Genomic DNA, 101,737 nt, shown 5'->3' with positions numbered 1-101,737 from the left:
AGCAACAAACTTTGCGAAAACAGCCTTTAAAAAAGATGTTTTTTTACAAGAAAATTCCTGATGAAGAGGAAAATATACACATGTATCTTCTTCATTAGGAAAACCATATTATTGAAGTTATACGAAATGAAATGGTTTCATTAGCTTTTAAGAAAATTATTTTTTTTGTCAAACACTCTCTCAAATTTTCAGCAGTTCTTCAATATGCCCTTTTGCACTCTGAAACCGTTCCTTGTAATCACCGCTCAGTATTTTATAATCAACATTATGATTTTTCAGCAATGTTTTTAAAGCCTGGTTGTTTTGGAGTCTTACCTCATTCTCTCCGTGAACCCGAAGTCCATCATCCACCCATTTCACATCAGGTTCCAGGTATAGCCACAGGTCATAATCCTGCAGGTTTGCAATTTCATCCAGTACTGCTTGATGTTCATCGTTGTAAAGGTTGGAATAGAATTGAGTCACAATTGCCTCCGTATCGATAAAAACAACTTTGTTTGCTTTTTCAATCGCCTTGATTTCTTCAAGCTTATGGCCATAGGCAATTTTGTGGTAATCTTCCTTAACCATAATCCCATCACAGCCGCCTAATTCTTCGCATACGGTTCGGCCATATTCCTCCACATAGGAAGTGTTGTAAATTTTAGCAAGATTTCTAGTCAAGGTAGATTTACCGCAGCTTTCAGTCCCTGCTACAACAACCTTTTTAACGAAATAAGGTTTTACAAAGTCAGGGATGTACTCCCAATGATGAAAAACGCCTTCATTACGGATTGCTGTTGCCGAAATATTCACATATCTACGATTGGGATCAATCAATTCGTGTTTGGCCTCTGGATAAAGTTCATTAAAAATATCGTTATATTCATACTCTGAACTAAATACATAATCAATGCGCTTTCCAATTGCCTTTTTTATATTACTAGCACCTTCTGCCCAATTGTAATTTTCATCCCCCTGATCGTCTTTTATGGAAATGACCTTCACATGCGGCATATCTTTAGTTAATTGACTGAGCCAGCGCAAACGGATATGCGGCGGAATATAAGCCATTTTAGAATGCTCGCACAATTGCCTGTCACGCAGTTCGCTATGGGACAGCACAACGTACAGTTCGTCAACGATGGATGAGGCCTGAACAATGGCATAGACATGGCCAAGATGCAGGGGAAGAAACTTGCCTCCAATAAACCCGACTGTCATTTAAACCCCCTCCTTATTCTGTTTCACATATAGTTTCCGCCAGTTCATGTATCCATAAATACTGTTAACCAGGAAAGCAGTCCACATGACTAGCATCGAAAAGTCATTGCCGCCCTGTGTGATGAGAGCACCCGCCCAAAGGATAATGGATAATACATTTACAGAGATCCAGAGGATCCATTGCTCTGCAAATCTCTTTAGCATCAGTATTTGCGCAGTTATAGAAAGAACGTTTGTAGCGGAATCCGTCCAGACAAAATTACCCTCTAAATATCTTAGGAAAAACCCATATCCAATTGTAAGGACGGCGATAGATGCTAATGTATAGATCCAGCCTGTTTTCGTCAGGCTTTTAACTCTCACATCTTCCCCTTTAACATCCCGATTGGTTTTATGCTGCTTCCACAGATAAATACCAATAAATTGCACAGGAAAATAAAACAGGGCATTGAGCATGGCTTCTCCATAAAGACCATATCCATAAGCAATATAAGCATAAGTAAGGGTCTGAACGATGCCAAAGTAATAGTTGGCAATCTTCCCCTTTGCCACCAGCACCACACATAACATGCCGCTTATGGATGAAATCAGGCCAAGCAGTGAATCTGACCAGACAAAGAAAAGATAAATGTTGACCAATGTAAATATTATTAGCCATATTATTTCAAACCGGGTCCAGTTCTTAAAAATCCCCATGTGAATCTCTCCCCTTTGTTAATTTGGATTTTCACCCTTGAAGCTTATTTCTATATACGGACACAATCGGCTGGTAATCATTGAATCGATAAAGCTGAGCAGGTGTTTTAGAATAGCGGTTTGATTTCTTTGGCTTTCCGTCTTCCGATACCGCTTCAATAAATGGCAATGTCGGTGCTTTTCTGAAAAAGGCAGCATCAGTCGAGATCGATGGATCATCCAACACTGTCAATAAGACCCCCTGCAGTTCAGAAAGCACAAATTCATCAGGAAGAAAATGCTTGGCCAGTGTTGTCAGCGCCATATCTTTTTTAATAAACCAAAGTGCATCATCGATAATTGTCCGATGATCAAAAGCGAGCTCAAGTTCAAGAGCCTCTTCTAGAGTAAACAGCTTAACTTCAGATGCGTCATATGTTGTTTTCCTGGTCCTTAAGTCCGCTTCATTAGCAATAACATAATGCGCATTAGATATAATCCATCCCCGCTGATCCCGGCCGGGAGAATCGTAGACACCAAAATGCTTTATTTTCAGCCCCTCCACTCCGGTTTCCTCTGACAGCTTGCGCTCTGCAGCCTGCAGTGCTGACTCACCAGGACGTACAAACCCTCCCGGCAGCGCCCACTTTCCTGCTTCCATATTCGGATTTCCTTCATGATCCAGTTCGCTTCGTCTGATTAGCATCATTTTCAACTCTTTTTTTGGAGGTTTATATTCTCCCGTTTGTTCTGAAGTAATAGTAAAAACGGCAATATCACTTGTATAGCCATCTGGTGTAATGAATTTGTTTTTCAATTTTTGTTCACCTCTTTTTTAATTAACAGTTTGTTAATTGTTAATTAAAATATATTCCAAAATTTTCTGTTAGTCAACACTATTTTTATTAAAATGCAAAAAAAGACTGCCCAATGATATGAGCAGCTTTTTAAAGTCTTAATTCTGATTTTTAACTACTTCCTGACCCGCATAAAATTGTTCCCGGTATACCTGCCCGCTCATACAGAAAATAGGCTACGCTGGATTTGCCCGCTATTATCAGTTCTTTTTCATGCAGATAAAAGCAGGCCCCAAATTACATTCCTACAATTTCACTTCAACAGGACGAACTGACGTCTCCTCTTCCCTTTCAACAGCAGGTTTCTTTGACCAATAAGTCGCCAGAACCGGCCCTGAAATGTTATGCCAGGCAGCAGCCAGCACGCTTGGCAATGCTGCCAATGGACCAAAATGAGCGGTAGCAAGTGCAACGCCCAGACCTGAGTTCTGCATGCCAACTTCAATAGCAATTGCTCTTCGGTTTACTTCATCCTGACCAAGCACTTTTCCTGCAAAGTAGCCAAGCAGGAGTCCGAATCCATTGTGGAGCATGACAGCTGTAAAAATCAGAAGCCCTGATGCGGCAATGGTTGCTGAATTGCCTGAAACGACTGCAGCCACAATCGTGATAATTGCCGCTACTGAAATAAGCGGTAAAACAGTTAAGCTTTTTTCCACGGCTGCCGGGAAGAATTTCTTGATAGCCAAACCAAGAACAATCGGTAGAATGATAACCTGGACAATAGACATAAACATGGCAACAGCATCAACCGGCATCCACTGTCCCGCAAGCAACAGGAGTAGCAGCGGTGTCATGATCGGCGCCAGTAGAGTTGAAACGGAAGTCATGGCGATGGACAATGGTACATTTCCCTTTGCCAGATACACCATAACGTTAGAGGCCGTTCCCCCTGGTACACATCCGAGCAAAACAAGTCCGGCTGCCAATTCTGCCGGCAAATTCAAAAGTTTCGCAATGACGAAAGCGACAAGCGGCATGATAATGAACTGTGCACAAACACCGATTAACACAGGCAGAGGTTTCGTAAAGATGATTTTAAAATCGACTGCCTTCAGTGTAAGCCCCATTCCAAACATGACGACGCCGAGTAGGATGGTGATATAGCCTCCCAACCCTAAAAATGGGTCTGGAAACATAAAGGCAATAACCGATGTTAAGATAACCCACACCGCAAAATATTTTCCTGCAATGGTACTGACCGCTTCTAATACCTTCATATCATCACGCTCCTTCTTTTGTCTTTAAGATTTTATTTGGGTTGAAAAGATTATCTGGATCAAGGGCACGTTTGATTTTTTCCATAACCTGAAGCGCCTGACCATGTTCTTCTTGCTGATACTTCTGCTTGCCTATCCCTACACCATGCTCACCCGTACAGGTACCGCCCCGTTCGAGAGCATAGAGAACAATTTGTTCATTGAACTTTTCTGCTTTTGCCACCTCTTCGGGATTACTCATATCAATCATCAGGAGTGTATGGTAATTTCCGTCCCCCACATGTCCGACGATTCCTCCAGGAAGTCCCAGTGTATCGACCGCTTCCCTCGCATGGCTGATAGCGCCAGAAAGTTCTGAAATCGGCAAACAAACATCCGTCACCATCATTTTCTTTCCTGGATGGCCATGGATATAGGCATAAGCAAGGTTATGTCTGGCCTCCCACAAGCGATTTCTTGCTGCATTATCAGTTTCAAATTCTATATCGAGACAATGATGGTCTTCAACAATTTCTCTTGTAAATGCGACATCCTGCTTCAAGCCGGCTTCATTGCCGTGAAACTCCAAAAAGAGTGTTGGGCTTTCGTTATAGTTTGTTTCACTGAACAGGTTTACCTGCTTCATGGATGGTTCATCCACAAGCTCCACCCTCGCAATCGGAACACCTGCCTGTAATATGGAAACAACCGCTTCAACCGCATCGTTCAATGATGGAAAAGAAGCTCTTGCTGCCATCACGTGCTCCGGAATTCCATAAACTCTTAATGTCAATTCCGTAAAGCAGCCAAGCGTCCCCTCTGAACCAACGAATAAACCATTCAAATGGTATCCGGATGAGGATTTAGCAGCTAAATTACCTGTATGTATGATCAACCCATCAGCAAGTACCACTTCAAGATCACGCACCTGATCACGCATGACTCCATATTTTACAGAAGTAGTTCCGCTGGCATTCGTTGCTGCCATTCCGCCAAGCGTAGCATCCGCTCCCGGATCCACAGAGAAAAACAATCCATACTTTTTTAATTCCTTGTTGAGCTGTGTGCGGGTCACACCAGGCTGCACCCTAACAAGAAAGTCATTCTCACGTACTTCGAGAACTTTATTCATAAGCGAAAAATCAATCGTAATTCCATGTTCGTACGGTATCACATGCCCCTCAAGACTGGATCCCAGTCCAAAAGGAACAATTGGAACTTTGTATTTGTTTGCCAGCTTCACAATTTCACTGACCTGCTGGGCGGTTTCCGGAAAAACAACCAGGTCAGGAAGACTCTCCATATGATATGATTCATCCCTGCCATGTAATTCTCTTACTGTCTGATTTTCTGTCACCTGCTGCCCAGTAAGAAACTCTCTTAAAGCCTGCAGGAGGGTCATACTCGCTGTTTCCATCTCTACTCCTTCTTTCTTATTCGAGGAATTTGGTCAAACCAATGTCATAATTGGTCCAACAAGTTAAATTAATTATACTAACTTATCAGAAAAATTCAATTATTTATTTTATTATTTTTATAGTATTGATTAATAGATTTTAGGTCTGTTACATTTAGGAAAGTAAGAGAGGCCTATTTTGAAAAGAGGGTACGGGGAATGACAGAGAAAAAAAAGACCTATCTGCTTTTAGCAGATAAATTGATAGAATGCTATTTGGGAGGAAATCTTAAACCAGGTGAACGGCTGCCTTCAGAAAGAGAATTGGCAGTTCAATTCAATGTCAGCCGGACAACCATCAGAGAAGCCCTCAGAACCCTGGAACTGAACGGGCTCATCGATATCCGCCAGGGAGGCGGAAGCTACGTTAAAGTCTCTGATATCCAATCAAGCAAAGAAGTGATCCTCACAGCTGTCAAAGCAGAAAACCCGCTGGTATATGAAATGCTTGAACTGAGGCGTGCACTGGAAGCTGAATCCTCCTTCCTTGCAGCCAAAAGAGCCACCCCGGCAGACCTGGAAAAGCTGCGTATTGCTTTACATAATATGGCGCTGTCCATAAAAGATCCCGAGTTAGGGTTAAAAGCAGATCTGGACTTTCACGTCGGAATTGCCGAGGCCACCCATAACTCGATTTTCATTGAATTGATCCATACCCTCAAAGGACATATGGAAGAAACCATTAGAGCTACCCAGAATCATCGGTTTAAGGATCTGTCCCGTTACGAGGATACCATCGAGGAGCATAAGGAAATTTATCTGGCTATTGCTTCTGGAAATGGGGATAAAGCAAAGGAATTGATGGAGGGGCATATTACGAAAATCAGGGCGGAACTGGTGGAGTCGATGATTTTATAAAAACAAGCAGGCACCAATCAGGTACCTGCTTCTATCAGCTCAGTTTCCAGCTCTATTTCATCATCTAAATATTTCGTCGTGCTATACCCATAAATCTCCAGTGATTTAGGAGTCACTTTCTTGCCATGTATCTGTGTACTTTGAACAGTAAAGAAGTGGCGGGGCTGCTCAATTTCTTCGTATATTTTTGGCGTAATCTTTTTCATATCATACTCTTTTCCATTTTGATCTATAATAATTCCTTCATGATCCATCTCCATTGAGAAATCATCACCTTCTTCAGTCACCAAATTGTAATGAAGTGATTCATACGCCCGATTCTTAATTTCGTAATTGCTGAAAACAACAGTAGCAGACTGACCCATTTCCACCTTATCTATTGAAATGGTACTGCCCGCATATTCAAAGGTTTGCGGATATTCCTTCGAAGCATTAAGGGCAATCGTTTTATTGTCTACAATTGACAAATAAACACTATCGAATCGAACTTTGACTTCATCGGTTTCTTTTTCAAATAGTGGTTTAAAATGCGCCTGGAACTTGCTCCATCTTAAATCAGGCTGTGCATGCACGTATGAGTTCCCGTATAAATCAGCTTCAGCTACTTTTTTGTTAATTTCCAGATTTTTAAAATTGATCATGTCAATCCGCTTCTCCGGCTGTTCATTTTTGAGCCCATATTGCAGAATTGTTCCTGTTGGAGCAAGGATTAGTTTATCAATCAAGACTGCTATCCCCTCAATTTCAACTTCTTCATTCAATGCATACTCGATGGAGGGACTTTTTGTAACAGGAATGTCAAAGTTCCACTTCCCTTCTTCCGGTTCCATATTCACAAATGAATCTGAAGAGTTTCGTTTTAATTTCATAATCTTATTAATATTGAGCTGAATGGTGGCTTCATTTTCTTTCAGCGGCCTCAGACTCATTTTCCCATGATAAATGTTCTTTTCCTTTTTATTAAGATCTGACTCCATTTCTGGCGGTATATACATAGGATAGGTATTTGCCGCCATTATTTTCATTTCGTCCTCAATAAAAATGCCATCATCAATGTTAATCATATATTGATTGTTCTCATTGGCATCTTCTATTTCATAAAAAATAAGAGTTTGAATCTCATCAGCAATTACACTCTTAATCTTTATTTTAACCCCATTGCTTTCAGCTTCCAGCCCGAGCCTTTCACCTAAATCCTCCTGGAGAAAAATGCGCAGCTCCTGATTTTCTTCTGTCAATGAGAAATAGACTTTCGAAAAAATCCCGGTGAAAAAACCTGTGCACATGAAGAAGACGAGGACACTTGCTGAAATAAGTCCAATTCTTTTACGCTTAGTCTTTTTTTGTTTAAGGAGATTTTCCCTTTGTGAGACTCGTTCTTTTACGTTTTCTATGAAACCTGCAGGTATGCTGAATGTCTCAATGGTTTCAGAGAAGTTCAAGATGGTTTCCTGCAGAGATGCCAGATCATCCTGGCAGTTATGGCAATGATAGATATGCATTTCAAAATCGATTTTCCGCGGCCGTTCCAGTTTTCTTTCCAGGTAATTTACATAAAGCTTTTGGTATTCATTGCAGCCCTGATAGTCCTCTCCATTTCCCAATCCTTTTCTGAGCAATTGGAACCCTGAAAATAAAAACCCCTTTATCTGTTCAGATGACAATTGAAGAAGCTGTGCGGTTTCCTCTCTGGAGATTCCTTTTATATAGGTTAAGACCAGCACCTCTCTTTCCTGCTCTTTTAACTGCTGCAGTGCATGAAATACACTTTCCTCTGAAGCTATTAAACTATTTTCAATAGAAAGCTCCCTGCAGATACGAATAAAAATAGATAAAACCCGCAGTTCAAATGATGTGCTGTTCTTAAACTTCGGCAGCTCCTTATGCACCTGTAAAATGGCACGATAAAATAGCTCCTCAATTTTAAGTTGGTTCCCCAGATAGGACCAGCCGAGTATATAGAGGGATCGCTGATGCTGATCGAACCATTCAACAATGGATTCTATTTCTTTTACACTTATCGTCAAGGGTAAAACAGGTTTATTTTTTGCTGGGATGATCAAGAGCATTCTCCCCTCAATGTACCTAATTATTTGTATATTTGATTTTATTATAACGATTAAAGTGATATTATTCACCAAAATTTGGATAACTAAATCTTGTTCCCTTAAACAAATAAAAAACTCCTTTTGCAGAGTTCTGCAAAGGAGTTTTTACAATGAAAAGCTATCTATATCCTTCAGCATTGGCCGGTTTCCCCGCCTCCTGGACCTCAACCAGATATCTGAAAGCCTCCGGCTGAGAACCATCCAGATCATGAAAATGATACATTTTCGCCAGCTCCCCGCTTGAAAAGGATCCGCCGTTCAGCCGATTTTTATCAGGATCTTTTGCAATGGCACTAATTGCCCGTCCTATATACCTTGGTGTTTCAGATATCACAAAATGAGGCTCTTTTTCGGCAGCATCCTTCCAATTCTCCTCTGTGACCCCAAACACCTCGAGCATGATTTCTGAACGCATCCATCCGGGTGAAACAGCAACCGCGGTGCAGTCAAAAGGCGAAAGCTCGTGGGCCAATGCCTTGGCCATACGGATGACAGAGCTTTTGGCCAAGTCATAATAAAGAGACACCCGGTAGCGATGTTGGTTGTACTCTTCTGTTCCGTCTGTTACTTCGACTACTAATCCCCCTTTGTTTTTGATTAAAAGCGGAAGGGCATAATGACTTGTGATAATATGAGTATCAATCGCCAGACGAAGCATTCTCATTCCCTTCTCCATGGAATGCTCCCAGACAGGAATGTCCCATTCAATCAAATTTTCGCCTCCCCATATATCATTAACGAGGATATCCAGCCTGCCTTGTTCTCTCTCAATCTTTTCAATCAATGATTGCACCTGATTCGGTATGAGATGATCCACTTGAACAGCTATTCCAGTTCCACCCAGCTCATTGACCAATTCAGCCGTTTCTTCAATGGTTTCCTTGCGTCCATATTCCGACGTCTGTTTTCGTGTTGTACGGCCTGTAATATACACTGTCGCACCTGCAGCTCCGAGTTCCATGGCGATGCCGCGGCCAGCTCCCCGTGTTCCGCCGGCTACCAGCGCTACCTTCCCTTTTAATGAATTCATTCCGATCTGCCTCCTTTTATGTTATATCTATACTATAATCATTAATGTTGACATCTAATGTCATATTTAAAACTTTTTTAGCAGGGGTGAACAGATTGCGTGCAGACAGACTCATTGCGATCGTATTATTGCTTCAAAATAACGAAAGAATGACCTCAAGGGAATTGGCAAAAGAGTTAGAGGTAACGGAGCGGACTATACACCGGGATATGGAAGCCTTAAGTGCCGCTGGCATCCCTGTTCTGGCTGAACGTGGAAAATTCGGCGGCTGGAAACTGCTTGAGAATTACAGAACAAATCTTACCGGGTTAAAAGCAGCAGAAATCAAGGCATTGCTTCTCTCCCCCTCCTCCCAGCACCTTGCAGACCTCGGCATCAGCAATAATTGGAAAGAAGCACGACAAAAACTTCTGGCGGCCATTCCTGCTCCACTGAAAGAGGATGTGAAAGACATTTCCAACCGGATTCATATCGATACCGGCACGTGGAGGCAAACACCACGGGAAATGAAGTCCTTTGGAATCGTACAGCAGGCCGTTTGGGAGGAGAAAAAACTTCAGATTCAATACGAAAAAGCAGATAAACAAACAAGCGAAAGAATAGTTGAGCCGTTAGGACTGGTTGCCAAAGGGAACACTTGGTATCTAATAGCTGGGTCTGATGAAATGATAAAAACCTACCGTGTTTCAAGAATAATTGATGCCGAGGTGATTAATGAGAATTTCAGCTGGCCGAATGACTTTGATCTCGCAGACTATTGGCAGGAATTGAAGCAAAGATTTATTAGCAGCCTGCCTAAATTTGAGGTGGAAGCGGAGATTTCACCAGCCATTCTTCAGCGGATTAATTTTACCGGGCGATTTGTTCAAGTACTTCACACGGATTCGCCTAAGGAAAATGGATGGATTCCTGTAACCCTTAGCTTTGATACCGAACAAGAGGCTAGAGAGTATATACTAGGGTTCGGTAATCAGATAAAGATTGTACACCCGGTTTTCCTAAGGAAAAGTGTGAGGGAGATGGCTGAAGGTGTTGTTGATTTGTATAAGGAAAATGGGGAATAGCTGAAAAGATATCTCCAGACTACTAGCGACTAGGATCCCATACCCCAAAACCGAGACTCCATTATTTCTGAGGCTCGGTTTTTTTAAAGATGCATTACCTCTCAGAACTAAACGAATTATCCCAGACGGATTCAGCACCATTGCTCCCGCTAAGAAAGCCAATTACATTTTTGAATATTGCTTTATATACCGAGGAAATCGTTCACATAATTGTTGATAATTTTTTAAAATTCAAAATTTAAATGATGCGAAATGTGGTATTATTTTCTCTGAAGATAATCCAATCGAAAAATCGCTACTCGAATCTCCTTAAACTCCACTCAAACCTCCCAGTTAAAACAGTGATCCTTAAATCCCTTGGTCAAAATCATCTCTCATACTACTATCTCAATCATAATTTCCTATAAATATATACATGTGAAAGGAGTGGTTTGCCATGTAAACTAACCCACAGCACCATTAATAACAATTTGAATTTGAAGGAGGAATATTAAATGGGTCATGATATATATGGCTGGAATAAAGCAAGGGAAGAAATAGCTTATGCCCGTTTTAGCATGGGGAATAGCAATGCCATGCTGCTGTACGGTTTACTTGATGCAAATCAGTTCTATGCGGGAGTTAGTGGATCAGGTAAGAGTTCGAATTTCTCGTTACAACAATTTGAAAAGGCTTTGAATGAATATAACAAACTTTTTAATACTAATGCTTCACTGATTGAAAGTGAGTGTACATCTTGGGATCAAAAACAGATCCTGCATTTTATCCAAAACTGTTTGGCAACAGCACAGAAAGAAAAAAGTGTGGAAGTGTATTTTGGCTAGTGTTTTATAAAATGAAATAAGGAATTTCCTCTAAGCCCAATCTTGTGGTCATCCACCCAATTCATCCTCAGTCTTTAACTTAATAACTATTTCTCTAGATGCCTAGAGCATTTTTCTCAGACTGGCTCGCATTATTCCAAAACCGGGCCGTAATCATTTCTTTGGCCCGGTTATTATTAAATTGCTTTACCTTATCCCCTATACTTGATCGTTAGTCCTTTTAAGAAGTTTCTGGCAAAATTGTCTAAGCAAACTTTATAATTTTTATGACCTTCTTTTCTTAAAAAGGCCCCGAGCTCACCTTTTGATACGTTTAATCCAGCTTTTTTGAATATATCTAACATGTCCTCTGTTGTTAAGGACAAAGCGATTTTGATTTTCTTTAAAAGGATATTGTTTATGTTTGAATAATTTTCAATGGTCGGTTCTGGCGTATTTGTTTGACCTGGTTTCGGCTCCTGTCTACCTCTTTTATAGATAATAAAGCCATTAAAAAAAGAATTTAACATACTATTTGTCAATATTATTTGGCTGTCATTTTCTTCTTCATCATCAGACTTTTTGAGAATCCTTACCACCTCTGGTACTGACACTTCAGTTCCTCCAAGTTTAAAGATCTCTGCCATTTCACTATTTTTGATTTCTAACGCATATCTCAATCGAATTAATATATCATTATTATCCATGAATTAATTTCCTCCTAATTTAATGCTCTTTGCTGCTTAACTATTTTCAGTCTATCATCACTATAGCCTCACAATACATAGAAACAGAAACAATTATCCTCTGATTGCCTAAAAAGAATATATGAATGGCACAAAAAAGCCGCACAGCATTCCACTATGCGGAAATCATATATATAGTTGGCGGGACCGCCTGGGAATCGAACCCAGCTAACCTGGCACGCAGGTCACAAGCGGTTTTGAAGACCGTGGAGGGCACCAGCACCCCAATCAGCCTGTAGCATTCTTATTGTATTATAACATTTTCTTGCTTTAGTTTCTATCTTGAAATGCGAAAAACCTTTTGTTTTTCAATGTTTCACCTATATTCTCCAAATTACAAACAATTATTCATGCAACACTTTCAATGACCACTGAATAATCCAATACAACTTTTTGTTGTAAGATCGATACAAAACCTTGAAAAAAAACACCCAAGAGGGTGTATGAAGAAGTATTAATAGGTCGGTACTTTATTTAAACTTGATTGCGCAACAGTAAGTATATTACCCTTTTCATCCTTTACCCCATAAACATTCAACAGGGAATTTATTATCTCTCCATATTCTTTATTTGATGCAGGGTCAACATAAACACCGTCAATTAGACCACTTAAGTCAATAGGTATCTTAATGCCAGATATTTGCTCTTGGTTGTCAAATTCCATTTTCTTATTACCCTTACCATCCTCCAATTTTTGGAAATTCATCAAAACTACACGAAACTTACTTTCATGTTCAAAAGGTTGCCTTTTGTGAAAAAAGACAGAAGAATGTGGATAGTTCTTAATATGCTGTTCACTGAACTTGCCATGATCATAATCAATGTATTCTACTTCATCAATCATTACCCTACTCGTAGATTCAAGAGCTTTTCTTAATTTTCCTATCGTAGTTTTGATAGCAATTCCCTGCCTGTTATTCGTATATTGACTCCACATAGCCTGTGACTCAATATCATTTCTATGCCAACAATTGATAAAGTGAGTTTTTCTTAATTTAGAATAGTAAGAAAGAAAACTCTCCTTGTTATTTACATTTACTTCCTGTATAGAAACCCAATCTCCTTCATCGTTTATTCTCATCCTTGCGCTTTCATTGCCTTCCATTTTCAATGATCTAATAATTTCTTCTATCCTTAAGTCTCTAAGTGAAGAATCAAAAGCAGTATATGCACCCTCAAATTTATCATCTAGCAAAAATGCCTGATTCAGAAGTGTTGAAAATAAATGTAAACTCACCTTGACATTCAACCAAATGTAAAGTACGCTTAACTCACACCGATTGTAAAGTTGACTTTACAAAAATAATCGGAGGTGTGGAGAAGTTGAAAAGCCGTATAAAAGATCTGCGCAAAGAAGCAAAAATGACGCAAGAGGACCTGGCCGTACAGGTTGGCGTCTCGAGACAATCCATCATTGCGATTGAATCGGGGAAGTATAATCCATCATTGGAACTCGCATATAAGATTTCAAAGGTATTCGGTCGGATCATTGAAGAAGTCTTTATTTTGGAAGAAGGGGGAGAGGAATAATGGCAGTACAAATTGGTGGATTGGTAGGATTATACGGAGGGGCTTTGATGGGTATATTAGCTTGGTGGTTTGGCCGCCGTATGGCCAAAAAGCAGCGTGGGCTGGATGAACTGCATGACCATATTTGGCAAAAGGCCAGGTCCATTTCTTGGTTTTTCACCCTTGCATCCATCTATATTTTATTTACTCTTGTCATATTCGGGATTGAACTAAACGCCGCCATGGTTCTGGGAGTCATCATGCTTGTTCATATGGCGAGCTGGGGTATTACAGGCGTGATACTGTCCATCAATATGAATATGTCAGAGCCTTTGAAACCTTCTAAGGTCAAATTCGGAATTTCCGTCGTGGCCGTGTCACTTATTATTTTTACGATTCTTTCTATTGCTACCGGCAACTGGTGGTTCCTGCTTGCCAGCGTTCCACCAAACACGATGGGGCTGATTATTGCATTGACTCCGGAAAAAAGCAGTGAAGAATTTTGATGAAAAAGGAGGAAGTTACGATGACACACGAGGCAAAAAAATTGATACCAGGTTTAGGCACGCTCATTAAGATACAACCTGATGAGGTTAGTTTTCAAATAGAGCACCAAGCCGACTCTACAGCAACAACACTTCCTGAGTTAGTAGCTGACTATAACGAGCTATTAGCTAAGCTTCAGGCAGCAGGGATTATGAAAAAGGAATAAGTGAGTAAGGTTCGGTAAGAGAAAAGAATCAAAGAGAAGGTTTAAGGTATATCTTACTTTTGTGGAAAATAAGTTTCAGAGTGTTTGATTTTTTTATGAAGAAGCGGGAGATACGTCCCTGCGCTTCCTATGGCTAAAACCCTTGCGGTTGTATGTATAGTTGGCGGGACCGCCTGGGAATCGAACCCAGCTGACCTGGCACGCAGGTCACAAGCGGTTTTGAAGACCGTGGAGGGCACCAGCACCCCAATCAGCCCCGTAAAGACTCTTCCTATTATAAGGGCTAACGGAGCTGCTTTCAAGACTTATGCCTCCTTTCTTGTCGTTTCTCGGGACAAGGCTTATAATAAGAACAGGAAAATATGTGTGTAGGTGAAGGAAAATGCTAGAAGGCTGGTTTATGTATTTTATATTGTTCTGGGTTGTCATTCTGATTTCGTTCTTTGCGATTGGCGGTTTTTTTATGTTCCGCAAGTTTTTAAAGCGCATGCCGAAAGAAGACGGCAAATCGGATTTGGATTGGGAAGAGCATTATGTCAATGAAACGCGGCATTTATGGCAGCAGAGGGAAAAAGATTTGCTGGAGGATCTCGTAAGTCCAGTTCCTGAACTATTCAGGGATGTTGCAAGAATGAAGATTGCCGGCAAAATTGGAGAACTTGCTGTAAATGAAAAGGCAGATCAAATTGATCAGGACCTTCTGATTCGAGGCTATATTCTAGCCACGCCGAAACGGGACCACAAATTTCTGCGCAAGAAGTTGACAGAAAAACAGATAAGTATCACGCCATATGAACATTTATTCTAAGCCATTTCGGAAGACCGAAATGGTTTTTTATTTTTTCCGACTTTAAGAAGGATACTCACCACCTATATTGAATAGAAATGGAGAGTAACTCTATCCATAAAGGAGTAATCCAATGACTACAAAAGAAGTCTTATTAAAACAGCTATCCGCCTGCCTCGACCAGCCCAATTGGTTTGTCCCGCTATCAGCTGCCATCGGAGGATTATCAGCAAAAGAAGCATCTTATAAGTCAGGAACCGGTAATTCCATCTGGCAGATTGTCACCCACCTTACCTTCTGGAATGACCGCTATCTAACCAGGTTCAAAGAATTGCCGCTCTCCCAAACCCATATCGCCAATGACGAAACTTTCAAGCTCAATGAATCCGTTACTGACGAGGATTGGCATTCTGCCATAAAAGCTCTTCAAAATGGCTTGACTGAGTGGATCAAAGCCCTTGAAGAAAGCAGTGAAGACAAGCTTCTCTCCTCCGCCTATAAGGAACCGATCGAATCCTGGTCGTCTGTCATTTCAAACTTAACCATCCACAATGCCTATCACATTGGCCAAATCGTAGAAATCCGGAAAATGTATGGACTATGGGACCCCAAAAATGGAGTCCATTAAATAACAATGCAAAAGCCGCCGAGCGCAATGCCAGGCGGCTTTCAATCTATTAAGTTGTTTTGGGATTTCCCGATCCGTTCAGCTCGTGATGAAGCCTCCGATAATTCATATACATGGCAATTCTCCACGGTACAATCATCGAAAATGCGAGAATCCAGAACATGCCGCTCAGCTGTCCATAGTCGATGGTTGAGCTAAGAGCTATTTTTCCAATGATGCGGGCTACAAGCAACCCTATTAATATAAAAGCAAATGCTTTGGAGCGCTTCAGATAAATTTCGCTGTCCCTGATTTCAAAGGAGGATGTTTTAATTAAAAGGATGGAAAACAGCATTCCAACTGTGGCTGCTTCCAGGATCTCCAATGGAGTAACACGAAAATAAGGAACGGTAAACATAAGAGCACCTGTGCTCATAAAAATCGGCGGCAAGATGATTTTCTTTGCCGAAGCCGGCTTTTTTGCAGCCTTCATGCGGATGAACATAGCGAAGATTGCCATAAATACGGCACCGATTGATGAAATTAATACAAAGTCCATTCGATTTCATCCTCTATTTCATTTGATTACTAACCATATTATATCTTATGATTACTACCATATTATATCTTACTAGGCTTGATTAAGGTACTCAGAAGGATAAAAGTTCATCAAAAAAAGCCACTCCAGCTGATACCCGGACAAATCCTTATGTCCAGGGTACCCCGAGTCAGCTCTTAACTTAATACCCGATTTACCGCTTCTAATACACGGCCTTCATCAAATGGTTTTATTATAAAATCCTTCGCGCCGGCTTCAATGGATTCAACCACTACCTTCTGCTGGCCCATGGCTGAACACATGATAACTTTTGCATTAGGGTTGTCCCTCTTAATTTCCCGGACTGCCTCAAGCCCGCTCATTTCTGGCATCGTAATATCCATCATCACCAGATCCGGCTTCAGATTTGCGAATAGGTCCACGGCTTCCTTTCCGTTTTCCCCTTCTCCCACAATTTCATGGTCGGCTTTTTTCAGAATGCTGCTCAGCGTAACCCTCATAAACTTCGCATCATCAACTATTAAAATTCTCGCCACCGCTGTTTCCCCCTTGTAGTGCATTGGAAGTTATATCTCTATTATACTACATATATAGTAAAAAATACCCATAATAACATTTATTTAAACCTCTCGCAGAAAAAAATCATTCCTTTAGAGAGATACATTAATCCACTCCGTAAGAACACATATTTCAATATATCGAACTATCTGATATATTTCAATTGAAAGATTATGACAAATTTCGACCAGCTGTCATAGCCCTTTTTCCTTATAACAAAAAAAGAGGCACATTCCCAACTTGAATGTGCCCTTGCTTTTAGAAACCAGTAAATCCGCCAAATAACGGTGAAAGGAAGATAATGATTTTTGTCATCCAGTCAAAGAATAATACTACACCCATAATCATCATCAACACACCGCCGATTTTCATAATCTTGGCGCTGTTTCGCCTGATCCATTGCATTTTCCCGATGAAGAAGGAAAGAACAAAGAATGGAATAGCAAAGCCAAGAATATAGGCAATCATGTAAACCATTGCAGAATTCGGATTTGAGACAGCTAATGACCAAACCGCCCCTAAAATTGGACCTGTACATGGGGTCCAGCCTGCTGCGAATGCCATTCCGATCAGAACAGATCCCAGAAGGCCTGATGGACGATTCTTAAATTCAAACCGCCTTTCTTTCATAAGAAATTCAGGCTTAATAATGCCTACAATTAATAATCCAAAGATAAATACAAAGATGGCGCCAATTTGCCTGATTAAATCCTGGTATTGCTGAAAGAATTGACCAAGCATGGTTGTTCCAAACCCAATTGCGATAAAAATGGCCGAAAATCCGATCAGGAAGAATAGTGTATGAAGCATGCTCCTTCTCTGCATCATCGCATTTTCTTCTTTAATTTCCCCTACAGACATTCCGGTGATATACGATAAAAAGGCCGGATATAATGGCAGGCAACAAGGTGAAACAAAGCTTAAAAACCCTGCACCTAATGCAATAAATACATTCAAATCTGTCATAGTCACAACTCCTGATACTCATTCATTCCAATTTCATTCTAACAAATCCCATCTAGAAAAGATAATGGATAGTATGTGAACGTTTTGTGTCACAAGCTGCTACTAAAATTCATATTTACTTTCAACCTGGAACATGTAATTTTAATGTAAATGTTACTAAAGTTTAAAACAAGTTTCTTTTGAATTTATTACCATAATTCGATATACTAGTATAGATCTTAACAAATTCTGTTAGTATCTTTCAGCTTTTGACATGGATTCAAATTGGCAAAGTAAAGCCTACATATAAGAAATGATCAGAGAGGAATTATTGGCCATGTGTAAACAGGAACTGCTTACATTAATCGAACAAAAAAGAACAGAGTTAATTCAAGTGGCCATGAAAAGCGGCTTAAGCTCTGCCGCAGCAATCCGATACAGCCAGGAATTGGATGCCCTATTAAATGAATATAACCGAAGCTTCATTAAAAAAGTGCAGACACATTAAAAAACAGCCATGCAGTACCTGCAGGCTGTTTTTTGTTACTCCATTAACCTGCTGCATCCTCCACTTTTTCAGCAGATCCATTCTGCAGCAGGTACATTTTATGATACAATCCCCGCTTCGCAAGCAATTCCTGATGCGTTCCTTTTTCTACTATTTCCCCTTGATGAAGAACGAGAATCAATTCGGCATCCTGTATGGTAGACAAGCGATGAGCAATCGCAATCGTCGTGCGGCCCTTTCTCATTTCTTTCAGTGCTGTCTGAATGGCTTCTTCTGTTTCAGTATCAATATTAGCTGTTGCTTCATCCAGTACAAGAATTTTCGGATTGGCAGCAATCGTTCTTGCAAAAGCAATAAGCTGTCTTTGCCCGCTTGAAAAAGTCGATCCCCTCTCCACTACCGGATGGTCATAACCGCCTTCCAACCTTTCTATAAAAGGATGAGCCTGAACAAACTGAGCTGCAGCTTCAATCTCAGCATCTGTCATACTTTCATTATGCAGCATGATGTTATCCTTGATCGTCCCGTAAAAAAGGAAAGGATCCTGAAGGACGAGACCCATTTTTGTACGCAATTCTTCTGCTGGGTATGACTTAATGCTTCTTCCGTCAATTAGTATATCACCGCGTTCATATTCATAGAATCGCATCATTAAATTAATGATAGAGCTTTTGCCGCTGCCGGTATGGCCTACGAGGGCAACGGTTTCACCCGGTTTGGCAGAAAATGAGATGTTTTTTAAAACATCCCGTTCGCCGTCATAGGAGAAGCAGATGTTCCTGAACTCAATCTCTCCCTCCTTGATTTCAGCAGAATTGCAGGCCTCCTGTGCTGGGGCAGCCTCCTTTTCGTCCAGCAGCGCAAACGCTCTTGAAGAGGCAATGATGGCCTGCTGATACATGGAAAGCCTCATCATAATCTGATTCACAGGCTCAAAAAAGCGGTCCAGATAGCTTACAAAGGCATACAGCACACCGATTTCAATGGGACTGTTAAAAGAAGAAATCCCAAAGAAGCTCAATACAATAATAAGTGCCAGAACATACACGAGGTCAATGGCCGGTCTTAACAGCAGACCATCCATTTTGATATTGCGCATCCCTGCCTTATAATGCTGCTCATTAATATCGCCAAATTCCTTTCGCAGCCTTCTATCCTGTCTGAATACCTGGATGATCGACATTCCCTGCAGTGATTCACTCAGTTTTGCATTCAGCTCACTCAGCCTTTCCCTTAGGTCCATATAGAAAACAGAGCTGTATTTGCGGTAAGTCCGGATAATCATAAAAAGAATCGGGAGAATTACCAGACAAAACAGGGCAAGCTTCACATTCAGGATAAACATCGCCACAAAGATCCCTGTCAGAAGGAAGGCTCCCTGAATGAAGGTAACCAGGACACTGACAAACATATCTTTAATCGCCTCTGTATCATTGGTAACCCGGGAAACAATACTTCCCGCCGGCGTTTTATCAAAGTACTTTAAACCCAGTGACTGTACCTTTGAAAAGACATCCACACGCAGCTGCTGAATGATTTTCAGCGCGATTTCCTGAAATTTGAGCAGCTGAAAATAGGATACCAGCACATTCATGATCTGAATGCCCAGATAGGCTGCACCCAGGGCAAATAACGGCTCAAAAACCAGATTTCCAGGTGTTAAATAATCATCGATAAAAATCTTAACAAGAATCGGACCCAGGATGTCTCCAATCGTTGTTAACAGAAGCAGACTGAAGGCAAGTGTGATTGTTTTTTTATGCGGTTTTGTATAGGAAAGCAGCCGGAAAAGGACCTTTCGCTGCTCTTTTTCCTTCATAATCGGTGTCTTTTCCATTGATTTATCCCCCATGCTCTACAAGCTCCTCCAGCTGCTGCCGCAGATACATATTTTTATACCAGCCGTCTTCAGCCATTAGTTCAGCATGAGTTCCCCTCTGAACGATCCTTCCTTCATCCAGCACTAATATTAGATTCGCATGCTGAATGGCACTCAGCCGGTGAGCAGTAATAATCGTTGTCTTGCCAGACCGCTCGGACCGCAATGAAGAAAGAATTGCTTCCTCAGTTTTCGCATCAACAGCAGAAAGGGAGTCATCCAAAATCAATACTTCCGGATTCATCATAAGTGCTCGTGCAATGGAAATACGCTGCTTCTGCCCACCGGAAAGCGAGACCCCTCTTTCACCCACAACGGTTTTATAGCCATCTGTGAATTCGAGAATATCTTCATGGATATTGGCCAGTTTTGCTGCCGCATAAATATCTTCAAAGTCTGCATCCGGCCTTGTGAAAGCGATATTTTCAGCAACGGTGGCCGAGAACAGGAAGTGCTCCTGCGGGACATAGCCAATCGCTTCCCTCAGTTTTTCGATTTTATAGCGATTTATTGGATGTCCGGCAAAAAGAATTTCACCTTTATAGCCTTCAAACTCACGGATCAATAGCTTCAGCAATGTCGTTTTGCCAGCACCCGTTTTACCTGCTACGCCGAGAGTCTCTCCTCTTTCCAGTCTAAAATGAATTTCTTTAAGCAGCGCTTCATGTTCACCCGGATAGGCGAACTTCTCAATCCTGTACTCAATATCACCACTTGGAACTTCATTGATTCCAGCCTCATCATTCTTAATATCGATTTCTTCTGCAAGAAGAGCAGAGACTCGATCATAGGAGGCGCGGCCTCTCTCGACAATATTGAACAGCCAGCCAAATGCCAGCATCGGCCAAATCAGGAGACCAAGATAGGTAGTAAATGAAACCAGCTGCCCGATTGTCATCTCTCCTGCAATAACATATCTTGATCCAAATGCAATTGACAGGAAGAAAGAAATCCCTACAATAATACTGATCGTCGGATCAAACAAAGAATCAACCCGTGCAACAGAAATGTTTTTTTGCACTACATCTTCAGACTGCCTGCGGAAATCTTCAATATCTTCTTTTTCCTGGCCGAATGTTTTAATGACTTTAATTCCTGAAACACTTTCCTGAGTTTTGTCATTCAGTGAAGAAAAAGCCTCCTGTGCTTTGTGGAACCGTTTATGAAGAAGTGTTCCATACCAGCTTGTGAGAAGTGCCATGAAGGGCATCGGAATCAAACAGATCAGCGTCAGCTTCCAGCTGATTGTTGCTGCCATGGCGATGATTACGAAACCGCCTGTCGCCAGTGAATCTACAAAGGTAAGGACACCAGCTCCTGCCGTCTGCTGAATGGCCTGCAGATCATTGGTTGCATGAGCCATTAAATCTCCCACCCGCTTTTTCTGGTAGAAGGACTGTGACATATTCGTAAAATGCTGATAAAGTCTGTTGCGCAGGAGTTTGGACAGCTTTACGGCTGAACCGAAAATCATAATCCGCCAGTAATAGCGGAGCACATACATCATGAGGGCAACAGCAGCAAGAAGTCCAACCCACATTAATAATGCTTTTGCAGTCAGCTCGCCATTTTTAATCGAATCGACCACAATGCCGACAACCTTTGGCGGGACCAGCTGAAGCAGAGCCACGAATAACAGCAGAATTATCCCGTTTACATAAGCCTTTTTCTCCTGTTTAAAAAACCACAACAAATCCCAAAAAACCTTCATACCCCATCCTCCGAAATCCATAATAGCTTAAATAGTTTATCAAATATTGAGAAAATAAGGAAGATTTTTTCCCCTAACAAAAAAAGCACCTAAATGGATGCTTCATTGCCCTAATGCTTCTATGCGGTTTATCAGGCTTGTTGCCTCCTTAATGGTAGTGAACAGCTCTGATTTCTCCAGCTGATCGAGTGCAAGGCTGCCGTCCTCCAATACTTTATTGATCTCAGCCAGAATCGCTTCATTCTGGGTCACCAGCTCCTGATGAACATCTTCTGCAAGTGTCGGGATATCCTGAAGGGCGATAAATTCCTCAACTTCCTGCTTAAGTGTCATCAATCTGTCTTCGAGTTCCTGCTTTAATGCCGGGTCCGCTGACGCCTCCTGAATCAGTTGCGGCGCCTCTTCGGCAAAGTCGCTTAATGTATTGATATGCTCAGTCGCTTCATTAACATAGCCAATGGAGTTATTCACTTCTCCCAAGACCGAACAGCCGCTTAATATCATGGAAACGGTAAGGAGCCCTAATAGAATTAATTTTTTCATTTTACTCGTTCCTTTCACGATTTGTCATAGTATATATACGGTCTGTTTCATAGAAGGTTGCATTTTGGATATAAAAAAACCACCTTTCTGTTATTGTAACAGAAAAGTGGTTTACGATGGGATGCTTGTCCCTGATTACTTGCCAGTCTGCTTGTTCATGGCATTCATCATTTGGTTGATCTTCTTTTGAGATGGCTTCATGCCCATTTGCATCATCATCATTTTAAGCATTTGTTCATTAATTGGCGGATTTTTCTCAAGGTAGCTCATCATATATTTTCGAGCAATGAAAAATCCTAGTGCTACACCGGCAAGAAGCGCCAGTACACCAACTAGAATGTACATACCCATACTAACTTCCTCCTTCATGTTGTCTATCATACAGTGTACTAGACCAAAGGTTATTATACAATATTTGCTTCAGTTTTTCTCTTATTTTAGACGAACTTTCTCTCTTTTATCGGTTTTAGCCACCCATAGCGCTTATGCTGGAGGTCAACAGCCAGAAAGGAAGACTCGCTTTTTCGCAGCACTTCGAAAAAAACTGTCTCTGCCTCATAGCTGCCGGCCGCTTCTAAAACCAGACTCCGTTCAAAAACTTCAAGCTTCGCCCTGCTTCTTTTACTCATCTCTATATAGTATGCACTTTTTTCTATGATAAAGTCTTTTTTTCTCTGAAGCTGCTGGTGGATATATTGATGCACTTTTAAACCCGGGATCGGCTTAGTCACAAAATCAATTTGCTTCGATAGAATAGCCTTCATTTCACCTGACGAACGCTCATACTCTTCAAACAGCTGAAAAAACATCCGCTCTCTGCCAAAATAATGGGACGCAAATTCATCTTCTATTAAATACAATTGATAAGCTCTCATCTGGCCCCTCCTTCCGGGACAATCCATTTCTTTCAATTATAAGTAAACAAATTTAAGGAATGTGTCTGAAGCTGTTAAAAACTTTCACTAATTTTGTCGAAAGCGAAGAATTCATTTGATTATGAGGATTCTTGGTGGAAGAAAATATGCAGTTTCACTATTTTACAAATATTCACTATTGCATATTCCCCGATTTGATTGCTTGTAACCTTGTTTTTTGATGATGGGCTGGCTATTTACCGCTTTGTGCGCAAAAAAGGAAGAGCCTCTCAGCTCTCCCTTCCCGGTTAATATTAACCCTGCAGCAACGCTTTTACACGTGCTACAACGTTGTCTACTGTGAATCCGTATTCTTCCATGATTTTTTCACCTGGTGCTGATGCGCCGAAGGTATCAATGGCAAGAACATCGCCTTCGTCTCCTGCATAGCGGTGCCAGCCAAGTGAAGATCCCATTTCAATAGCAAGACGTTTTTTGACTGTCTTAGGAATTACGCTTTCTTTGTACTCTTTTGATTGAGCTTCAAAGCGGTCCCAGGCAGGCATGCTTATTACAGATGCATGGATGCCTTCACCTTCAAGCGCTTTTTGAGCTTCAACTGCGAGGCTGACTTCTGATCCTGCAGCAAGCAATAATACATCTGCATTGCTGTTAGAAGCTGGAGATACAACATATCCGCCTTTTTGTACGCCTTCGTATGCCGCTGAATCCGTTCCTTTTAATGTAGGAAGGTTCTGACGTGTCAATACTAATGCAGTTGGCTTGTTTGTTGATTCAATTGCTGTTTTCCAGGCAGCTGCTGTTTCATTTCCGTCAGCGGGGCGGACAACAGACAGGTTTGGCATTGCACGCAATGCAGCAAGCTGTTCTACAGGCTCATGCGTTGGGCCGTCTTCACCGACAGCAATACTGTCATGTGTGAATACATACGTTACAGGCAGGTTCATAAGAGCAGCCAGACGGATTGCCGGGCGAAGGTAATCCGAGAACACGAAGAATGTTCCGCCGAATACTTTTAGTCCGCCGTGAAGCGCCATTCCATTCAAAGCAGCACCCATTGCAAATTCACGTACACCGAACCAGATGTTGCGGCCATCAAATGATTCAGCCGTAAAGTCACCAGTACCTTTTATCATTGTTTTGTTGGAGCCTGCAAGGTCTGCGGATCCGCCAAAGAATGAAGGCAGGTTCTGAGCGATAGCATTTAGCACTTCTCCGGAAGAAGCACGGCTTGCAAGGCTCTTTCCTTCTTCATAAACAGGGATGTCTTTATCCCAGCCATCTGAAAGCTCGCCATTGATCGCCTGGTCCAGCTGTTTTCCTAACTCAGGATATGCTTCTTTATACTGTCCAAAAAGGGCTTCCCATTCCTGCTGCTTCTTAGAGCCGCTTTCCACAACCTGCTGCTTGAAGTGTTCATATACTTCCTGTGGAACATGGAAGTCTTCTTCGAATGTCCATTTATAAGCTTCTTTTGTTAATTTCAATTCATCAGCACCAAGAGGAGCGCCGTGAACATCAGATTTGCCTGATTTGTTTGGAGAACCATAGCCGATGACTGTTTTCACTTCAATCATTGTCGGGCGGCTTTCATCCTGTTTCGCTTCTTCAATTGCTTTTGCGATTTCGTGAAGATCATTGCCGTCTTCTACACGGATGTACTGCCAGCCGTATGACTTGAAGCGCTGTGCAACACTTTCAGAGAAAGATCTATCAAGGTCTCCATCGAGTGAGATATCATTTGAATCATAAAGAACAACCAATCTGCCCAGCTTCAAGTGGCCGGCAAGGGAAGCAGCTTCAGCCGAAACGCCTTCCATAAGGTCTCCGTCACCGCAGATGCTGTATGTATAATGATCAACAACATTGAAGTTGTCTTTATTGTATGTTGCAGCCAGGTGGCGTTCAGCCATAGCCATACCGACAGCCATAGCAATTCCTTGTCCTAATGGGCCTGTTGTTGCGTCAACACCAGGTGTATGGCCGAATTCAGGGTGACCGGGCGTCTTGCTTCCCCACTGTCTGAACTCTTTAATGTCATTCATGGAAACATCATAGCCGGAAAGATGAAGAAGGCTGTATAAAAGCATAGAGCCATGTCCGGCAGAAAGAACAAAACGGTCACGGTTGAACCATTCTGGATTTTTCGGATTGTGGTTCATGAAGCGTGTCCAAAGTGTATAAGCCATTGGAGCAGCTCCCATTGGCATGCCCGGATGGCCGGAGTTCGCCTTTTCAATGGCGTCAATTGATAAAGTACGAATGGAACTGATGGATAGTTCATCTGTGTGATTAAACATTCATTACATCCTTTCGAGTAGTAATTCTTCACTCTTTTAATATTATCGGGTGTCCCTTTTTTTCACAACCAATAGGGTCAGGTAAAGGACAAAAAAAGCCGGTTTGTTACTATATTGACACAAAAAGACCCGGCATATGTAAAAAAAGCGGAGATAGATCAGTAATGCCATCTCCTCTATTAAAAGAAGGAATACAGCACAGTGTATCCCTTGCAATTATATTATTAGTGAAGGCGGTTTTTATTTTGGAAATCTTTCAGCTTTTTTGGAGTTACATCGTTCCCTTTCGGGTCAACGATTGTAACGCCTTTCAGCGTGTTTAACATACCAGAGCGGAAAGTCTCCAAATACTCTTTGCGCAAAGATGTCTGTTCTTTCGCTTCTGCTTCTGTTAGTCCGGATTCCTTGGCCTTCTTTGCCAGTTCATTAATTCGGGCAAGTTTTTGTTTAGGCAGCATTTATTAAAACTCCTTTATATCAAAAGTTTACCTTTGAATAATCTGATGGAAGTTTTTATTATACAGCAGCTTCAGATATGGAACAATACTGAAACTCAAATGCCATCATACTAAAAATGAGCACTTTTGACAAGGAAAGTGCTCTACTCAGCAAGTGAATCAATATGTTCTTTATACCTTCTATGGACAGTTGCTTTGGAAATATTATAGCCAAAACCTCTAAGCGTAGCTGCAATTTCAGCAAACGTTAACTCGTTTTTCCTCAACCGGACAATTTCCTCTATCGGCACCTCTATTCTTTCCCTGCCGCCATTTACTCCCTGATTACTTAGGTTTTTCTCGGGCCTGTATCCTTTATCAACAGCCCGTTGCATGCCGCGTTTGATTTTGATGTTATGCAGCTTTCTCTGATACTCCTCTACCATCCCTACGATACTGAGGACCATCGAATCTGATTCCGAAAGCTCCAGCTTTCCGTTATTCGAGATGCTATATAACTGGACTTCTTCTTTAAATATGCAATGGAGAATCGCAATCTTGGCATTTCCCCTCCCCAGCCTTGTTTCATCCTGGATTAGAACAACTTTAATATCCTTTTTTTTAATTAAGTCTAAAAGGACCAATATACCGTCTCTTTCGAGATCGTATCCGCTGGCCTGTTCACGGATGACCTTGACTACATCAAAGTCATGCGTTTTTGCCAGGTTCAAAAGCTCTTCTTCCTGTCTTGAAAGGGATGTTTCCTGAGTATCCTTTGTTGTACTAACTCTGCAGTAAATTATTGCTTTCATAACTTCTCCTTATTCGTTAAGGTCTGAACTGGCAAGCTCTTTATATGGCTGGTCATCCAGGGCTTTTACTGGAATAACAATTTCATCACCCGGAAAAATCCTACCTGCCGCTATCCCATTATTTCGTTCTACCCAATTTATAAATTGATCTTTTGTAAGAGAATGCTCAGAAGAAAAATTTTCAGCAATCTCCCATAAAGAATCACCTTCTGCAACAGTGACTTTCACAAACTTTTCCGTATCAGGCGTTTCTATTTGCATGAGCATTATAAATGATGCTGCCACACTTAAAGCGAAGAGAATAATAGCATAAGAATATGATTTCCACAATTTGTTCAGCATGATATACCACCTCTAAAAGAATGTATGTTCGTATTTGATGTTTTCATTATAGACCGAACACTTGTTTTGTGTCAACAAATATTCGAACTTATGTTTGTATCAAATGGTAATTGATGCTATAATTGAGACAATAAAAACACATACGAGGTGCGTAAAGATGGTGAAATTATCAAAAAGGCAGCAAGATATATTGGAGTTTATAAAAGAAGAAGTTAAATTAAGAGGATATCCTCCTTCTGTAAGGGAAATTGGGGAAGCAGTCGGTCTGGCTTCAAGCTCGACCGTTCACGGCCATCTCGCAAGGCTTGAAAGCAAAGGACTGATTCGCAGGGACCCTACAAAACCGCGTGCTATTGAAATTTTAGATTTGGACGAGGCTTCTAACATTCCCAAGGTCAGTGCAGTTAATGTTCCAATCGTAGGTAAAGTAACTGCAGGACAGCCGATAACGGCAATTGAAAATGTTGAGGAATACTTCCCGCTTCCGGAAAGAATGGCTCCTGCTGACGAGCATGTTTTCATGCTTGAAATCATGGGCGAAAGTATGATTGAAGCCGGAATCCTTGATGGAGATTATGTAATTGTCAAACAGCAGAGCACTGCCAATAATGGGGATATCGTGGTGGCTATGACAGAGGAAGATGAAGCAACGGTCAAAAGATTCTTTAAAGAAAAAGATTTTATCCGTCTGCAGCCCGAAAACTCGACAATGGAACCAATTATCCTCCGCAATGTTTCTATTCTTGGCAAGGTTATAGGCGTATACCGTCATATGCATTAATAGATTCAAAAGCAGGCATCGCTGCCTGCTTTTTGTTTTTTCCAATATTAAGAAGGTAATCAGTTCCTATTACCTGGTACTATCAGTTAAATCCTACGAAAGTAACTGATACTTTTCTTTTAGCATAAGGTTACAGTCATGTATGACTATTTTGTTGTTCAGAAAATTCGGTATTTTTATGCATGTTATTTTATATTCATTTTCAATATAATGGTAATACACCGAGAATCAACCTAAGGTCGCTTGTCCAAAATCTCGACTTTAGGAGTGTGAAGTAAAAATGTTTTTGAACATTACCTTCGCTTTGTTGATTGGTGGGCTGGTTGGTGTCGTTGGACATATTCGGAAAGAAGGCAAAATGGTTAAACCCAGAAGGACAAAAAAGTTCATCTATCTGGGGGTCTTTGAAGAGGTAATCATGGGGGCTTTAGCGGCTGTTTTTTTGGTCGTATCTTCAGATCCTGACTCTGCCTTAAAGGTAGTTCTACTGGCGGTGATTGCAGGATTTGGAGGAGATGCACTACTGACATGTCTCGATTTCTTAAAAATAAGACACAAAGAATAGAGAGATGCAGAGAGATAGAAATTAGTTAAAACCTCGTTCAATTGAAACGGGGTTTTTGCATTTTTCATAAAAAAAACCCCTGACTTTATCAGCCAGGGGTTGTCATATTTTCTTAGTACATGCTCAGGTACTGCTCGCGCTCCCATGGATGCACTTGCGTACGGAACATATCCCACTCGATTTCTTTCGCTTCAATGAAATGTTCGAAAATGTGATCGCCGAGAGCAGAAACAATTACCTCATCTCTCTTTAGCTCTTCAAGCGCTGCTGCCAATGTAGGAGGCAGATCCTTGATTCCTTCTTCCTCACGCTCTTCTTTTGTCATTACATAGATATTGCGGTCCACTGGTGCAGGAGGAGTCATTTTATTTTTGATTCCGTCCAGGCCAGCTTTTAATAATACAGCCATCGCAAGGTATGGGTTCGCAGCAGGGTCAACGCTCCGCACCTCAACACGTGTACTTACTCCGCGGGAAGCAGGGATACGGATAAGAGGTGAACGGTTTTGAGCAGACCAGGCAACATAGCAAGGTGCTTCATAGCCTGGTACCAGACGCTTGTATGAGTTAACGATAGGGTTTGTCACTGCTGTAAATGCAGTTGCATGATTCACGATACCAGCAATAAAGTGGCGGGCGTCATCACTTAGCTGAAGATCGCCGGTTTCATTGAAGAATGCATTTTTGCCATCCTTGAATAGTGAAACGTTGCAGTGCATTCCGGATCCGCTGACACCGAATAATGGCTTCGGCATGAATGTTGCATGCAAGCCGTGCTTTCGGGCAATGGTTTTAACAACAAGCTTAAATGTCTGGATTTGGTCACAAGCTGTTAGAGCATCCGCATATTTGAAGTCGATTTCGTGCTGGCCAGGTGCCACCTCATGGTGGGAAGCTTCAATTTCAAAGCCCATTTCTTCGAGCTCCAGCACGATATCACGGCGGCAGTTTTCGCCAAGATCAGTCGGAGCAAGGTCGAAGTATCCGCCATTGTCGTTCAGTTCCAGAGTCGGCTCCCCTGCATGGTCAAGCTTGAAAAGAAAGAATTCCGGTTCAGGCCCTAAGTTAAAATCAGTGTATCCAAGGTCTTCCATTTCTTTTAGAATGCGTTTCAGGTTGCTGCGCGGATCGCCAAGAAATGGAGTTCCATCCGGATTGTAGATATCACAAATCAAACGTGCCACTTTGCCTTTTTCCGCAGTCCAAGGAAACACCACCCAAGTATCAAGGTCTGGATATAGATTCATGTCTGACTCTTCAATGCGCACGAAACCTTCGATTGAAGATCCATCAAACATCATTTTGTTATCAAGCGCTTTTTCAAGCTGGCTGATCGGAATTTCCACATTCTTGATTGTTCCAAGAATATCCGTAAACTGTAAACGGACAAATTTCACATTTTCCTCTTCTGCAATACGTTTAATATCTTCTTTGGTAAACTTCGCCATTGGTATTTCCTCCCTTAAATTTACATAGTGATTTATTTTTTGCTCTGTTAATGTGCGCCTGGAAATCCAAGACATTATCAACGAGCTAAAAAGGCTTTCTTAATGGAAAAAGCGTTGGATGCTGCCCTGCCGGGATGAAGAGCGATTAAAACGGCCAGCCTGCACAATTTCCTTGCGCAGAAGCTTCCGGATTTCTTCATCCGATAAATCGCGTCTCGCTTTTTCAGCTTGTTTATTCATTGTTTCAGTTAGTGCTTGCTGTTCTTTAACAAAAAATAGCTGCTTGATCCCCGCCATATTAATGCCTTGATCAATTAAATCTTTAATTTCGAGAAGGACATCGATGTCGTTTAAGGAAAAAAGCCTTCTATTTCCGTCAGTTCTAGCTGGAGAAATTAATTGGTGCTCTTCATAGTAGCGAATCTGCCTGGCGGTCAGGTCAGTCAGCTGCATAACAGTACCAATTGGGAAAAGCGGCATGGAACGGCGAATTTCGCTTCCAGTCAACTATTTCTCCCCCTTTTCATTTACTTCTTGAGAATATTATATGTAATGTTAGAAAATATGTCAACAATATGTTAGGTTTTATAACATCATTTTTTCAAAAATTTTTCCCTTTCCTATTTTTATATAATTCTCAGACAAAGCAAAAGAAAGGGACAACTACTATGCAGCTGTCCCTCTTATATTTACCTAATTTAATTGGACTAAACCCTTTTCCAGCAATTGGTTCAATGCAATGCATACAGCCATTTTCACATGCGAATAGGTAAGACCTCCCTGCACATAGGCAACGAATGGCGGCCTGATTGGACCGTCTGCTGTCAATTCAATACTGGCACCCTGGATAAAAGTACCTGCTGCCATGATAACATCATCTTCATAACCCGGCATATAAGCTGGATAAGCTGTTACATGGGAATTAACGGGAGATGCGAATTGAATCGCCTGGCAAAACTTTACCATTTTTTCTTTATCATCGAATTGAACAGATTGGATCAAATCAGTTCTTTTGCTATCCCATTTTGGATTAGAGTTCATTCCAAGCCTCTCAAGCAGTGCTGCTGTAAAAACAGCCCCTTTCAGCGCCTGGCCGACAACGTGGGGAGCAAGGAAAAAGCCTTGATACATTTCCTGAAGACTGTAAAGGGACGCACCAGCTTCTGCACCAATTCCCGGGGAAGTCATTCGGTAGGAGCAGGCATCCACCAATTCCTTCTTCCCGACAATATAACCGCCAGTTTTGGCTATCCCGCCGCCGGGGTTCTTGATCAGCGACCCCGCCATTAAGTCTGCTCCAACATGGCAAGGCTCCCTGTCCTCAACAAATTCTCCATAGCAATTGTCAACAAACACAATCGCCTCCGGCTTAATTTCTTTTACAAACTGAATCATTTCTTCTATTTGTTCAATTGTGAATGATGGTCTTGTTGCGTACCCTTTAGAACGCTGAATGCCAATCATTTTCGTGTTCGGTTTGATAGCTTTTTCAACCGCAGGGTAATTGATGCTCCCATCTTCATTCAGTGGAATGCTATTGTATCCAATGCCGAACTCTTTCAGCGAGCCGTTGCCTGTTCCCCGGATGCCAACGATTTCTTCCAGTGTGTCATATGGCTTCCCTGTTATGTACAGTAATTCATCACCCGGCCGCAATACACCAAAGAGTGTAATGGAAATGGCATGAGTACCTGAAATAATCTGAGGGCGCACTAATCCGGCATCTCCGCCGAAAACTTCTGCATATATTTCCTCCAAGGTATCCCTGCCGATGTCATCGTATCCGTAACCGGTTGATGGAATGAAATGAGAATCGCTGACTTTGAAATTTTGAAAGCTCTTTAATACACGGAATTGGTTCTCGTCAATCCGCTCATCAATGCTCTTTATTACTTCTGAAATTTGCTGCTCCACTTCTTTTACAATCGGCTGCAGCTTTTCTCCCTGTGATAACTGTTGAAACATGATGTTCTCCTAACTATACGGTATATTTCGTTAAAGGTCCTGAAATCTGATGGTCTTCGAGGTAGTAGCCCTTGCAGATATAGAGTTCTTTGTCCTCATTGAAAGCCAATTCCCTAAGGATGGTTTCGTTCTTGAGCTGTGAAAGCAGTTTTCCTTCTGTCGACGGCACCTCAACATGGTAATGCTTCATCATCCCCAGGATCATCTGCTCAATTTTCCGTTTCAGCTCATTGCGGTCATCTTCTTCAAAGGCACTGATTTGAATCGTTTCTGTCCTGGCGGTCGGGACAAAATCAGGATGCTTTAGATCTCTCTTATTATATACCGTCAGCTGCGGTATTTTATCATTTTCCAAATCTTCTATTAGTTTATTGACTGTCTGCTCATGTTGGTAATAATCCGGATTGGACATATCAACCACATGAAGCAGGAGATCTGCTTCCTTAACTTCTTCCAGGGTGGAACGGAAGGCGGCAATCAGCGTAGTCGGCAAATCCTGAATAAATCCGACTGTATCTGTCACAAGTGTAATGAATCCACTTGGCAAAATCAGCTTGCGGGTCATTGGGTCAAGTGTGGCAAACAGCTGGTTCTCTTCATAAGAATCTGCTTCGGACAGCCTGTTAAAAATCGTGGATTTCCCTGCGTTTGTATAGCCGACAAGCGCAATTTGGAAGGCTTTGTTTTTCTTTCTTCTTTCACGATACCTGTCCCGGTGCTGAACAATAACAGATAACTGTGTCTTAATATCATCAATGCGGCGGCGGATATGGCGGCGGTCTGATTCGAGTTTCGTCTCACCTGGTCCCCTTGTGCCAATCCCCCCTCCAAGTCGTGAAAGCTGGACACCCTGGCCTGACAGACGCGGCAGCAGATACTGCAATTGAGCCAATTCAACCTGAAGCTTCCCTTCTTTAGAGCGCGCTCTTTGAGCAAAGATATCCAAAATCAGCTGTGTGCGGTCAATGATCCGCGCATCCAAATCTTTAGATAGATTGCGGACCTGACTCGGTGAAAGCTCATCATTAAAAATGATAATATCTGCTTCTATTTCTTCCTGAAGGGCAGCAAGTTCCTCCACTTTTCCTTTTCCTATATATGTAGACGGATGAATCCTTTCCCTTTTTTGTGTCAGCGAAGCTAAAACTTTTCCGTTGGCGGTTTCCGTCAAGGATTCCAATTCTTCCATTGAATATTCAAACCGCTGATCATCCTCATCAGTATGGCAGCCGACAAGAATGACTTTTTCATAATCCGGCTTACGTTCCAACAAGCATCCCTCTTTCGTATTCCTATTTTAATTGATCATAACAAAAAATCTGGTCAAATACTATTCTCACCGCAAACCATAGGCTTTTGCACCTTCCATTAAAAATGCACAAAAAAAGGTTGTATTTCTTTTTTTCCGTGTTAAAATCATATTGTTTGGAAAGAATTTACGTTAGTAATTACTCAGAAAAAATAGATTTAGAGTTTTGCATCATGAGGAGAAATGGCATATGACCTGGGAAGTTTTAAGTATGATTGGCACTATTGCGTTCGCTGTCAGCGGTGCAATTGTAGCCATGGAAGAAGAATATGATATTTTGGGTGTTTATATCCTCGGGATTGTTACTGCTTTTGGCGGCGGTGCTATCCGAAACCTGCTAATAGGTGTTCCAGTCTCTGCTCTCTGGGAACAGGGGTTATTTTTTCAGATTGCCCTTCTATCCATCACAGCTGTAATGCTGTTCCCGAACAACCTGCTCAAACACTGGCAAAAGTGGGGCAATTTCACTGATGCAATCGGATTATCCGCATTTGCCATTCAAGGAGCATTGTACGCAACGGAAATGAATCATCCTTTAAGTGCTGTAATTGTCGCAGCTGTATTAACAGGAAGCGGCGGGGGAATAGTCCGCGATCTTCTGGCAAGACGAAAACCGCTTGTATTACGGTCTGAAATTTATGCTGTCTGGGCTATTCTTTGTGGTTTTACTATCGGACTCGGACTTGCGTCAGCGCCGTTTGAGCTATATGCATTGTTTATCATCATTACCGCTTTGCGGGTTTTATCTTACACTTATAATTGGAAGCTTCCTGTTAAGAGGCTGGGGACAAAAGCATCGGCTTAAGCCGGTGCTTTTATTATTGTTATTGTAAACATTTTATATAAAAAGACCTGCTCAATCCACGAGCAGGCCCCACTATATTATTGCTTTACATTCGCCATAATCGTATTCGGATCAAAGCCAATGACCCATTTTCCATTCACATTAATTTGAGGCACTCCCATTTGGCCTGTGGTTTCAACCAGTTTTTGTGCTTCTCTCTGGTCATTCTGCACATTAACCTCTTTATAATCCAGCCCCTGCTGATCCAGGAAGTTCTTCACCATCGTACAGTAAGGACAAGTATTTGTAGTATAAACTGTAATTTCATTCATTTTACATTCCTCCTCCAGTAAAAAAACAATGCCAATGTTCATTGACACTGTCTATTTTATTACAATATCCCCTTAATCCGCTTCTTCAAACACCAAATCATTGCTTCTGAGAGTCATCAGATCATGTTTATCATAGCTGTTTTGCATTAATAGACGCATGGCCTGTGCCCTGATTGATTTTTCAAGGATGTTTCGGATGTAGCGCCCGTTCGAAAAGCTGTTAGGGCTGAGATTGGTTTTTACAAAATGCAAGTGCTCCCTCAGCTTCTTTTCGGATTCATGACTTAAAGTATACTCCCTTTCCTTTAGCATCCTTTGCCCAATTTCCATCAGCTGCTCTATCGAGTAATCAGGGAAGTCAACAACAAGTGGAAAACGTGAATGAAGACCCGGATTCAGCGTCAGGAAATGATTCATTTCTCTGGAATAGCCTGCCAGAATCAGAATAAAATCATGCTGGCGGTCTTCCATATGCTTGACGAGGGTGTCAATGGCTTCCTTGCCAAAGTCTTTTTCTCCGCCTCTGCCTAATGAGTACGCTTCATCGATAAAAAGAATCCCGCCAATCGCTTTTTTTACCAGATCCCTTGTCTTTTGGGCGGTATGGCCAATGTATTCACCTACAAGGTCGGCCCGCTCTGCTTCAATCAAATGTCCTTTTGACAGCACATTCATTTTTTGAAAAAGCTTGCCTATTAATCGGGCAACCGTTGTTTTACCTGTGCCGGGATTACCCTTAAACATCATATGCAATGCTTGCTTTCCAGCTTTGAGACCGGCTTCTTCCCGCTTTTTATTCACATAAATCCAGGCATAAATCTCCTTGATCATTTTCTTCATTTCTTCCATTCCTACAAGAGCGCCAAGTTCTTCTTCAATTTCTTTGAGAGCTGTATGCTCAGCCGGAATGGCTTTTGGAGCCGCTTGGGATTCGGGAAGCTCTTTTGTGTATGTTTTACGCTTTTGTGAATTGAGCACGATGCTGATCTGTCCATTATTTTTCAGGCGAATCGGCTGGTCCAAAAGCTATCACCTCACATTCTTAGCACAGTATACACAAAGAAGTAATCGTTGTGACAAAAGCCTATATGATCCCCGATAATACGGTTATTAGGCTAAAATACGACAAGGTCCTGCCGTTTTCAACAAGAGTCAACGCAGGAGTGTCGGTTCATGCGGTTTCCCGAGAAATAACGGGTTTTTCTCCGCTTTAGAGAGTGCGGATAACTGACAGTATTCTGCCAGTTCATAAGGAACAAGCCCACCAACTCTTATCCACATTAAATTCTCATATCTATATGTATTCAGCCATCATCCATTTCATTAAAAATATTTGTCTTTGCATAAGAAAATAGCCCGCTTCAGTCGAAGCGGGCTTTTCTTCCAGTTTTATATTATTGCTGGTTTTCCATATCCAGCTGAACATTGCGCTGTGGAACGAAGGTAGAAATGGCATGCTTATAAACAAGCTGCTGTTTCCCTTCTGATTCGAATAATACTGTAAAATTATCAAAGCCTTTGATTTGGCCTCTAATCTGGAATCCATTCAACAAAAATACAGTACAATTAATATTATCCTTGCGTAGCTGGTTAAGTACCTGATCTTGAATATTGATTGCTGATTTCATAATAATCCTCCTCTTTTATCTCTATCATTATGTATTCGATTTTATTTTCAGCTTTCCTTCAATATGAGCAGAAATTTCAGCGAATTTTTTTTCAAACTCATGGGGATCAACTGAATCGGACATATCAAACCATTCCACATTCATCTTGTTTCGAAACCATGTCAGCTGTCTTTTTGCATATCTTCTTGAATTTTGCTTCAGATTTTCTACAGCATCCTCCAATGAAACACGCCCATTAAAGTATTCATACAGCTCTTTATAACCAATGGCCTGAATGGACTGGCAATCCATTAATCCATGATCATAAAGTGATCGCACCTCTTTAAGCAAGCCCTCCTCCATCATGATGTCGACTCTCTGATTGATGCGGTCATATAAGGTTTCCCGATCCATTGTTAACCCAATCAGTGCCATATCATAAAGCAGTTCCGGGTTTTGTTTTTCCTGATACTGAGACATTGTCTTTCCTGTGCAATGGTAAATTTCCAACGCCCTGATCACTCTTCGAATGTTATTGGGGTGAATTTTTTCCGCGCTTTCAGGGTCTATGTCCAAAAGCTCCTCATAAAGAACAGTGTTCCCTTCCCTTTCAGCGCGTTCCTCCAAGATTTTTCTGAATTCCTCATCTGAAGGCGCATCTGAAAATTGGTAATCATAAATAACAGATTGAATATATAATCCCGTCCCGCCAACAATCATTGGAAGTTTGCCTCTGGAGGTGATCTCTGCGATTTTGCTTCGTACCAGTTCCTGGAATTCAGCTGCCGAAAACGGCTCTTCAGGATTTTTGATGTCAATTAGATGATGCGGAATCCCTTCCATTTCTTCTTCTTTAATCTTTGCCGTTCCGATGTCCATGCTTTTATATATTTGCATTGAATCTCCGCTGATGATCTCGGCATTAAATCTTTTTGCCAGAAGAATGCTTAATTTTGTTTTCCCAACAGCTGTAGGGCCAATCAGCACTGCAAGCTTTTCTTTTTCACTCATCTGTTCACTGCCTTTACTGCCATTCTAATTTTTCCCTGCCATATGGCAGGGAAATTTTTCAGGTACCATCTTACCATTCTTTTCATAAAAAAAGAACATTTATGCATTATGAACAAGTTTCATGTTTCCTATTCGACAAGTTTCCTAAAATTTTCTTATAAAATTACATTTTATTAACGATTCTATAACAAACAAAGGCTAACCCCCAAAATCGTGTTAATTTATTAGAAGGTTATATTGTGACAATATAAATTTGAAAATAGGTGAAGAATTCATGTTAAATACATCTGAAATTGGAATAGACTTAGGGACTGCTAATATCCTTGTATACAGCAAAACCAAAGGCATTATCCTTAATGAACCTTCTGTAGTAGCAATTGATACAGAAACGAAAAAAGTGTTAGCTGTCGGTAAAGAAGCAAAAGAAATGATCGGGAAAACACCTGGCCGCATCGTTGCCATCCGGCCTCTTAAAGACGGGGTTATTGCCGACTATGACACAACAACTGAAATGCTTCGCCAGGTTATGCGAAAAGCATCGAAAAAAGTCGGATTCGCTATCAGAAAGCCGAATGTCGTTGTATGTACCCCTTCTGGTTCTACAAGTGTTGAAAGAAGAGCCATCCATGATGCTGTCCGCCATGCGGGAGCGAAGAAGGTACATCTGATCGAAGAACCTGTTGCAGCCGCAATTGGTTCAGGCATGCCTGTCGATGAGCCTGTCGCGAACGTAGTCGTTGATATTGGCGGCGGTTCAACAGAAGTTGCCATCATCTCGTTTGGCGGAGTTGTTGCCTGCAATTCAATCCGCATTGGCGGGGACAGACTTGACGATGATATCATTCAATATGTACGTAAAGAATATAACGTCCTTATTGGTGAAAGAACAGCCGAGCATATTAAAATGGAAATCGGCTACGCGCTGATTGACCATGAAGAACTGACAATGGAAGTGCGCGGCCGCGACCTTGTTACCGGCCTGCCGAAGACTATTACACTGTCTTCCTATGAAATCCGTGATGCAATCAAAGAATCATTGCTTCATATTCTTGAAGCAATCCGTGCAACCTTAGAGGACAGCCCGGCTGAACTCAGCGGAGATATCGTAGACCGCGGGGTAATCCTTTCCGGCGGCGGTGCCCTCTTAAACGGCATGCAGGAATGGCTTTCACATGAGATTGTTGTGCCTGTTCACCTTGCCCCTAGCCCGCTTGAATCTGTGGCAGTCGGAACAGGAAAAGCGCTGCAATTTATTGATAAGCTGCATACAGCGGTAAGATAACCTATAAGAAAAGCATTCATTTTGCGGAATGGATGCTTTTTTGTTACGTATAATGACGATTTGAACCACTTATGGTTTCTTATGAGCGACAAACAATTTTATGGGTATTACACCTTTTAGTTTACATAACATAATTATTGTCTATAAAAAACGCTGAACCAATCTGATTCAGCGTCATCTCTTTCTACATTACCCTCTTAAACATTTTCTCCATTTCATAAGTGGAGTAATGAATAATGATAGGCCGTCCATGCGGGCATGTGAAGGGATCGGAGGAGCTCCGCAATTCATCAAGCAACGCCTGAATTTCATCATTGCGAAGATGGTGATTCGCTTTAATGGAAGCTTTACAGCTCATCATGATAGCTGCTTCCTCGCGCAGTTTTTTAATATCGACTTTCTTCATCGCTAAGAGCTGTTCAATCATATCTTCAATGATTTCCTGTTCCTCGCCTTTTGGAAGCCATTGAGGATGGGAACGGACGATAAAGCTGTTATGTCCAAACGGCTCCAGAAATACCCCCACTTTTTCAAGCTCAGCTTTGTATTCATCGATTTTGATATAATCATCTGTTGAGTATTCAAAGGTAAGCGGAATGAGCATCTCCTGCAATTCGCTTTCAACCTGGCCGACCTTCTCCCTGAAATACTCGTACTTAATCCGCTCCTGTGCAGCGTGCTGATCAATGATATAAAGGCCCCGGTCATTCTGGGCAAAAATATACGTCCCATGCATTTGTCCAATCGGATAAAGCGGGGGCACACGCGATGGCTCCTTTACCGTGGCAGTCTCTGCGAAAAATTGTTCCATTCCTGCAGCTCTCGGCTCTTCGGACTGGAATATGTGCGGATCCGCTTGAGGCAATTCTACTGATTTATGGCTAAAATCCATAGTATGTGCATCCTGCAAGCCAGGAGTTTTTGCTGCATGCAGCTCCGCAGGAGGACTTTGCGGGCTATGAAGAACTGCTCTGTCCGGATACTGCCGAACAGCCTCCTCCCTCGTTTCACGCACAAAAGAAGGGACCTGCTCGCGTTGCTCAGGCAAATGATCCAAATCAAGAGCTGTCTGTTCCGACTTGGGCTTCAGGCTTTTCGGCTGTGTAAACCCTGATGGAATCAGTTCCTCTTTTTTAAATGCAGCCTTCAAAGCACCTGATACAAGCTCATTCAATTCATGTTCCTTGCTTAAACGCACCTCCATTTTCGACGGATGGACGTTCACATCGACAAGGAGCGGATCCATATCAATGTTCAGGAGTACTATCGGGTAGCGTCCGATTGGCAGCAGTGTATGATACCCCTCCTGAATGGCTTTAGCCAATGAGTAATTTTTGATAAAGCGTCCATTGATCATGGTGGAAATATAGTTTCTTGACGCCCTTGTAATTTCCGGCAGTGCTGCATAGCCGCTGATTTTAAAATCAAGTGAGCTTGCTTCAATCCGAACCATCTTTTTCACGATATTGAGCCCATAAATAGCTGCAAGCACCTGCCGCACATCCCCGTTTCCATTCGTCTGCAGAAGCTTCCGCTCATTATGGATCAGGCGGATGGCGACCTCAGGATGGGCAAGTGCCAGCCTGTTAACCACATCTGTAATATTGCCAAGCTCTGTGTGGATTGTTTTCATATATTTGAGACGTGCCGGGGTGTTGAAAAATAAATCCGTTACAGTGAGGTCAGTCCCTTTTCTCCCGGGTGCCTTTTCCATCACGTCCACTTTTCCGCCTTCGATGACCACGCGCGTTCCCGCATCGCCAGTTGAAGTTTTCATCTCAATTCTGGAAACAGACGCAATACTGGGCAAGGCCTCGCCGCGGAATCCAAGCGTGCGGATGCGGAAAAGGTCATTTTCGTCTTTTATTTTACTGGTAGCATGGCGATGAAAGGCATTCAGGACATCATCTTCCTCAATGCCATCCCCATTATCAATGATGCGGATCTTAGCTAAGCCGGCCTCTTCCACTTCAATTTCAATAATCGTGCTTCCGGCATCAATCGAGTTCTCCATCAATTCCTTTACCACTGATGCAGGACGCTCCACCACCTCGCCGGCAGCAATCTTATTTGAAAGCGAATCATCCAGCTGAATGATTTTCCCCATCTCGTCACCCCTGTTTATCAATTCTTCAATTTCCTATGCAGCTCATATAATGTATTTAATGCCTGCATTGGAGTCATATCCAGGATATCGAGCGCTCTGACTTTATCAATGATCTTCTTTTCTTTGGATCCCAATGAAGGTTTCTTCACGTCTTCATGTTCCTCAAAGAAGGATAACTGTGCAGCAGGCTCTGCAATCTTTTCTGCAGCAGGAATCTCTTTTTTCACTGGGTGAGGGTCGTTCGATTCAAGACCTGTTAAAATTTCATTTGCCCTGACAATGAGTTCATTCGGCAGCTCTGCAAGCTGGGCAACATGGATTCCGTAACTCTTATCTGCTGCTCCTTCTTTAATTTTATGAAGAAACACAACCCGTCCATTTTGCTCGACAGCGCTGACATGGATGTTTTTCACTTTTGGCAGTTCTTCTTCAAGCACGGTCAATTCATGATAGTGGGTGGAAAACAATGTCTTCGCACCAATCCGGTTGTGTATATATTCAATGATTGCCTGCGCCAATGCCATTCCATCATATGTCGAAGTTCCGCGCCCGATTTCATCAAATAAAATTAAGCTATTTTGTGTGGCATTCACAATGGCATTTCTCGCTTCAAGCATCTCGACCATGAACGTACTCTGGCCGGAAATAAGGTCATCAGCGGCGCCGATTCTGGTAAATACCTGGTCGAAAATAGGGAGTACTGCTTCTGCAGCAGGCACATAGCATCCGATTTGCCCTAAAATCGCAGTAAGTGCGATTTGACGCATATACGTACTTTTACCGGACATATTTGGCCCTGTAATCAGCAGCATTTCCCTGTCTGCATCCATAGAACAGTCATTAGGCACATATTCCTGTGCGTTCAGCACCTTTTCAACGACTGGATGGCGGCCGTCTTTGATATAAATCCGTCTTTCATTAGAAAAGTTTGGTTTTGTATAATGTCTCTGTTCGCTGACGGCTGCGAAGCACTGAAGAACATCCAACTCACTAACCGTTTTCGCCAGCTTTTGCAATCTCGGAATATATTCTTTTACATATTCGCGGACATTCGTAAATAATTCATACTCGAGCTCCACACACTTTTCCTGCGCTTCCAGTATGAGTGCTTCTTTTTCCTTTAATTCAGGCGTAATAAATCGTTCCGCATTTGTAAGGGTCTGCTTCCGCTCATATTGTCCTTCCTGAAGAAGGTGCAGATTGGAGCGGGTTACTTCTATATAATAGCCAAACACACGATTAAAACCGATTTTTAAAGATTTTATGCCCGTTTTTTCACGTTCCTGCTTCTCCAGCTGGGCAATCCAGGTCTTCCCGTTTCTGCTGGCATCGCGATATTTATCAAGCTCTTCATGATAGCCGTCCTGAATAATGTTTCCATCCTTCAAAGACAGCGGCGGATTTTCCATTATGGCGCTTTCCAAAGTATCCGTGACTTCTTCGCAGGCATCCAGGCGTTCAGCGAGCCTCACTGCTTCCTCATTCGACAGATTTGAGACCATTTCTTTTAAAATTGGTATCTGCTGAAGAGAATTCTTAAGCTGTACAAGATCGCGGGCATTTACATTCCCAAATGCCACTCTTCCTGCAAGGCGTTCCAGATCATAGACTTCCTTCAGCTTTTCCCGGATTTCTTCCCGTTCAAAGAAAGAGCCAATCAGCGTTTCAACCAAAGAATGGCGGCGCTTAATTTCCTGTTCATCTATAAGCGGCCTGTCGATCCATTGCTTTAATAGTCGTCCTCCCATGGCTGTCTTTGTTTCATCCAGGAGCCACAATAGCGAGCCCTTCTTGCCTTTGCTCCGGATAGTTTCTGTCAGCTCGAGATTCTTTTTCGAGAAATAATCAATTTTCATGTATTGATTTACTTGATAAGTCGCCACTTTTTGAAGGTGATCCAGACTTCTCTTCTGCGTGCGGTACAGGTAATTAATTAATCTGGAAGATGTTCTCCTTAGCTTGTCCTGATTTAAATCACTCAGAAGTCCTTCAAAGGAGTCCCGGACTTCGCAATCATCCTCGAATGAGATCGCCATGACGGAGCGTTCTTTCATTCTCCGCTGCCATTCACCATCAAAGTCGGGAGAGATGACTACTTCCTTTGCTCCTGACATGGACAGTTCGTTCAGAACTTCCTCAAACCCGTTGCTTAACATCGTTACCTTCGTCTCACCTGTGGATAAATCATTGGTGGTAAATCCAAAGGTTTCATCTTCAAAAGCAGAAATCGATGCAATATAGTTGTTCTCTTTTTCCTGAAGACCTTTGCCCTCCATCATTGTTCCAGGCGTGATAAGCTGAACGACTTCCCGTTTCACAACGCCCTTTGCCTGTTTTGGGTCTTCCGTTTGCTCGCAGATTGCGACTTTATATCCTTTTTCAATCAATTGTTCAATATAAACCGGTGCTGAATGATATGGCACTCCGCACATGGGAATCCGTTCTTTCGTGCCTCCCTCGCGGCTCGTTAATGTGATTTCAAGCTCCTGTGATGCTTTAAGTGCATCATCAAAAAACATTTCGTAAAAGTCGCCAAGGCGAAAAAATAAAAAGGCATCCTGATATTCTGCCTTTACCCGTAAATATTGCTGTATCATAGGCGTGTATGCTGCTGCCATAACTTCCTCCAACGATCCATAATCTTTTATTTTTATAGTTTTGTTTTAGAGGATTCCTCTAAAAACGTCTTTTTCATTATATCATAGATTATTAGGTGACTCAGATGTGCAATATTTGCCTTGGGTATTCTTTATAGGTTATGAGGTTTCGAAATTCAAAAGCAGCTCCCCAATGGAGAGCTGCCAGTATTCTTAGTTATTGATGTATTTTTCAAACACATAGCCGAAGTCTTTCACATTGTATTTCTTGCGGCTGTTCATCAGCCAGTTGAAGGCTGTTTCATTTAATACGCGGAAATTGTCCACTACGTTGGCATCCTGGTTGGATACTGAACGGCCAAGGGTGCTTGATGCCAAGCTAAGGCTTTTTTCAGCATATTCCATGGAAACTTCATTTTCGCGGCAGATCTCGGAAATGCGGATCAGGGCTTTATATAAATCTTTCAATTCTTCAATATGCTTTTTATGTACGTCAATCGAGAATGCCTGAGATCCGATTACGAATTTGATTTCCACATCCAAATCAACTGTACCGGCTGTTTCCAGCATCACGTTTGAGATCGTGTATTCGCGGTAGCTGTAGCGCTTTAAAGTGCGTTTTTTGCTCATAGCACTGGTACCATCCAGATGAATAAGCGCCTTATTTGTAAAGCAATATTCATCGGATTTGGACTTGATCAGGAAATAGATTTTCTCATTATCTTCGTGCAGGACATAATCATCCGCGTCGACTTTGTCATAATCAGCCGGGTGAATGACACTTCCCACATCACTTAATCCCAGCACATCAGAAGCAACTTTTTTAAACATAAACCCACAACCTTTCTGAATTCAGTTTACTACTTTGCTATTTTAACATATGCAGGAAAACGTTGGCTTTATCATTTTAAAAGTAACAACGAAAATACCCCGGCAAACCGATTGCCTCATATACCCGGGGTATTCATCAATACAATCGGCCATCCATCAGGATCTTCAAAGGTCAATCCGCCTCTGCTCCAGTATGGATTTTCCGGTTCTGTTTCCAGATATCCAAGAGCAGCAAGCCTGTCGGCCATGTTATCCCTCTCCAGACGGTCTCCCACATAAAAAACTAATAGATGCTCTTTAGCAGGCTGCGGAAGCTCCATTTTTTCCTTGGATTGAGTAAATTCAAGATGATACTGGCTGTCAGGAAGACCATACATAATCCCATCATAGCCTTCATGGTTCCAAAATTCGCCGACTCTCTTCAGACCCAATCCTTCTTCGTAAAAGGCAATAAGTTGATCAAGCTGATTTGTCGGTCGTGCAATGCGAAATTGTACAGCAGGGATGCTCCCTTCCCATTCTTTTCTCACAATCAGTTCATATGGATATTTCTGATGCCTAAACCTGGCATCCCTTTGTCCTGATGCAAATATTTTAACAGGAGAAATAACGGCAGCCCTTTCAGTTGGATACCAATTCCGCCCCTCCTTCACCAGGACAAAAACCCCCTTGCTGTCCCCGTAAAAGGCAAAGGTCTCACTGGAATCCATTTGTTCATTTTTCAGGTACTGATCTAATTCATGCTCCATTGCAGCAACATCCCTAACAGGCAAACCAACCTCTCCGACATCGTGCCATTGGTTCCCCTTCTTTTTTATTCCCTCTAAAGGACGCTCCAGCATCTCCAGAATATTTCCGTCCGGATCGATAAAATAGGCCTGCTTGCCCTTCCAAAACATGCTGTACTCGCCTTTCTGATTTGGAAGCAGCACACTTTCAGCCCCTAATATCTGATACATATGGTCAAAGTATTCGGCATTTGTCCGGAAACACACATGATAATTAGGAATCGCATCATCTTTTTCAAAAAGAATTTTTGTTGTGCCGGCCATTATCGTAAAATAACTCTCAGTCTCTGTCAGCAGCTCCATCTCCAGCACATTTGTGTAAAATTCTTTCATTCTGTGCACATCATGGCACTTTAAATTCACTTGAAATATTTTCATCTTCGCCTCTCCCCTTTGCATCTGATAACTCCATTCTAAGTAAATTCAATTCAAAAGGATTCAGACTAAAGATGGAAGGTGCTGTCGTTATTTCGCTTGATTTCAGAGGATAGTAAAAAGAAAAACTAGGAAGTAAAACCTCCTAGTTTGTTATTACTCTTCTTCAGTTCCCACCAGAAAATCCGGATTTAAATCCTCGAATTCTTCATCTTCCACGTCAAGTCCCCAAGCGTCATCATCACATTCGCACTTGTCTGGGTAGACAGCTACACACACTTTTGTTTCGCCGATTACCTCGACCATGAACTCTCTTTCCACTGTGACGATGATTTTGTTGCCGTTTGGAGAAATGACAGCTTCACAGCAGCTCGGCTGCTGCAGAACACGGGCGATGATATCATGATCATCCAAACAGTCCGGATCACGGTACTTCAACTTAATGACATCTTTATACTCAACCCGTTCGGTAACAACTTCGGTTTTTGTATTATTGTTAAAAGAGTACCAAACGTTAATGTCATAATGGCCGCAGATTTCCACTGTTTTTCCGGCTTTTTTCGCCTCGTACGTATGGTTTATGATCCAGCAGCCAAGTATGCTTGACGGATGGTGTGACGGGCAGATCGTATGATTGGACTGTGTGAATTTACGTCCTTTCGCAACGACCGCTTTCGTTATAATCTCTCTGTAATCTCCCATTGCGAGCGAACCCTCCTCATTCATTTTCAATTCATCCTATGCGGGATATTAGACTAGTGTGCGATAATTTTTATGAATGTTAGGCAAAAGTATTGGCATGATTTATAGTATGCCGGAAGCGGGCGAATGTTCCGGTCTGAACAAATCCTGCCGGAGATTAAATATGTATACTGGCTGCAATAAGAAAGCGGCTTTACCCATAAATAGGTAAGTAATTGAAAAATGCACGTTTGTCCTATTACACCTGCGGAGACAGCTTGGCTAATGAATCAATATAATAAACTAGCGATAAGGAGGTGAACAGGAATGGCAGACAAGGAGAACTCCAGCTATAAAGTTTCAATCAATGGAAAAGAGCTGACAGGGGAAGAAGCAAAACAATATGCAGAACAGATGGTTGCCAAATTTACTGAATCATTGGGCGGAATTTATTCAAAAGGATTAGAAAAAATTCAGTCTGAAGAGTTAAAAGGAAATTTAATGGAATCTCTTAAGCCATTGAAAAACTTGGAAGGTCTCTTCGCAAAAAATTCCTCCGGGATCGGGAGTATGATCCCAGCATTAAAAAATCTGCTGCCTGTTGTGGAAACATCCGAGGATTATAAACAGGTGAAACTATCTGTAAATGGAAAAAAACTTTTGGATTTAGATCTTACCGACATGATGAAGAAAGATTCATAATCTGGACATCAGCCACTTCAATCAATTGAAGGAGGTGAAAACCATGCTATCAAGATGCTATGACGATTACGAAAATGACAATAGCGTATTGCCAAGCGGAGGAGCAGTAAATGGAGCAGACAGCGGCAACGAAGCTGAAGCTTTTACTTTCGCTGCACAAGCCAATCTTCCGCAAACAAACCTGAACGGACAATTGCCGATTTCAGGAGGCGGATTTGCTGTCAATGCTGCACTGATCAACATTCCGATTCTTTCCGCTCAATACAATGTTGCAAATGGAGGAGACTCCACAGCTATTTCTGTAAACACTACAACTCAGCAGCAAAGCAATAAAGCTTAATATTAAAATAAAGCCATTTTTCTATGCAGAGTCTTAAAATGTCCAAAAAGAAGGGAGGGAGTACCATGCTAAGTCAAAATATACAAAAACTGGATCTGGATCCGGAAGTCCTCAAGCAGCTGGGTATTCCAAAGGAGTTCATTGATATGGCTGCAGAAGCAGGAATACCGTCCATCAATAACCATGCTGCCGGCGGAAAGGGCGGACGGGCTATTAATCTCACATATGTGGATAATTACTCGACATTGCTCCTTGTATACACTTTCCTTCTTAACTTTTTGGACAAAAAGTCTGATGATGCAGGAACTAAAATGCTCAATCAATCCTTGCTGTCGACTTTAAATGCTGCGATTATCGAACAGCAGGAGTATAGAAAAGAATTTTTAAAGGCAGTAGAACTACTGCGAAACCAATAAATGGCCCCCCCCACAACCCATGGCCAATACCAATTCCTCCCTTAAATATAGAGCGTAAAAAACACCCTGCACTATCTGGTGCAGGGTGTTTCCGTTTCTGTAATTAATGTGAACAGCTGCTGTTCTTGATCTTAGATCCCGTTTCGCCGCTCAGCAAATCTCCGCCCGTAGTCATAATGACTTCGTCTGTTACTGTGTTGGAAATCGCATTTGCCACAATTTGAAGCAATTCATTAACATCCACCTGGGATTGCTTGAATTCCTGTACAACAGGAATCTCATCCAGCTGCTGCTCCAATTTGGCTATTTTTTCTTCCGTCTTCTTTAATGCTTCAGCTTTTCCATAGTGCTGAAGATTAACAGCCTGCTTTTGCAGACCTTTGATGGCTGTGATGGTTGCACTAACCTTTTCATTACCATTAATCTGTGCTTCTGCACGTTTGAAAAAATCCACTTCTTCTGTCTCTGCAATCATACGTGCCAAATCCTTCGCACGTTCAACAATTTCGCTCTTTGTGTATTTAGCCATTACTGATTCACCTCTACCGCGTCTAGTTCTTCAACCATTTCTCCGTTTAAGGACCATGTCTTTGCAGCCGATACTTTTACTTTTACAATTTTGCCGATTGCTGTTTTCGGCCCCTTAAAGTTTACAAGCTTATTTTTTCTTGTGTATCCTGCAAGAATTTCAGGATTGTTCTTGCTTTCACCTTCCACAAGAACTTCTACAGTCTGGCCTTGATATTGTTTCATTGCTTCTGCCGAAAATTCATTTACTAATGCATTCAGACGCTGAAGTCGCTCTTTCTTTACTTCCATTGGTACATTATCCACCATTTTGGCAGCTGGTGTACCTTCCCGAGGTGAGTAAATGAACGTATAAGCAGCTTCGAAGCCTACCTCCCTGAATAGGGAAATTGTTTCTTCAAATTGCTCTTCTGTCTCATTAGGATAGCCCACAATGATATCAGTGGTGAAGGTTGCTCCTGGAATAGCCGCTTTAATTTTGCGAACCAGCTCCAAGTATTGTTCTCTTGTATATTTACGCGCCATGATTTTTAAGACATCCGTTGAACCGGATTGAACCGGTAGGTGTATGTGTTCTACCAGATTTCCGCCTTTTGCCAGCACTTCAATCAGATGATCATCAAAGTCTCGCGGATGGCTGGTTGTAAAACGTACGCGCGGAATATCGATTTTGCGCATTTCATCCATCAAATCGCCAAGGCCATATTTGATATCCTCAAAATCTTTTCCATATGCGTTTACGTTTTGCCCAAGAAGGGTAATTTCCTGATAGCCCTGTGCAGCTAACTGACGAACTTCCTGAATGATGTCCTCAGGACGTCTGCTCCGCTCTTTTCCGCGTGTATAAGGAACGATGCAGTAGGTGCAGAATTTATCACAGCCGTACATAATGTTAACCCATGCCTTAATATTGCCGCGGCGCACTTTTGGAAGGTTTTCAATTACATCCCCTTCCTTTGACCATACTTCAATAACCATTTCCTTTGACATATAGGCTTCCTGAAGAATGTTAGGAAGACGGTGGATGTTGTGTGTTCCAAAAATCATATCTACCTGGTTATACGTTTTAAGAATCTTGTTAACAACCGATTCCTCCTGGGACATACATCCGCAGACCCCAATCAGAAGATCCGGTTTTTCTTTTTTTAAATGTTTAAGATGGCCAAGTTCTCCAAACACTTTATTCTCGGCATTTTCCCGGATGGCACATGTATTAAGCAAAATGACATTCGCATCTTCCACTGAGTCTGTAGGCTCATAGCCAAGACCAAGGAAAATGCCGGCCATTACTTCGGTATCATGCTCGTTCATCTGGCAGCCGTACGTGCGGATATAGAATTTTCGGCCATTTCCCATTCCATGAAATTCTTCTGGGATGTTAAAATCTTTATGATATTTCACTTCTTCTTTACCGCGTTTTTTTGCTTCCTTTAAGGAAGGTGCAGTATAAACAGTTTCAAAGTATTTGCTGTAATCCTTCGCGGTTTTGTCCGAAGGATTTGCTGTTTGCACTTGCTGGCTTTCTAAACGCTGTTTTTCGTTCATCATTTATCCCCTTTCTCTTTCTTCTGAGCAGCATCTATCATTTAAACTCAATTTTCAGCTATTATCATGTTGTGCATTTTATATATATGCACATTATTATAGTATAAGGCTTTCTGATAGTTAAAACAATAGAAAACAGCACTCAGCCTCTCATCATCAGCTATTACTTGTATGTACGATCAGGGATATTTTTAATCCTGCACAATCACTAATACTAGACTAAATTTAGTATTTTGTGTGTGATACTTGTCACATTCCCCTCAAAAAAAGAAGCCCGGGTTCCCCGAGCTTCTAGTCCATTACATAAATTCAGCTGCAAGTTTATCAAAGTGAGCTTGATCAAGTTCAAGGTCCGCTTGTGATAATGGAGTTTCAGAGTATCCTGAAAGCAGTTCCTGATATGACTTTCGCTCAGTGTCCTGATAGATTAAGCCAGTTACAAGACCGCTGTGCTTCATAAGAGTCTGCATAGCCATTTCGCGGCTTGAATGATCATAGCCTTCTACATCGCTAAGCTTTGTCAGGTTTTCTTTAAACCAGTCATATGTGTTTACTTTGTTGTATGTAACACATGGGCTGAACACGTTAATTAAAGAGAAGCCATCATGCTTGATTCCTGCTTCGATTAACGCAGTCAGATCTTTAAGGTCAGTTGAGAAGCTTTGCGCTACGAACGTCGCACCAGCTGTTAATGCCATTTCCATTGGAGAAATCGCCTGTTCAATAGAACCTTGCGGAGTGGACTTAGTTTTGAAGCCAGCCGCAGAACGCGGTGAAGTCTGTCCTTTTGTTAAACCATAGATTTGGTTATCCATTACGATGTAAGTGATGTTCACATTACGGCGGATTGCATGGATCGTATGGCCCATACCGATCGCGAATCCATCACCGTCACCGCCGGAGGCGATAACTGTCAAATCGCGGTTGGCCATTTTAACACCCTGGGCGATTGGAAGTGAACGTCCATGAATGCCATGGAAACCATATGAATTGATATAACCGGAAATACGTCCGGAACAGCCGATGCCTGATACGACAGCTAAGTTCTCAGGCTCTAAACCAACGTTTGCTGCCGCACGCTGAATCGCAGCCTGCACGGAGAAGTCTCCACAGCCCGGGCACCAGTTTGGTTTTACATTATTTCGAAATTCTTTAAATGTGGCCATTTAGAACAACTCCTTGCATTTTGTGTGAATTTCATGCGGCAAGAATGGATTTCCGTCGTACTTCAATAGCTTATATACTTTCTCAGAATGTCCGACGTTCATCTTCATGATGTTCGCTAATTGTCCTGTAGCATTGTTTTCAACTACGGCGATTTTCTTAGCTGTTTTTACAAGCGGCAATAATTCATCAGTTGGGAAAGGATGAATCAGGCGAACTTGTGCATGATTTACTTTAATGCCGTCCTGTTCAATCCTGCCCATAGCTTCCTCAATTACACCTCTTGTTGAATTGAAGCCAACGATCAGCAGGTCTGCTTCTTCATGCGGAGCATTCTTGTGAACAGGTGTATTGAACTTAATATTTTCAACCTTGCGGAAACGCTTATCCATTTGCGCGTTGCGGTTTGCAGCTGATTCTGAAGGCTTTCCCGTTTCATCATGCTCAACACCTGTTACATGATGGATTCCGTTCTTCATGCCAGGTATTACACGTGGAGAAACCCCATCTTCTGTAACCTCAAAGCGCTTGAAGTAGCCTTTGTTTTCAATTTCAGGAAGTTCTTCTGTAACAAGTTTTCCACGGCGGATTTCAACTTTACTGAAATCCAGCGGCTCCACTGTCTGTTTACCAAGAGAAAGCTGCAAATCTGATAGGATTATAACCGGGCACTGGTATTCTTCTGCCAGGTTAAATGCTTCCGCTGTATCATAGAATGCTTCCTGTACAGTACTTGGAGCAAGGACGATTTTTGGAATCTCGCCATGAGTGCCGTAAATCATTGCCATTAAATCAGATTGCTCCTGTTTTGTCGGAAGTCCTGTGGAAGGTCCTCCACGCTGTGTATCCACGATAACTAAAGGTGTTTCAGTAATCCCTGAAAGGCCGATTGCTTCCATCTTAAGGGAAAGCCCAGGACCGGCAGATGCAGTAAGTGAGCGGACACCTGCGTAGTTTGCACCAATTGTCATTGTAACTGCGGCAATTTCATCTTCTGTCTGGATAACAGAACCGCCAAGCGCAGGAAGCTTTTTAATCAGGTATTCCATGATTTCGGATGCAGGTGTGATTGGGTAAGCGGCCATAAAGCGGCAGCCGCCTGCAAGCGCACCAAGAGCGATCGCATCGTTTCCGATCATAAATAGACGCTTCATTCCGTCTGCTTTTTCAAGCTCCATTAATTCCACATCATCACTAAGCTTTTCCTTCATGAAATCAAAGCCGGCCTGAATGGCTTCCATGTTCTTGTCGACAACCTGCTGTCCCTTACGTCCAAAAATTTCTTGAACAACTTCTTCAAATACTTTAATATCTAGATTTAGAACTGCACATGTCGCACCAACAGCAACCATGTTTTTCATCAGGGATGTTCCAAGCTCAGTAGCAATCTCTGTAAAAGGCACTGCAAACAAAACTGCATTCGTATCTTCTGGCTGTTTAGGATCAAATTTCGCATCTGCAATCATGATCCCTTTATCGTGAAGTTCTTTGTAGTTTAAATCGATTGTTTCCTGGTCGAAAGCTACCAGAATATCTAAATCGTCTGATATAGATCGGATTTGTGACGTGCTGACGCGAATCTTGTTGTTCGTGTGCCCGCCTTTAATTCGTGATGAAAAGTGGCGGTAACCGTACAGGTAGTAGCCTAAACGATTTAGCGCAATGGAAAAAATCTCTCCGGTACTTTCAATACCTTCCCCTTGCTGTCCTCCAACTTTCCATGAAAGTTGATTGATCATCTCTTACACCCCTTTAGATACGTTAAGAAATTATGTAAAAACGCATTGTTTATATCAGTGTAGTACTTGTCCAGTCACTCCGCCATTTCAACATGCATTTTAGGCTATATTCTGGAAGATGGATGGGTACTAAACGCTTTCAATTCTAGACCTATGTGTCTAAAAAAGCAACCCTTTCCCTATATTTATCGGATTAAAAGATGAATATTTTTTTATTTTTTGAAAAATGCTAAAAAGATAATTTAATTGCGGATTTTTGAGGTTCCTCTCATACCTTGATATATCTATTTTTCACCATTTTCACCTTGGAAACCTGCTATAAAAATTCCGAAATATAAATTTTTCAGCTTGTATTTCAGAATAATATTTTAACAGTTCATTTATCAGGTTATCGTATTTTCTTGCATCCTCCAAATCTGTAACTTTCCCATCTGTACCATCAAAATCCGAACCGAATCCGACGTGATTTTCTCCTCCGAGTGAACATACATATTCCAGGTGCCTTAGAACATCAGTAATTGCAGCTGTTTGTTTGCCAGATAAAAATTCATTCACAAATGTAATGCCCATCACACTGCCCCTGTCAATCAGTGCATTAATCTGTTCGTTCGTTAAATTGCGAGGATGCGGGCACAAGGAATAGCAGTTTGAATGAGTGGCAACGGGATAGTCGGCCCATTCCATCACATCCCAGAAGCCCCGTTCAGAAAGATGGGAAACATCGCACCATGCTTTACTGGCATTTAATTCATGTACCACCCCTTTGCCAAAAGAAGATAGGCCTGCCCCTCTCTCTTCAAGCACTCCATCAGCTGCACAGTTTGCATAATTCCAGGTTAACCCCACTGAAGATACTCCCAGCCTGAGAAGCGTCTTTAATTTAAGCAGATCGCAGCCAACCGCGTCGCATCCCTCCAGGGTCAATATCGCTCCAGTCTCATTATCCTTCAGCATGTCGATGTCCTGGATGCTTTTAATGAGCTTTAATTGCGGATTAGGTTTAAGCACTTTTTCGTAAAACAGATTGACCATATATAAGGCTGCGTTGAACTTCATTTCCGGATGAACGGATTCCGGAACAAATATGGCAAAGCACTGAACCTTAAAGCCTGATGCCTGAAGCGCTTCCAAATTCACCTGAAGACTGCCTGAATTTTGAAAGTCAATCCTTCTGTCCATAAACATTTTATATAATACATCACAATGTGCATCAAATATTTTCAAGCGTTCTTCCTCCCTCTTTTTCTCCATAGCATTATCTTATTAAAAAAAGAACCTGTTTGCCTATAACGCAAACAGGTTTTATTGTTTTTGTGAGAATCTATATTTTACTGACTTATGCATATGACAAAGGATGATTTCCCATTCTGATGCTTTTGGGCTAACGCGGCTCCACAATCAGCTTAATGGCAGTCCGTTCTTCGCCGTCGATCAGGATATCCGTGAATGCAGGGATACAAATTAAATCCACTCCGCTAGGCGCTACGAATCCTCTTGCGATCGCTACTGCCTTAACAGCCTGGTTCAATGCACCCGCACCAATTGCCTGGATTTCCGCATTTCCTCTTTCGCGCAGAACTCCAGCAAGCGCACCAGCTACAGAATTAGGATTAGATTTTGCTGAAACTTTTAATATTTCCATTCCTAGCTCCTCCTCGTTTTACCCCTCCTGTATGCATTGCTCAAAGCGCAGCTTTAACCTTCTGTAATGGCCGAATGACTTCAGTCAAGCCATTTCTTTCCATTCATACACTTACCGCTTTGATGGAATTTAGCACCAGGTCTATATATCATTCCATTGCTACTATATTCAGCTTGGAATTCACATATTCCAGCTTGGACAAAAAAAGCAGGGTTTCAACCTGATTTTCTTCCTGATTTCTGCATGTCCAAGAAAAAAGCGCCTTAAGTTTTGTTTCTGCTAATACAAAAAGACTGCGATCCGGCCCATCCGGATGCAGTCTTTTTTCAGTTTATGAGTAAAAAGGATGGTCATCATTAATCAGGATCCGGTCAATTTTTTTGGCCAATCCTGTTTTAGGGTTCAGTTCAATTATCGCTGCGCTTAACTGGTTTCTGCCTTCTTTCGGAACTTCAAATCGAACCGGGAGCCCTGAGATAAACCTTTTGATCACAGCTTCTTTTTCCACACCAAGGATACCGTCATAAGGGCCTGTCATCCCCACATCAGACATAAAGGCTGTCCCGCCAGGCAAAATGCGGTTATCGGCAGTCTGCACGTGGGTGTGCGTACCTACGACTGCTGATACTTTTCCATCCAAGTACCAGCCCATCGCCTGTTTTTCACTTGTTGCTTCTGCATGAAAATCAACAAAAATAATTGGAGTCCTTTCCCGGGCTTCTTTTATCAGTTCATCTGCCTTTTGGAAAGGGCAGTCACTTGTATTCATAAAAGTTCTGCCCTGAAGGCTGATAACTGCTACTTCCTCTGTATTAAACTTCAGAAAAGCCATGCCTTTGCCAGGATTATTAGAAGGAAAATTAGCTGGACGAACCATATATTTCGCGCGGTCAATAAATTCAAAAATTTCCCGGTTATCCCAGGTATGATTCCCGAGAGTCACCGCCTGTGCACCAGCCTCAAGAAATCCCCGATAAATCTTTTCCGTAATTCCTTTTCCTCCTGCTGCATTTTCCCCATTAATAATCGTGATATGCGGCCGGTATTTTTCTTTTAGCTTCGGTACATATTCAGTGATCATATCCCGCCCCTGGGATCCCACTACATCTCCGACAAACAATATATTCATGTCATATCCCTTTCTGTTTTTAAAGATATATGTATGCTTTTTCAGTCCTTTTTATTAGTGTAACACAGTTTCCTGCCTCAATTTAAAGCGCACCATGAAAAAGAAATAAAGCGATGCATGCGCATCGCTTTATTTTGCATATTCAACGGCCCTCGTTTCACGGATAACCGTGACCTTGATGTGGCCTGGATAATCAAGTTCTTCTTCAATCTTCTTACGGATATCCCTTGCCAAACGATGAGCTTCAAGGTCATCAATTTGTTCAGGCTTAACCATAATGCGGATTTCACGTCCAGCTTGAATGGCGAATGATTTTTCAACACCATCATAGGATTCAGAAATCTCTTCAAGCTTTTCAAGACGGCGAATATAGTTCTCAAGCGTCTCTCTTCTTGCTCCAGGTCTCGCTGCTGATAAAGCATCAGCTGCAGCGACAAGTACGGCAATGATCGATGTTGGCTCTGTGTCACCATGGTGAGAAGCGATACTGTTTATAACAACAGGATGCTCCTTATACTTAGTGGCAAGCTCCACACCGATTTCAACATGGCTTCCTTCCACCTCATGATCAATTGCTTTACCGATATCATGGAGCAATCCTGCCCGGCGTGCCAATGTTTCGTCCTGTCCCAATTCGGCAGCCAGCAGACCTGAAAGCTGAGCCACTTCCATTGAATGCTTTAACACATTCTGGCCGTAGCTTGTACGGAATTTTAAGCGGCCAAGAATTTTGATTAAATCTGGATGCAGGCCGTGAACACCAACCTCGAAAGTGGTTTGTTCGCCGATTTCGCGGATGTGTTCATCTACTTCACGGCGGGCCTTATCAACCATTTCCTCAATCCGGGCTGGATGGATGCGACCGTCTTGAACCAATTTGTCTAAAGCTAAGCGTGCAGTCTCACGGCGAATTGGATCAAAGCCGGATAAAATAACCGCTTCCGGCGTATCATCGATAATAAGATCAATTCCGGTCAGGGTTTCCAGAGTACGGATATTACGGCCTTCACGGCCAATAATGCGCCCTTTCATCTCATCATTTGGCAGGTTGACAACTGATACAGTAGTTTCTGCCACATGATCAGCTGCACATCTTTGGATAGCCAGTGACAGGATTTCCTTCGCCTTCTTATCCGAGTCCTCTTTCGCTCTGGTCTCGCTCTCTTTTACCATAATGGCGACATCGTGAGCCACTTCCTGCTCAGTGCGCTCTAAAATGATGGACTTTGCCTCTTCACGAGTCAAGCCTGAGATGCGTTCCAACTCAGCTTGCTGCTCTTTAATCAACTCTTCCACTTTGCTTTCCATCTCTTCAATATGCTGTTGTCTTTTGCTAAGAGAATCGTCCCTCTTTTCTAAAAGAGCTTCACGTTTATCTAACGTTTCATCTTTACGATCAAGGTTCTCTTCTTTTTGCATTAAGCGATTTTCTTGTTTTTGCAGTTCATTTCTTCGATCACGAACTTCACCTTCCGCATCTGTGCGGAGCTTGTGAATTTCGTCTTTCGCTTCAAGCAGGGCTTCCTTCTTCGTAGCCTCAGCTTCTCGCTTTGCGTCTTCCAAAATCTGCTCAGCAGCATCTTTAGCTCCTGCGATTTTAGCTTCGGCAATAGATTTGCGAACAAAATAGCCAACAAAAGCACCGACGATTAGGCCAAGCAAAATGGAGATGATTGTTACTAGATCCATCATTTCACCTCCTCTTGCTATGAACTTGTTTGTGTTACGTTTTTTAAAGTGTTGGCATGTACATTGTCCAATTCAATATACAGCACTAAGGCTTTTAAACGTTTCAATCTTAAAAAAGCACTGGGCATCCATCTGACGGCTGGCAGTTAATTAACGTATGAAATGCCAATGGAGCCTGGAGCCGGACAAAGTCTGACTCAATAAGAATTTCTTTACATATAAAATGTAAAATATACATTTTTAATTGTAAAGCTGTGGAATTTTATTGTCAAGGGTTTGTCTTAAGGGCTTTTCTTAATATTCGATTGATTTGAACACTTTTGAAGAAAAAAAAAGCAAAGCCACTCAGGACTTTGCTTTTCCTTAGTATTAATCGATCAGCTTTAATTCTTCCTGCTCTTCGTCTCCGCTGGCTACTTTTTCTTCATCAAGTCCATAATGTTCGCGGATTTGTTTTTGGATAGTCAGGCGGATTTCAGGATTTTCTTTTAGGAATACTTTGGCGTTTTCACGGCCTTGGCCAAGGCGCTCCTCGTTGAATGAGTACCATGAACCGCTCTTTTGGACAATATCCAGCTCAGAGCCAAGATCGATGATTTCACCTTCCTTGGAAATTCCTTCACCATACATGATGTCAACTTCCGCCACTCGGAATGGAGGAGCGACTTTATTTTTGACAACCTTAATCTTTGTCTTATTACCGACCATTTCATTGCCTTGCTTAAGAGCTTCTGCACGGCGAACTTCAAGGCGAATGGAAGAATAGAACTTCAGTGCGCGTCCCCCTGGAGTCGTCTCAGGGTTTCCAAACATAATTCCGATTTTTTCACGGATTTGGTTAATGAAAATCGCGATTGTCTTTGATTTGTTGATTGCACCTGATAGCTTACGAAGTGCCTGTGACATTAGGCGGGCCTGCAGACCCACATGGGAGTCTCCCATTTCTCCTTCAATTTCAGCCTTGGGAACAAGGGCTGCCACAGAGTCAACTACGAGAATATCAATAGCACCGCTTCGAACAAGGGCTTCTGCAATTTCAAGCGCCTGCTCTCCGGTATCCGGCTGGGAAAGAAGCAGCTCGTCAATATTCACACCAAGCTTTTGCGCATAAACAGGGTCTAATGCATGTTCGGCATCGATAAACGCTGCTTGTCCGCCGCTTGCCTGAACTTCTGCAATAGCATGCAGGGCTACTGTTGTTTTACCGGAGCTCTCCGGTCCATAAACTTCAATAATACGTCCTCTTGGATAGCCGCCTACCCCAAGAGCTGCATCAAGTGCAAGAGATCCGCTTGGTACAGTGGAAATCCTGCGGTCAGTCTGTTCCCCGAGCTTCATGATGGAACCTTTACCAAATTGCTTTTCTATTTGTTTTAACGCCATTTCAAGAGCTGCTTGACGATCACTCACTAATAGTTCCTCCTTTTATATAGACGAATCTGTCTTTTGATCAGATTCGTTTTGTCTCATCTCAAAACCTAACTCTACTATAAACCTTTTCAATACATTTGTCGAGCAAAAAGTCGAACATCCATTCGATTTTTTCTCTTGCACATAATGCCCGAAAATATCAGGAATGCCGGGGAAAGTGAGGTTTTTCAAGGGTCAATCAGTAGAAGTAATCGCATTTCGGCAAGAATTCTGACTATTGTTTTGGCTACTAAAAACTCAGAACACATTTTTAGGCGTTCTGAGTTTCTTTTAATGCTTTAATAAGAAAATGGCAGCCGTATTTTACTGTACGAACCCGATTGGCTGCCCTGGTTCCTCCAAGGTTCAGCTTTTCGGTCTGCAACGGCCTTCCTTTAATCCAAATGCCTATATACACTGTACCGACAGGGTTGCCTTCCAATTCATCCGGACCGGCAACACCTGTGAAGCTGATTCCGATATCGGCATTTGTCAGGCTTGCTACATTCTCAGCAAGCTCGGCGGCACACTGTGCACTTACGACCCCGTCGTTATCAATCGTTTCTTTGCGGACTTTTAATACTTCAGCCTTAACTTCGTTTGTGTAGCAGACCACTCCGCCCTTTAAAAGTCCGCCGGCACCGGGAATGGATGTAAACTCCTCCTGAAACATGCCGCCTGTTAAGCTCTCCGCTGCGGAAATAGTCATGCTGCTCTCCTTAATCAGCTTGGTGAGCTCATACATCAGGGAAGTATCATCATAGCCATAAAAGTATTCGCCGACACGATCCAGAATTTTAGTTTCAGCTTCATTAATCAGCATCATGGCCGTGTTAGGCTGACTATGTTTTGCTGTGAGCCTCAGAGTAACTTCCCCATCAGATGCAAGCGGGGCAATGGTTGGATTGCTCTGAGCATCGATAATATCTTCAATCTCCGTTTCAAGCATGGCTTCTCCAATCCCGAAGAAGTGCAGCACCCGGGAAACAATCACATCCTCGGTGCCGAGCTTCGATTGAAGGGCCGGAAAGGCATGTTTAAGGAACATCGGCTCCATCTCGTTTGGAGGTCCCGGAAGAAGCATGAAAACATGACGGCCACTATCGGCAATCATTCCGGGTGCCATTCCATGCTCGTTAGGCAGCACCTGTGCATCCTCAAGAACCAGAGCCTGTTTTTTGTTATTCTCAGTCATCTCTCTGTTGGTGCGTTTAAAATAAAGCTGTATAGATTCAAGCGCCTGTTCGTCCATGACGAGCTCTTTGCCAAAATGGCGGGCAATCGTTTCTTTTGTTAAATCATCCTTTGTCGGTCCCAGGCCGCCCGTGAAGACGATTAAATCAGAACGGCTTTCGGCTATTTTGATCACCGATCTCAGGCGCTCCGGGTTATCTCCAACCACTGTATGGTAAAAAACGTTAATGCCCAGTTCAGCAAGCTGCCGGGAAAGAAAGCGGGCATTTGTATTAACGATTTGTCCAAGTAAAAGCTCAGACCCGACAGCAATAATTTCAGCATTCATTCAAAAAGCCCCCTTCCTGGTAAAGTAATTATTTTGAGTTTATGAAGGCCTGCTTGTTTTTAGCAAAGTAGTCCCAGCCGGACCAGATTGTAAAGAACATCGCAACCCACAGGGCAATCAGATCAAAGCGGATTGAAACCATTTCAAAAATAATATTATGTAAAAGCAGTGCAGAAATGGCCACAATTTGAGCCCAGGTTTTTATTTTGCCAAGCTGATTAGCTGCGACTACTTCTCCTTCCCCTGCCAGAACAAGCCTTAAACCTGTTACAGCAAATTCCCGGCTGATTATGATAATGACAATCCATGATGGAGCAAGGTTAAGATCCACCAGAACAATTAAGGCTGCAGAGACAAGAAGCTTGTCAGCAAGCGGATCAAGAAACTTGCCCAGGTTTGTAACCAGATTGTATTTGCGGGCAAAGTAGCCGTCGACCCAATCGGTAACTGAAGCAATAATAAAAATAAGAGCTCCAATCAGATGGGTAACGGGCATTTCAGCTCCTAACAACTCTACATTTCCCCATGAAAGCGGGACGAGCATGACGAGCAGAAATATTGGTATCAGCAAGATACGGGACACTGTAATTTTATTTGGCAGATTCATGTTTTACCTCCAAGTATATTAAATGAAACTTCTTGCAGAAAAAGTTAAAGACATTTGCTGCAATCCTTTTACTGATAATTTTTACATAAAAAGCGAAAATAGTCATCTAAAGATGACTATTCGGTCTTCGGCGCGTACTTTATGGTTATATCCTGCTTAACGGATTGTGAAGGCGGCACCTTATACTCAATTTTTTCGCCGTTTACATAGATTTCAGTTTGAGTCGAATTTCCGACTACAATGGAAGCTTCCGTTTCCTTTGAAAAGTCTATCTTCTGGCTTTTCGTGCCATCCGCAGTCAGCATTCCCTGGAAGAGGGAATCCCCTTTGCCGTTCTTGATATTCACCCAAGTTTCTCCTGTAGACAAAACCTCCAGTTCAAACTTGTCCGCATTTTTCAATTCATAAACGGTTCCATTTCCGCTCGATTGAACCACAGCAACCTCCTGCTTTGGCTCTTCCTCCGCTTCCTGGTCCTTGCCATTTTCCTCATCAGCATCTTTGTCAGAAGATTCTTCCTTCTTTCCAGCTGATTCATCTTTTTTATTTTCGGCAAGGTTTTCAGACTCTTCTATAACCGTCTGTTCATCAGTCAGATCTGAGGGCTTCTCTTCATTATCCGTCTGATCTTTGGCCCCAAGAAAATTGTATAGGACCGCAATGAGGCCAACAATGAAGACGCCAATGAGAACCTTTGGAAGAATATCGAATATTTTTGAAGTCCTGCCGGAAAGATCTTTCCTGGATTGAACGCGCGATAGCTTTTCAGGAATATCATCATTCACCTGTGCCGGAATATCATCTTTATACTGTTCGAAAATTTCTTCCGGTTCAATTCCAACCGCTTCAGCGTACTGTTTTATAAATGCCCTGACATAAAACTTTCCGGGCATCATGCTATAATCGCCCTCTTCAATTCCCACTAAATAGCGTTTTTGTATTTTTGTGACCTTCTGCAGATCGTCAAGGCTCATATCTTTAGCCAGCCGCGCTTCTTTTAACCGATTGCCTAGTTCTGTCAATTTACAACACCTTCCAACTTACTAAAAATCAAAGCCTCCAAAATCAGATTCAGAGAACATATTGTTCTTCTCAACCACATCATATGTTATCTCTTCATCATGGTCGTGACGAAGCTCTATAATATAATCAAAATCATTAAGAGAGTATTCAGTGTTTTGCACAAAAATATCCGGATGCTCTACTACCTTAACTGCCGGGAGGCGCATAATTTCCCGGACGAGCTGCCAGTGCCGTTCGTTGGCACGTCTGGTTGAGACAATTCCGTCAATTATAAACAAATTGTCTTCATTATATTCATCCTCAATCAGCTGATTTCGTATCGTCTGCTTCAGCAGTGTGGATGAAACAAATAGCCAGCGTTTGTTCGCACATACACTTGATGCTACTATGGATTCTGTTTTTCCAACCCTTGGCATTCCCCTGATCCCTATTAGCTTGTGCCCTTCCTGTTTAAATAATTCGGCCATGAAATCAACTAATAACCCAAGCTCATCCCTGACGAACCTGAACGTTTTTTTATCGTCGGCATCCCTTTGAATATATCTTCCATGGCGCACGGCCAGCCGGTCCCTAAGCTTAGGCTCACGAAGCTTAATCACCTTAATCGTGTCCATTGTATTAAGAATGGACTTCAGGCGTTCAATCTGTTCATGGTCTTTAGCCAAAATCAGCAAGCCTCTGCGGCCTTCATCCACTCCATTGATCGTGACAATATTAATGGAAAGCATACCCAGCAGGGAAGAAATGTCACCAAGCAAGCCGGGACGATTCTTTTGGATTTCATATTCCAAATACCATTCTGTTTTCTCCACCGGAAAACCTCCTCCTGCATGATGCGCATGTGTCAGCGCATTTTATATGTAAATGCAACTCATTTTTGTATGTAAAATTTTATTAAACTTATCCTGAATTTTCATCTAGGTTCTATAATATATGATTTTTTGCCAATATGAAAGGAAAAACCCGTTTGGCCGGAAAGGAAATGTTTTTGGGGGAAAAAGCGAAAAGAGAGGCAATCCTCTCTTTTCACTGATTACTATTATTTTCTTAGCGGGTACCGTCGTTTTGAACAAGCTTTACCATCATATTGGCAATGGCATGCTGCTCATCAGGGCTTGCTACAGACCAGAGATCAGCCAGGATTTTTTCCTGGTCATTTTTTGGCTCCACTTGTTTGGCTAAATAATCGCCAATTTGATAAGCAAGGTCATTTACTGTATCCTTATTCATTCCCTGATCCATTCCCTGATGAAGACGATCGCCAAGGAAATCTTTCCATTGCTGCCAGTTATCTAGTACAGACATAATTTTGCCTCCTTTAAATGTTGTACAATTATATTGTGCTTAGGGGCTGAATAAAATATGCATGCACATAGACATGACACAAAAAATATGTGACACTTCTTTGAACAAGCGGCAGTTACGTATACCAGCCGCCATTCACTGCCATAACCTGTCCGGTAATATACGAGGCATTTACCGAAAGAAGAAAGGAAATGGCGTTGGCTATGTCAGCAGGCAAGGCAAGCCTGCCCATAGGAATTTCACTTTTTACAGTTTCAAGCTCTTCTTCAGTAAAATCCTTCAGCATGTCCGTCTCAACTGCACCAGGGGCAATAGCATTAACCCTCACTCCGTTCAGGGCAACCTCCTTGCTTAAAGCTTTTGCAAAAGCAATTTGTGCACCCTTTGCAGCCGAGTAAGCAACTTCACAAGCGGCACCCGTCTGGCCCCATATCGAGGAAACCAATACGATATTTCCGCTCCTTTTTGATAAAAGTTTGGGCAGGAGCTCTTTCGTCAGGAGAAGCGGCGAGGTCACATGAAGGTTCATCAAAGCTTCCATTTCCATTTGCTGTATTTCGGTAAGAAGTCCATATTGAGCTGTTCCGCTATTATGGATAATAGCATCAAGTGAAAATATATTAGGAATAATTTTTTTATACCCGCCTGGTACAGACAGGTCTGCCTGAATCGGAATAAATTCTCCGCCAAACCTTTGAAGGCGATCCAGAAGCCTGTTGACCCCCTCCTCATTTTGATTGTAATGCAAATAAAGCGAATAGCCTTCTTCTGCCAGTTTAACGCTGATTGCCTGGCCGATTCCTCCGCTCGCTCCAGTTATTAATGCAAATTTCCTCATTTCATATCCTCCCGAAAAAAGCAAAGCGCCATTTAATTGGCGCTCTGCTGAAACTGCTTTTCATTTCTTAGGGACAACCTGACAAACCGTAAACCGTTCTTCACTTATCAAATTACCAGCCGCATTTTCCACATCCTCAAGTGTGATGCTTTCAAGGGTCGGCACAACATCAAATAAATCCATTTCATTAAAAGCATACCGGGTAAATTGGTTGGCGATATATTCCGGTGAATTGACAGCCCGCAGGAATGCACCTATTTTCTTCTTTTTAGTCCGATCGAGTGTTTCCTGTGAAATAGCTCCCTTTTCCCTGGCATCCAGGAGCATCTTTTGCAGTGTTTCAGCCAAACGGTCAGGATCGTTCGTGTCTCCGCCCACCATGGCAAATCCAAAGCCCTGCTCCTGCGTATAATCGAAGGAGAATGTGTCATCAATTAACCCTTCACTATAAAGTGTGCTGTAATGCTCAGAGCTTTTACCGAAAAAGATATCCAGCAGCACATTAAGACTCAGCTCATTTTTCAGCATTTCTTTGCCGGACTGATTTGCAGTACTGCTCTTTATCCCGACCAGGCACTTTGAGGTCTGGACATTCATCTCAAGAACTTTTTTCTTTTTGGCCGCTTCAGAAGGCTCTTCTTCGAATTGGCGTTTGATTTCGGGAATCTCTTTATAATCCTTCTTGCTTTGATTATCCCTCACCTGAGACATAATCTGATTCGGATCAACGGGACCGACAATGAACAGCAGCATGTTACTAGGGTGGTAGAAAGTCTCATAACATTCATAAAGCATATCCTTCGTGATATGTGAAATGGACTCGATCGTACCAGCGATATCGATTTTAACAGGGTGGTTTCTGAACATATTTTCGATCAGTCCAAAATATAAGCGCCAGTCAGGATTGTCATCATACATGGTGATTTCCTGGCCGATGATGCCTTTCTCTTTTTCAACAGTCTTTTCTGTAAAATATGGGTCCTGCACAAAATCAATCAGCGTTTCAAGGTTCATCTCTACATTGGACGTGCTGGAAAATAGATAAGCTGTCCTTGTGAAAGATGTAAAAGCATTAGCTGATGCTCCCTGCTTGCTGAATTGCTGGAATACATCCCCGTCTTCTTTCTCAAATAGCTTATGCTCCAAAAAATGTGCAATCCCATCCGGAACTTTTACAAACTCCTCTTTTCCGGGGGGGAGAAAATGATTGTCGATTGACCCATACTTTGTCGTAAAGGTGGCATAGGTCTTGTTAAAACCCTTTTTCGGCAGAATATATACATCCAGCCCATTTTCAAGTTTTTCATGATACAGCTCTTCCTGAAGCTGGTCAAAAGTGATTTTTTCCATTACTTGCCCGCCTCCTTTCCTGTCAGAAAGTACACAGTATCCAAACTGACCTTCTTGGCTGTTGCGGCAATTTCCTCTTTTGTTACCTTATCCATTTCATTCATCCAGGTTTGAAGGGTAATTTCTTTCCCTGACACAACATTATGGTAAAGGACCTCGACAATTCCGCGTGCTGTATCAACAGTCTCCAGAAGCTGATTTTTAATGACTGCTTTGGTCTGTTCCATTTCCTGTTCTGTAAAGTCACCATTCTTCATAGCATCCAGTTGCTCTTTAATAATACTCACTGCCTGGTCATAGTTGCTGTTATCGATTCCGGACATCACCATCATTAGCCCTTTATGGCTTTCCAGGCGGCTGGCTACGTAGTATGCGAGACTGGCTTTTTCCCGGACGTTCAAGAACAGTTTTGAATGAGAAAATCCTCCGAAGATTCCATTGAATACCTGAAGCGCATAATATTCCGGATCACCGTAAACGACATTTGTCCGGTAGCCGATATTTAGTTTCCCCTGCTTCACATCTTGTTCTTCCCGGACTTCGTTTACAGATTCCTTCGTTCTAACAGAGGATGCAGGCGCTGTCTGAGGTGTTCTCTTCTGAAAGGTTAAAAGCTCCCCTGCATAGGATTCGGCGTCTGCCTCTTCCACGTCACCTATAACATATAAATCAAGCTCATCCTCCGCCAATGCCTGCTGATAATATTCAAAAAGGCTTTGAGGAGTAATATTGTCCACATCTTCTTTCTCGCCATGCACATGCAGTGCATACGGCTCATCTTTGCACATTTCCTGAACCAGCCGGAAATTGGAATAGCGCATTTTATCATCGTAAACTGATTGAATTCGCTGTTTAAGTGTCCTTTTTTCTTTTTCAACTGTATCCTGGTCAAAAGCGCCTTCATGCACATTTGGCTTTGTCAGGATTTCCGCTAAAAATTGGAACGCTTTTTTCAAAAGAGGAGTCGGATCAGAAAGAAACTTTTCGTTTGCGACTTCAACTGAAATGGTCATGACATGGTACTCGCCCTTTTTCGCCAAATCGACGAAAAGTGTTGCACCATATAATTCATCAAGGTAAGCCCGCAGCTTTCCGGTTGAAGGGTAGGACGAACTGCTGCTCTGTAATACATGAGGCAATAGGGATCTTAAAGTAACTGTATTCTTTTCAAGCGGGGCTTTCATTTTCCAAACCAGGGTATTGGTTTTATATTTCTCTGTTTTAACCACGTGAAGCTTATAGCCATTCATGGCTTTTACGGATTCAGAGATTATGGCCATGTCTTTTCCTCCTGTCAGTAGATTGATGAGTCCAAAGTACGGTCAATAGTAAATAGAGGGAGCATCCCCTGTATGTAAACACTTTGCTGCTATCTTCTATAATATCCTTTGTAATAAATCATATTCTTACTATACCTTGCCCTATTTCTTTATTTCAAGTTATTGGCTGTATTGGAAGGTTTATATATTTTTTTATAAGTGATGGTTTTTAATAAGAATCTGAAAAATATAAAGCCCCATTTCCGAAAAGAAATGAGGCTTTGTGTGTTAACGTTTTCCTTTTATATAAGGAATACCAGCTGCTTTTGGAGCATCCGCGCGTCCGATGAAACCAGTTAATGCCAGAATCGTTAAAACATATGGTGCAATGAGAAGGTATACATTTGGAATATTCTCCAGGAATGGAAGGCTGGAGCCCATGATGCTCAAGCTTTGCGCAAATCCAAAGAATAGAGCCGCACCCATAACACCAAGCGGATGCCACTTACCAAAGATCAATGCCGCCAATGCCATAAAGCCCTGGCCGCTGATGGTTGCATGGCCGAAGTCTGAAGAAATCGACTGTGCATACACACCGCCGCCAATTCCTGCAAGGGCTCCGGAGATTAATACCCCAATGTATCTCATCCTTGTGACATTAATACCCATTGTATCGGCAGCCATTGGATGTTCACCAACCGCACGCAGCCTTAGCCCGAATGGAGTTTTAAACATCACAAACCAGGCGAGAAATGCAACGGCTATGGCAACGAATGAAGTATAGTAAGTGTTTGAGAAAAATAATTTACCTATAACAGGGATATCACTCAAAAATGGAATATCCACTTTGCTGAATCCTTTTTGAATGATATCTGTCTGGCCTTTTCCATAAATGAATTTAACCAGGAACAGTGCCGCACCAATTGCCAGAAGGTTAATTGCAACCCCTGACACAACCTGGTCTGCTCTAAAGGTAATAGAAGCAACAGCATGCAGGATGGATAGCAGAGCTCCAACAACCATAGCTGCGAGTAATGCAACCCACGGTGTCATGCTGCCAAATACATCAACAAATGTTAGGTTAAAAACAATGGCAGTGAACGCTCCAATTACCATCAAGCCTTCTAAACCAATATTTACAACACCGGAGCTTTCTGAAAAGTTTCCGCCCAATCCAGTGAAAATAAGCGGGGCTGCCCAAAGCAAAGTTGCTGGAATAATAATTAATAAGATCTCCATTAAGCCCACTTACTTCACCCCCTTTTTGCTGATACGGTCAATAAAGATGCGAATCATATAGCTTGCAGCAACAAAGAACACGATAAGAGCAATGATAATATCAACCAGTTCATTAGGAACTCCAGCTTCAAGCGGCATGTTTAAGGCGCCGACCTTCAAGCTTCCGAATAGCAATGCTGCAAAAATAATTCCAATTGGACCATTCCCGCCTAAGAGTGCTACCGCGATTCCGTCAAAACCTACTCCGGTAAAGCCGCCCTTTATGGCTGCATAGCCGAATGTACCCAACGCTTCCATCGCACCCGCAAGTCCTGCAAATGCTCCTGAGATGACCATTGATAAAATGATATTTTTGCTGACGCTCATGCCTGCATATTCAGATGCATGCTGGTTAAAGCCTACAGCTCGCAATTCGTATCCTTTAGATGTTTTTTCTAATAGGAACCACATAATAAACACACATGCTAAAGCAATTAAAATTCCCCAGTGCAAACGGGAATAATCAGTTAATCCTTCAAGAAACGGGGAACGCAATGATGCAGATTCTGCAATCATCTCGCTCCGGTCACTTTTTTCTGAAAGAACCGTACGGACTATATAGTTGGTTACATGCAAGGCCACATAGTTCATCATGATCGTGACAATAACTTCATGCACTTTAAACTTGGCTTTCAAAAGGCCCGGTATGAATGCCCACAGCGCTCCAGCAGCTGCAGCTGCGAGAACCGCTAGCGGCAGATGGATGAACTTTGGAAGTTCAAATGCAACCCCTACCCAAACAGCTGCAAGCCATCCGACGATCAGCTGTCCTTCAACACCGATATTAAATAAGCCTGTACGAAAAGCAAATGCAACCGCCAAACCGGCAAGAATATAAGGAGTCACCTGTCTGACTACTTCGCCAGTATAGTAGATTTCTCCGAAAGCACCGTTCCATAAGGCAATAAATGCGGATACGGGATTATATCCTGTTGCTATCATTATGATTGTACCTACTAATACCCCAAGCAGAACGGCAACTAGAGGTACGACAATATTCTTCATGCGATTAGACATGGTTTTCGCCACCCGCTTCCTTCCGTTTAGAACCGGCCATTAATAAACCTAATTCTTGTTCAGTTGTTTGTTTCGGGTCAACTACTGCTACAATTTCTCCCTCATAAATAACAGCGATCCGGTCGCTGACATTCATTATTTCATCCAATTCAAATGAAAGAAGCAGCACTGCTTTCCCTTGGTCACGCTGTTCAATCAGACGCCTGTGAATGTATTCAATTGCACCAACATCCAGGCCGCGTGTCGGCTGAGCAGCAATCAGAAGATCCGGATTGCGGTCAATTTCACGTCCGATTATGGCTTTCTGCTGGTTACCTCCGGAAAGTGCCCGTGCAAGTGTATATTCACTTGGGGTCCTAACGTCGAATTCTTTAATCAGCTTTGTTGCTTTGCTGTAGATTTGTTTAAAGTTTAGAACACCCTTTTTAGAAAATGGAGCTTTGTAATAGGTTTGCAGAACCATATTCTCTCCAATTGGAAAATCGAGGACAAGTCCATGCTTGTGACGGTCCTGAGGGATATGCCCTACACCAGTCTCCGTAACTTTACGAGGAGACATATTCACAATTTCTTTGCCATTCAATTTAATTGAACCGCTTTCAGATTTCCTCAAGCCAGTGATTGCCTCAATTAATTCTGACTGTCCATTCCCGTCTACGCCCGCAATACCGACAATTTCACCTGCCCGTACATTGAGGTTAAGATTATTAACAGCACCAAGCCCCCGAGAATCTTTCACATTTAGATCATGAATCTCAAGCACCTGCTCCTGCGGCTTTGAGTCGGTTTTATCCGTTTTAAAAGTAACTTCCCTTCCCACCATTAAGCTGGCAAGGTCATTCGGGTTCGTTTCACTTACATTAACGGTACCGATTCCAACTCCTTTGCGGATAACCGTTACCCGATCACACACTTCCATAATTTCCTTTAGCTTGTGAGTGATTAGAATTATAGATTTGCCTTCCTGAATTAGAGTTTTCAGAATCTGGATTAACTCTTTAATTTCCTGTGGAGTCAGAACAGCAGTAGGCTCATCAAAAATAAGGATTTCAGCACCGCGATAAAGAGTCTTTAAGATCTCCACCCGCTGCTGCATTCCAACTGAAATATCGGATATTTTCGCCTGCGGGTCAACCGCAAGTCCATATCGCTCGGAAATCTCCCTAACTTCCTTCTCAGCCTTTTTAATATCAATTTTTCCGCCTTTGGTTGTTTCTTTTCCAAGAATAATATTTTCAGTGACAGTGAAACGGTCTACAAGCATAAAATGCTGATGGACCATCCCGATGCCCAAGTCATTTGCTATATTTGGATCGGTGATGCTCACCGGTTTTCCTTTAACTTTAATTTCACCCTTTTCAGGCTGATATAAGCCAAAAAGGACGTTCATCAATGTTGACTTGCCTGCACCATTTTCGCCAAGCAGCGCATGAATTTCACCTGGTTTCAGCTGAAGCGTAATATTATCATTTGCAACGATTCCAGGAAATTCCTTGCGTATGTTGAGCATTTCAATAACATAATCCATTTGTTTCACTCCTTGCTCAAAATATAAGGAAATCTTTTAGTAGTAAGAGGTCAGACCTTGGAATTTCTTAGAAAAACCTGGCCATAAAGCCAAGCTCCTAAATAATTTAAAATAAGAATTAGTGCATTAAAAATCTAAGTGAAATACAGAATTAATTCTGCCCTTCATTTAAACTTTTAATTTTTTTAAAAAAGGAATAAGAGGCCGCAGTGCAACCTGCTTATTCCTAAAATTAATTATTCAACTGAGAAAGAAGCCAGTTCATCTTTTGAAGATGGGACAGTCAGGTCACCATTCTTGATCTTTTCCTGCCATTCTTTAACTGCACCTTCGATTTCTGCTTTAGCAGATACTTCCGGGTTGATAGGAGCAAGGCCTACACCGTCTTCAGCCAATCCGTAAGTAGTTGTTTCTCCACCAGGGAAGCTGCCGTCTTTAGCCTTTGTAGAAAGGTCCTTTACAGCATTGTCTACACGCTTAAGAGCAGATGTAAGGATTACATTGTGCTCTTTGCCATCGATTTCTACTACACCCTCAGCTGTCTGATCTGAGTCAACACCAATTGCCCAAAGCTCTCTTGCCGGGTCTTTCTTTTTAAGGTCACGAGCTTCCTTGAAAAGACCGTTTCCAGTTCCGCCGGCAGCGTGGAAGATTACATCTACGCCAGAAGAGTACATTTTAGAAGCAATTGTCTGGCCTAATTCAGCTTTATCAAATGCACCAGCATATTGAACTTCTACTTTAATATCAGGGTTTACCGCTTGAACACCAGCAAGGAATCCAGATTCAAAACGCTCGATAACCGGAATTTCCATACCGCCGATGAAACCAATTTTGTTTTCTTTAGTTGCATTTGCTGCAGCAACACCCGCAAGGAATGCAGCTTCCTGCTCTTTGAACATGATGCTTGCTACGTTCGGCTGATCTACTACCGCGTCAACGATACCGAAATGGGAATCTTTTTGCTGCTGAGCAATCTCATTGATTGCACCTTCCATTAAGAAACCGATTCCAAAAACAAGATCAAAGTCCTGACGTGCTAATGTATTAAGGTTTGTAGAATAGTCAGCATCTGACTGTGATTGAAGATAGTCATATCCGCCTTTTCCTTTTTCAAGTCCATTTTCGTCACCAAATGCTTTTAAACCTTCCCAAGCAGATTGGTTAAATGATTTATCATCTACACCGCCGACATCTGTTACCATCGCTACAGAGAATGCTTTTTCTTTATCGTCTCCGCCAGCTGTTTCTCCGCCTTTTTCTTCACTTTTGCCGCAAGCACCCAGAATCGTTCCAGCAGCAAGAACTAAAGATAGCGCCAATCCAAATTTACGCTTTTTCAAGGTTGGTACCCCCTAAGAAATTGTTTTTGCATTAGCGGAATGAATGATTGTGTTTTCGTGCTTCCCAAAAAGCTAGATTCTCTTTCTGAGGACATGGAAACTGAACTTATCAGCTCTGAAATAATTGACCGAATAAAGAATCGGTGTATCCGCTTCATCGAAATGCATCTGCTTTAGTACAAGCAATGCAGTTTCAGGGTCACATTCCAGAATAGGGGAAATTTTCTCGTGATAGCCAATAGGCTCGATTTGAGCGACAGCATAAGTGATTTTCCGGTTTGCCTCTTCTTCAAGCATGTTGAGGATCGACTCTTGTTCGTGGGAAAATGTATCCGGGAGAATATTCTCAGGAACTTTATCCACACAATAAACGACCGGTTCACCATTCGCTGTTCTAACCCTCTCAATTACAGCAATCTCCTGGTCTGGCGCACATGAGAATCTGCGGATATCGTCTTCAGTAGGTCCCAAAGTTACAGAACTCAAGAAAACGGTTCCCGGCTTCATCCCTGCCTGCAAAATCATGTTTGTGACACTATTAAGCTGTTCGATGCCTGATGTAAATAGCGGCTTTGCATTTACAAAGGTGCCTACACCGTGACGGCGGATAATTACGTTTTCTTCTTCAAGAATGCGCAGCGCCTCCCGCAGTGTAGCTCTGCTGACACCAAGCTGTTTGGCAAGATCAAATTCTGATGGAAGCTTTTCTTTTTCTTTATACACTCCATCTTCAATATCTTGTTTTAATCGATCGATGACTTGCAAATATAAATGCCGGTTATCTGACTTAATAGACATGCAGGGTTCCTCCAACTTCAGTTCTCAAGACATCAGACCTCTGATGTTCAATCATTCCTACTAATCGAAAATACTATAACACTTTTTACCCAATAAAGAAATAGAAATTTATCAATTTGTCGAAAAAAGGTGAAAAGAACAAAATGTTTGTAAATCCCTCTGTACCAATTCTTTTTTTCTGGTATAATACCATATTGAAAACGATTACATTTTTATTAAAAGCGAAAAATACACCTGGCAATTCATACTATTTCATAATGAGATGAAAGTACCATACCTCTTTCATTTTGTGTAAACGTTTTTAGTAGTATGGCATAATGAAATGGTTTTTTTATAGCCTTCATTTTTCAGGCAAAAATCTTCCTAAAACGTTAAAAAAATGGCCGTCCGCAGACAGGCCATTTTTAAATATGTCATGCTTATTAATTTTAAGAACTTGCTTCCTCCGAAGGCTTGCCCTGGAGCACAGATCTTGGCTTGCTGCCTTCATATGGTCCGACAATCCCCCTTGCTTCCATTTCATCGATCAGCCTTGCCGCTCTCGTATAGCCAATTCTGAATCTTCTCTGAAGCATGGAGACAGAAGCAGTCTGCATTTCCAATATCAATTCAACAGCTTCTTCATAAAGATCATCATCCACTTCTCCTGCAGCTTCCGGGATATCCTCCGGAATCATTTCTTCCTGATATTGCGCCTTCTGCTGGCCGATGACGAAGTCCACTATCTCTTCAACTTCTTCATCTGACAGGAAGGCTCCCTGTACACGGACTGGTTTTGAAGCACCAACAGGAAGGAAAAGCATATCTCCTCTTCCCAGTAGTTTTTCCGCTCCGCCCATATCCAGGATGGTTCTTGAATCTGTCATTGATGAAACAGCAAACGCAATTCTTGAAGGTATATTTGCTTTAATTACACCTGTGATAACATCCACTGACGGACGTTGAGTTGCGATTATTAAATGGATGCCTGCCGCCCGTGCCATTTGAGCAAGGCGAGTGATTGCGTCTTCCACATCGGAGGATGCCACCATCATTAAGTCTGCAAGCTCGTCCACTATAACAACAATATACGGCAGGAGGGGCTGCTGTGCCTCCTCTTCTGCATTATGCCTTTTTACATACTCATTATAGCCTTCGATATTCCTTGTGCCAGTATGTGAGAACAGCTCATAGCGCCTTTCCATCTCACTGACAACTTTCTGCAGCGCCTGAGCAGCTTTCTTCGGATTTGTCACAACCGGTGCCAGTAAATGAGGCACCCCATTGTAAACATTCAACTCGACCATTTTAGGGTCAATCATCATTAATTTTACTTCATGTGGTTTTGCTCTCATCAAAATGCTGGTAATGATTCCGTTAATACAAACACTCTTTCCGCTTCCTGTCGCGCCGGCAACAAGAAGGTGGGGCATTTTATTGAGTTCTGCGAGGACAGCTTCTCCGGTTATATCACGGCCCAGCCCGATCATAAGCTTGGAGTCCGGCTTGTCATTTTGTTTGGATTCAATTACTTCCCTTAGAGAAACCATAGCCACTTCTGAGTTAGGGACTTCTATTCCAATAGCTGATTTACCCGGAATAGGTGCTTCGATCCGGATATCCTTAGCTGCCAGTGCCAATGCCAAATCATCATTCAGACTAACGATTTTGCTTACCTTTACTCCAACATCCGGATGAACCTCATATTTTGTAACAGCCGGACCTAAATGAACCTGTGTCACCCTTGCTTTTACTCCGAAACTCTGAAATGTTCTTTCGAGCTTAGCAGCATTCGCGTGGATTAGCTCATATTCACCGCTTTGATCAGTTTGCCTTGGCAGTTTTAAAAGTCTGATAGGAGGCAGCTCGTAGTCTTTGTTTTCCACTTCTGTAAACGTGATAGGCGGCGCATTTTCATCCTCCTGCTCTGTGACTGCCTTTTCCTGTGGCTGATCAGCAGCCGCATCCCGGAGATCCTCCTGATAAGCTCTTTCGGCAAAGCTTGATATTATTGGTTCGGGAGTTGGTTCAGATACCGGTTCGGAAGAATTATTGATCGTTATTACCGTTTCAGGTTCTTCTTCCTGCTGAAGAGCACGCTGCTCTTCTTCTCTTCTTGACTGCCTTTCTTCTCGTCTTTCTCTGCCTTTTTGTTTCCATTCTTTCATATCATTTATAAAAGCAGCCCATTGTTTCTTGCAGAAATTAAGAATTGCGGCCATCATTTTCCCTGCAGCATCTCCGAACGTTTTTCCAGTGATAAGAACAAAACCGATAATAATTAATAAAAAGGCTACAATTTTTGATCCTGCTTCATCAAAAAGATAATAAAAGAGGGCGAAAAAAATAGCCCCCAGCATTCCTCCGCCTAAAGCGGTTGTGCTTGTTTCTCCCCGGACTTCCATCCGGAATAGTTCCCACGTATTGGCTATTACACTCGGATCATCAAACTTCCCTCCATTTGAGAGAAGCTGAAATAATGTTACATGACTCAACAGCAGTAGGGAGCTTATGATGAGATAAATTCCGATTAATTTCGTGTGGAAAAGATAGGGAAGTGCCCTCTTCCACATCAGATAACCTGAAAAAATAACAAGTCCAATCAGGCTGAGCATGTACCATTCTCCCATAAAAAAACGGAAAAAAAGCACCGTTGCATTCCCGACCGCTCCGAGCCTGGCAATTGATAATACCGCAAGTGCCAGCAAAATCAGGGCAATTAGTTCAAATTTCATTGTCCGTTTCAATGTTTCGTTCTTTTTAGACTTTCTTTTCTTTCTTTTGGCCATATTATCACCTTATCATTATTCTTATTAACAGCATCATCTAAATTCCATTATGTAATACATCATGTCTGTTATGAAAGAAGAAGCAGCCATTTTTTGGCTGCTTCTAAAGTTACTTTTATTATATCATAACGATTCTAAATTAAGTTGTTTTTTGAAAGGATTTATCAGCTTAACTGCGTCAAAGTGATCATGGAACCGGGAGTGTACCTTTCATCCATATAATGGGTGGGATCGCTGCTCATGATTCTTAAAATGCGGCATTCCTGTCCTGCATTCATTTCAACAAGGAGAGGGATTCCTTCATATGAGACAATCTTCTGCTTGCTGAAATCGTCCTGCTCATTTTGGTAAATGAGTTCTTGCGGCATCATTGTATAAAGGATCATTGAACCATCACTTCTTCTGTTGGTTTATTCATATCAATCAGCTCATTCAGCTTTGCGAGCGCAGGCCCAACACCGCCTACTTCATCAATCAGTCCATACTCAACAGCATCCCTGCCGACCACATTCGTCCCTATATCCCTGGTCAGGTTGCCCTTATCAAACATCAGGTCTTTAAATTTCTGTTCTGATATATTGGAATGCTTTGTTACAAAATTAATTACCCGATCCTGCATTTTATCCATATACTCAAACGTTTGCGGCACACCGATTACCAGGCCGGTCAGTCTGATAGGGTGGATGGTCATCGTAGCTGTCTCTGCAATAAAGGAATAATCGCATGATACCGCAATAGGAACACCAATGGAATGGCCGCCTCCAAGGACAATGGAGACTGTTGGCTTAGACAATGATGCAAGCATTTCTGATATTGCCAGCCCGGCCTCCACATCGCCGCCAACAGTATTCAAGATAACCAGAAGACCTTCTATCTTTGGGTTTTGCTCAATCGCAACGATCTGAGGGATTAAATGCTCATATTTTGTTGTTTTATTTTGCGGCGGAAGCTGAAGATGCCCTTCCACCTGTCCGACAATTGTCAAGCAGTGAATTTTGGAATCCTGAGACAGCTGCGGCACATTTGTTTGTCCTAGCTGCTGAATTTTTTCCATAAGGGCAGAAGGTTTATCCTCTTTCGGCTGTTCTTGCCCTTCTCCGCCCTCATTGCGGGTATTTTTCAAATCGTTTTCCATCCTTATTTCTCCCTTCAAGCAATATATTGTTAGTATGAACGCGTGATCATTTTTCATGCGCATTATTACCTGAGGGTCAAAAGCAAAAAACACAGCCCTGCAATCGATGCGGGCTGTGTTCTGACTGTTATCCCTCCATAAGAATTGGAAGAATCATTGGTCTGCGTTTTGTTTTTTCATAAAGATACTGATTCAGGCTGTCACGCATATCCTGCTTAATTCCTGACCAGTCAAATGCTTCTCTGGCAAGGTTCTGTTCTACCGCTTCTCTTACTATTTTTACAGCTTCCTCAAGAAGCTTTTCTGATTCCCTGACATACACAAATCCTCTTGTAATGATTTCAGGGCCAGCTGAGATTTTCTTTTCTTTTTTATTAAGAGTAACTACCACCAATAAAACACCATCCTGAGAAAGCAGCTTCCGGTCTCTTAAGACAATATTTCCGACATCGCCGACACCAATTCCGTCAATCAGAACATTACCTGATGGAATTTTCCCTCCGGGTACGATTGTGCCATCCTTGATTTCTGCTACATCGCCTTTATCCGGGATAAAAATTTGTCCGCTTGATAATCCGCACTCCAAAGCAACTTTTGCATGGGCTTTCAGCATTCGGTACTCCCCATGAACAGGGATGAAGAATTTGGGACTCATCAGATTAATCATAAATTTAAGTTCTTCCTGGCTGCCATGGCTCGAGGTATTAAAGGTTCCCTTTCCTGGGATTACCTCAGCACCCGCTCTAAACAGCATATCAATGGTTTTGAAAATAAATACCTCAGTGCCTCTTAATGGTGATGCAGCGAGTAAAACGGTATCGCCGTGTTTTATATTGACCTGTCTATGGGACTGCTTCGCCATTTTTTGGAGTGCTTCGATTGGCTCTCCCTGTGTACCCGTGGTAAGAACCACGATTTGGTCATCACTGTATTTGCCGATCTCAGCAACAGGAATAATCACATCTTCTCCTACCTGCAAATATCCGAGCTGCAGAGCAATGTCATAGATTCTCTGCAGACTTTTGCCGACCACTGCCAGTTTCCTGCCTGTTTCGATCGCTGCATCAAAAATATGCTGTATACGAATTAAGTCAGATGCAAAGGAAGCCGCAATGACTCTCCCCTTAGCAGCATAGAATGCAGCTGTCATCTCTCTGGCCACCTTCGATTCTGAGCTGGTGTAGCCTGGTTTTTCTGCTTCGGTACTGTCAGATAGAAGGCAAAGAACTCCTTCTTCACCTAAGCGCGCCATTTTGCCGATTTCAGGTTTGTATAAGTCAGTCGCTGCCTGATCGAATTTAAAGTCGCCGGTATACACAATTGCACCTTCTGATGTATGTATGGCAACACCCACACTATCCGGAATGCTATGGCTGGTTCTAAAAAAAGTTACATCTGCCGAATCAAATTCAACCCTGGTATCTGAATTGATTTCAATAAACTGTGCCTTGCCTTTGTATTCCTGTTCCTTCATTTTGGCTTTGGCCAGCGCCAGAGTCAGCTTTGTTCCGTAAACAGGTACATTGACTTTTGCAAGCACATAAGACAGTCCACCAATATGATCCTCATGTCCATGTGTCAGAAAAATTCCTTTTACTCTTTCCTTGTTTTGAACTAGATATGTAACATCCGGTATCACGATATCAATTCCGAGCATTTCATTTTCAGGGAACATTAATCCGGCATCGATGACATATATATCCTCGTCCACCTCTGCCAAATACATATTCTTCCCAAGTTCTCCGACTCCTCCGAGTGCTGCCAGCTTGATGCTATCATTCTGTCTCTTTTTCAATGTATTATCCTCCCATGCATGTTCAGCCGATCAAGATCAGTTATCCATATTATACTTGAAGTCGTAAAAACATGACAACCAAATTTATACATGGGCTTTATTTGAGCGTTCCTGGGGCTTTTTATATTTAGTCTCTAGTTTTTTGGGGTTATAAATCCGCCATATAATAAAATAAAAACCAACCAGCAAAGCACTGGTTGGCAAGCAAAGTATTATTTAAATAGGGCAGCAACTGCACTGCGTTCCTGTTCTGTTAATGGGACCATTGGAAGACGGACGGATCCGACATCCAGCCCTTTAAGCTGCAGCGCCGTTTTTACAGGCACTGGGCTTGGGGCTGCGAAAAGACCCTCCATGATCGGAAGAATTTTTTGATGGATTTTTGCAGCTTTTTCATTTTCACCATTCAGGTAAGCTGTGATCATTTCCTGCATTTCATTCCCTATTACATGGGAAGCAACAGACACAATTCCAGTCCCGCCTATTGCCATACATGGAAGAGTAAGTCCGTCATCACCGCTGTATAGCATAAAGTCATCATCCGTATTAGCAATAATTTTGGCCATTGCATTCAGATCTCCGCTTGCTTCTTTCACTGCCGCGATGTTAGAGATTTCGGAAAGGCGGATGATTGTTTCTGGCAGAATATTCACTGAAGAGCGTCCCGGAATATTATAAACCATTACCGGGAGGCTCGTGCTTTCCGCAATTGCCTTGAAATGCTGGTAAAGCCCTTCCTGATTTGGCTTATTGTAATATGGTGCTACGATCATGATCGCATCAACACCAATTTGCTCTGCTTTTTTCGTTAATTCAATGGATTCATACGTGTTATTGCTTCCGGTGCCGGCAATGACAGGCACCCGTTTGTCAGCTGCTTTCACTGCATGTTTGAATAATGCCAGCTTTTCCTCTTTTGTCAGTGTTGGGGACTCCCCTGTTGTCCCGGCAACAACTAAAGAATCTGTTCCGTTTTCAATAAGATGATTGATTAGCTGTGTCGTCTTAGGGAAATCAATATGTCCCTTATTATCGAATGGTGTTACCATTGCTGTTGATACTCGGCCAAATAGAACCATGTTTACACTCCTTGCAGATGTTTAAAAGATCGGGAAGAAACGGTCGGATCTGCCGCATAGGATACAAATCCGTCGTTAACCGCTGAATGGCTTTCTTCCCCTTTTTAAACATGTTATTTTCAAATTTTTAAATGTCTGTTCTCTCATATTCCGCTAAATCTTCTTCCAGGCGGAAAGCATCGTGCAATGCATTAACAGACTTTATCAAATCTGCCTGCTTTACCAGGACCCAGATTGTTGTATGGCTGTCTGCTGACTGCAGAATACGGATTCCCTGCTCGGACAATGCCGTAACGATCCGCGAGGCCACTCCGGGTACACCCTGCATTCCAGCTCCGACAACCGAAACTTTCGCACACTCTCTTTCAACCAGCGGATCATGACCCAGGCCCTTTAAAATACTAATCGCTTTATCGGTCATTTCTTCCGTTACGGTGTAGTTGACGCCATTAGGATATATATTGATAAAGTCAACACTAATTCCCTGGGTAGCCATGGCTTTAAAGACCTCAGACTGCAGATCGTATTGGTCTTTCTTCGCAAGGACCTTAATTTGTGTCACATTGGAAACATGGGCTATTCCAGTTACCGAACGCTCTTTAATATCTGTTCCGCGTCTGTTCTTATTCAATGTTGTGACAAGGGTTCCGAGACTGTCGGAGTATGTTGAACGGATTCTGATCGGAATTTTTGCCTGCATGGCAATTTCGACTGCCCGGGGGTGAATGACCTTAGCGCCCTGATATGCCATATTGCAGACCTCTGTGTAAGTGACCACTGATAATGGGCGCGCATTTTCAGCAATGCGGGGATCAGCGGTCATAATGCCTTCCACATCAGTAAAGATATCTATCCACTCCGCATTTAGGGCTGCTCCAAGAGCCGCTGCAGAGGTATCACTGCCGCCCCTGCCGATGGTTGTGACATCACCGGTTTTTGATGATCCCTGAAATCCTGCAACCACGATAACATCATGATTTTCAAGCTCTTTCAAAAGCCTGTCGCATTTCATATCGATAATTTTTGCGTTAGTATGATCATTATTCGTTCTAAATCCTGCCTGTGCACCAGTCATTGCTGCTGCTGTGATCCCATGTTCTTTTAGCATGTTTGAAAAAACAACACTTGAGATGACTTCACCGCAGGATAAGAGCAGATCCGTTTCGCGTTTGCTGATTTTGGTATTATTGCCTTCTACCAGCGAAAGCAGTGTGTCGGTTGCATATGGATCTCCTTTTCGGCCCATTGCTGAAACAACGACAACAACCTTGTATCCATCTGCCAGCGCTTTTTTGATATGCTTAGCTGCATGCTCGCGGCTACTCTCGTCGCGGACTGATGTGCCTCCATATTTTTGAACGATGATATTCATTAAAACACCTCTAACCTCTCAACATGAAGAGAATACGATAACTATTTCACTATTCCCAGATTAATTAAACTTTCGGCGATCTGCACTGAATTCCATGCTGCCCCTTTAAGAAGATTATCAGAAACAACCCACATATGAAAGCCTTTATCTTCATCCAGATCTTTGCGGATACGGCCGACGAACACATCATTTTTACCGACACAATCAGCTGGCATCGGGTAAATTTGATTTTCCGGATCATCCTGCAGGACAACTCCAGGTGCATTTTCCAGAAGGCTCTTTACTTCATTTGCCGTAACGCTGTCTGATTCCACTTCAAAATAAAGGGACTCTGAATGTCCTGTTGCCACTGGAAGACGCACGCATGTAGCAGCCACTTGCAGCTCCGGCATATGCATGATTTTCTTTGTCTCATTGATCATTTTCATTTCTTCGTACGTGTAGCCATTATCCTGAAATTTATCAATTTGCGGGATTGCATTGAATGCAATTTGATAATGTTTTTTATCGCTCTTTACAGGAAGAATTGACGGCTCATACTCTTCGTTATTTAAAATGGCTTTTGTCTGCTCATTCAGCTCTTGAACTGCAGCTGCTCCAGAACCTGAAACAGCCTGGTAAGTAGAAACAATTACTTTTTTTAAGCCGAATTTCTCTTTTACCGGCTTTAGTGCAACAACCATTTGGATTGTTGAACAGTTTGGATTGGCGATAATGCCATTATGCTTATGAAGGTCATCTTCATTTACTTCAGGTACGACAAGAGGCACATTTGGATCCATACGGAAAGCACTTGTATTGTCTACCACAATAGCACCATGTTCGACAGCATGTGGGGCCAGTTCCTGTGAAACGTTTCCTCCTGCGCTGAATAGTGCGATGTCCACGCCTTTAAAGCTCTCTGGCTTCGCTTCTTGAACCGTATACTCCTGGCCCTTGAAAGCTACCTTTGATCCGGCGGAACGGGCAGATGATAAGAGAGTTAATTGAGTGATCGGAAAATCTCTGTTTTCAAGTGTTTGAATCATTTGCTGGCCAACTGCACCAGTTGCTCCAACTACCGCGACATGAAATCCTTTTTTCTGTTCCAAATTTCTTTTCCCCTTCCAATACCATTATATTTTTCTAGCAAAGTTAGTTTTTAGTGAAAAACAATAGCCCAAAATTCAATAGAACGGCAGCCAAAATCAATTGGCAGCCGTTTTCCTGCCTGATTATTAAGATGGCAGGCTTCCATTTATATTATCAGCATATTGTTCATACTCCAAGAGGTTAACATTATTTTAAACAGACCTTGGAGGTTGGTTATCTTAATAATCTTTATTTTAACATATTCGTTCACTAAAGGACTAAAATTTTTGCTAGAAAAAATAGGGGGCTAATTGTCGTCTTTATATCTTTCCACTAGAACCGGCTGAAGCTGTTTACCTTCCATGGCATGAAGCACTGTATCAGATAATGCTGTCATTCTTGCCACCATTGAGTTTGGTTTCTTCACAGGATCATCCTGGCCATATGGAATAAAATAAATATTTTTCGTTGCCATTAGTCTCATTAAGTTTACTCCATTTAAACCCAATGCATCATTTGTGGATATTCCCAGCACGACCGGTTTACCGTTTCTTAAGGTTGCCTTTGCTGCCATTAGGACAGGCGAGTCGGTCATTGCATTGGCAAATTTGCTCATCGTATTTCCGGTAAGCGGGGCAATCACCATGCAATCAAGAGGGATCTTAGGTCCCAGCGGCTCTGCTTTCACAATCGAATCAATCACTTTATGTCCAGTCAGATCTTCTATTCTCTGAACCCAGTCTTCCCCTTTTCCGAATCTGGTCTCAGTGCTCTTTACTGTAAAGGTTACGACCGGAAGCACTTCAGCCCCGGCGAGAACAAGCCTTTCTATTTCCGGGAACACTGCATCATATGTGCAATGCGATCCAGTTAATCCGAATCCGATTCTTTTTCCTTTCAAACTCATATTGTATTCCCCTTTCTCTTTTGCAAATCTTCCTTAATCAATTGAGAAAGAACATTCGCCAGTATTTGTCCGGCTGTTTTCGGAGCAACGATTCCAGGCAGGCCAGGAGCGAGCAGTGCTTTTACTCCCCGTTTTTCTGCGTAGCGGAAATCAGTGCCTCCGGGTTTTGAAGCCAGGTCAATGATAAGCGTATGTGTCGGCATCTTCGATATGACGGACGCTGTTACAACTAAATGGGGAGCTGTGTTTATGCAAATATCAACATCTTTTACCGCATCCTCAATTTCCTTCAGGTTAAATGGGGTTAAGCCCATTTCCGTTATCCTGGCGATGTGCTCACTTTTTCTCGCCCCCACCTTTACTTTTGCACCAAGTGCATGAAAGGTTCTTGCTACACTCATTCCAACTCTGCCAAGGCCTATAACGGCAATGTTAGAACCATGAATGGTGAAATCTGTATGCTGGATTGCCATCATAATGGTTCCTTCAACTGTTGGAATGGAATTATAAATAGCTACATCATCACGTTCAAATAATTGAACAAGACGGCGGTCCGCCGATTTGGTTACTCCGGTTAAATATGAATTGGTTATGCCCGAATAAACTGTACAGTGGGCCGGAGTCTGGGAGAGGATTTCCTCTTCAAAAGTTACTTTTTCATTGGAGAAAATCGTTTCAATCTGCCCCTCCAGACCCGTTCCGGGAACAGGCAGGATAATTGCGTCTATATTGGTAAAGTCCACTTCATCTATTTTTTCTTTTACCGCGCCTGAGAACGCATGATCAAGCTGCTCAAAACCAATTAATGCGAGCTTTGCATCAAGCTCGGTCAGTTTACGGATGATTTCGAGCTGCCTTGCATCACCGCCGATGACTGCAATTTGGGTTCCTGTCAGCATGCAACACTCACCTTCTTTTTTCTTTCTTTTTAAGAAAGCATTTATTTTTGAAGCCTACAACTTCATGACTCCTGGTAAAAAGTATCCTCGCACCGGCAACGCCGCTTTACTAAGCAGTTGCACAAGACAGCAATTGCAAGCAGTTTTATCTTTAAAAGTAATGGCGTTAGAATTGGGCCGGCAAATCAATTAATAACCATAAGTTTGTAATGAACTACTTCAACATCTTATGTATGAACGGGGCAATAGGTGAGTTTTCCACTTAAAAGAAACTGGGTCAAAGTTAGAAGGGATTTATAAGGGGATTGAGAAAGTAAACTTCCCGGTAAAAACAAAAAGGACCTAACCGGCCCTTCCTTCAAAACTATTCCTGCTGATCTTCAGATTCCGGGATATCAATAATGATCATGTCATTTCCTATTTTCCTGATATGCTGCCATGAGACCCGGATTTCATCCCCCTGGCGCATGAAGCCGAACCACTTTAATGAAGGGATGAGCAATGCCTGAATCTGCCCGCTTTTTTCATTTATTTCAAGGTCTGTCTGCCCAAGTACTCCCAGCCGTTCTGCACGCTTCACATCCACAATTTCCTTTCCGCTCAGCTCACTTAATCTCATCATCTGCCCTCCTTTTCTCTTCTCTATATTCTTATCGTTCAGCCTGAAGTTTTAGAAGTCCAGGCCAAAAAGAAAACAGCCTGCATGATACAGGCTGTTTCTCCAATTTCGCAATTGAACTAAATGTTAAAGATTTTTCGGAAGTTCTCCATCCGGACTTATTAAAGCCACTGAATAATGATCTGTGAAAATGGAATTCGCCATATTATTCACACCCTGCATGGAAACTGCGTCGATTTCATCCACGATTTCATCCATAGACCGATGGCGGCCCAGAAGCAGTTCATTTTTGCCATTGCGGCTCATCCTGCTGTTTGTGCTTTCAAGGCTTAGCATTAAGCTTCCTTTGAGCTGCTCTTTACTGTTATTAAGCTCTTTATCTGTGATGCCTTCTTTTTTAAGAGTGGCAAGGGTTTCCTGAATCGTATCAAAAAGAACATCCAGCTGTTTTGCTCCAGTTCCGCCGTAAAGCGTCACTATTCCGCTATCCTGGAAGGCAGAATGATAAGAGAAAACTGAATAAGCCAATCCTTTTTGTTCCCTGACATCCTGGAATAAGCGGCTGCTCATGCTTCCACCCAAAATATTATTTAAAACAATCAGGTTGTATATTTCCTCATGCCCTACCTGCAGACCTTCAAAGCCTAAGCAAAGATGAGCCTGCTCGGTATCCTTTTTACGGGCAAGATGGTTTGAATGAAACTCAGGCTTCTGCTCTGTACGTTCTCTCTTACCGCCTTCGTAGGCTCCAAAGTACTTTTCAACTTCTTTGATGAAAGATTCCTCAATATTTCCGGCAATGGAAATCACAACATTTTCAGGCGTGTATGTTTCATGCATATACTGTTTTAATGTTTCGCCATTAAACGCGGCCAGCGTTCCTTCAGTACCAAGAATCGGATATCCAAGTGAGTGGTTCTCGTAGATTGCTTTGCTCAAAAGATCATGAACGATATCGTCAGGCGTGTCTTCATACATTTTGATTTCTTCGTAAACAACATTCTTTTCTTTGTTCAGTTCCTCATCCACAAACGTAGAGTTAAAAAACATATCAGAAAGCACTTCAAGAGCAAAATCAGAATGGGTATCCAGTACTTTTGCATAGTAGCATGTATATTCTTTTGAAGTGAAGGCGTTCACCTGCCCGCCAATACTGTCAAAGCTCTCAGCAATTTCCCGGGCTGTTCTCGTTTTCGTTCCTTTGAAGAACATATGCTCAAGGAAATGAGAAATTCCATTATTCTCGGGAATTTCATTTCTTGAACCTGTTCCGATCCATACTCCTATCGCTACAGAACGGACGGTTGGAATGTTTTCTAGTACGACTCTTACCCCATTTTGGCATGTATATTTCTTGATCAAATAAATTCCTCCTGTTCTGAAACCCAAAGACATACGCTTACATTAGTTTATATTATTATTGTTATTTTTTCCAAAATCCTGATTATTATTTTCCCTATACTGGATTCTCTTCTCGCTTAACAGCTCGGATACTGTTCCAATCTCCAGGTTCTTCTGCTTAAGCCCTGTTATAAGTCTATCAAGTGATTTTTCGGTGGATTCTGTAGGATGCATCAGGATCAGTGATCCATTGTTGACCTTTGATAACACTCTGTTTACCAGTACATCCGGGGCGGGCTTCCTCCAATCCACTGTATCAACAGTCCACATGACAGTGCCCAGGTTTTTCTCGGCAGCAATCTTCACTGTTTCATCTCTATAGCTGCCGCTTGGAGGAGCAAACCATGTAATAGGCTTACTCAGCTTTTCATCCATTGTGGCTTCAATCACATCATTTGTTTTTTGTATTTCTTCCCTTGTCCTTGCGGAAGAGATCACTTTCATATCGGGATGAGTGTACGAATGGTTGCCTACTTCATGGCCTGCATCCATAATCATTCTGGCGAGTTCAGGATTATTCTTTACCCATCTTCCTTCAAGAAAAAAACTTGCTGACACATTATGTTCCTTTAAAGTGGCCAGCATACCGGATAAATATTCATTTCCCCATGCTACATTAATGATGAAGCTGACCATCGGTTTATCAGGATGGCCTTTATATACAGGTGACGGCGGCAGGTCCTTTAACTTCACCTTCGGTTCAATTTGTTTAAATACAAGCTTATCTTCATTGAACTTTTTGCCTGACTTCATCTTCCTATACGACGCCTCAACATCTACTTCAATTCCGTTAAGGCCGGGAATGGCTTTCCATACAGGGTCTATTTTTGCATCCTGTGGAGGAATGCTGAATTCTTCTTTTTTTGCTGTAATTTCTTCATATAGGGAATCCTTTGGCTTGGAAACAGTTATGGCATCTGTTTCTTGTTTAAGGCCTGATACATACTGATCAGTAAAAGGATTATTGATAAAAACAAGTGCCATTACAAACATGATCGTAATATGGATAAACTTTCTCATTCTTCATGCCTCCTTCAATTCATAGTATGATTTGAAGGGACAAGGTAGAACGGAACCCAGTAACAAAGGTATGCAGTATAAGGCAAGAGCCCATGGAAATTCGTATATGTAAAAAGCCAGGGTTTCCCCTGGCTTTTAGGAAAATCGCCACGCAAAATGCTTCTCTTTTAAATAGAGGTTAGTATTATTGCTGTGCTTTTTCCTTTTGCTCACGCTGTTCACGCAATACGGCTTTGCGGGAAAGATTTACGCGGCCTTGTTTATCGATCTCAGTAACTTTTACCAGAAGTTCGTCACCAATGGATAGCACATCTTCCACTTTCCCAACACGCTCTTCAGCAAGTTCTGAAATGTGAACTAATCCATCTTTACCAGAGAAGATTTCAACAAATGCACCGAATTTTTCAATCCGTTTTACCTTGCCCAGATACATTTGTCCAACTTCCACTTCACGTACGATATCTTCAATAATCTTCTTCGCTTTTTGATTCATTTCTTCATTTACAGATGAAATGAATACTGTTCCATCTTGTTCAATATCAATCTTAACGCCTGTTTCTTCGATGATCTTATTGATCTGTTTTCCGCTCGGCCCAATTACATCACGGATTTTGTCAGGGTTGATTGACATCATCAGAATCTTAGGAGCATATTCAGACAGCTCTTTTCTTGGCTGTTCAATAGTGCTCAGCATGGAATCCAGAATCTGCATTCGGCCTTTCTTCGCCTGCTGCAGTGCTTCTTCCAGAATCTCACGGGACAGACCTTCAATCTTAATATCCATTTGCAGAGCAGTAACTCCCTTAGAGGTACCCGCCACTTTGAAATCCATATCTCCAAGGTGATCTTCCATACCCTGAATGTCTGTCAGGATTGAATAATGCTCGCCTGATTTAATTAGACCCATTGCTATACCGGCAACCGGAGCTTTAATAGGCACACCTGCATCCATCATAGCCAGAGTACTTGCACAAATACTTGCCTGTGATGTTGAACCATTTGATTCCAGCACCTCTGATACAAGACGAATCGTATAAGGGAAATCCTTTTCAGAAGGAATAATCGGCTCAAGAGCACGTTCCCCAAGAGCACCATGCCCGATTTCACGGCGGCCCGGCCCTCTAATTGGCCCAGTTTCACCTACACTGAAATTAGGGAAGTTGTAATGGTGCATGAATCTTTTTTCTTCTTCAATTCCCAGTCCGTCCAGAATCTGTACATCTCCAAGAGCTCCTAATGTACAAATGCTCAATGCCTGAGTTTGTCCGCGTGTAAACAAACCTGAACCATGTGTACGCGGCAGAAGGTCTACTTCTGAGGACAGCGGGCGGATGACATCCAATCCGCGTCCATCCGGACGCACTTTATCTTCTGTTATTAAGCGGCGAACTTCAGCTTTAACAATTTTATCAAGGATCTTCCTGATTTGCTTAAGCTTGTCGTCGTCTGCCTCTTCACCTTCATATTTAGCTGTGATTTCTTCTTTAACTGCTTTTATGGCTGCTTCACGTGCATGTTTCTCCTGCACCTGGATAGCTTGAATCATATCCTTCTCACAGATGCCGCGAACTTCCGCTTCTAAGTTCTGGTCAACCTGGTATAAAACAATGTCCATCTTCTCTTTCCCGATTTCAGATGCAATTTCTTCCTGGAAAGCAATAAGGCGTTTAATTTCCTCATGACCAAACATAATTGCTTCAAGCATCGTTTCCTCAGGCACTTCCTCTGCGCCTGCTTCAACCATGTTAATCGCATCTTTTGTGCCCGCTACAACAAGGGTGATATCGCTTTTTTCAGCCTGTTCTACAGATGGATTAATGATAAATTCTCCATCGATGCGGCCTACGCTGACTCCAGCAATCGGTCCGCCAAATGGAATATCCGACACAGAAAGGGCTAATGATGAACCGAACATTGCAGCCATTTCTGATGAGCAGTTTTGATCCACACTCATCACCATGCTTACAACCTGTACATCATTTCTGAAACCGTCAGCGAATAATGGACGGATAGGCCTGTCAATTAAACGGCTTGCCAAAATCGCTTTTTCACTTGGACGGCCCTCTCTCTTAATAAAACCGCCCGGAATCTTACCAACAGCATACAAACGTTCTTCATAGTTAACTGTAAGTGGAAAGAAATCCAGATTTTTTGGTTCTTTTGATGCTGTAGCTGTACTTAAAACTACAGTATCACCGTAGCGCACTAAAACTGCACCGTTAGCCTGTTTAGCCAGCTGGCCAATCTCTACGGTCAATTTGCGCCCAGCCCAATCAAGGCTGTAGACATGTTTATCTTGTCCCATAATTGTACCCCTCTCTGTATTCACTTAAGGACAGGCGTCAATTCTGCCTGGCCCGTTTAATTGTTAATTTCCTGCGAAGACGCAAAAGTTCATGGCTTTGCATTGCCCGCAGTCCAGTTTTATATAAAAGCATGAAATGCTCGTTAATCATAATAAAATTAGGCATCTTATAGTATGCACAATTTTCCCGTTTGCTAAAATAGGATAAGTTATGTATGTACATGATCAGGAACAAAATTCAAGTTTTTAAAGCTAATAAAAAAGCGGGAAAAAATCCCGCTTCTGTTGATTATCGACGTAAGCCAAGCTTATTGATTAACTCACGGTAGCGTGCAACGTCTTTGTTGCGAAGGTAAGTTAATAGGTTACGACGCTTACCAACCATTTTCAAAAGACCGCGACGTGAATGGTGGTCTTTCTTGTGAGTACGTAAATGGTCGTTCAAATTGTTGATTTCTTCAGTAAGGACAGCGATTTGAACTTCTGGAGATCCAGTGTCGCTCTCATGAGTTTTGAACTCATTGATTAGCTCATTTTTACGTTCTTTAGTGATTGCCATCCGGTTCACCTCCTAAATTTTCAATCCCCTGTTACTGAGCAAGCGTCGGTGACTCGACTTGCCAAGCAAAGGTTCATTTGGTACGTTACTTAGAATACAACTTTTTATGACAAAAAGCAAGGCTAAACCCTGTTTTTCTCAAAATATTGCTCAGTCTGCTGTTTATCCTTTTCGATTTGCGCAATTAACTCCTGAACGCCGGCAAATTTCCTTTCGCTTCTAAGATGCTTATGCCATTCAACGGTAACCTTCCTGCCATAAATATCTGAAGTGAAATCAAAAATATGGACTTCAACTGATGGCCTATCCCCTTTTTCCTTATTAAAAGTAGGTTTGTAGCCGACATTACAGACGCCTTCATACCAGCTGCCATCTATTGAGAATCTTACAGCATATACACCGGGAGGGGGGATGATGCAATCATCAGAAACGTCAACATTCGCTGTAGGAAAGCCGATTGTCCGGCCTCTCTTATCACCATGAACAACGATTCCGGATGTTTTATAATATCTTCCTAAAAGGCCGGAAAGCTCACCCGTTTTCCCTTCACGAATATATTTCCTTATTAGCGTAGAACTGATTTTTTCGTCTTCTTTTGCCAGCTTTGCAACGACAGAGTAATCAAATTGATCTCTAGAATGGAACAGCAATGTTTCCATTGTGCCGCGTCCCATTCGTCCATAGGAATAATCAAAGCCTGCCACGACATGTTTTGCATTAAGACCAATCAGGTATTGGTCCACAAACTCCTGTGGCAGCAGATTAGCAAATTCCCTTGTAAAGTTGATAACAAACAAATAATCTATACCTAGATCTGCTATGATGCCAATTTTGTCCTCAAGAGGCGTAATATACTCCACATGCTGAACGCTTTTACCCAAAACGACCGAGGGATGAGGATCAAATGTCATGACAGCACTTTTTAATCCTTTTTGTTCAGCTATCGACCTTGCTTCACGGATGACTTTCTGATGACCCAGATGAACACCATCAAAATAGCCAAGTGCTATTGCCAATTCAGGCATTTCGTTTTTATCAATTCGATGGGGATGATGTATATGAATAACTTCCATATTAATAATTCACCTTTTCTCTACAGAGCCTGGACCTATATAAATGCACAGCTTTTAAACGAGTGCTTATTGATCATTCCTTAACACCTTTACTGGCTTCATTAACCCTGGTTTGCGGGGGTGATGCTCATAAATCGCCAGAACAAGACCTTGCTCTTCCTCTACTGCGATTGGGCCTCTAGTGTCGAGCAAATGATCAGGGATAGTTAATACAGCCCCATTTTTTACTTTCTCTGCTACTTTATCACTTATATGAAATTTCGGCAAATGAGAAATCGCAGCCTCCATCGGCCTAAGAACCTCGTCCATTGTTCCCTTCTCGGCCCTGTCTTCTATTTCTTCAAAAGTCAGGCAATCATCAAGTTTCAGTGAGGCAGACTGGATTCTTACCAGTTCAGACATATGGGCAGGATATCCCAGTTCACTCCCAATCATGACCGCAAGCGTACGGATGTATGTACCTTTGCTGCAGGCTACACGGAAACGGAAGGTAATATTCTCATCCTCAAACATCTCTCTCTCATCGAGAAGTTCAATTGAGTAGATAGTTACTTTCCTGGAAGGCCGTTCCACTTCTATTCCCTGTCTTGCATATTCATAGAGGCGCTTGCCATTCACCTTTACTGCTGAATACATGGGGGGTGTCTGTATAATTTCCCCTGTCAGGCTTTGGAGCACTTTCATCACCTGATTTCTGGAAATAGGTGATGAAACTTCTTTCCTTTCTACAACTTCACCAGATGCATCTTCTGTTGTCGTAGAAAAGCCGATTGTAACTTCTCCCTCATAAGATTTCCCTGCGTCTGTTATGTATTCGGCCACCTTCGTTGCCCTCCCAAGGCAGATGGGAAGTACTCCTGTCACGTCAGGGTCCAGTGTTCCGGTGTGGCCGATTCTTTTCATTCGCAGAATCTTCCGCAGCCTGAACACACAATCATGGGAAGTCATTCCCTTAGGTTTAAAAAGCGGCAAAATCCCTTCCATTATATGTACCACCTTGTCTATATATTTTTAGAAAAAAATGGATAGACAAAGTGTCTATCCATTCCATTATTCTTCATCTTTGGAGCGTTCCTCATCTTTGGAACGGCCTTCGTCCTGGATTTGATGAAGCAACGAGTCGATACGGTTGCCGTAGTCGATTGATTCATCAAATTCGAATAGGATTTCCGGTGTTTTCCGCAGCCGGATTCGCTGGCCGATTTCAGATCGGATAAAGCCTTTTGCTTTAGCCAGCCCGCGAAGCGTATTTTCTCTTTGTTCCTCATCACCCAGAACTGAAATAAACACGGTTGCCTGCTGGAGATCCCCGGTTACTTGAACATCAGTGACTGTTACAAAACCAACCCGCGGATCCTTGATTTTTCGGCTGATGATTTCGCCCAGTTCTTTTTTCATTTGTTCCCCAACTCTATTTGCTCTAAGGCTCATTCTATATCACCTCTTCTTAAAGCCACTCTAAATCTGTAATTGTCCGTTCAATTTCCGGGAACGAATCAATCATTTTCAGAGCATTTTGCAGCTCGTGCTCAGTTGAAACCTGAGTGGATGAAACGGCCACAATGGCAATTTTAGTCCGCTGCCATAGGTCCTGATAGTCCACCTCAGATACAGAAACATTGTATCTTTGTTTCAGCCGGGTTAAAATGCGCTGCAAAACAGCCCGTTTTTCTTTCAAAGAATGTGTGTCATAAATGATACATTCACAGGCAGCAAGCCCAATTATCATTAACGTTCCACTTCTTCCATAATATATGCTTCGATTACGTCGCCTTCCTTGACGTCATTAAAGTTTTTGATGGTAATACCGCACTCATAGCCTTGTGCTACTTCTTTAGCGTCATCTTTGAATCGCTTAAGAGCGTCAACTTCACCTTCAAAAATTACAACTCCATCGCGGATTAAACGAACGCCGCTGTCACGGGTGATTTTCCCTTCCGTAACATAAGAACCTGCAATAGTACCGATTTTGGAAACTTTGAATGTCAGGCGTACTTCAGCCTGGCCGATAATTTTTTCCTGGAACTCAGGATCAAGCATACCCTGCATCGCCAATTCGATTTCCTCGATTACTTTGTAGATGATGCGGTGCAGGCGGATGTCAACATTTTCTGCATCTGCTGCACGTTTTGCGTTATTGTCAGGACGTACATTGAATCCAATCACAATAGCGTTGAAAGCAGCAGCTAAAGTGATGTCAGACTCGTTAATGGCACCTACACCTGTATGAAGGATACGAACATTAACACCTTCTACATCGATCTTATGAAGAGCGGCAGTCAATGCTTCCGCAGAACCTTGAACGTCCGCTTTCACAACGATGTTTAAGTCTTTCATTTCTCCTTGTTTCATATGTTCAAACAAGTTATCCAGACTTACGCGTGTTTTTTCATTTCTTTGAGCCTGCAATGCCTGCTGCGCACGGGCTTCCCCAACCTGACGGGCTGTCTTTTCATCATCAAGAACAGCGAAGCGGTCACCGGCTTGAGGAACATCGTTAAGACCTGTAATCTCTACAGGAGTTGAAGGTCCGGCAGTTTTCACACGGCGGCCAAGGTCATTAACCATTGCACGGACACGTCCAAATGAGTTACCGACAACGATAGGGTCTCCTACCTTCAATGTACCGTTTTGCACAAGCAGCGTCGCAACTGAACCGCGTCCTTTGTCAAGCTGTGCTTCGATAACTGTACCAACGGCATTGCGATCAGGATTTGCTTTGTATTCTTCCACTTCACCTACAAGAAGAATCATTTCAAGCAGTTCATCAATTCCCTCGCCTTTAATAGCTGAGATTGGAACAAAAATCGTGTCTCCGCCCCATGCTTCTGGAACCAGGCCATGTTCAGTCAGTTCCTGCATAACACGATCAGGATTTGCTGCTTCCTTATCCATTTTGTTAACAGCCACAATGATTGGCACTTCTGCTGCTTTCGCATGGTTAATCGCTTCAACTGTTTGCGGCATTACACCGTCATCTGCTGCTACAACTAGAATTGTTATATCGGTAATTTTCGCACCGCGGGCACGCATAGTTGTGAACGCAGCGTGTCCAGGAGTATCAAGGAAAGTAATCTTTTTGCCGTTTTCTTCAACTTGATAAGCTCCGATGTGCTGAGTGATTCCGCCTGCTTCTCCAGCAGTTACTTTCGTGTTGCGGATAGAGTCAAGCAATGTTGTTTTACCATGGTCAACGTGTCCCATGATTGTTACAACAGATGGACGTTCCACCACTTCGGCATTTTCATCTTCAGTGAAGTATACTTCAAGATCGGTTGTATCAACCAGTATCTCTTCTTCTACTTCAACACCATATTCACCTGCAATCAGCTCAATCGCATCTTTGTCAAGCTCCTGGTTAATGGTTGCCATAACACCAAGCATAAATAGCTTTTTAATGATTTCAGAAGGCTCGCGGTGAAGCTTCTTTCCCAGTTCCGCTACTGTCAGTGATTCGCTGAAAGTAATTTTTGAAGGAAGCTCCTTCACCTTTTTAGGAGCTGGGGCCACGTGCGTCTGCTGCTGTTTGCCTTTGTTGTTTTTATTCTTATTGTTGTTTCGGTTATTGTTATTGTTTCTATTGTTATTATTGTTTCTGTTGTTGTTATTGCCTCTATTGTTGCCGGAGAAGTTTTTGCCGGACTGGCTGCCCTGTCCCTGGCTTCTGTTGTCACCGGATTTATTCTGAGGCTTGCTTTTAGCAGCTGTGGAATTGCCGGCACTATTATTTGTAGCCGTCTTTTGATTTCCCTGCGGCTTCTGCTGGTTTTGAGGTTTGCTCTGGTTTTGAGCCTGGCTGTCATTCTTGATAAAAATACCATCAAGCTTCTGGACTGCCGCCGGCTCAATCGTAGTCATATGATTGGAAACCTCAATATTCATGTCTTTTAATTTTGTAATAACATCCTTGCTTGAAATGTTATGTTTTTTCGCATATTCATAAACGCGCATTTTACTCATACTTTCACCCCCGCTAGTATTAATCGAGCAACGTTAACAGCTTTTTTGCAAATCCGGCATCTAACACTGCCACCACAACGCGGGCTTCCTTCCCTATAGCCTTGCCGAGCATTTCCCGGTTTTGAATCAGCTTATATGGAACCCCAAATGATTTACATTTATCTGTAACTTTTTTTGCCGTATTTGCGGATGCATCTGCAGACAGCAAAACAAGCTTTGCTTTGCCGTTTCTGATTTCTTTAACAGCAAGCTCTTCTCCCGAAGTAATTTTCCGTGCCCGATTGGCTAAGCCAAGCAATGACATCCATTGATTTGAATTCATTTGGATTGCCGTTTCTCCTTCTCTATTAACTCCAAGAGGTCTTCATAGACAGCATCATCTATGGAAACTTCTAAATGATTGGCTAAGATATTCTTCTTCTTTGCTAACAAAACTGCTTCCTTTTCTTTGGAAAGATAAGCCCCGCGACCTGATTTTTTTCCGGTCGGGTCAACAGAAACTTCCCCTTCTTTGGAGCGAACGATGCGAACGAGTTCTTTTTTCGGCCTCATTTCACCGGTAGCGACACATTTTCGCAAAGGAACTTTTTTACGATTGTTCACGATCATTCACCTCTTCCCTATTCTTTTCCCTCTAAGTGTTCATCCTGAAAATCGAAGTCTGCATCATTTTCATAGTCTTCGTTTTCATAATCATCATTATCAAAGTTCAACAGTTTTTCATCCCTCGGATAAATTCCGGCTTCACGGGCATCTGTTTCTGATTTGATGTCTATTTTCCAGCCTGTAAGCTTTGCTGCAAGTCTGGCATTCTGTCCGCGCTTTCCTATTGCCAGAGAAAGCTGATAATCAGGAACTACAACAGTTGTTGCTTTGTCATCTTCATTTACGATTACGTCAAGCACCTTTGAAGGGCTTAATGCATTTGCGACGAATACTACCGGATCTGAAGACCATTTAACGATATCAATTTTCTCACCCTTGAGCTCATTGACTATCGCCTGTACACGTGTTCCTTTAGGACCTACACATGAACCTACCGGATCAACTTCTTCATTGTCAGAATGAACCGAGATCTTAGAACGGTCCCCTGCTTCACGCGCAACGGATTTGATTTCTACAGTTCCATCATAGATCTCAGGAACTTCGATCTCAAATAATCTCTTCAGCAGGCCAGGATGGGTCCTGCTTACGAAGATCTGTGGACCTTTTGTTGTCTTTTCTACCTTTGTAATAAAGACTTTAATGCGGTCATGGGGCTGATAACGCTCATTTGGCATTTGTTCGTTCGCCGGAAGGATCGCTTCAATCTTTCCAAGGCTCACATAGATGAACTTAGGATCTGTACGCTGAACAATTCCCGTCATAATATCTTCTTCACGGTCGATAAATTCAGAGTAAATGATGCCTCTCTCCGCTTCACGGACACGCTGTGTAACTACCTGTTTTGCAGTCTGGGCAGCAATACGCCCAAAGTCCTTAGGTGTTACTTCCATTTCAACGACATCTTCCACCTGGTAGTTCGGGTTGATTTTTTGTGCATCCTCCACAGAGATCTCAAGACGCGGATCAAATACTTCATCCACTACCTCTTTGCGGGCAAAGACTCTCATCGTTCCGTTCCCTAGGTTTAAATCAATGCGCACATTCTGTGCCTGATTAAAGTTTCTGCGGTAGGCTGACACCAATGCAGCTTCAATGGCTTCGATAATCACATCGCGAGAAATGCCTTTTTCTTTCTCAAGCAATGTCAGAGCATCCAAAAGTTCACTGCTCATGAGATTTATATCCCCCTTTTATTTCTCTTTTAAAAAATGATCAACTTTAAAGCAGCAATTTGCTTTTCTTAATAAGCAAGCCCGCAATCAGCTGTTATTCAAATACAACGGCTAAACGGGCATTCGCTACCTTCTCATAAGGAATTTCAATGTTTTTCTTCCTTGTTTTGATTTTCACTTCTACCGTAACGGTCTCGCCGTCAAATTGGGTTAACACACCTTCGAACGTCTTTTCACCATCAATGGGCTCGTATGTTTTAATGTAAACATTCTTGCCGACTGCTTTAATAAAATCACTGTCTTTCTTAAGAGGGCGTTCAGCTCCCGGCGATGAAACTTCCAAGAAATAGTTGTATGGAATCGGATCTTCAGCATCAAGCTTTTCGCTTAGCCTTTCACTGACCATTCCGCATTCCTCGATATCAACACCAGTTTCTTTATCAATAAATACGCGAAGGAACCAGTCTTTCCCTTCTTTTACATATTCAATGTCGACTAATTCTAAATTAAGTTCATCCACAATAGGGGTGACGAGTTGTTCCACCGTTTCAGTCACTTTGCTCATTCATATCCCTCCTTTTTCATGGAATCTAAAGCGCTGTTTTTCAATCAATAAATCAGAAATTGGCTCTGCTAAACTTAATTAACATATAGTTTTAACATAGATCCGATATTAAGAAAAAACCGTACACAACACGAAAGAGTGGGTTGCCCCACTCTTCCTTTTGCGAGAGTTATTCTTAGTATTTCCAATAAAACTATACCATAACCAATTTTTTTATGCAAATGGAATAGCTGTCAGCAGTAGGGTTTGAACCATTCGCTCGTCTATTTTTAGAATAGAGAAAGCTGGTTTTGTTCCGGAAGGGATTCAAGGCAGCCGTGGTTATCAAGATACTCTATAATCGTCTTCGACACTTTTCCGCGCTGCTGCAGGTCTTCCTTCGAGAGGAATTCCCCTTCTCCCCTTGCTTTTACTATATTGAATGCTGCATTTGTACCCAAACCCGGAATGGAATTAAACGGCGGTATCAAAGAATCTCCATCAATGATAAACTCACTTGCGCTTGAGCGGTATAAGTCCACCTTTTGGAAATTAAAGCCCCTTTCATTCATTTCCAGAGCCAATTCCATTACAGTTAAGAGGTTCTTTTCTTTCGTTGAAGCATCAAGTCCCTTTGCATTGATTTCTTCGATGAGTGCACGGATCGCCTGGGATCCTTTAACCATTGCATCCACATCAAAGTCTTCTGCACGGACAGTAAAGTATGCTGCATAGTAGAGAAGCGGATGGTGCACTTTAAAGTAGGCAATCCGGACAGCCATTAATACGTAAGCAGCCGCATGGGCTTTAGGGAACATGTATTTAATCTTTTTACAGGAATCAATGTACCATTCAGGCACTTCATTCTTTCTCATTTCCTCTTCCATCTCATCGCTCAGACCTTTACCCTTACGGACCGATTCCATGATTTTGAAAGCAAAAGCAGGCTCCAGGCCCTGATAGATTAAATAAACCATTATATCATCACGGCAGCCGATTACTTCACTTAGGTTACAGATGTTATTATGGATTAATTCCTGGGCATTTCCGAGCCAAACATCTGTACCATGAGAAAGACCTGAAATCTGCACAAGCTCTGAGAAAGTGGTCGGTTTTGTATCTTCGAGCATCTGGCGGACAAACCGCGTACCAAATTCGGGTATGCCAAGTGTTCCGGTTTTACACATGATTTGCTCTTCTGTCACACCAAGTGATTCCGGCCCGCTGAAAATTTTCATTACTTCAGGGTCATCTGTGGGAATGGTTTTTGGATCAATTCCACTCAGGTCCTGAAGCATTCTAATAACAGTCGGATCATCGTGACCCAGTATATCAAGTTTTAATAAATTATCATGAATGGAATGGAAGTCAAAATGGGTTGTTTTCCATTCAGATGTCCGGTCGTCTGCAGGGAACTGAATTGGCGAAAAGTCGTATATATCCATGTAGTCCGGCACAACAATAATACCGCCCGGATGCTGTCCGGTTGTCCGCTTCACCCCTGTACAGCCGGAAGCGAGCCTGTCAATTTCCGCACCCCTTATTTGCAGATTATTATCGTTCTGATATGCTTTGACATAACCAAAAGCTGTTTTATCGGCAACAGTACCGATCGTACCGGCACGGTATACATAATCCTCGCCGAATAGCACCTTTGTATAGTTATGGGCTCTAGGCTGGTATTCCCCAGAGAAGTTCAAGTCAATGTCTGGAACTTTATCTCCCTTGAAACCAAGAAACGTTTCGAACGGAATATCATGTCCATCCTTTTTATATTTAGCCCCGCAGCTCGGACAATCTTTATCAGGCAGGTCGAAGCCGGAGCCAACTGACCCGTCATTGAAAAACTCGGATGTTTTGCATTCCGGGCAAACGTAATGCGGCGGCAGCGGATTTACCTCTGTTATTTCGGTCATTGTCGCAACAAAGGAGGATCCGACAGATCCACGGGAACCAACCAGATAGCCATCATCCAGTGATTTTTTTACAAGCTTGTGAGAGATCAGATAGATAACCGCGAAACCATGTCCGATAATACTCTTAAGCTCTTTTTCAAGGCGCGCTTCAACAATCTCAGGAAGCGGATCACCATAGATTCTCCTTGCCATTCCGTAACTCATGCTGCGCATCTCTTCATCTGCGCCTTCAATTTTTGGCGTATACAAATCATCTTTAATCGGCTTTATTTCTTCAATCATATCCGCTATTTTGTTCGTATTCTCTATCACAATTTCCTTCGCTTTGTCTTTGCCGAGAAATGAAAAAGCGTCAAGCATTTCATTGGTAGTCCTGAAATGAACATCCGGAAGCTGATGGCGATTCAGCGGATTCGCGCCTCCCTGGGAATTAACAAGGATCTTCCGATAGATTTTATCATTAGGGTTTAGGTAATGGACATTGCCGGTTGCGACTACCGGCAGACCAAGCTTATCACCCAATTTAACAATATTGCCGATGATTTCTTCAAGCGCTTTTTCATCTCTTACAAGTTCAAGCTCTAAAAGGTGTGCATAAACGGCTTTTGGATGGACTTCAAGATAATCATAGAATTGTGCAGTATCTTCGACTTCATCCGGAGATTTCTGCATCATGCCTTCAAAGACTTCCCCTTTATCGCACCCGGAACCAACAAGTATTCCTTCACGATGCTTTTGAAGGACTGACCTGGGAATGCGCGGTACTCTGTAAAAGTATTCCATATGCGAGATGGATACGAGTTTAAAGAGGTTCTTCAGACCTGTTTCTGTTTGTGCAAGCAGGGTGCAATGGGCTGGTCTTGCACGCTGATAAGCATTTCCCTGCCCCATATTGTCATTGAACTGATCATGATATTCAATCCCTTTTTCTTCTGCACCCTTTAGCATCTTAAGCAGCAGATAGCCTGTTGCCTCCGCATCATAGATAGCACGGTGATGCTGGGTAAGTTCAACATCGAATTTTTTGGCAAGGGTATTCAGACGGTGATTTTTCATGTCGGGATATAAAAAACGTGCAAGTTCAAGAGTATCTATTACAGGATTTGGCGCCTTGCCAATACCGATTTTTTTATAGCCGACATTCAGGAACCCCATATCGAATGAAGCATTATGTGCTACTAAAACAGCATCTCCTGTCCATTCCTGGAATTTCTTCAGAACTTCTTCCACTTCCGGTGCATTCTCCACCAGATCATCTGTTATTCCAGTCAAATTAATGGTTGTTGCGGATAAAGGGTGATGAGGGTTTGCAAAGGATTCAAATCGATCAATGATTTCACCATCATGAATCTTAACTGCGGCAAGCTCAATAATCGTATCATATACAGCTGATAAGCCGGTTGTCTCAACATCAAATACAACATACGTATCATCAGTAAGCTTGCGATGCGCATCATTATAAGCAATCGGCACACCATCATCCACAAGGTTTACTTCAATTCCGTACAGAATCTTAATATCATTCTTTTTCCCGGCACCATAGGCTTCAGGGAATGACTGAGCAACAGCATGGTCTGTAATGGCCACTGCTTTATGGCCCCATTTCTTCGCCTGGGAAACCAGTGCACTGACAGATGAAACAGCATCCATTTGGCTCATCGGAGTATGAAGATGAAGTTCAACCCTTTTTTCTTCAGCAGGCGATGTATCTTGCCTTTGGATAGGTTTGATCTCATTAATATCGTTCCCGATCATTACCAGATCACGGACAAAAGTATCGTTTTGAATGCTTCCCCGGACCTTTAGCCACATCCCTTTTTGAATATGCTGATATAAAGCGGCATCCTCTTTATCCCTGGAAAACATTTTTACTAGAATGGAACTGGTATAATCCGTAATTTTAAAAGTTAAGAGTGTCCGGCCGCTGCGGAGCTCTCTTGTCTCGGCAGCAAACACGTAGCCTTCAACGGCTACCCGGCGTTCCTCATCTACTATATCAATCAATTTGCGGTAATCAGCATCATCTTTAATGGTAAGACCAATCGTAAGCGGCCCCTTGGGTGCTGTGTGATCTGCAGATTCAGCTTCAGCTTCTTTCTTCTGCATTTCGATTGCTGCCTGGAGACCACGCTCCTGGTCTTCTTTGCGTTTGGCTTCCATGAATTTTTCATATTCTTCATTGGAACCATCAGTGGAAACTTCTGTATCAACTGTTAAGGCCGGAAAGCCAAACACTTGAAACACATCTGACATAATGCCGGCATACTTCTTCTTGATAGACAATCCTTCCAATTCATTACGGACTTTAATGATAATTTTGTTGCCCTGTACAGAAGGAACCTGCTCATTCAGAAGCTTTAATAGCGGCGGCGCCATGCCATCCATTTCTTTAATGCAGTTATGCCAGTATTCAAGTACAAGCTGTTCAGTAAAATCCTGATTTCTGACAGAGATGCTATATGAAATTTCTGCGATATGGGAAAATGTTTTTTCCAGCTGATCTGTGAAACGGCTATATACACTGCAAGGCAAAATCTTTGGAAAAGCAAAATAAAAATGCCATTTCCGTGACTGTCTTTCGACTATGACCCTTTCGATTTGGGCATCATGAAAGTGCTGCACAAAGGCATCTTCAGTTAGCTGCATCTGCTGGAGCAAGAGCTGAAATCTAGAAGGTTCGCTCATCTTTCTCTCTCCCATCCAATATTCTTGATTTCTATTTTAAGTTGAATTTTTTATTGTAATTTAAAAAACAGACGGACTTAATTATAACATATCGTATGAAATAGTGATTGAAAAAACGGATTCCATTTTGGAACCCGTTTTTTGTCTGAATTAGAGCATATTTTTCTGCAGGAATGTTGCCCTGCACTGATTTTTTAAAGGAAAAATCTCTGAATATCGTTCCATGTGACCACTAACATTAAGAGCATTAAAAGGGCAAATCCTATAAAATGGACCATTCCCTCTTTGTGGCGGTCAATTGGCTTCCCTCTTACTGCCTCTACTGCAAAGAACATTAATCTTCCGCCATCAAGAGCCGGAATTGGAAGCAGGTTCATAATTCCCAGATTTATGCTTAGGATTCCTGCCCATTTCATCAGGTAGTAGATGCCGGATTTGGCTACAGTATCTGTTGAAACATAAATGCCTACCGGGCCTGATAATGCATCAATTGAAAACTGTCCAGTGACAAGCTTACCCAGCATAACAAAAATTTCTTTTGTCCAGAAATACGTTTCTTTGGCTCCGTAGGTAATAGCCTTTAATGGAGATTTTTCCATCGGGCTATAAACACCAATGATTCCAATTTTTTCACCTTCTACATCCTGAACCTTTGGTGTAACCGATATAGTATGTTCCTGACCGTTTCTTTCCACTAAAAATTCGAGTTCTTCACTTGGGTTCTTTCTAATGATTTCAACTACATCTGACCAGCTTGAAATTTCGGCTCCATCCACACTTTGAACCATATCGCCTTCCTTTAGCCCAGCTTCATATGCTGCACCATCAGGCGTCAGCTTGCCAAGGGCAGGTTCATTTGTTGGAATGCCCTGCAATAAGGCTATTAGAACAAAAACGATAAAAGCCAAAACAAAATTCATCATTGGACCCGCGAAAATCGCCATTGTTCTCTGGCCCAAGGTCTTTGATGCAAATTGACGATCATACGGAGCAATGAGCGTTTCGGTCCCATCCTCTACCAGTACAGCTGAACGGCTGACTTTGAAAATTTGGAGGGACTCATCCTCTTCTCCCTCAACATATCCTTTTATTAAAAGGGTATGCTCAATATCAGCATCCTCAACTTCAACGATT

The 101,737-nt window shown here is 42.3% G+C and carries 97 protein-coding genes, 1 tRNA gene and 1 pseudogene (1 of these 99 running past the window's edge); 16 read left to right on the top strand and 83 right to left on the bottom strand.

Translation table 11 applies throughout. From position 1 onward, the window contains the following. Positions 1–180 precede the first annotated feature (180 nt). The 5 genes from nadR to CHI10_RS01205 form a co-directional block, all read right to left on the bottom strand. Positions 181–1,203, bottom strand: coding sequence for a multifunctional transcriptional regulator/nicotinamide-nucleotide adenylyltransferase/ribosylnicotinamide kinase NadR (nadR, locus tag CHI10_RS01225; protein ID WP_095242458.1), 1,023 nt, complete (start codon positions 1,201–1,203; stop codon positions 181–183). Continuing rightward, positions 1,204–1,899 carry a nicotinamide riboside transporter PnuC gene (pnuC, locus tag CHI10_RS01220; protein WP_095242457.1) on the bottom strand — a complete coding sequence of 232 codons (696 nt, stop codon included), beginning with the start codon at positions 1,897–1,899 and terminating at the stop codon, positions 1,204–1,206. Between the two features lie 31 nt (positions 1,900–1,930). Beyond that, on the bottom strand, positions 1,931–2,695 hold the full coding sequence (locus CHI10_RS01215; protein ID WP_095242456.1) for an NUDIX domain-containing protein: 765 nt from the start codon (positions 2,693–2,695) through the stop codon (positions 1,931–1,933). A gap of 285 nt (positions 2,696–2,980) precedes the next feature. Beyond that, positions 2,981–3,955: a bile acid:sodium symporter family protein gene (locus CHI10_RS01210; RefSeq protein ID WP_095242455.1), complete on the bottom strand. Its 975-nt coding sequence runs from the start codon at positions 3,953–3,955 to the stop codon at positions 2,981–2,983. A 4-nt stretch (positions 3,956–3,959) separates the two neighbouring features. Continuing rightward, complete coding sequence (locus CHI10_RS01205) at positions 3,960–5,351, bottom strand: FAD-binding oxidoreductase (protein ID WP_095242454.1); 1,392 nt, start codon at positions 5,349–5,351, stop codon at positions 3,960–3,962. Between the two features lie 198 nt (positions 5,352–5,549). Between CHI10_RS01205 and CHI10_RS01200 the strand changes: the two genes are divergently transcribed. Next, positions 5,550–6,248, top strand: a complete 699-nt coding sequence (locus CHI10_RS01200; protein ID WP_095242453.1) for a FadR/GntR family transcriptional regulator — start codon at positions 5,550–5,552, stop codon at positions 6,246–6,248. 17 nt (positions 6,249–6,265) lie between these two features. On the opposite strand, the gene CHI10_RS01195 is transcribed toward CHI10_RS01200, so the two are convergent. Together CHI10_RS01195 and CHI10_RS01190 are read right to left on the bottom strand one after the other, a co-directional pair. Beyond that, positions 6,266–8,317: a DUF4179 domain-containing protein gene (locus CHI10_RS01195; protein ID WP_286136692.1), complete on the bottom strand. Its 2,052-nt coding sequence runs from the start codon at positions 8,315–8,317 to the stop codon at positions 6,266–6,268. A gap of 157 nt (positions 8,318–8,474) precedes the next feature. Further along, positions 8,475–9,386, bottom strand: coding sequence for an SDR family oxidoreductase (locus tag CHI10_RS01190; protein WP_095242451.1), 912 nt, complete (start codon positions 9,384–9,386; stop codon positions 8,475–8,477). Between the two features lie 95 nt (positions 9,387–9,481). On the opposite strand from CHI10_RS01190, the gene CHI10_RS01185 reads away from it, so the two are divergent. Next, the gene (locus CHI10_RS01185) at positions 9,482–10,450 is read left to right on the top strand and encodes a helix-turn-helix transcriptional regulator (RefSeq protein ID WP_095242450.1); all 969 of its coding nucleotides are present in this window, start codon (positions 9,482–9,484) and stop codon (positions 10,448–10,450) included. 494 nt (positions 10,451–10,944) lie between these two features. After that, positions 10,945–11,274 (top strand): hypothetical protein, encoded by a 330-nt coding sequence (locus CHI10_RS01180; protein WP_095242449.1) that lies wholly within the window; start codon positions 10,945–10,947, stop codon positions 11,272–11,274. 191 nt (positions 11,275–11,465) lie between these two features. Here the strand turns inward: CHI10_RS01180 and CHI10_RS01175 are convergent, their stop codons facing one another. Together CHI10_RS01175 and CHI10_RS01170 are read right to left on the bottom strand one after the other, a co-directional pair. After that, positions 11,466–11,960 (bottom strand): YehS family protein, encoded by a 495-nt coding sequence (locus CHI10_RS01175; protein WP_095242448.1) that lies wholly within the window; start codon positions 11,958–11,960, stop codon positions 11,466–11,468. A gap of 493 nt (positions 11,961–12,453) precedes the next feature. Continuing rightward, positions 12,454–13,236: a DUF2971 domain-containing protein gene (locus tag CHI10_RS01170; protein WP_095242447.1), complete on the bottom strand. Its 783-nt coding sequence runs from the start codon at positions 13,234–13,236 to the stop codon at positions 12,454–12,456. 86 nt (positions 13,237–13,322) lie between these two features. Between CHI10_RS01170 and CHI10_RS01165 the strand changes: the two genes are divergently transcribed. Genes CHI10_RS01165 through CHI10_RS01155 form a run of 3 tightly spaced genes read left to right on the top strand, consistent with a single transcriptional unit; the run spans position 13,323 to position 14,220 of the window. Next, complete coding sequence (locus CHI10_RS01165; protein ID WP_095242446.1) at positions 13,323–13,529, top strand: helix-turn-helix transcriptional regulator; 207 nt, start codon at positions 13,323–13,325, stop codon at positions 13,527–13,529. Next, positions 13,529–14,014 carry a hypothetical protein gene (locus tag CHI10_RS01160; protein ID WP_095242445.1) on the top strand — a complete coding sequence of 162 codons (486 nt, stop codon included), beginning with the start codon at positions 13,529–13,531 and terminating at the stop codon, positions 14,012–14,014. Before CHI10_RS01165 ends, CHI10_RS01160 begins: the two co-directional genes overlap by 1 nt. 20 nt (positions 14,015–14,034) lie before the next feature. Further along, positions 14,035–14,220 (top strand): hypothetical protein, encoded by a 186-nt coding sequence (locus CHI10_RS01155; protein ID WP_095242444.1) that lies wholly within the window; start codon positions 14,035–14,037, stop codon positions 14,218–14,220. A 161-nt stretch (positions 14,221–14,381) separates the two neighbouring features. Here the strand turns inward: CHI10_RS01155 and CHI10_RS22160 are convergent. Continuing rightward, a tRNA-Sec gene (locus tag CHI10_RS22160) sits at positions 14,382–14,478 on the bottom strand. 124 nt (positions 14,479–14,602) lie between these two features. Between CHI10_RS22160 and CHI10_RS01145 the strand changes: the two genes are divergently transcribed. Together CHI10_RS01145 and CHI10_RS01140 are read left to right on the top strand one after the other, a co-directional pair. Beyond that, complete coding sequence (locus tag CHI10_RS01145) at positions 14,603–15,028, top strand: DUF2621 domain-containing protein (RefSeq protein ID WP_048008916.1); 426 nt, start codon at positions 14,603–14,605, stop codon at positions 15,026–15,028. A gap of 112 nt (positions 15,029–15,140) precedes the next feature. Next, on the top strand, positions 15,141–15,635 hold the full coding sequence (locus CHI10_RS01140) for a DinB family protein (protein ID WP_095242442.1): 495 nt from the start codon (positions 15,141–15,143) through the stop codon (positions 15,633–15,635). A gap of 49 nt (positions 15,636–15,684) precedes the next feature. On the opposite strand, the gene CHI10_RS01135 is transcribed toward CHI10_RS01140, so the two are convergent. The 3 genes from CHI10_RS01135 to CHI10_RS01125 all read right to left on the bottom strand — a co-directional run bounded on the left by CHI10_RS01135 (position 15,685) and on the right by CHI10_RS01125 (position 17,697). Further along, positions 15,685–16,173: a CcdC family protein gene (locus CHI10_RS01135; protein ID WP_095242441.1), complete on the bottom strand. Its 489-nt coding sequence runs from the start codon at positions 16,171–16,173 to the stop codon at positions 15,685–15,687. Between the two features lie 176 nt (positions 16,174–16,349). Further along, positions 16,350–16,709 (bottom strand): response regulator, encoded by a 360-nt coding sequence (locus CHI10_RS01130; protein ID WP_095242440.1) that lies wholly within the window; start codon positions 16,707–16,709, stop codon positions 16,350–16,352. A 280-nt stretch (positions 16,710–16,989) separates the two neighbouring features. Continuing rightward, positions 16,990–17,697: a cytochrome c biogenesis CcdA family protein gene (locus CHI10_RS01125; protein ID WP_095242439.1), complete on the bottom strand. Its 708-nt coding sequence runs from the start codon at positions 17,695–17,697 to the stop codon at positions 16,990–16,992. Between the two features lie 316 nt (positions 17,698–18,013). On the opposite strand from CHI10_RS01125, the gene CHI10_RS01120 reads away from it, so the two are divergent. After that, the gene (locus CHI10_RS01120; RefSeq protein WP_048009069.1) at positions 18,014–18,184 is read left to right on the top strand and encodes an aspartyl-phosphate phosphatase Spo0E family protein; all 171 of its coding nucleotides are present in this window, start codon (positions 18,014–18,016) and stop codon (positions 18,182–18,184) included. Positions 18,185–18,227: 43 nt separating this feature from the next. On the opposite strand, the gene CHI10_RS01115 is transcribed toward CHI10_RS01120, so the two are convergent. From CHI10_RS01115 to yneA, 9 genes are all read right to left on the bottom strand, one after another. Then, positions 18,228–20,021: an ABC transporter ATP-binding protein gene (locus tag CHI10_RS01115; protein WP_095242460.1), complete on the bottom strand. Its 1,794-nt coding sequence runs from the start codon at positions 20,019–20,021 to the stop codon at positions 18,228–18,230. Between the two features lie 4 nt (positions 20,022–20,025). Beyond that, entirely contained in the window at positions 20,026–21,774 is a 1,749-nt protein-coding gene (locus CHI10_RS01110; protein WP_095242438.1) for an ABC transporter transmembrane domain-containing protein, read from the bottom strand. Positions 21,775–21,876: 102 nt separating this feature from the next. After that, positions 21,877–22,317: a DUF6376 family protein gene (locus tag CHI10_RS01105; RefSeq protein ID WP_286136681.1), complete on the bottom strand. Its 441-nt coding sequence runs from the start codon at positions 22,315–22,317 to the stop codon at positions 21,877–21,879. A gap of 135 nt (positions 22,318–22,452) precedes the next feature. Then, complete coding sequence (locus tag CHI10_RS01100; RefSeq protein WP_009330559.1) at positions 22,453–22,668, bottom strand: YneF family protein; 216 nt, start codon at positions 22,666–22,668, stop codon at positions 22,453–22,455. 86 nt (positions 22,669–22,754) lie between these two features. Continuing rightward, positions 22,755–23,192, bottom strand: a complete 438-nt coding sequence (gene sirA, locus CHI10_RS01095) for a sporulation inhibitor of replication protein SirA (RefSeq protein ID WP_048008923.1) — start codon at positions 23,190–23,192, stop codon at positions 22,755–22,757. Positions 23,193–23,485: 293 nt separating this feature from the next. Further along, entirely contained in the window at positions 23,486–25,492 is a 2,007-nt protein-coding gene (gene tkt / locus CHI10_RS01090) for a transketolase (RefSeq protein ID WP_095242437.1), read from the bottom strand. A 224-nt stretch (positions 25,493–25,716) separates the two neighbouring features. Beyond that, positions 25,717–25,950 carry a DUF896 domain-containing protein gene (locus tag CHI10_RS01085; RefSeq protein ID WP_035330672.1) on the bottom strand — a complete coding sequence of 78 codons (234 nt, stop codon included), beginning with the start codon at positions 25,948–25,950 and terminating at the stop codon, positions 25,717–25,719. A gap of 143 nt (positions 25,951–26,093) precedes the next feature. Then, on the bottom strand, positions 26,094–26,741 hold the full coding sequence (locus CHI10_RS01080; RefSeq protein ID WP_095242436.1) for a YneB family resolvase-like protein: 648 nt from the start codon (positions 26,739–26,741) through the stop codon (positions 26,094–26,096). Between the two features lie 9 nt (positions 26,742–26,750). Further along, positions 26,751–27,083, bottom strand: a complete 333-nt coding sequence (gene yneA, locus CHI10_RS01075; protein WP_095242435.1) for a cell division suppressor protein YneA — start codon at positions 27,081–27,083, stop codon at positions 26,751–26,753. A gap of 157 nt (positions 27,084–27,240) precedes the next feature. Between yneA and lexA the strand changes: the two genes are divergently transcribed. Further along, on the top strand, positions 27,241–27,864 hold the full coding sequence (lexA, locus tag CHI10_RS01070) for a transcriptional repressor LexA (protein WP_048008928.1): 624 nt from the start codon (positions 27,241–27,243) through the stop codon (positions 27,862–27,864). A gap of 280 nt (positions 27,865–28,144) precedes the next feature. Continuing rightward, on the top strand, positions 28,145–28,429 hold the full coding sequence (locus CHI10_RS01065; protein WP_009330566.1) for a DUF4257 domain-containing protein: 285 nt from the start codon (positions 28,145–28,147) through the stop codon (positions 28,427–28,429). Positions 28,430–28,541: 112 nt separating this feature from the next. On the opposite strand, the gene glnA is transcribed toward CHI10_RS01065, so the two are convergent. The 4 genes from glnA to hflX form a co-directional block, all read right to left on the bottom strand. Further along, positions 28,542–29,876, bottom strand: a complete 1,335-nt coding sequence (glnA, locus tag CHI10_RS01060) for a type I glutamate--ammonia ligase (protein WP_048008929.1) — start codon at positions 29,874–29,876, stop codon at positions 28,542–28,544. Positions 29,877–29,975: 99 nt separating this feature from the next. Continuing rightward, complete coding sequence (locus CHI10_RS01055; RefSeq protein WP_095242434.1) at positions 29,976–30,383, bottom strand: MerR family transcriptional regulator; 408 nt, start codon at positions 30,381–30,383, stop codon at positions 29,976–29,978. 186 nt (positions 30,384–30,569) lie between these two features. Further along, positions 30,570–31,841: a methionine gamma-lyase family protein gene (locus CHI10_RS01050; protein ID WP_095242433.1), complete on the bottom strand. Its 1,272-nt coding sequence runs from the start codon at positions 31,839–31,841 to the stop codon at positions 30,570–30,572. A 13-nt stretch (positions 31,842–31,854) separates the two neighbouring features. Continuing rightward, positions 31,855–33,111: a GTPase HflX gene (hflX, locus tag CHI10_RS01045; protein ID WP_095242432.1), complete on the bottom strand. Its 1,257-nt coding sequence runs from the start codon at positions 33,109–33,111 to the stop codon at positions 31,855–31,857. Positions 33,112–33,340: 229 nt separating this feature from the next. Here hflX and CHI10_RS01040 point away from each other — a divergent pair, with 229 nt between their 5' ends. After that, positions 33,341–33,955 carry a trimeric intracellular cation channel family protein gene (locus CHI10_RS01040; RefSeq protein WP_095242431.1) on the top strand — a complete coding sequence of 205 codons (615 nt, stop codon included), beginning with the start codon at positions 33,341–33,343 and terminating at the stop codon, positions 33,953–33,955. 77 nt (positions 33,956–34,032) lie between these two features. Here CHI10_RS01040 and CHI10_RS01035 read toward each other — a convergent pair whose 3' ends face one another. The 4 genes from CHI10_RS01035 to miaA form a co-directional block, all read right to left on the bottom strand. Further along, the gene (locus tag CHI10_RS01035; RefSeq protein WP_095242430.1) at positions 34,033–34,266 is read right to left on the bottom strand and encodes a glutaredoxin family protein; all 234 of its coding nucleotides are present in this window, start codon (positions 34,264–34,266) and stop codon (positions 34,033–34,035) included. Between the two features lie 72 nt (positions 34,267–34,338). Next, complete coding sequence (gene spoVK, locus CHI10_RS01030; RefSeq protein ID WP_095242429.1) at positions 34,339–35,289, bottom strand: stage V sporulation protein K; 951 nt, start codon at positions 35,287–35,289, stop codon at positions 34,339–34,341. Between the two features lie 371 nt (positions 35,290–35,660). Next, positions 35,661–35,894: an RNA chaperone Hfq gene (gene hfq, locus CHI10_RS01025; RefSeq protein ID WP_009330585.1), complete on the bottom strand. Its 234-nt coding sequence runs from the start codon at positions 35,892–35,894 to the stop codon at positions 35,661–35,663. A 27-nt stretch (positions 35,895–35,921) separates the two neighbouring features. Then, positions 35,922–36,884 (bottom strand): tRNA (adenosine(37)-N6)-dimethylallyltransferase MiaA, encoded by a 963-nt coding sequence (miaA, locus tag CHI10_RS01020; RefSeq protein ID WP_095242428.1) that lies wholly within the window; start codon positions 36,882–36,884, stop codon positions 35,922–35,924. 274 nt (positions 36,885–37,158) lie between these two features. Here miaA and mreBH point away from each other — a divergent pair, with 274 nt between their 5' ends. Continuing rightward, positions 37,159–38,166, top strand: coding sequence for a rod-share determining protein MreBH (gene mreBH, locus CHI10_RS01015; protein ID WP_095242427.1), 1,008 nt, complete (start codon positions 37,159–37,161; stop codon positions 38,164–38,166). Between the two features lie 184 nt (positions 38,167–38,350). Here mreBH and mutL read toward each other — a convergent pair whose 3' ends face one another. From mutL to CHI10_RS00990, 6 genes and pseudogenes are all read right to left on the bottom strand, one after another. Further along, the gene (gene mutL, locus CHI10_RS01010) at positions 38,351–40,273 is read right to left on the bottom strand and encodes a DNA mismatch repair endonuclease MutL (RefSeq protein ID WP_095242426.1); all 1,923 of its coding nucleotides are present in this window, start codon (positions 40,271–40,273) and stop codon (positions 38,351–38,353) included. A 17-nt stretch (positions 40,274–40,290) separates the two neighbouring features. Then, positions 40,291–42,891: a DNA mismatch repair protein MutS gene (gene mutS / locus CHI10_RS01005; protein WP_095242425.1), complete on the bottom strand. Its 2,601-nt coding sequence runs from the start codon at positions 42,889–42,891 to the stop codon at positions 40,291–40,293. 192 nt (positions 42,892–43,083) lie between these two features. Next, positions 43,084–43,701, bottom strand: coding sequence for a PH domain-containing protein (locus CHI10_RS01000; RefSeq protein ID WP_095242424.1), 618 nt, complete (start codon positions 43,699–43,701; stop codon positions 43,084–43,086). 116 nt (positions 43,702–43,817) lie between these two features. Further along, positions 43,818–44,207 (bottom strand): VOC family protein, encoded by a 390-nt coding sequence (locus tag CHI10_RS22155; protein ID WP_179288916.1) that lies wholly within the window; start codon positions 44,205–44,207, stop codon positions 43,818–43,820. A 348-nt stretch (positions 44,208–44,555) separates the two neighbouring features. Next, a pseudogene (locus CHI10_RS22830) lies at positions 44,556–44,867 on the bottom strand (VOC family protein); the annotation flags it as partial. 153 nt (positions 44,868–45,020) lie between these two features. Next, on the bottom strand, positions 45,021–45,566 hold the full coding sequence (locus CHI10_RS00990; protein WP_048008951.1) for an outer spore coat protein CotE: 546 nt from the start codon (positions 45,564–45,566) through the stop codon (positions 45,021–45,023). A gap of 306 nt (positions 45,567–45,872) precedes the next feature. On the opposite strand from CHI10_RS00990, the gene CHI10_RS00985 reads away from it, so the two are divergent. The 3 genes from CHI10_RS00985 (at position 45,873) to CHI10_RS00975 (ending at position 47,003) form a co-directional block, all read left to right on the top strand. Next, positions 45,873–46,247 carry a hypothetical protein gene (locus CHI10_RS00985; protein WP_095242422.1) on the top strand — a complete coding sequence of 125 codons (375 nt, stop codon included), beginning with the start codon at positions 45,873–45,875 and terminating at the stop codon, positions 46,245–46,247. A 43-nt stretch (positions 46,248–46,290) separates the two neighbouring features. Beyond that, complete coding sequence (locus CHI10_RS00980; RefSeq protein ID WP_095242421.1) at positions 46,291–46,587, top strand: hypothetical protein; 297 nt, start codon at positions 46,291–46,293, stop codon at positions 46,585–46,587. A gap of 65 nt (positions 46,588–46,652) precedes the next feature. Next, a complete protein-coding gene (locus CHI10_RS00975) occupies positions 46,653–47,003 on the top strand; it encodes a hypothetical protein (protein ID WP_076255900.1) in 351 nt (116 codons plus the stop codon). Between the two features lie 103 nt (positions 47,004–47,106). Here the strand turns inward: CHI10_RS00975 and CHI10_RS00970 are convergent, their stop codons facing one another. The 47 genes from CHI10_RS00970 to rseP form a co-directional block, all read right to left on the bottom strand. Continuing rightward, positions 47,107–47,532 (bottom strand): YlbF/YmcA family competence regulator, encoded by a 426-nt coding sequence (locus tag CHI10_RS00970; RefSeq protein ID WP_095242420.1) that lies wholly within the window; start codon positions 47,530–47,532, stop codon positions 47,107–47,109. Continuing rightward, entirely contained in the window at positions 47,532–49,076 is a 1,545-nt protein-coding gene (miaB, locus tag CHI10_RS00965; RefSeq protein ID WP_095242419.1) for a tRNA (N6-isopentenyl adenosine(37)-C2)-methylthiotransferase MiaB, read from the bottom strand. Before miaB ends, CHI10_RS00970 begins: the two co-directional genes overlap by 1 nt. A 299-nt stretch (positions 49,077–49,375) precedes the next feature. Then, on the bottom strand, positions 49,376–50,242 hold the full coding sequence (locus CHI10_RS00960) for a 2-oxoacid:ferredoxin oxidoreductase subunit beta (protein WP_095242418.1): 867 nt from the start codon (positions 50,240–50,242) through the stop codon (positions 49,376–49,378). Next, positions 50,243–51,979: a 2-oxoacid:acceptor oxidoreductase subunit alpha gene (locus tag CHI10_RS00955; RefSeq protein ID WP_095242417.1), complete on the bottom strand. Its 1,737-nt coding sequence runs from the start codon at positions 51,977–51,979 to the stop codon at positions 50,243–50,245. It abuts the gene before it with no gap. A gap of 300 nt (positions 51,980–52,279) precedes the next feature. Continuing rightward, positions 52,280–53,203, bottom strand: a complete 924-nt coding sequence (locus tag CHI10_RS00950) for a dipeptidase (protein WP_095242416.1) — start codon at positions 53,201–53,203, stop codon at positions 52,280–52,282. A gap of 157 nt (positions 53,204–53,360) precedes the next feature. Further along, the gene (gene spoVS, locus CHI10_RS00945; RefSeq protein ID WP_009330666.1) at positions 53,361–53,621 is read right to left on the bottom strand and encodes a stage V sporulation protein SpoVS; all 261 of its coding nucleotides are present in this window, start codon (positions 53,619–53,621) and stop codon (positions 53,361–53,363) included. A gap of 331 nt (positions 53,622–53,952) precedes the next feature. Next, on the bottom strand, positions 53,953–54,750 hold the full coding sequence (locus tag CHI10_RS00940) for a TIGR00282 family metallophosphoesterase (RefSeq protein ID WP_095242415.1): 798 nt from the start codon (positions 54,748–54,750) through the stop codon (positions 53,953–53,955). A 129-nt stretch (positions 54,751–54,879) separates the two neighbouring features. Next, positions 54,880–56,442 carry a ribonuclease Y gene (rny, locus tag CHI10_RS00935; protein ID WP_179288915.1) on the bottom strand — a complete coding sequence of 521 codons (1,563 nt, stop codon included), beginning with the start codon at positions 56,440–56,442 and terminating at the stop codon, positions 54,880–54,882. Between the two features lie 366 nt (positions 56,443–56,808). After that, the gene (gene recA / locus CHI10_RS00930; RefSeq protein ID WP_095242413.1) at positions 56,809–57,849 is read right to left on the bottom strand and encodes a recombinase RecA; all 1,041 of its coding nucleotides are present in this window, start codon (positions 57,847–57,849) and stop codon (positions 56,809–56,811) included. 271 nt (positions 57,850–58,120) lie between these two features. Beyond that, positions 58,121–59,371 (bottom strand): competence/damage-inducible protein A, encoded by a 1,251-nt coding sequence (locus tag CHI10_RS00925; protein ID WP_095242412.1) that lies wholly within the window; start codon positions 59,369–59,371, stop codon positions 58,121–58,123. 28 nt (positions 59,372–59,399) lie between these two features. Then, positions 59,400–59,978 (bottom strand): CDP-diacylglycerol--glycerol-3-phosphate 3-phosphatidyltransferase, encoded by a 579-nt coding sequence (gene pgsA, locus CHI10_RS00920; RefSeq protein ID WP_035330725.1) that lies wholly within the window; start codon positions 59,976–59,978, stop codon positions 59,400–59,402. Positions 59,979–60,094: 116 nt separating this feature from the next. Beyond that, positions 60,095–61,000 carry a helix-turn-helix domain-containing protein gene (locus tag CHI10_RS00915; protein WP_095242411.1) on the bottom strand — a complete coding sequence of 302 codons (906 nt, stop codon included), beginning with the start codon at positions 60,998–61,000 and terminating at the stop codon, positions 60,095–60,097. Between the two features lie 21 nt (positions 61,001–61,021). Further along, the gene (locus tag CHI10_RS00910) at positions 61,022–61,813 is read right to left on the bottom strand and encodes a YmfK family protein (RefSeq protein WP_035330727.1); all 792 of its coding nucleotides are present in this window, start codon (positions 61,811–61,813) and stop codon (positions 61,022–61,024) included. 235 nt (positions 61,814–62,048) lie between these two features. Then, complete coding sequence (locus CHI10_RS00905) at positions 62,049–62,306, bottom strand: DUF3243 domain-containing protein (protein ID WP_095242410.1); 258 nt, start codon at positions 62,304–62,306, stop codon at positions 62,049–62,051. Positions 62,307–62,421: 115 nt separating this feature from the next. After that, the gene (gene ymfI / locus CHI10_RS00900; protein WP_095242409.1) at positions 62,422–63,144 is read right to left on the bottom strand and encodes an elongation factor P 5-aminopentanone reductase; all 723 of its coding nucleotides are present in this window, start codon (positions 63,142–63,144) and stop codon (positions 62,422–62,424) included. 60 nt (positions 63,145–63,204) lie between these two features. Continuing rightward, positions 63,205–64,494 carry an EF-P 5-aminopentanol modification-associated protein YfmH gene (gene yfmH, locus CHI10_RS00895; RefSeq protein ID WP_095242408.1) on the bottom strand — a complete coding sequence of 430 codons (1,290 nt, stop codon included), beginning with the start codon at positions 64,492–64,494 and terminating at the stop codon, positions 63,205–63,207. Further along, the gene (yfmF, locus tag CHI10_RS00890; protein WP_095242407.1) at positions 64,494–65,774 is read right to left on the bottom strand and encodes an EF-P 5-aminopentanol modification-associated protein YfmF; all 1,281 of its coding nucleotides are present in this window, start codon (positions 65,772–65,774) and stop codon (positions 64,494–64,496) included. The genes yfmH and yfmF overlap by 1 nt, the downstream gene beginning before the upstream one ends. Before the next feature lie 267 nt (positions 65,775–66,041). After that, a complete protein-coding gene (locus CHI10_RS00885) occupies positions 66,042–67,001 on the bottom strand; it encodes an ABC transporter permease (RefSeq protein ID WP_095242406.1) in 960 nt (319 codons plus the stop codon). Beyond that, positions 67,002–68,048, bottom strand: coding sequence for an ABC transporter permease (locus CHI10_RS00880; RefSeq protein ID WP_095242405.1), 1,047 nt, complete (start codon positions 68,046–68,048; stop codon positions 67,002–67,004). Then, complete coding sequence (locus CHI10_RS00875; RefSeq protein ID WP_095242404.1) at positions 68,041–69,576, bottom strand: ABC transporter ATP-binding protein; 1,536 nt, start codon at positions 69,574–69,576, stop codon at positions 68,041–68,043. Before CHI10_RS00875 ends, CHI10_RS00880 begins: the two co-directional genes overlap by 8 nt. A gap of 236 nt (positions 69,577–69,812) precedes the next feature. After that, positions 69,813–70,919, bottom strand: a complete 1,107-nt coding sequence (locus tag CHI10_RS00870) for a BMP family lipoprotein (protein ID WP_095242403.1) — start codon at positions 70,917–70,919, stop codon at positions 69,813–69,815. Between the two features lie 72 nt (positions 70,920–70,991). After that, positions 70,992–71,717 (bottom strand): GntR family transcriptional regulator, encoded by a 726-nt coding sequence (locus CHI10_RS00865; protein WP_095242402.1) that lies wholly within the window; start codon positions 71,715–71,717, stop codon positions 70,992–70,994. A gap of 428 nt (positions 71,718–72,145) precedes the next feature. Beyond that, positions 72,146–74,485, bottom strand: coding sequence for a DNA translocase FtsK (locus CHI10_RS00860; protein WP_095242401.1), 2,340 nt, complete (start codon positions 74,483–74,485; stop codon positions 72,146–72,148). Between the two features lie 164 nt (positions 74,486–74,649). After that, entirely contained in the window at positions 74,650–74,871 is a 222-nt protein-coding gene (locus tag CHI10_RS00855) for a YlzJ-like family protein (protein ID WP_061791018.1), read from the bottom strand. Then, on the bottom strand, positions 74,868–75,620 hold the full coding sequence (locus CHI10_RS00850; RefSeq protein ID WP_095242400.1) for a ClpP family protease: 753 nt from the start codon (positions 75,618–75,620) through the stop codon (positions 74,868–74,870). The genes CHI10_RS00855 and CHI10_RS00850 overlap by 4 nt, the downstream gene beginning before the upstream one ends. Positions 75,621–75,747: 127 nt before the next feature. Further along, on the bottom strand, positions 75,748–77,415 hold the full coding sequence (locus tag CHI10_RS00845) for a ribonuclease J (protein ID WP_095242399.1): 1,668 nt from the start codon (positions 77,413–77,415) through the stop codon (positions 75,748–75,750). Between the two features lie 212 nt (positions 77,416–77,627). Beyond that, on the bottom strand, positions 77,628–78,494 hold the full coding sequence (gene dapA / locus CHI10_RS00840; RefSeq protein WP_095242398.1) for a 4-hydroxy-tetrahydrodipicolinate synthase: 867 nt from the start codon (positions 78,492–78,494) through the stop codon (positions 77,628–77,630). A 127-nt stretch (positions 78,495–78,621) separates the two neighbouring features. Next, on the bottom strand, positions 78,622–79,866 hold the full coding sequence (dapG, locus tag CHI10_RS00835; protein ID WP_095242397.1) for an aspartate kinase: 1,245 nt from the start codon (positions 79,864–79,866) through the stop codon (positions 78,622–78,624). Positions 79,867–79,907: 41 nt separating this feature from the next. Beyond that, positions 79,908–80,957: an aspartate-semialdehyde dehydrogenase gene (gene asd / locus CHI10_RS00830; RefSeq protein WP_095242396.1), complete on the bottom strand. Its 1,050-nt coding sequence runs from the start codon at positions 80,955–80,957 to the stop codon at positions 79,908–79,910. Between the two features lie 287 nt (positions 80,958–81,244). Then, positions 81,245–81,844, bottom strand: a complete 600-nt coding sequence (gene dpaB / locus CHI10_RS00825; RefSeq protein WP_048008979.1) for a dipicolinate synthase subunit B — start codon at positions 81,842–81,844, stop codon at positions 81,245–81,247. Further along, on the bottom strand, positions 81,841–82,743 hold the full coding sequence (gene dpaA, locus CHI10_RS00820) for a dipicolinic acid synthetase subunit A (protein ID WP_095242395.1): 903 nt from the start codon (positions 82,741–82,743) through the stop codon (positions 81,841–81,843). The genes dpaB and dpaA overlap by 4 nt, the downstream gene beginning before the upstream one ends. Positions 82,744–83,107: 364 nt before the next feature. After that, entirely contained in the window at positions 83,108–83,362 is a 255-nt protein-coding gene (locus tag CHI10_RS00815; RefSeq protein WP_048008980.1) for a YlmC/YmxH family sporulation protein, read from the bottom strand. A 126-nt stretch (positions 83,363–83,488) separates the two neighbouring features. Next, a complete protein-coding gene (locus CHI10_RS00810) occupies positions 83,489–84,724 on the bottom strand; it encodes a M16 family metallopeptidase (RefSeq protein ID WP_095242394.1) in 1,236 nt (411 codons plus the stop codon). Between the two features lie 42 nt (positions 84,725–84,766). Beyond that, positions 84,767–85,783: a polysaccharide deacetylase family protein gene (locus CHI10_RS00805; protein ID WP_095242393.1), complete on the bottom strand. Its 1,017-nt coding sequence runs from the start codon at positions 85,781–85,783 to the stop codon at positions 84,767–84,769. Positions 85,784–85,967: 184 nt separating this feature from the next. After that, positions 85,968–88,088, bottom strand: a complete 2,121-nt coding sequence (gene pnp / locus CHI10_RS00800; RefSeq protein WP_095242392.1) for a polyribonucleotide nucleotidyltransferase — start codon at positions 88,086–88,088, stop codon at positions 85,968–85,970. Positions 88,089–88,377: 289 nt separating this feature from the next. Beyond that, entirely contained in the window at positions 88,378–88,647 is a 270-nt protein-coding gene (gene rpsO, locus CHI10_RS00795) for a 30S ribosomal protein S15 (RefSeq protein ID WP_009330698.1), read from the bottom strand. A 122-nt stretch (positions 88,648–88,769) separates the two neighbouring features. Next, positions 88,770–89,720: a bifunctional riboflavin kinase/FAD synthetase gene (ribF, locus tag CHI10_RS00790; RefSeq protein ID WP_095242391.1), complete on the bottom strand. Its 951-nt coding sequence runs from the start codon at positions 89,718–89,720 to the stop codon at positions 88,770–88,772. A 66-nt stretch (positions 89,721–89,786) separates the two neighbouring features. Then, complete coding sequence (gene truB / locus CHI10_RS00785; protein ID WP_095242390.1) at positions 89,787–90,704, bottom strand: tRNA pseudouridine(55) synthase TruB; 918 nt, start codon at positions 90,702–90,704, stop codon at positions 89,787–89,789. 66 nt (positions 90,705–90,770) lie between these two features. Further along, positions 90,771–91,151 carry a 30S ribosome-binding factor RbfA gene (gene rbfA, locus CHI10_RS00780; RefSeq protein ID WP_095242389.1) on the bottom strand — a complete coding sequence of 127 codons (381 nt, stop codon included), beginning with the start codon at positions 91,149–91,151 and terminating at the stop codon, positions 90,771–90,773. Positions 91,152–91,167: 16 nt separating this feature from the next. Further along, the gene (locus CHI10_RS00775) at positions 91,168–91,449 is read right to left on the bottom strand and encodes a DUF503 domain-containing protein (protein ID WP_009330702.1); all 282 of its coding nucleotides are present in this window, start codon (positions 91,447–91,449) and stop codon (positions 91,168–91,170) included. Continuing rightward, on the bottom strand, positions 91,449–93,680 hold the full coding sequence (infB, locus tag CHI10_RS00770; RefSeq protein ID WP_095242388.1) for a translation initiation factor IF-2: 2,232 nt from the start codon (positions 93,678–93,680) through the stop codon (positions 91,449–91,451). The genes CHI10_RS00775 and infB overlap by 1 nt, the downstream gene beginning before the upstream one ends. Before the next feature lie 19 nt (positions 93,681–93,699). Then, positions 93,700–94,002, bottom strand: a complete 303-nt coding sequence (locus CHI10_RS00765; protein ID WP_009330704.1) for a YlxQ family RNA-binding protein — start codon at positions 94,000–94,002, stop codon at positions 93,700–93,702. Continuing rightward, positions 93,999–94,283, bottom strand: a complete 285-nt coding sequence (rnpM, locus tag CHI10_RS00760; protein ID WP_095242459.1) for an RNase P modulator RnpM — start codon at positions 94,281–94,283, stop codon at positions 93,999–94,001. Before rnpM ends, CHI10_RS00765 begins: the two co-directional genes overlap by 4 nt. Before the next feature lie 17 nt (positions 94,284–94,300). After that, positions 94,301–95,458: a transcription termination factor NusA gene (nusA, locus tag CHI10_RS00755; RefSeq protein WP_095242387.1), complete on the bottom strand. Its 1,158-nt coding sequence runs from the start codon at positions 95,456–95,458 to the stop codon at positions 94,301–94,303. Positions 95,459–95,552: 94 nt separating this feature from the next. Then, complete coding sequence (gene rimP, locus CHI10_RS00750) at positions 95,553–96,023, bottom strand: ribosome maturation factor RimP (protein WP_095242386.1); 471 nt, start codon at positions 96,021–96,023, stop codon at positions 95,553–95,555. 269 nt (positions 96,024–96,292) lie between these two features. Next, positions 96,293–100,603, bottom strand: a complete 4,311-nt coding sequence (locus CHI10_RS00745) for a PolC-type DNA polymerase III (RefSeq protein WP_095242385.1) — start codon at positions 100,601–100,603, stop codon at positions 96,293–96,295. Between the two features lie 194 nt (positions 100,604–100,797). Then, on the bottom strand, positions 100,798–101,737 hold the 3' portion of the coding sequence (gene rseP / locus CHI10_RS00740; RefSeq protein WP_095242384.1) for an RIP metalloprotease RseP. Its footprint extends 323 nt past the window's final position; only the last 940 of its 1,263 coding nucleotides appear in the window; its start codon lies off the right edge, out of view; it ends in the stop codon at positions 100,798–100,800.

The organism is Bacillus sp. 7894-2 (assembly GCF_002272225.1).
Lineage (GTDB): Bacteria > Bacillota > Bacilli > Bacillales > Cytobacillaceae > Cytobacillus.
The sequence above is the reverse complement of the archived record's forward strand: the minus strand, read 5'-3'. Positions and strand labels throughout refer to the sequence as shown.

What these genes read in the sequence shown, in the direction of transcription:
- CHI10_RS00925 (WP_095242412.1), bottom strand. Translation starts at nt 59,371, where the DNA reads ATGAATGCTGAAATTATTGCTGTCGGGTCTGAGCTTTTACTTGGACAA.
- sirA (WP_048008923.1), bottom strand. Translation starts at nt 23,192, where the DNA reads ATGAGAGCTTATCAATTGTATTTAATAGAAGATGAATTTGCGTCCCAT.
- yneA (WP_095242435.1), bottom strand. Translation starts at nt 27,083, where the DNA reads ATGCTGAACAAATTGTGGAAATCATATTCTTATGCTATTATTCTCTTC.
- CHI10_RS00875 (WP_095242404.1), bottom strand. Translation starts at nt 69,576, where the DNA reads ATGGATTATGTTATTGAAATGCTCAACATACGCAAGGAATTTCCTGGA.
- yfmF (WP_095242407.1), bottom strand. Translation starts at nt 65,774, where the DNA reads ATGGCCATAATCTCTGAATCCGTAAAAGCCATGAATGGCTATAAGCTT.
- CHI10_RS01040 (WP_095242431.1), top strand. Translation starts at nt 33,341, where the DNA reads ATGACCTGGGAAGTTTTAAGTATGATTGGCACTATTGCGTTCGCTGTC.
- CHI10_RS01140 (WP_095242442.1), top strand. Translation starts at nt 15,141, where the DNA reads ATGACTACAAAAGAAGTCTTATTAAAACAGCTATCCGCCTGCCTCGAC.
- dpaA (WP_095242395.1), bottom strand. Translation starts at nt 82,743, where the DNA reads ATGCTGACAGGAACCCAAATTGCAGTCATCGGCGGTGATGCAAGGCAG.
- CHI10_RS01100 (WP_009330559.1), bottom strand. Translation starts at nt 22,668, where the DNA reads ATGGGTATGTACATTCTAGTTGGTGTACTGGCGCTTCTTGCCGGTGTA.
- CHI10_RS01125 (WP_095242439.1), bottom strand. Translation starts at nt 17,697, where the DNA reads ATGACAGATTTGAATGTATTTATTGCATTAGGTGCAGGGTTTTTAAGC.
- truB (WP_095242390.1), bottom strand. Translation starts at nt 90,704, where the DNA reads ATGGAAGGGATTTTGCCGCTTTTTAAACCTAAGGGAATGACTTCCCAT.
- CHI10_RS00880 (WP_095242405.1), bottom strand. Translation starts at nt 68,048, where the DNA reads ATGTCTAATCGCATGAAGAATATTGTCGTACCTCTAGTTGCCGTTCTG.
- mreBH (WP_095242427.1), top strand. Translation starts at nt 37,159, where the DNA reads ATGTTAAATACATCTGAAATTGGAATAGACTTAGGGACTGCTAATATC.
- CHI10_RS01175 (WP_095242448.1), bottom strand. Translation starts at nt 11,960, where the DNA reads ATGGATAATAATGATATATTAATTCGATTGAGATATGCGTTAGAAATC.
- CHI10_RS00805 (WP_095242393.1), bottom strand. Translation starts at nt 85,783, where the DNA reads ATGAGAAAGTTTATCCATATTACGATCATGTTTGTAATGGCACTTGTT.
- CHI10_RS01145 (WP_048008916.1), top strand. Translation starts at nt 14,603, where the DNA reads ATGCTAGAAGGCTGGTTTATGTATTTTATATTGTTCTGGGTTGTCATT.
- mutL (WP_095242426.1), bottom strand. Translation starts at nt 40,273, where the DNA reads ATGGGGAAAATCATTCAGCTGGATGATTCGCTTTCAAATAAGATTGCT.
- CHI10_RS00850 (WP_095242400.1), bottom strand. Translation starts at nt 75,620, where the DNA reads ATGGAAAACGATTTGAAAAATACCCGCAATGAGGGCGGAGAAGGGCAA.
- CHI10_RS01155 (WP_095242444.1), top strand. Translation starts at nt 14,035, where the DNA reads ATGACACACGAGGCAAAAAAATTGATACCAGGTTTAGGCACGCTCATT.
- CHI10_RS01050 (WP_095242433.1), bottom strand. Translation starts at nt 31,841, where the DNA reads ATGTTTCAACAGTTATCACAGGGAGAAAAGCTGCAGCCGATTGTAAAA.
- CHI10_RS01205 (WP_095242454.1), bottom strand. Translation starts at nt 5,351, where the DNA reads ATGGAAACAGCGAGTATGACCCTCCTGCAGGCTTTAAGAGAGTTTCTT.
- CHI10_RS01200 (WP_095242453.1), top strand. Translation starts at nt 5,550, where the DNA reads ATGACAGAGAAAAAAAAGACCTATCTGCTTTTAGCAGATAAATTGATA.
- CHI10_RS00765 (WP_009330704.1), bottom strand. Translation starts at nt 94,002, where the DNA reads ATGAATTCAAATCAATGGATGTCATTGCTTGGCTTAGCCAATCGGGCA.
- CHI10_RS00955 (WP_095242417.1), bottom strand. Translation starts at nt 51,979, where the DNA reads ATGATCAATCAACTTTCATGGAAAGTTGGAGGACAGCAAGGGGAAGGT.
- CHI10_RS00905 (WP_095242410.1), bottom strand. Translation starts at nt 62,306, where the DNA reads ATGTCTGTACTAGATAACTGGCAGCAATGGAAAGATTTCCTTGGCGAT.
- miaA (WP_095242428.1), bottom strand. Translation starts at nt 36,884, where the DNA reads ATGAGTGAAAAAGAAAAGCTTGCAGTGCTGATTGGCCCTACAGCTGTT.
- rbfA (WP_095242389.1), bottom strand. Translation starts at nt 91,151, where the DNA reads ATGAGCCTTAGAGCAAATAGAGTTGGGGAACAAATGAAAAAAGAACTG.
- dpaB (WP_048008979.1), bottom strand. Translation starts at nt 81,844, where the DNA reads ATGAGTTTGAAAGGAAAAAGAATCGGATTCGGATTAACTGGATCGCAT.
- CHI10_RS01110 (WP_095242438.1), bottom strand. Translation starts at nt 21,774, where the DNA reads ATGAAGGTTTTTTGGGATTTGTTGTGGTTTTTTAAACAGGAGAAAAAG.
- CHI10_RS00855 (WP_061791018.1), bottom strand. Translation starts at nt 74,871, where the DNA reads ATGATCCTTTATACAATGATGCCGCAAGAACTCATTTACCAAAATGAG.
- yfmH (WP_095242408.1), bottom strand. Translation starts at nt 64,494, where the DNA reads ATGGAAAAAATCACTTTTGACCAGCTTCAGGAAGAGCTGTATCATGAA.
- dapA (WP_095242398.1), bottom strand. Translation starts at nt 78,494, where the DNA reads ATGGTTCTATTTGGCCGAGTATCAACAGCAATGGTAACACCATTCGAT.
- pnuC (WP_095242457.1), bottom strand. Translation starts at nt 1,899, where the DNA reads ATGGGGATTTTTAAGAACTGGACCCGGTTTGAAATAATATGGCTAATA.
- nadR (WP_095242458.1), bottom strand. Translation starts at nt 1,203, where the DNA reads ATGACAGTCGGGTTTATTGGAGGCAAGTTTCTTCCCCTGCATCTTGGC.
- CHI10_RS00970 (WP_095242420.1), bottom strand. Translation starts at nt 47,532, where the DNA reads ATGGCTAAATACACAAAGAGCGAAATTGTTGAACGTGCGAAGGATTTG.
- CHI10_RS01135 (WP_095242441.1), bottom strand. Translation starts at nt 16,173, where the DNA reads ATGGACTTTGTATTAATTTCATCAATCGGTGCCGTATTTATGGCAATC.
- CHI10_RS01065 (WP_009330566.1), top strand. Translation starts at nt 28,145, where the DNA reads ATGTTTTTGAACATTACCTTCGCTTTGTTGATTGGTGGGCTGGTTGGT.
- dapG (WP_095242397.1), bottom strand. Translation starts at nt 79,866, where the DNA reads ATGAATATCATCGTTCAAAAATATGGAGGCACATCAGTCCGCGACGAG.
- CHI10_RS00860 (WP_095242401.1), bottom strand. Translation starts at nt 74,485, where the DNA reads ATGGCCAAAAGAAAGAAAAGAAAGTCTAAAAAGAACGAAACATTGAAA.
- CHI10_RS01080 (WP_095242436.1), bottom strand. Translation starts at nt 26,741, where the DNA reads ATGAAAGCAATAATTTACTGCAGAGTTAGTACAACAAAGGATACTCAG.
- mutS (WP_095242425.1), bottom strand. Translation starts at nt 42,891, where the DNA reads ATGGCAGCAGCATACACGCCTATGATACAGCAATATTTACGGGTAAAG.
- CHI10_RS00865 (WP_095242402.1), bottom strand. Translation starts at nt 71,717, where the DNA reads ATGTCTATTAAGTCAGATAACCGGCATTTATATTTGCAAGTCATCGAT.
- tkt (WP_095242437.1), bottom strand. Translation starts at nt 25,492, where the DNA reads ATGTTTAATCACACAGATGAACTATCCATCAGTTCCATTCGTACTTTA.
- lexA (WP_048008928.1), top strand. Translation starts at nt 27,241, where the DNA reads ATGGTGAAATTATCAAAAAGGCAGCAAGATATATTGGAGTTTATAAAA.
- CHI10_RS00775 (WP_009330702.1), bottom strand. Translation starts at nt 91,449, where the DNA reads ATGATAATTGGGCTTGCTGCCTGTGAATGTATCATTTATGACACACAT.
- CHI10_RS01160 (WP_095242445.1), top strand. Translation starts at nt 13,529, where the DNA reads ATGGCAGTACAAATTGGTGGATTGGTAGGATTATACGGAGGGGCTTTG.
- miaB (WP_095242419.1), bottom strand. Translation starts at nt 49,076, where the DNA reads ATGAACGAAAAACAGCGTTTAGAAAGCCAGCAAGTGCAAACAGCAAAT.
- CHI10_RS00990 (WP_048008951.1), bottom strand. Translation starts at nt 45,566, where the DNA reads ATGGGAGATTACAGAGAGATTATAACGAAAGCGGTCGTTGCGAAAGGA.
- CHI10_RS01115 (WP_095242460.1), bottom strand. Translation starts at nt 20,021, where the DNA reads ATGGAAAAGACACCGATTATGAAGGAAAAAGAGCAGCGAAAGGTCCTT.
- CHI10_RS01180 (WP_095242449.1), top strand. Translation starts at nt 10,945, where the DNA reads ATGGGTCATGATATATATGGCTGGAATAAAGCAAGGGAAGAAATAGCT.
- pnp (WP_095242392.1), bottom strand. Translation starts at nt 88,088, where the DNA reads ATGGGACAAGATAAACATGTCTACAGCCTTGATTGGGCTGGGCGCAAA.
- rpsO (WP_009330698.1), bottom strand. Translation starts at nt 88,647, where the DNA reads ATGGCAATCACTAAAGAACGTAAAAATGAGCTAATCAATGAGTTCAAA.
- glnA (WP_048008929.1), bottom strand. Translation starts at nt 29,876, where the DNA reads ATGGCGAAGTTTACCAAAGAAGATATTAAACGTATTGCAGAAGAGGAA.
- CHI10_RS00815 (WP_048008980.1), bottom strand. Translation starts at nt 83,362, where the DNA reads ATGAGATTAAGTGAGCTGAGCGGAAAGGAAATTGTGGATGTGAAGCGT.
- CHI10_RS00960 (WP_095242418.1), bottom strand. Translation starts at nt 50,242, where the DNA reads ATGGCCACATTTAAAGAATTTCGAAATAATGTAAAACCAAACTGGTGC.
- CHI10_RS00980 (WP_095242421.1), top strand. Translation starts at nt 46,291, where the DNA reads ATGCTATCAAGATGCTATGACGATTACGAAAATGACAATAGCGTATTG.
- pgsA (WP_035330725.1), bottom strand. Translation starts at nt 59,978, where the DNA reads ATGAATCTGCCAAATAAAATTACAGTGTCCCGTATCTTGCTGATACCA.
- ymfI (WP_095242409.1), bottom strand. Translation starts at nt 63,144, where the DNA reads ATGAGGAAATTTGCATTAATAACTGGAGCGAGCGGAGGAATCGGCCAG.
- CHI10_RS00940 (WP_095242415.1), bottom strand. Translation starts at nt 54,750, where the DNA reads ATGAATATATTGTTTGTCGGAGATGTAGTGGGATCCCAGGGGCGGGAT.
- hfq (WP_009330585.1), bottom strand. Translation starts at nt 35,894, where the DNA reads ATGAAATCAGCAATCAATATTCAAGATCAGGTACTTAACCAGCTACGC.
- CHI10_RS01190 (WP_095242451.1), bottom strand. Translation starts at nt 9,386, where the DNA reads ATGAATTCATTAAAAGGGAAGGTAGCGCTGGTAGCCGGCGGAACACGG.
- nusA (WP_095242387.1), bottom strand. Translation starts at nt 95,458, where the DNA reads ATGAGCAGTGAACTTTTGGATGCTCTGACATTGCTTGAGAAAGAAAAA.
- CHI10_RS01000 (WP_095242424.1), bottom strand. Translation starts at nt 43,701, where the DNA reads ATGTTTAAAAAAGTTGCTTCTGATGTGCTGGGATTAAGTGATGTGGGA.
- CHI10_RS00985 (WP_095242422.1), top strand. Translation starts at nt 45,873, where the DNA reads ATGGCAGACAAGGAGAACTCCAGCTATAAAGTTTCAATCAATGGAAAA.
- CHI10_RS01195 (WP_286136692.1), bottom strand. Translation starts at nt 8,317, where the DNA reads ATGCTCTTGATCATCCCAGCAAAAAATAAACCTGTTTTACCCTTGACG.
- CHI10_RS01035 (WP_095242430.1), bottom strand. Translation starts at nt 34,266, where the DNA reads ATGAATGAAATTACAGTTTATACTACAAATACTTGTCCTTACTGTACG.
- CHI10_RS00975 (WP_076255900.1), top strand. Translation starts at nt 46,653, where the DNA reads ATGCTAAGTCAAAATATACAAAAACTGGATCTGGATCCGGAAGTCCTC.
- infB (WP_095242388.1), bottom strand. Translation starts at nt 93,680, where the DNA reads ATGAGTAAAATGCGCGTTTATGAATATGCGAAAAAACATAACATTTCA.
- CHI10_RS00745 (WP_095242385.1), bottom strand. Translation starts at nt 100,603, where the DNA reads ATGAGCGAACCTTCTAGATTTCAGCTCTTGCTCCAGCAGATGCAGCTA.
- rimP (WP_095242386.1), bottom strand. Translation starts at nt 96,023, where the DNA reads ATGAGCAAAGTGACTGAAACGGTGGAACAACTCGTCACCCCTATTGTG.
- rny (WP_179288915.1), bottom strand. Translation starts at nt 56,442, where the DNA reads ATGATGGATCTAGTAACAATCATCTCCATTTTGCTTGGCCTAATCGTC.
- CHI10_RS01105 (WP_286136681.1), bottom strand. Translation starts at nt 22,317, where the DNA reads ATGAAAAAATTAATTCTATTAGGGCTCCTTACCGTTTCCATGATATTA.
- CHI10_RS01085 (WP_035330672.1), bottom strand. Translation starts at nt 25,950, where the DNA reads ATGCTGCCTAAACAAAAACTTGCCCGAATTAATGAACTGGCAAAGAAG.
- CHI10_RS01120 (WP_048009069.1), top strand. Translation starts at nt 18,014, where the DNA reads ATGTGTAAACAGGAACTGCTTACATTAATCGAACAAAAAAGAACAGAG.
- spoVS (WP_009330666.1), bottom strand. Translation starts at nt 53,621, where the DNA reads ATGGAAATATTAAAAGTTTCAGCAAAATCTAATCCTAATTCTGTAGCT.
- ribF (WP_095242391.1), bottom strand. Translation starts at nt 89,720, where the DNA reads ATGGAAGTTATTCATATACATCATCCCCATCGAATTGATAAAAACGAA.
- CHI10_RS01210 (WP_095242455.1), bottom strand. Translation starts at nt 3,955, where the DNA reads ATGAAGGTATTAGAAGCGGTCAGTACCATTGCAGGAAAATATTTTGCG.